Origin of the sequence: Tsukamurella pseudospumae, assembly GCF_001575205.1 — a bacterium.
Lineage (GTDB): Bacteria > Actinomycetota > Actinomycetes > Mycobacteriales > Mycobacteriaceae > Tsukamurella > Tsukamurella pseudospumae.
In genome coordinates this window covers 109,715-222,708 of the sequence record NZ_LSRE01000044.1, presented here as the reverse complement: position 1 = coordinate 222,708, position 112,994 = coordinate 109,715, and the positions used below count along the sequence as shown (strand labels likewise).

Annotated in this window: 109 protein-coding genes and 1 tRNA gene (2 of these 110 running past the window's edge); 60 read left to right on the top strand and 50 right to left on the bottom strand. The window is 70.1% G+C overall.

Going from position 1 to position 112,994, the window contains the following annotated elements; all coding sequences use genetic code 11:
* Window positions 1–869, top strand: the 3' portion of a protein-coding gene (locus AXK61_RS18765) for a hypothetical protein (protein ID WP_068746638.1). Its footprint begins 292 nt before the window's first position; only the last 869 of its 1,161 coding nucleotides appear in the window; its start codon lies off the left edge, out of view; its stop codon occupies window positions 867–869.
* Window positions 870–1,125: 256 nt separating this feature from the next.
* Window positions 1,126–1,533: a hypothetical protein gene (locus AXK61_RS18760; protein WP_068746637.1), complete on the top strand. Its 408-nt coding sequence runs from the start codon at window positions 1,126–1,128 to the stop codon at window positions 1,531–1,533.
* A 407-nt stretch (window positions 1,534–1,940) separates the two neighbouring features.
* On the opposite strand, the gene AXK61_RS18755 is transcribed toward AXK61_RS18760, so the two are convergent.
* Window positions 1,941–2,309: a hypothetical protein gene (locus AXK61_RS18755; RefSeq protein WP_068746636.1), complete on the bottom strand. Its 369-nt coding sequence runs from the start codon at window positions 2,307–2,309 to the stop codon at window positions 1,941–1,943.
* A gap of 517 nt (window positions 2,310–2,826) precedes the next feature.
* On the opposite strand from AXK61_RS18755, the gene AXK61_RS18750 reads away from it, so the two are divergent.
* From AXK61_RS18750 to AXK61_RS18720, 7 genes are all read left to right on the top strand, one after another.
* The gene (locus AXK61_RS18750; RefSeq protein ID WP_068746635.1) at window positions 2,827–3,129 is read left to right on the top strand and encodes a hypothetical protein; all 303 of its coding nucleotides are present in this window, start codon (window positions 2,827–2,829) and stop codon (window positions 3,127–3,129) included.
* Window positions 3,126–4,103, top strand: a complete 978-nt coding sequence (locus tag AXK61_RS18745) for a hypothetical protein (protein ID WP_068746634.1) — start codon at window positions 3,126–3,128, stop codon at window positions 4,101–4,103. Before AXK61_RS18750 ends, AXK61_RS18745 begins: the two co-directional genes overlap by 4 nt.
* Window positions 4,104–4,565: 462 nt before the next feature.
* On the top strand, window positions 4,566–6,641 hold the full coding sequence (locus AXK61_RS18740; protein ID WP_068746633.1) for a bifunctional DNA primase/polymerase: 2,076 nt from the start codon (window positions 4,566–4,568) through the stop codon (window positions 6,639–6,641).
* Window positions 6,642–6,942: 301 nt separating this feature from the next.
* Window positions 6,943–7,719: a hypothetical protein gene (locus AXK61_RS18735; protein WP_068746632.1), complete on the top strand. Its 777-nt coding sequence runs from the start codon at window positions 6,943–6,945 to the stop codon at window positions 7,717–7,719.
* A gap of 225 nt (window positions 7,720–7,944) precedes the next feature.
* Window positions 7,945–8,574: a recombinase family protein gene (locus AXK61_RS18730; protein ID WP_068746631.1), complete on the top strand. Its 630-nt coding sequence runs from the start codon at window positions 7,945–7,947 to the stop codon at window positions 8,572–8,574.
* Window position 8,575: 1 nt separating this feature from the next.
* The gene (locus tag AXK61_RS18725) at window positions 8,576–10,039 is read left to right on the top strand and encodes a tyrosine-type recombinase/integrase (RefSeq protein ID WP_068746630.1); all 1,464 of its coding nucleotides are present in this window, start codon (window positions 8,576–8,578) and stop codon (window positions 10,037–10,039) included.
* A 28-nt stretch (window positions 10,040–10,067) separates the two neighbouring features.
* Window positions 10,068–10,916 carry a hypothetical protein gene (locus tag AXK61_RS18720; RefSeq protein WP_156485746.1) on the top strand — a complete coding sequence of 283 codons (849 nt, stop codon included), beginning with the start codon at window positions 10,068–10,070 and terminating at the stop codon, window positions 10,914–10,916.
* Between the two features lie 17 nt (window positions 10,917–10,933).
* Here AXK61_RS18720 and AXK61_RS18715 read toward each other — a convergent pair whose 3' ends face one another.
* From AXK61_RS18715 to AXK61_RS18705, 3 genes are all read right to left on the bottom strand, one after another.
* Window positions 10,934–11,266, bottom strand: a complete 333-nt coding sequence (locus tag AXK61_RS18715) for a hypothetical protein (RefSeq protein WP_068746628.1) — start codon at window positions 11,264–11,266, stop codon at window positions 10,934–10,936.
* A gap of 147 nt (window positions 11,267–11,413) precedes the next feature.
* Window positions 11,414–11,490: transfer RNA gene (locus AXK61_RS18710), tRNA-Leu, on the bottom strand.
* A 37-nt stretch (window positions 11,491–11,527) separates the two neighbouring features.
* The gene (locus AXK61_RS18705) at window positions 11,528–12,643 is read right to left on the bottom strand and encodes an alpha/beta hydrolase (protein WP_068746627.1); all 1,116 of its coding nucleotides are present in this window, start codon (window positions 12,641–12,643) and stop codon (window positions 11,528–11,530) included.
* Between the two features lie 59 nt (window positions 12,644–12,702).
* Here AXK61_RS18705 and AXK61_RS18700 point away from each other — a divergent pair, with 59 nt between their 5' ends.
* Window positions 12,703–13,305 (top strand): ANTAR domain-containing response regulator, encoded by a 603-nt coding sequence (locus AXK61_RS18700; RefSeq protein WP_068746626.1) that lies wholly within the window; start codon window positions 12,703–12,705, stop codon window positions 13,303–13,305.
* 5 nt (window positions 13,306–13,310) lie between these two features.
* Here AXK61_RS18700 and AXK61_RS18695 read toward each other — a convergent pair whose 3' ends face one another.
* A complete protein-coding gene (locus tag AXK61_RS18695) occupies window positions 13,311–14,717 on the bottom strand; it encodes an alpha/beta hydrolase (protein ID WP_156485753.1) in 1,407 nt (468 codons plus the stop codon).
* Window positions 14,718–14,843: 126 nt separating this feature from the next.
* A complete protein-coding gene (locus AXK61_RS18690; RefSeq protein ID WP_068746625.1) occupies window positions 14,844–15,152 on the bottom strand; it encodes a helix-turn-helix domain-containing protein in 309 nt (102 codons plus the stop codon).
* A gap of 138 nt (window positions 15,153–15,290) precedes the next feature.
* Here AXK61_RS18690 and AXK61_RS18685 point away from each other — a divergent pair, with 138 nt between their 5' ends.
* Entirely contained in the window at window positions 15,291–16,268 is a 978-nt protein-coding gene (locus AXK61_RS18685; RefSeq protein ID WP_068746624.1) for a cytochrome c oxidase assembly protein, read from the top strand.
* Here the strand turns inward: AXK61_RS18685 and AXK61_RS18680 are convergent, their stop codons facing one another.
* From AXK61_RS18680 to AXK61_RS18650, 7 genes are all read right to left on the bottom strand, one after another.
* Complete coding sequence (locus AXK61_RS18680; RefSeq protein WP_068746623.1) at window positions 16,269–16,997, bottom strand: rhomboid family intramembrane serine protease; 729 nt, start codon at window positions 16,995–16,997, stop codon at window positions 16,269–16,271.
* Window positions 16,998–17,001: 4 nt separating this feature from the next.
* Window positions 17,002–19,740 (bottom strand): ATP-binding cassette domain-containing protein, encoded by a 2,739-nt coding sequence (locus AXK61_RS18675; protein WP_068746622.1) that lies wholly within the window; start codon window positions 19,738–19,740, stop codon window positions 17,002–17,004.
* A gap of 80 nt (window positions 19,741–19,820) precedes the next feature.
* Complete coding sequence (locus AXK61_RS18670; protein ID WP_068569034.1) at window positions 19,821–20,381, bottom strand: hypothetical protein; 561 nt, start codon at window positions 20,379–20,381, stop codon at window positions 19,821–19,823.
* Complete coding sequence (locus tag AXK61_RS18665; protein WP_068746621.1) at window positions 20,378–21,268, bottom strand: acyl-CoA thioesterase; 891 nt, start codon at window positions 21,266–21,268, stop codon at window positions 20,378–20,380. Before AXK61_RS18665 ends, AXK61_RS18670 begins: the two co-directional genes overlap by 4 nt.
* Window positions 21,269–21,293: 25 nt before the next feature.
* Window positions 21,294–22,715, bottom strand: a complete 1,422-nt coding sequence (gene pyk / locus AXK61_RS18660; protein WP_068746692.1) for a pyruvate kinase — start codon at window positions 22,713–22,715, stop codon at window positions 21,294–21,296.
* Between the two features lie 10 nt (window positions 22,716–22,725).
* On the bottom strand, window positions 22,726–23,739 hold the full coding sequence (lgt, locus tag AXK61_RS18655; RefSeq protein WP_082777793.1) for a prolipoprotein diacylglyceryl transferase: 1,014 nt from the start codon (window positions 23,737–23,739) through the stop codon (window positions 22,726–22,728).
* 33 nt (window positions 23,740–23,772) lie between these two features.
* A complete protein-coding gene (locus AXK61_RS18650; protein ID WP_068746620.1) occupies window positions 23,773–25,296 on the bottom strand; it encodes a glycosyltransferase family 39 protein in 1,524 nt (507 codons plus the stop codon).
* A 108-nt stretch (window positions 25,297–25,404) separates the two neighbouring features.
* Between AXK61_RS18650 and AXK61_RS18645 the strand changes: the two genes are divergently transcribed.
* From AXK61_RS18645 to AXK61_RS18635, 3 genes are read left to right on the top strand one after another with little or no spacing between them, the layout of a single operon-like run.
* On the top strand, window positions 25,405–26,502 hold the full coding sequence (locus AXK61_RS18645) for a sensor histidine kinase (protein ID WP_068746619.1): 1,098 nt from the start codon (window positions 25,405–25,407) through the stop codon (window positions 26,500–26,502).
* Window positions 26,499–27,125 (top strand): response regulator transcription factor, encoded by a 627-nt coding sequence (locus AXK61_RS18640; RefSeq protein WP_068569038.1) that lies wholly within the window; start codon window positions 26,499–26,501, stop codon window positions 27,123–27,125. Before AXK61_RS18645 ends, AXK61_RS18640 begins: the two co-directional genes overlap by 4 nt.
* The gene (locus tag AXK61_RS18635; RefSeq protein WP_068746618.1) at window positions 27,122–28,201 is read left to right on the top strand and encodes a lycopene cyclase family protein; all 1,080 of its coding nucleotides are present in this window, start codon (window positions 27,122–27,124) and stop codon (window positions 28,199–28,201) included. The genes AXK61_RS18640 and AXK61_RS18635 overlap by 4 nt, the downstream gene beginning before the upstream one ends.
* Here AXK61_RS18635 and trxA read toward each other — a convergent pair.
* Window positions 28,161–28,538 carry a thioredoxin gene (gene trxA / locus AXK61_RS18630; protein WP_068746617.1) on the bottom strand — a complete coding sequence of 126 codons (378 nt, stop codon included), beginning with the start codon at window positions 28,536–28,538 and terminating at the stop codon, window positions 28,161–28,163. The genes AXK61_RS18635 and trxA overlap by 41 nt on opposite strands.
* Before the next feature lie 128 nt (window positions 28,539–28,666).
* On the opposite strand from trxA, the gene AXK61_RS18625 reads away from it, so the two are divergent.
* Complete coding sequence (locus AXK61_RS18625) at window positions 28,667–29,230, top strand: LysM peptidoglycan-binding domain-containing protein (protein ID WP_068569041.1); 564 nt, start codon at window positions 28,667–28,669, stop codon at window positions 29,228–29,230.
* Between the two features lie 73 nt (window positions 29,231–29,303).
* On the opposite strand, the gene AXK61_RS18620 is transcribed toward AXK61_RS18625, so the two are convergent.
* Window positions 29,304–30,536, bottom strand: a complete 1,233-nt coding sequence (locus AXK61_RS18620; RefSeq protein WP_068746691.1) for an acyl-CoA dehydrogenase family protein — start codon at window positions 30,534–30,536, stop codon at window positions 29,304–29,306.
* A gap of 127 nt (window positions 30,537–30,663) precedes the next feature.
* On the opposite strand from AXK61_RS18620, the gene AXK61_RS18615 reads away from it, so the two are divergent.
* Window positions 30,664–31,113, top strand: a complete 450-nt coding sequence (locus AXK61_RS18615) for a hypothetical protein (protein ID WP_068746616.1) — start codon at window positions 30,664–30,666, stop codon at window positions 31,111–31,113.
* A 6-nt stretch (window positions 31,114–31,119) separates the two neighbouring features.
* On the opposite strand, the gene AXK61_RS18610 is transcribed toward AXK61_RS18615, so the two are convergent.
* Entirely contained in the window at window positions 31,120–32,649 is a 1,530-nt protein-coding gene (locus AXK61_RS18610) for an AMP-binding protein (RefSeq protein WP_068746615.1), read from the bottom strand.
* A gap of 35 nt (window positions 32,650–32,684) precedes the next feature.
* Window positions 32,685–33,650: an aldo/keto reductase gene (locus AXK61_RS18605; protein WP_068746690.1), complete on the bottom strand. Its 966-nt coding sequence runs from the start codon at window positions 33,648–33,650 to the stop codon at window positions 32,685–32,687.
* A 67-nt stretch (window positions 33,651–33,717) separates the two neighbouring features.
* On the opposite strand from AXK61_RS18605, the gene AXK61_RS18600 reads away from it, so the two are divergent.
* Window positions 33,718–34,602 carry a bifunctional helix-turn-helix transcriptional regulator/GNAT family N-acetyltransferase gene (locus AXK61_RS18600; protein ID WP_068746614.1) on the top strand — a complete coding sequence of 295 codons (885 nt, stop codon included), beginning with the start codon at window positions 33,718–33,720 and terminating at the stop codon, window positions 34,600–34,602.
* 19 nt (window positions 34,603–34,621) lie between these two features.
* Here the strand turns inward: AXK61_RS18600 and AXK61_RS18595 are convergent, their stop codons facing one another.
* Entirely contained in the window at window positions 34,622–34,909 is a 288-nt protein-coding gene (locus tag AXK61_RS18595; protein WP_068746613.1) for a type II toxin-antitoxin system Phd/YefM family antitoxin, read from the bottom strand.
* A gap of 77 nt (window positions 34,910–34,986) precedes the next feature.
* Between AXK61_RS18595 and AXK61_RS18590 the strand changes: the two genes are divergently transcribed.
* From AXK61_RS18590 to AXK61_RS18560, 8 genes are all read left to right on the top strand, one after another.
* On the top strand, window positions 34,987–35,250 hold the full coding sequence (locus tag AXK61_RS18590) for a type II toxin-antitoxin system RelE family toxin (RefSeq protein ID WP_068746612.1): 264 nt from the start codon (window positions 34,987–34,989) through the stop codon (window positions 35,248–35,250).
* Complete coding sequence (locus AXK61_RS25140; RefSeq protein ID WP_156485745.1) at window positions 35,250–35,396, top strand: hypothetical protein; 147 nt, start codon at window positions 35,250–35,252, stop codon at window positions 35,394–35,396. Before AXK61_RS18590 ends, AXK61_RS25140 begins: the two co-directional genes overlap by 1 nt.
* A gap of 90 nt (window positions 35,397–35,486) precedes the next feature.
* Window positions 35,487–36,212 carry a GntR family transcriptional regulator gene (locus AXK61_RS18585; RefSeq protein ID WP_068746611.1) on the top strand — a complete coding sequence of 242 codons (726 nt, stop codon included), beginning with the start codon at window positions 35,487–35,489 and terminating at the stop codon, window positions 36,210–36,212.
* Between the two features lie 24 nt (window positions 36,213–36,236).
* Window positions 36,237–36,464 carry a 4Fe-4S dicluster domain-containing protein gene (locus AXK61_RS18580; protein ID WP_068520690.1) on the top strand — a complete coding sequence of 76 codons (228 nt, stop codon included), beginning with the start codon at window positions 36,237–36,239 and terminating at the stop codon, window positions 36,462–36,464.
* A 17-nt stretch (window positions 36,465–36,481) separates the two neighbouring features.
* Window positions 36,482–37,822: an ABC transporter substrate-binding protein gene (locus tag AXK61_RS18575; RefSeq protein WP_068746610.1), complete on the top strand. Its 1,341-nt coding sequence runs from the start codon at window positions 36,482–36,484 to the stop codon at window positions 37,820–37,822.
* Complete coding sequence (locus tag AXK61_RS18570) at window positions 37,819–38,661, top strand: ABC transporter permease (RefSeq protein ID WP_068746609.1); 843 nt, start codon at window positions 37,819–37,821, stop codon at window positions 38,659–38,661. The genes AXK61_RS18575 and AXK61_RS18570 overlap by 4 nt, the downstream gene beginning before the upstream one ends.
* Window positions 38,658–39,404, top strand: coding sequence for an ABC transporter ATP-binding protein (locus AXK61_RS18565; RefSeq protein WP_068746608.1), 747 nt, complete (start codon window positions 38,658–38,660; stop codon window positions 39,402–39,404). Before AXK61_RS18570 ends, AXK61_RS18565 begins: the two co-directional genes overlap by 4 nt.
* A gap of 19 nt (window positions 39,405–39,423) precedes the next feature.
* Entirely contained in the window at window positions 39,424–42,105 is a 2,682-nt protein-coding gene (locus AXK61_RS18560) for a fumarate reductase/succinate dehydrogenase flavoprotein subunit (protein ID WP_068746607.1), read from the top strand.
* A gap of 28 nt (window positions 42,106–42,133) precedes the next feature.
* On the opposite strand, the gene AXK61_RS18555 is transcribed toward AXK61_RS18560, so the two are convergent.
* From AXK61_RS18555 to AXK61_RS18500, 12 genes are all read right to left on the bottom strand, one after another.
* Window positions 42,134–42,874 carry an SDR family oxidoreductase gene (locus AXK61_RS18555; RefSeq protein ID WP_068746606.1) on the bottom strand — a complete coding sequence of 247 codons (741 nt, stop codon included), beginning with the start codon at window positions 42,872–42,874 and terminating at the stop codon, window positions 42,134–42,136.
* Between the two features lie 25 nt (window positions 42,875–42,899).
* Window positions 42,900–43,742, bottom strand: coding sequence for an aldo/keto reductase (locus AXK61_RS18550; protein WP_068746689.1), 843 nt, complete (start codon window positions 43,740–43,742; stop codon window positions 42,900–42,902).
* Window positions 43,743–43,857: 115 nt separating this feature from the next.
* A complete protein-coding gene (locus AXK61_RS18545) occupies window positions 43,858–44,724 on the bottom strand; it encodes a helix-turn-helix transcriptional regulator (RefSeq protein WP_068746605.1) in 867 nt (288 codons plus the stop codon).
* Window positions 44,725–45,206: 482 nt separating this feature from the next.
* Window positions 45,207–45,797 (bottom strand): hypothetical protein, encoded by a 591-nt coding sequence (locus tag AXK61_RS18540; protein ID WP_068746604.1) that lies wholly within the window; start codon window positions 45,795–45,797, stop codon window positions 45,207–45,209.
* 13 nt (window positions 45,798–45,810) lie between these two features.
* Window positions 45,811–46,206, bottom strand: a complete 396-nt coding sequence (locus AXK61_RS18535) for a metal-sulfur cluster assembly factor (protein WP_068746603.1) — start codon at window positions 46,204–46,206, stop codon at window positions 45,811–45,813.
* The gene (gene sufU / locus AXK61_RS18530; RefSeq protein ID WP_068746602.1) at window positions 46,203–46,661 is read right to left on the bottom strand and encodes a Fe-S cluster assembly sulfur transfer protein SufU; all 459 of its coding nucleotides are present in this window, start codon (window positions 46,659–46,661) and stop codon (window positions 46,203–46,205) included. The genes AXK61_RS18535 and sufU overlap by 4 nt, the downstream gene beginning before the upstream one ends.
* Window positions 46,661–47,932, bottom strand: coding sequence for a cysteine desulfurase (locus tag AXK61_RS18525; RefSeq protein ID WP_068746601.1), 1,272 nt, complete (start codon window positions 47,930–47,932; stop codon window positions 46,661–46,663). The genes sufU and AXK61_RS18525 overlap by 1 nt, the downstream gene beginning before the upstream one ends.
* Window positions 47,929–48,699, bottom strand: coding sequence for a Fe-S cluster assembly ATPase SufC (sufC, locus tag AXK61_RS18520; protein WP_068746600.1), 771 nt, complete (start codon window positions 48,697–48,699; stop codon window positions 47,929–47,931). The genes AXK61_RS18525 and sufC overlap by 4 nt, the downstream gene beginning before the upstream one ends.
* Before the next feature lie 20 nt (window positions 48,700–48,719).
* Window positions 48,720–49,895 carry a Fe-S cluster assembly protein SufD gene (gene sufD / locus AXK61_RS18515; RefSeq protein ID WP_068746599.1) on the bottom strand — a complete coding sequence of 392 codons (1,176 nt, stop codon included), beginning with the start codon at window positions 49,893–49,895 and terminating at the stop codon, window positions 48,720–48,722.
* Complete coding sequence (gene sufB / locus AXK61_RS18510) at window positions 49,896–51,326, bottom strand: Fe-S cluster assembly protein SufB (protein ID WP_068746598.1); 1,431 nt, start codon at window positions 51,324–51,326, stop codon at window positions 49,896–49,898. It lies immediately after the preceding gene.
* Window positions 51,323–52,024 carry a helix-turn-helix transcriptional regulator gene (locus AXK61_RS18505; RefSeq protein WP_068746597.1) on the bottom strand — a complete coding sequence of 234 codons (702 nt, stop codon included), beginning with the start codon at window positions 52,022–52,024 and terminating at the stop codon, window positions 51,323–51,325. The genes sufB and AXK61_RS18505 overlap by 4 nt, the downstream gene beginning before the upstream one ends.
* Before the next feature lie 46 nt (window positions 52,025–52,070).
* A complete protein-coding gene (locus tag AXK61_RS18500; protein ID WP_197466865.1) occupies window positions 52,071–53,123 on the bottom strand; it encodes an Lrp/AsnC family transcriptional regulator in 1,053 nt (350 codons plus the stop codon).
* Window positions 53,124–53,221: 98 nt separating this feature from the next.
* On the opposite strand from AXK61_RS18500, the gene AXK61_RS18495 reads away from it, so the two are divergent.
* The 7 genes from AXK61_RS18495 (at window position 53,222) to AXK61_RS18465 (ending at window position 60,718) form a co-directional block, all read left to right on the top strand.
* The gene (locus tag AXK61_RS18495; protein WP_068746596.1) at window positions 53,222–54,562 is read left to right on the top strand and encodes a DUF3100 domain-containing protein; all 1,341 of its coding nucleotides are present in this window, start codon (window positions 53,222–53,224) and stop codon (window positions 54,560–54,562) included.
* 46 nt (window positions 54,563–54,608) lie between these two features.
* Window positions 54,609–55,835: an amidohydrolase gene (locus AXK61_RS18490; RefSeq protein ID WP_068746595.1), complete on the top strand. Its 1,227-nt coding sequence runs from the start codon at window positions 54,609–54,611 to the stop codon at window positions 55,833–55,835.
* Between the two features lie 106 nt (window positions 55,836–55,941).
* A complete protein-coding gene (gene mptB, locus AXK61_RS18485; RefSeq protein ID WP_414930010.1) occupies window positions 55,942–57,681 on the top strand; it encodes a polyprenol phosphomannose-dependent alpha 1,6 mannosyltransferase MptB in 1,740 nt (579 codons plus the stop codon).
* Window positions 57,682–57,687: 6 nt separating this feature from the next.
* Entirely contained in the window at window positions 57,688–58,620 is a 933-nt protein-coding gene (locus AXK61_RS18480) for an ABC transporter ATP-binding protein (protein WP_068746593.1), read from the top strand.
* A gap of 1 nt (window position 58,621) precedes the next feature.
* Window positions 58,622–59,407 (top strand): ABC transporter permease, encoded by a 786-nt coding sequence (locus AXK61_RS18475; protein WP_068569054.1) that lies wholly within the window; start codon window positions 58,622–58,624, stop codon window positions 59,405–59,407.
* A 40-nt stretch (window positions 59,408–59,447) separates the two neighbouring features.
* On the top strand, window positions 59,448–60,428 hold the full coding sequence (locus AXK61_RS18470) for a COX15/CtaA family protein (protein ID WP_068569055.1): 981 nt from the start codon (window positions 59,448–59,450) through the stop codon (window positions 60,426–60,428).
* On the top strand, window positions 60,425–60,718 hold the full coding sequence (locus AXK61_RS18465) for a hypothetical protein (protein WP_068569056.1): 294 nt from the start codon (window positions 60,425–60,427) through the stop codon (window positions 60,716–60,718). Before AXK61_RS18470 ends, AXK61_RS18465 begins: the two co-directional genes overlap by 4 nt.
* A gap of 25 nt (window positions 60,719–60,743) precedes the next feature.
* On the opposite strand, the gene AXK61_RS18460 is transcribed toward AXK61_RS18465, so the two are convergent.
* Window positions 60,744–61,313: a dihydrofolate reductase family protein gene (locus AXK61_RS18460; RefSeq protein WP_068746592.1), complete on the bottom strand. Its 570-nt coding sequence runs from the start codon at window positions 61,311–61,313 to the stop codon at window positions 60,744–60,746.
* An 89-nt stretch (window positions 61,314–61,402) separates the two neighbouring features.
* On the opposite strand from AXK61_RS18460, the gene AXK61_RS18455 reads away from it, so the two are divergent.
* Window positions 61,403–62,368: a quinone oxidoreductase family protein gene (locus tag AXK61_RS18455; protein WP_068746591.1), complete on the top strand. Its 966-nt coding sequence runs from the start codon at window positions 61,403–61,405 to the stop codon at window positions 62,366–62,368.
* Here AXK61_RS18455 and AXK61_RS18450 read toward each other — a convergent pair.
* Entirely contained in the window at window positions 62,357–63,688 is a 1,332-nt protein-coding gene (locus AXK61_RS18450) for an NADH:flavin oxidoreductase/NADH oxidase family protein (RefSeq protein WP_068746590.1), read from the bottom strand. The two genes, AXK61_RS18455 and AXK61_RS18450, sit on opposite strands and share 12 nt — an antisense overlap.
* A gap of 106 nt (window positions 63,689–63,794) precedes the next feature.
* Between AXK61_RS18450 and AXK61_RS18445 the strand changes: the two genes are divergently transcribed.
* Complete coding sequence (locus AXK61_RS18445; protein WP_068569060.1) at window positions 63,795–64,361, top strand: TetR/AcrR family transcriptional regulator; 567 nt, start codon at window positions 63,795–63,797, stop codon at window positions 64,359–64,361.
* A gap of 6 nt (window positions 64,362–64,367) precedes the next feature.
* On the opposite strand, the gene AXK61_RS18440 is transcribed toward AXK61_RS18445, so the two are convergent.
* Together AXK61_RS18440 and AXK61_RS18435 are read right to left on the bottom strand one after the other, a co-directional pair.
* Window positions 64,368–65,000, bottom strand: coding sequence for a maleylpyruvate isomerase family mycothiol-dependent enzyme (locus tag AXK61_RS18440; protein WP_068746589.1), 633 nt, complete (start codon window positions 64,998–65,000; stop codon window positions 64,368–64,370).
* A 3-nt stretch (window positions 65,001–65,003) separates the two neighbouring features.
* Window positions 65,004–65,984, bottom strand: coding sequence for a heme o synthase (locus tag AXK61_RS18435; protein ID WP_068746687.1), 981 nt, complete (start codon window positions 65,982–65,984; stop codon window positions 65,004–65,006).
* Between the two features lie 294 nt (window positions 65,985–66,278).
* Here AXK61_RS18435 and tkt point away from each other — a divergent pair, with 294 nt between their 5' ends.
* The 5 genes from tkt (at window position 66,279) to pgl (ending at window position 72,763) form a co-directional block, all read left to right on the top strand.
* Window positions 66,279–68,378 (top strand): transketolase, encoded by a 2,100-nt coding sequence (tkt, locus tag AXK61_RS18430; protein ID WP_068746588.1) that lies wholly within the window; start codon window positions 66,279–66,281, stop codon window positions 68,376–68,378.
* Window positions 68,379–68,385: 7 nt separating this feature from the next.
* Window positions 68,386–69,495, top strand: a complete 1,110-nt coding sequence (tal, locus tag AXK61_RS18425) for a transaldolase (RefSeq protein WP_068746587.1) — start codon at window positions 68,386–68,388, stop codon at window positions 69,493–69,495.
* 69 nt (window positions 69,496–69,564) lie between these two features.
* Window positions 69,565–71,085 carry a glucose-6-phosphate dehydrogenase gene (zwf, locus tag AXK61_RS18420; RefSeq protein WP_068746586.1) on the top strand — a complete coding sequence of 507 codons (1,521 nt, stop codon included), beginning with the start codon at window positions 69,565–69,567 and terminating at the stop codon, window positions 71,083–71,085.
* The gene (locus tag AXK61_RS18415; protein WP_068746686.1) at window positions 71,082–71,996 is read left to right on the top strand and encodes a glucose-6-phosphate dehydrogenase assembly protein OpcA; all 915 of its coding nucleotides are present in this window, start codon (window positions 71,082–71,084) and stop codon (window positions 71,994–71,996) included. The genes zwf and AXK61_RS18415 overlap by 4 nt, the downstream gene beginning before the upstream one ends.
* Window positions 71,996–72,763: a 6-phosphogluconolactonase gene (pgl, locus tag AXK61_RS18410; protein WP_156485743.1), complete on the top strand. Its 768-nt coding sequence runs from the start codon at window positions 71,996–71,998 to the stop codon at window positions 72,761–72,763. The genes AXK61_RS18415 and pgl overlap by 1 nt, the downstream gene beginning before the upstream one ends.
* A 12-nt stretch (window positions 72,764–72,775) precedes the next feature.
* Here pgl and AXK61_RS18405 read toward each other — a convergent pair whose 3' ends face one another.
* The 5 genes from AXK61_RS18405 to AXK61_RS18385 form a co-directional block, all read right to left on the bottom strand.
* Entirely contained in the window at window positions 72,776–73,468 is a 693-nt protein-coding gene (locus AXK61_RS18405; RefSeq protein ID WP_068746585.1) for a VOC family protein, read from the bottom strand.
* A gap of 22 nt (window positions 73,469–73,490) precedes the next feature.
* Window positions 73,491–74,426 (bottom strand): WXG100-like domain-containing protein, encoded by a 936-nt coding sequence (locus AXK61_RS18400; protein ID WP_068746584.1) that lies wholly within the window; start codon window positions 74,424–74,426, stop codon window positions 73,491–73,493.
* Window positions 74,423–74,716 (bottom strand): hypothetical protein, encoded by a 294-nt coding sequence (locus AXK61_RS18395; RefSeq protein WP_068746583.1) that lies wholly within the window; start codon window positions 74,714–74,716, stop codon window positions 74,423–74,425. Before AXK61_RS18395 ends, AXK61_RS18400 begins: the two co-directional genes overlap by 4 nt.
* The gene (locus AXK61_RS18390) at window positions 74,698–75,042 is read right to left on the bottom strand and encodes a YbaB/EbfC family nucleoid-associated protein (protein ID WP_068746582.1); all 345 of its coding nucleotides are present in this window, start codon (window positions 75,040–75,042) and stop codon (window positions 74,698–74,700) included. Before AXK61_RS18390 ends, AXK61_RS18395 begins: the two co-directional genes overlap by 19 nt.
* A gap of 95 nt (window positions 75,043–75,137) precedes the next feature.
* Complete coding sequence (locus tag AXK61_RS18385; protein ID WP_068746581.1) at window positions 75,138–75,728, bottom strand: hypothetical protein; 591 nt, start codon at window positions 75,726–75,728, stop codon at window positions 75,138–75,140.
* A 238-nt stretch (window positions 75,729–75,966) separates the two neighbouring features.
* Here AXK61_RS18385 and AXK61_RS18380 point away from each other — a divergent pair, with 238 nt between their 5' ends.
* From AXK61_RS18380 to AXK61_RS18365, 4 genes are all read left to right on the top strand, one after another.
* Complete coding sequence (locus AXK61_RS18380; protein ID WP_068569072.1) at window positions 75,967–77,115, top strand: acyl-CoA dehydrogenase family protein; 1,149 nt, start codon at window positions 75,967–75,969, stop codon at window positions 77,113–77,115.
* A gap of 87 nt (window positions 77,116–77,202) precedes the next feature.
* Window positions 77,203–79,530: an outer membrane protein assembly factor BamB family protein gene (locus AXK61_RS18375; protein WP_082789429.1), complete on the top strand. Its 2,328-nt coding sequence runs from the start codon at window positions 77,203–77,205 to the stop codon at window positions 79,528–79,530.
* Between the two features lie 61 nt (window positions 79,531–79,591).
* Entirely contained in the window at window positions 79,592–81,277 is a 1,686-nt protein-coding gene (locus tag AXK61_RS18370; protein ID WP_068746580.1) for a serine/threonine-protein kinase, read from the top strand.
* A 210-nt stretch (window positions 81,278–81,487) separates the two neighbouring features.
* Entirely contained in the window at window positions 81,488–83,581 is a 2,094-nt protein-coding gene (locus AXK61_RS18365) for an HNH endonuclease signature motif containing protein (RefSeq protein WP_197466864.1), read from the top strand.
* Between the two features lie 20 nt (window positions 83,582–83,601).
* Here AXK61_RS18365 and AXK61_RS18360 read toward each other — a convergent pair whose 3' ends face one another.
* From AXK61_RS18360 to AXK61_RS18350, 3 genes are all read right to left on the bottom strand, one after another.
* Entirely contained in the window at window positions 83,602–83,868 is a 267-nt protein-coding gene (locus AXK61_RS18360; RefSeq protein ID WP_068746578.1) for a F0F1 ATP synthase subunit C, read from the bottom strand.
* Window positions 83,869–84,007: 139 nt separating this feature from the next.
* On the bottom strand, window positions 84,008–87,058 hold the full coding sequence (locus AXK61_RS18355; RefSeq protein ID WP_068746577.1) for an alpha-mannosidase: 3,051 nt from the start codon (window positions 87,056–87,058) through the stop codon (window positions 84,008–84,010).
* Between the two features lie 27 nt (window positions 87,059–87,085).
* Window positions 87,086–89,098, bottom strand: a complete 2,013-nt coding sequence (locus tag AXK61_RS18350) for a glycoside hydrolase family 15 protein (RefSeq protein ID WP_068746576.1) — start codon at window positions 89,096–89,098, stop codon at window positions 87,086–87,088.
* Between the two features lie 58 nt (window positions 89,099–89,156).
* Here AXK61_RS18350 and AXK61_RS18345 point away from each other — a divergent pair, with 58 nt between their 5' ends.
* From AXK61_RS18345 to AXK61_RS18310, 8 genes are all read left to right on the top strand, one after another.
* Window positions 89,157–89,393 carry a hypothetical protein gene (locus tag AXK61_RS18345; protein WP_139057995.1) on the top strand — a complete coding sequence of 79 codons (237 nt, stop codon included), beginning with the start codon at window positions 89,157–89,159 and terminating at the stop codon, window positions 89,391–89,393.
* 155 nt (window positions 89,394–89,548) lie between these two features.
* On the top strand, window positions 89,549–90,643 hold the full coding sequence (locus tag AXK61_RS18340) for a sulfate ABC transporter substrate-binding protein (protein ID WP_068746575.1): 1,095 nt from the start codon (window positions 89,549–89,551) through the stop codon (window positions 90,641–90,643).
* Window positions 90,643–91,434: a sulfate ABC transporter permease subunit CysT gene (cysT, locus tag AXK61_RS18335; protein WP_068572474.1), complete on the top strand. Its 792-nt coding sequence runs from the start codon at window positions 90,643–90,645 to the stop codon at window positions 91,432–91,434. Before AXK61_RS18340 ends, cysT begins: the two co-directional genes overlap by 1 nt.
* Window positions 91,435–91,492: 58 nt before the next feature.
* Complete coding sequence (gene cysW, locus AXK61_RS18330; protein WP_068572476.1) at window positions 91,493–92,311, top strand: sulfate ABC transporter permease subunit CysW; 819 nt, start codon at window positions 91,493–91,495, stop codon at window positions 92,309–92,311.
* Window positions 92,301–93,302 carry a sulfate/molybdate ABC transporter ATP-binding protein gene (locus AXK61_RS18325; RefSeq protein ID WP_068572478.1) on the top strand — a complete coding sequence of 334 codons (1,002 nt, stop codon included), beginning with the start codon at window positions 92,301–92,303 and terminating at the stop codon, window positions 93,300–93,302. The genes cysW and AXK61_RS18325 overlap by 11 nt, the downstream gene beginning before the upstream one ends.
* A 51-nt stretch (window positions 93,303–93,353) precedes the next feature.
* Window positions 93,354–94,238 carry a DUF1707 SHOCT-like domain-containing protein gene (locus AXK61_RS18320; protein WP_175400042.1) on the top strand — a complete coding sequence of 295 codons (885 nt, stop codon included), beginning with the start codon at window positions 93,354–93,356 and terminating at the stop codon, window positions 94,236–94,238.
* Between the two features lie 33 nt (window positions 94,239–94,271).
* A complete protein-coding gene (locus AXK61_RS18315; RefSeq protein ID WP_068572484.1) occupies window positions 94,272–95,519 on the top strand; it encodes a GNAT family N-acetyltransferase in 1,248 nt (415 codons plus the stop codon).
* Window positions 95,519–95,926: a hypothetical protein gene (locus tag AXK61_RS18310; protein WP_068572486.1), complete on the top strand. Its 408-nt coding sequence runs from the start codon at window positions 95,519–95,521 to the stop codon at window positions 95,924–95,926. Before AXK61_RS18315 ends, AXK61_RS18310 begins: the two co-directional genes overlap by 1 nt.
* A gap of 147 nt (window positions 95,927–96,073) precedes the next feature.
* Here AXK61_RS18310 and AXK61_RS18305 read toward each other — a convergent pair whose 3' ends face one another.
* Genes AXK61_RS18305 through AXK61_RS18290 form a run of 4 tightly spaced genes read right to left on the bottom strand, consistent with a single transcriptional unit; the run spans window position 96,074 to window position 100,714 of the window.
* Window positions 96,074–97,351: a sulfate adenylyltransferase subunit 1 gene (locus tag AXK61_RS18305; RefSeq protein ID WP_068572488.1), complete on the bottom strand. Its 1,278-nt coding sequence runs from the start codon at window positions 97,349–97,351 to the stop codon at window positions 96,074–96,076.
* Window positions 97,351–98,277 carry a sulfate adenylyltransferase subunit CysD gene (gene cysD, locus AXK61_RS18300; protein ID WP_068572490.1) on the bottom strand — a complete coding sequence of 309 codons (927 nt, stop codon included), beginning with the start codon at window positions 98,275–98,277 and terminating at the stop codon, window positions 97,351–97,353. The genes AXK61_RS18305 and cysD overlap by 1 nt, the downstream gene beginning before the upstream one ends.
* Window positions 98,274–98,996, bottom strand: a complete 723-nt coding sequence (locus AXK61_RS18295; protein WP_068572492.1) for a phosphoadenylyl-sulfate reductase — start codon at window positions 98,994–98,996, stop codon at window positions 98,274–98,276. The genes cysD and AXK61_RS18295 overlap by 4 nt, the downstream gene beginning before the upstream one ends.
* The gene (locus tag AXK61_RS18290) at window positions 98,993–100,714 is read right to left on the bottom strand and encodes a nitrite/sulfite reductase (protein ID WP_068572494.1); all 1,722 of its coding nucleotides are present in this window, start codon (window positions 100,712–100,714) and stop codon (window positions 98,993–98,995) included. Before AXK61_RS18290 ends, AXK61_RS18295 begins: the two co-directional genes overlap by 4 nt.
* 259 nt (window positions 100,715–100,973) lie before the next feature.
* On the opposite strand from AXK61_RS18290, the gene hemW reads away from it, so the two are divergent.
* A complete protein-coding gene (hemW, locus tag AXK61_RS18285; RefSeq protein WP_068746574.1) occupies window positions 100,974–102,146 on the top strand; it encodes a radical SAM family heme chaperone HemW in 1,173 nt (390 codons plus the stop codon).
* Between the two features lie 27 nt (window positions 102,147–102,173).
* Here the strand turns inward: hemW and AXK61_RS18280 are convergent, their stop codons facing one another.
* From AXK61_RS18280 to AXK61_RS18270, 3 genes are all read right to left on the bottom strand, one after another.
* Entirely contained in the window at window positions 102,174–102,914 is a 741-nt protein-coding gene (locus AXK61_RS18280) for an SIMPL domain-containing protein (RefSeq protein ID WP_068572497.1), read from the bottom strand.
* 67 nt (window positions 102,915–102,981) lie between these two features.
* Window positions 102,982–103,611, bottom strand: coding sequence for an SIMPL domain-containing protein (locus tag AXK61_RS18275; protein ID WP_068746573.1), 630 nt, complete (start codon window positions 103,609–103,611; stop codon window positions 102,982–102,984).
* 11 nt (window positions 103,612–103,622) lie between these two features.
* Window positions 103,623–103,976, bottom strand: coding sequence for a type II toxin-antitoxin system VapB family antitoxin (locus AXK61_RS18270; RefSeq protein ID WP_068572501.1), 354 nt, complete (start codon window positions 103,974–103,976; stop codon window positions 103,623–103,625).
* 60 nt (window positions 103,977–104,036) lie between these two features.
* Here AXK61_RS18270 and hrcA point away from each other — a divergent pair, with 60 nt between their 5' ends.
* From hrcA to AXK61_RS18245, 5 genes are all read left to right on the top strand, one after another.
* Window positions 104,037–105,071: a heat-inducible transcriptional repressor HrcA gene (hrcA, locus tag AXK61_RS18265; protein WP_068746572.1), complete on the top strand. Its 1,035-nt coding sequence runs from the start codon at window positions 104,037–104,039 to the stop codon at window positions 105,069–105,071.
* A 125-nt stretch (window positions 105,072–105,196) separates the two neighbouring features.
* Window positions 105,197–106,363, top strand: coding sequence for a molecular chaperone DnaJ (dnaJ, locus tag AXK61_RS18260; protein WP_068572506.1), 1,167 nt, complete (start codon window positions 105,197–105,199; stop codon window positions 106,361–106,363).
* Between the two features lie 6 nt (window positions 106,364–106,369).
* Window positions 106,370–107,158, top strand: a complete 789-nt coding sequence (locus tag AXK61_RS18255; protein WP_068572508.1) for a 16S rRNA (uracil(1498)-N(3))-methyltransferase — start codon at window positions 106,370–106,372, stop codon at window positions 107,156–107,158.
* Window positions 107,159–107,214: 56 nt separating this feature from the next.
* Window positions 107,215–107,940 carry an alpha/beta hydrolase family protein gene (locus AXK61_RS18250; protein ID WP_175400043.1) on the top strand — a complete coding sequence of 242 codons (726 nt, stop codon included), beginning with the start codon at window positions 107,215–107,217 and terminating at the stop codon, window positions 107,938–107,940.
* Between the two features lie 108 nt (window positions 107,941–108,048).
* The gene (locus tag AXK61_RS18245; RefSeq protein WP_068572878.1) at window positions 108,049–109,098 is read left to right on the top strand and encodes a PhoH family protein; all 1,050 of its coding nucleotides are present in this window, start codon (window positions 108,049–108,051) and stop codon (window positions 109,096–109,098) included.
* Window positions 109,099–109,102: 4 nt separating this feature from the next.
* Here the strand turns inward: AXK61_RS18245 and AXK61_RS24525 are convergent, their stop codons facing one another.
* Window positions 109,103–110,878: a serine/threonine-protein kinase gene (locus AXK61_RS24525; RefSeq protein ID WP_068572513.1), complete on the bottom strand. Its 1,776-nt coding sequence runs from the start codon at window positions 110,876–110,878 to the stop codon at window positions 109,103–109,105.
* 186 nt (window positions 110,879–111,064) lie between these two features.
* On the opposite strand from AXK61_RS24525, the gene ybeY reads away from it, so the two are divergent.
* The 3 genes in view from ybeY to AXK61_RS18220 are tightly spaced (at most 3 nt apart) and all read left to right on the top strand, a layout consistent with a single transcriptional unit that may run on beyond the window.
* Complete coding sequence (ybeY, locus tag AXK61_RS18230; protein ID WP_068572515.1) at window positions 111,065–111,604, top strand: rRNA maturation RNase YbeY; 540 nt, start codon at window positions 111,065–111,067, stop codon at window positions 111,602–111,604.
* 3 nt (window positions 111,605–111,607) lie between these two features.
* A complete protein-coding gene (locus tag AXK61_RS18225; protein ID WP_068572517.1) occupies window positions 111,608–112,924 on the top strand; it encodes a hemolysin family protein in 1,317 nt (438 codons plus the stop codon).
* A protein-coding gene (locus AXK61_RS18220) for a cytidine deaminase (protein WP_068572519.1) crosses the window boundary here: on the top strand, window positions 112,921–112,994 show its 5' portion. It continues 250 nt past the right edge of the window; only the first 74 of its 324 coding nucleotides appear in the window; the start codon lies at window positions 112,921–112,923; its stop codon lies beyond the right edge, outside the window. The genes AXK61_RS18225 and AXK61_RS18220 overlap by 4 nt, the downstream gene beginning before the upstream one ends.

Sequence of the window (112,994 nt, the reverse complement as noted above, 5' to 3'; positions counted from 1 at the left end):
GCGCGGAGCCGAACGCCCTGATTCTCGGTTACACCTACACGGATTACGACATCGCATCGCGTTTCACATGGCGATTCCTGCGCGATGCCAGCGCTGAGCAGGTCCGCAGCGTGATCGACCGCGCGTTCGAGGCTGATAACCGTCTGACCACGGGGAACATCCTTCGTCGGCTGTTCGACCCGACGCAGGGATCGAACGAGTTTTCGACTCCCGTGTATGGCCTCTACAACGGCACTGACGGGATGATCCCGCCCCCGTACGCGGGTCAGACCTTCCCGCCCGAGAACAGCCACTACCTCGTTTCGGGGAACGCAGCGCTCGACCCGGGCGACCTCCTGGACGCGCTGAATCAGGTCCGCTCGAAGGGCTTCGGCGTCGACGGCAATTCGCAGCTGGTGATCCTCTGCCACCCCAACGAGGGCGAGCTGATCAGCACCTTCCGCGCGGGCGTGGAGACCAACGGCATCGTGTCGAAGTTCGACTTCATCCCGTCGGCGAGCGCCCCGGCGTACCTCACGCCGGAGAACATCGTCGGCAAGGTCGCGCCCGCCGAGTTCGGCGGCCTGCCGGTCGCGGGTAGCTACGGGCCTAGTTGGGTGATCGAGTCGCACTACTTGCCCGTCGGCTACGTCACCGTCGTGGCGACCGGTGGGCCGAACAGCAGCCGGAACCCGGTCGCCTTCCGCCAGCACGCGAACCCGAGCTACCAGGGCTTGCGAATGATTCCGGGTCGCGATCAGCGGTACCCGCTCCAGGACAGCTTTTACGCAAGGGGTTTTGGTACGGGCGTCCGATACCGGGGCGCGGCCTGCGTGGTCCAGGTGAAGGCGTCCGGCGCGTACGACGTGCCCGACTGGACGTGGCGCTGATGAGCCGCTCTGCCGGACGCCGCGATAGGCGTCTGTCGCCGGTGGACCGGACCGAGCTGGAACCCAGCGAGTTCAGCTGGGGACCGGGTCTCACGCCTCCCGACCTCGCGGAAGCCCTTCCGCGCGAAGGGGGAATGTACTGCGGGATGGCTCCGCGCGCCGAGGAGCCCGCTGGTCTGCGCGCCCTGGCCGCTGAGCTGGCCGACCGCAACGCGCGCGGATCGAGCGCGAGCGGTCCCGGCGATGGAGGGTCGTCGTGAGCCGCCGCAGCTTCAAGCGGGACCGTCAGGGGCGGTTCGCGGGGGCCGGATCGAAGATCGGGTCCACCGCCAAGGGAGCGAAGTCGGCCGCGAACACCGCAGCCAAGACCTACTCGAAGAAGGTCGGGAAGTCAGTCGGCAACGCCTACGTGAACGGCAGCTTCGAGAAGCACCTCGTCGTAGGCCAGGGCGGAGATTACAAAGGCGTGAAGGTCGGGGCCGAGTTCCGATCACCCGCAGGCCGAGGCGTGGTCGTCAAGGGGATCGCGGGCTATCACGGCAAGCCCAATCGCCGCCTCGACGTGACGCCCTCGCTCGACAAGGCCCAGAAGCAGCTCACCGTGACCGCGAAACCGAACCCCGCGCGTCGTAGCGCAGCAGCAGGCCGAAAGGTCCGGCAATGATCGCCGGCCGATTCCGGACGACGCCACGCCACGCAGATCGGAGCAGGGCGGTTGACGCGGCACCGGGTAGCCCGTGGGGGCCACCCACGCACCGCAGGCAGCCACCGCGAACGGCAGCGGCCCGCGATAGGCGGCTGAGCAACCGCAGCACGCAGCCCACGGGCCGCACCAAACTGAACAGGAGACGCCGGGCAGAGCCCGGCCACAATCTCGGGGAGCGGTACCTGTTCCGCAACCCGACGACAGGTTGACTTGTCCCTGTCGCGCGTCGTCGACTTGTCCGACGCGGCGCGGAGGAGAGAGCCACGGTCCGGCTCTCTCCCCGCAACCGACCCCCGCCGAGGCGAAGCGACCGCTTTCAATTCTCCTAGGCGGGGGTTTCGGCTGTTCGGAGCGGCCCGACGAGCCTACTTCTCCTCTAGGAGGATGCGCGTGCCCTTGCCGCTACCTCCGTAGTTCCAATTCATCTCCCAGCCGTCCCACGACACGCTCTGCGTCCCGTCAATCGGCCGTGTCTCCTTCACCTTGTAGTCGACGCTCGACGGTGCGCCCGACTCCTTCAGGAGGCAGTTGTACACATCCTCCGCGGCCTGGGTGCCAGCGAAGAAGTTGTACTCGATCGACTTCTTGTCCGACCCCAGCGTCAAATAGCTGGAGTCCTTGTTGCACTTTTCAGCGACCTGTTCGGCCGTGACGCGATCGTCTCCGCCCCCGCATCCCGTCAGGACCAGCGTCCCCACCGCTAGGCCGACCCCGGCCAGCTTCCATCCGCGCATCAGCGCCTCCTTCTAGACGTTCCATAGCATCGCTCAAGAGAAAGTCAAGAGCGCGGGATGATCGTACGGTGGTCCACCGGCAACGGAGTCAGAACCTTAAGACTGCCTGAGTGTGAGCAGTATCCCCGTACCCGCGCGAGGCGCGGGCGCGTCAGCGCGCCAATCAGGCGGTCGGAAACGGCGCTCTACGGACTACCGGAATTAGTTAGGGACTGTTCTCGCGCTCGTTTCTCCTCGGGATCACGGACGGAGTCGCGGAAGTGACTGCAGTCCAGCGAGTTAGGGGCGGTGGCTGGCGCGCTACCCGCGCCTAGTGGGTGGTACAGTTGGCGGCAGTAGCCAACCGGCCACGGCATTGCGCCAGGCGGTATAGCTACAGCTGACGACGATTCAGGGCAGGCCGTGACTCTGCCGTTCACTTCCGAATTTGGGAGTGTGCACGGTGGTGCGGCCTGACTTCTTCGTTTAGCTCAAGGCTCCTTTCGTGGACACTTCCTCGTCCCAAGGAGCATCGGCCATGAGCCAACTCACCCAGACCGCGCAGCGGGTCGCTACGCCCGCGCCCAATCGCCAGCAGCAGCGGAGCATCGTCAATCGCGACGAACTGTCCAACCTCCCGACCCGGAAGGGAAGGGAGGGCGCGCTCGAATTCTTCCGGGAAATGGGTATCACCGGCATCACCCCGACCCGGCTTCGCTACGCGCAGGAACGCGGTGAGCTGCGCCGTTTCACTCTCGCGGGTCACTCCTGGTACGCCGACGTGGACCTCTGGGATTGGCTCCAGACGCTCGCGTCGGGTGGTCAGGAGGCGCAGCAGTGAGCGCGGAGGACCAGCAGAACATCCCGCCCGAGCTGATCGAGGTCGCCCCGGCGCTCGGGATGTCCGGCGCAGAGCTGTCGGCAGCTCATAGTCCGTCCATCGATCACCTACTCGCGATGAATGAGCCGAAGGTCACGATCATGGGGCCGGACGGCCACCGCGTTCTCGTACGAGAGCGCAGGCTCTCGCGCAACGTGAACAAGCACCCCTTGGGCGTGGCGGGACTGGACCGAGCCCGCAACGAGGATCGCGGCCCGGCGACCTACGCCGAGACCGTCGAGATGCTCGGCGAAGACCGGGTCCGCGAATTGGAGGCGTCGAGCGACCCGCGCGACCGAGCCAGGGCGGGGTGCGCCAGGCTGGAAGTGGACCCGAGCGATAACGTGATCGACTACGCGGGGCACTATCCGGATCGGTTGCTGCTGAACACGAGCCGTCCTCCGCAGCCGTTGCTGCCGGGTGGCCGCGAGTACACCCTTGAAGATCTGCGGGCACACGATTCCAAACGCTGCTACTACGAGGGGCCGCACGTCCAGGAGCGGATCGCCGCTGAGGAACGCGTGTGTCAGCTGGACTACGAGCGCGTCCGCGCGGCTGGTGCTCCTGATCGCGTCGTCGTGATCCACAATCAACCGGAAGACGTGTGCACGGAAGCGCATCCCGTTCCCGTGATGAGCACGCCGCTACGGATCGTCCGGTTGCTCTGGCGCGAGACGGCCGAGAGCGGTTTCGCGCAGTGTTGGTGGTGCGAGGAATGGCAAGACACGGAGATCGACGCGATGATGGTGGTCACCTGCGGGCCGACCACGCGGGTCTTTCCGACGTGCCCGACCTGCGAGGAAGTCTTCAAGGCTGACCTCGGCGACGGTGTGGACTTCGTATACGTGAGCGACCGGCGCTTCTTCCAGATCGGCTTGCCGAGCGACGAGTACTTGCCCGACGTGACGGTCCGGCTCGACGGGACCGCGCAGTGAGTGCGGAAGCGGCGGTGTCCGCGCTCGTCGTCCTGTGCGCAGCCGCGTGGCTGGTGTATTGCGCCGTCCAGGCTGACCGTTCGCTGAGGCCTGACGTCGTCACGGTCGGCTGCAACGGGCCGGATGGCGGTAACGGGCGCACGCGGTGCATCTCAACGCTGTGTCCGAGTCTGGAGCCGTTGTGCGCCTGCTCGAAACGAGCGAGCGACCTCGGGAACTCAGCTCCCGAGGCCGCTCCGACCGGGTGTAACAGTGCCGCATCTATTTCGTTCGGGAGAGCGAAACTCCTCCATTAGTCAGCAGGGCTGACCTTCCAATCGCGGTGTGGGGCACCGCGATTAAGCAACCTCAGAAAGGCGCTCAATGAGCCAGCCTACACCTGGCGAAGTATCGCCGCCACCACGTAAACCGCAGCAACGCAGACGAATCCGTGTCACACAATCGACGACACGTGACGGATGCGTGCTGTTTCGGTTCACGCCTCCGAGTGTTCCCGACGTCGCCGGTTTGAGCCTTCGAGACGCCGCCTTGGCCTACGCGCGGGCCGGATGGTTCGTCTTGCCGGTCGCATCGGGGAGCAAGAACCCCGGCACCGTGGTGGGCGGTCGCTGGCAGGACCAGTCCACCCGCGACCCCGAGCAGATCGAGGAGTGGTGGAGCGAGAATCCCGACTACGGGATCGCGCTGCACATCGGTCGCAGCGGCGCGATCGCCTTCGACCTCGACGGAGCCGCGCTCAGCGAACTACCCGTAGACCTGGCCGATGGTCTCCGCCAGGGCGTGTGTCAGCTGTCCCGCGTGGGGAATCCTGATCGCGGGCACTACCTGTTCGTCAACGACGGCGGGTATGGCAACGGCGCGGGGGCGTTCCGGTCGTTCGGGGACGTGCGCGGCAAGAACGGCGTGATCATCGTCGCGCCGACACCGCACGTTCGCGACGATGGCGAATACCGATGGGCGAACACCGGAGGGCTGCCAGGCCTCCCGGAAGAGTTGCGTGCATGTCTTTCTGCCGCCACAACGGACGAAGCCGACCCGCTCACCGAAGATCAGATGGCGCAGTTTCTCACCGCAGAGGAACACACCCGAGCGGATCGCCCCCAAGCCTTGGACGGGGTGCTGGCCGCTTTCGAGAAGGAAGTCCGTAACGGCGGCAGCAGCCACGAAGCGGTCGTCAGGGCGTTGCCGTGGGCCTTCCGTGAGGTGATCGCAGGGTGCTACCCGGTGGCTACGGCTCTACCCCGGCTGGATCAGGCGTTCAACGAGTCGTTCAGTTGGGAGGGGCGTGGCCTGGACGGGCGCAGTTCGCCGGCTCGGAACGAATTCCTGCGAACAGCGCAGTGGGCGGCGGCGCAGGCCAAGCTCGCGGACCCGGCGGAGACGCTGGCCCGTTTGCACCGCGGGGTGAACACCACGGCGATCACGGGCGACCTCGACGCCGACATCCAAAACGAACTGACGAAACTGCGCGTGCGGGACCGCGCCAGGGCGGCCTATGCGGAAGAGAAGGCTCTCGACCGCCTGAATGTCAACGCCGACCGGGCGATGGACGGCCTGGCGTTCCTCACCGAGGCTGTGAACGAATCCCCCTTGTGGGGGTCAGGGGATCAAGTCCTGTGGGCTCCCGGCGAGGGCCTGATGATCTGCGGTCCGCAGGGCGTGGGCAAGTCGACCATCGTCCAGCAGCTGATGCTCGCCAGGTTGGGCCTCAATCCGCCGGAGATGTGCGGGCTGCCGGTCGCTGTGGATGAGCGCCCGATCCTGTACCTGGCGATGGACCGCCCACCGCAGATTCGCCGGTCGATCAACCGGATGGTCGACACTTCCGACGAGTCTGTGGCTGCGACGCTCAAACGACAACTGGTCGTGTGGAAGGGACCGCCGCCGGTCAACGCAGCCGAAGCGCCTGACGTCTTCGCGCAGTGGGTAGCGATGCACGGCCGCGATCCAGGGCTGGTCATTGTGGACTCGTTGAAGGACCTGGCGTCGGGGCTGGGCGAGGACGCGACCGGCTCGGGGATCAACACCGCCATGCAGTCGATCCTCGCCAACGGCACCGAGTTCATCGACCTGCACCACCAACGAAAAGCGACGTCGGACAACCGCAAGCCGGACAAGCTGGCCGACGTGTTCGGCAGCACCTGGCTCACGTCCGGCATGGGGTCGGTACTGCTCGTATGGGGCGAAGCCGGAGCGCAGCGGGTGGAGCTAACGCACCTGAAGCAGCCCGCGTCGCCTGTCGGGCCGCTGATGCTCGACCACGCCCACGGACAGGGGGTGTCCAGCGCGATCGATCCTGAGGCGATGGTCCTGCAACTCGCGACCGAGGCCGGGGCGGTTGGGATCACGGAGACCATCGCCGTGGAGGCCGTCTACGGCGACATCGAGGACGAGACCGAGCGCAGCGCAGCCAAGAAGCGCATTCGGCGGCGACTGGACAAGCTCACCCGCGAGGGCCTTCTCCGCTACGTGGCGGGCGGTAAGGGCGGGTCCGGTGGCGGAGGAAGGGCCGCAACGTGGTTTGTCGTACGGGCGTAGCGGGCCGAGCGGGTATCGGAGGCGGTTGCAAAACCGCAGGTAGGGGGCGATGCCCCACGCGGGTATCGGAGCGGGTCCGATACCCGGCACGATGCCCGCCGATACCCGCTCCGTGCGCGGGCAACGCAAAACCGCAGGTAGAGGGCGATACCCGCACCTACCCGCAGGCCGGGTATCGGAGCACCGGCCAAGGGCGATGCCCGCCCGCCTATGCATATAGGCGGGCATCGTCCGACCCGGTTGGCGGCTAGGGCAACGGTCAATCGGATTCGAACAGAACAAAATTGGAAGGAAGCAGCACATGAAGGAATCGTCTGAGCACATCGAGAATCAGCAACCACCCGCCCTGGCATCAGAGACGGCGGGCCGGTGGGTCGTCGACGAAAGCGATCCAGAGTACGAAGTGTGGGAGGCCTTCGACGGCATGGCTGTCGAGGACGCGACGACGCCGAAGGACACACCTATGAAGGAGACTCGCTGGAACCCCGAGGGGTTGGCAAACCGCTGCACGGCGCACCGCAAAAACGGCGACCGCTGTAAGCGCGCCGCGATAGCCGGTGGGAACGTGTGCCGTGTGCACGGCGGAGCCGCCCCGGCGGTCCAGGCTGCCGCTCGTGTCCGGCTGGCGATGGCTGCCGATCGGATGGCCGCGAACCTACTCAAGATCGCCGTGGACGACGACGCCCCGGACAGCGTCAAGCTCGCGGCCACGAACTCCGCCCTCGACCGCGCGGGCCTCAGCGCCAAGACCGCCGTGGAAGTCTCAGTTGATCCAAAGCCGTTCGAGCAGTTGCTCGCTGGGATGGCGACGATGACGGGCGGTAGCCGGGCTGCCAGCCGCGCCGAGCGCGGAGTGGCCGACACCGAGGACGCCGACTGGATCGAGGCCGAGATCGTCGGGATGCACGCCGCCGAAGAGCGGGCCGAGCGCCCTCCTATGCCCCGGCCCGTCGAGGAGCCGGCGATCACGGACGGGGCGGGCTCGGGATTGATGAGCATGGAGGAGGCTCTGGCCGCTCTCCGCGCCACCACCCCGCCACCCGCAGCGCCCGCACCCCGCCGCAGGGGCACCCGGTAGCTATCGCGGGGGCCTGGTTGCCCCGCCACGCTGGCAGCGGGGCGGCTTGGCCCACGGGCTAGGGCAGTGGCACGTCAGCGCTTAGGGCGACGCACGCGGTAAGCGAAAGACTCGACAGGACAGGGCTATTCGCTACAACATCGAACAGGCGTACGAGGTAAGGTGGGGTGCAAGGGGTGCACTCGGGGCCGCGCCCCCTGGACCACACAGCAAGGGAGACAACGGATGAGAGTCATCGGATACGTGAGAGTGAGCACGGACAGGCAGGGCGAGAGCGGCCTCGGCCTGGAAGCGCAACGCGACGCCCTGGCGCAGTGGTGTGCGGCTCGCGGGCATGAACTGCTCACGGTCACCACGGACGTGGTCAGCGGGGCCAAGAACGACGCGATGTTCGGGCGTGAGGTCGCCGTGGCCGCAGTGGAATCGGGAGTGGCGCAGGGACTTCTCGTCCGCGCGCTGGATCGCGTCACCCGTGACCAGTTGGACGCCGCGCAGATCATGAAGCGCGCGAACGATTATGGATGGCGGCTCTTGGACTGCGAGGGCGCAGACAGCGGCGACCCGAGCCAGCGTCTCGTCGCGGACGTACGGCTCGCGGTGGCCGCAGAGGAACGCCGCAAGATCGGCACCCGCACCCGCGAAGCCCTGGACCAGAAGCGCAGCAAGGGCGACCCGGGCCTGATCAGTGTCTCGGCGCAGCGCCGTATCCAAGTGCTCGCCGCGCAGGGGCTCGGCGCTAAGGCCATCGCCAGCACGCTCACCACCGAGGGCATCCCCACCGCTAAGGGCGGCACCGAATGGAGCTACAGCAGCGTCAGGCGCGCCCTGGCCCGCATCGAACGAAAGGCAGCCTGACATGGCCTGGATCACGAAGTACGAGACCACCGAGCGCCGCCGGGGGAAGCCCGTCGCTACCTACCGCGTCACGTTCAAGGACGTAGTACGGGACGAACACGGACTGCCGATCCCGGTGGACCCGGCGAAGCCGAACGGTCGCAAGAAGACGACGAACCGGCAGGAGACCTTCCCCACGCGGGAGCTGGCCGAGGCCCGCCGCGACGAACTGAACGCGGCCCGCCACACGAACGGCACGTCCGCCCTGGCTGATCAGCGAATCGCCGGCGATCTACCGTTCGGGCACTACGCGCAGGCGTGGATCGAGAGCCAAGCGCTGAAGGTGGCGCAGGGCCGACTGAAGCAGCGGACCCTGGACGACTACGAGCGCGTCGTCAAGCGGTACGCCCTGGACCGGTTCGCGGCCAAAGCGGTCGCGAGCATCACCCCGCGAGACTGCGAGCTGTTCCTCGCGGACCTGGCGGCGCGGAGACTCGCACCGAAGACGGTCAATCACGCCTGGCTCGGCTTGAAGAACGTCCTCACGTACGCCACCCGCCACGGCGCGATTCCCGCGAACCCGTGCGATCAGGTGGACTTCAACACTGGCCGCGCCGTGGGAGACCGAGAGAAGTTCCAGCATCACCCGCTCACCGCCGAGCAAGTCGCCGCCACCGCGCAGATCGTCGGCAAGCTCTACCCCGTCTACGAGTTGCTGGCGTACTTCCTCCCCTACTCCGGACTGCGGAAGGCCGAGTGCGCCGGACTGGAGATCCAGGACCTAGATTTCACGACCCGGCCAGCGAGCGCGGCCAACGACGGCACCGACTCCTCTGTCCAGTGCGTCGTGCATGTCCGCCGAACTAAGGACCGCAAGGGCGGCGAGTGGGTCACCAGCACACCCAAGAGCCGGAAGTCCCGCCGGTCGGTACCGCTACCGCCCTGGCTCGCAGAGCGGATGCACGCGTATCTCCGCGACGTGCATCCCCGCGCAGACGAGCCCACCGCTCCTCTGTGGCCGAGCCGCAAGAACGGTGGCTACCGCGTGAAGGGCGAGCGCACCGTGATGCCCCTGGATTGGTCCCAGCCACCCGAGCTGGGAACCTGGTTCGAGACGATCCTTGCCCCGGCGCTAGTGGAGGCCGGGCTACCCGTGAGCCGACCCGCCCGCGCCGCGAAGTCCGCCACCGAGACCGCCCCGGCAGTCCCCGCGCAGCCAGCCGTCCGGGGCGTCCGGCTCCACGACTACGGGCGGCATAGTTTCGCGACGATGCAGCTCTCGGCGGGCGTCCACTTCATGCTCGTCAGTCAGTGGATGGGCCACGCGCAATACACCCTGACGTTGGACACTTACGGCGACTGGATTCCCAGCCAGGACGGCGGCGCGCTCAACAACCTCCCGGCCCCGGCTCGCATCGCGGACACCGCGGAGCAGAGCGAGCCAGAACGCGAGATCGCCCCGGTCATCCAGCTATTCGGTCGATAGGCGAGACGTCGTCGGTAGGCTCTGTGACATGGCCGAACTTCCATCGCTTACTGAAGCTAGCAGTCTGTGCAATGCGACAGCCTTGGTGATGAGCGCGGTGGCTCAGTTGCCATACCGTGAACCAACGGTCTCGAATATTGACGAGTACGACGCAGAGCACGGTGGTGGCGCCATTCCCGATCCCCTTCTGACAGCTCAGCGGTACACCCGCTTCTACCTACTTGGGGCGGGGGACTTCGTCTTCAGCCTCGGCAAGTTGCTCAGCCTCGAACAACCGATGGTCATGTCCCCTGCCGTTCTGGCTCGCTCCGCGGCAGAATATTCGAGCCGGTGCGTTTACGTGAGCGACCCGACCGACTCGCCTGAGATGCGGATCTCGAAGGCAATGAATCTGTGCAGGGATGGCTTCAATGACCACGGAGTAGGTAAGCCTGACGCTGACCCAGAGCTTATTGAGCTGGCGAAGGGATTCAACGACTGGTCCAGTCAGCGCTCGCTACCGAAAGCGCCGCTGCCAAACTACACGAACCTGATCCATCAGCTTTCGCCCGAGATGGGGCGTCGAGAGTATCAGCGACTGTCCGGTGTCGCCCACGCCAACGCAATCACTCTGTCGGGTGCAGTCATCTCGGCGCAGTTGGAGAGCGACCATAACGTCGATCAGTCCTGGCGAAACGCGCTGTTCGCGTCTCATTGTGGCGTGCTCGCAGCGATGAGCGTCTGCCTGCTGAGAGACGGAGATCTGACGCAGGTAAGCAGTTGTTTCTCTGCGTTCAAACACTACGAGCTGAAGTACAACCAGTTCGTATGGGATAGGGATGTTGAGCGAGGAATCACGCCTGACTGGCCGCGACCGACCGTTCCAGCTGACGACTAATCTTCGGGAAATCGGCGCTACTCAATCACTTCCACGATCTCAATATTCTGCGAGAACGGCACGTGCATCTTTTCGACGCGGCCGTCCATGCCCGGCAACCCTGGCACCGTCGGGAACTTGACCCAGATGGTCATGCCCGGTGCGCGCCCGTCATTGACACGGCGGAACTTCACGAATTTTGCCTGAAAGTTGAAGTCATCTCCGTGGCATCCCATGAACTTGCCGAGGTAGCTATCGTCCAGCTGTCCGGCAGTGACGCTAGTGTTGGCAGCGACCCCGCGGCCGTTGCTCAGGCTATTGAGGACCTCAACGCCGTCGATAGAGGTCTCATTCTCTGGAATCTCGCTCACGTGCTCATCATCCCACGCTGCTCCGACAGGTTTCGGACGTTCCGGACGTACTACCCCGTGTCGCGCCGGTTGGGTAGCACGGGGGTAGCACGGGCGAGGCCAACGGGCCTTTGAAGTTGCTCGGCAAGCCGCTTACCTGCGGCGATGTGGTGCCCCCGGTGAGACTCGAACTCACACTGGACGGGTTTTGAATCCGTTGCCTCTGCCAATTGGGCTACGGGGGCGTCCGGCGGACCGTCGGAAACGGCCAGCCGCGCTAGCTTACCGGGCGGGGTCGGGCGCCCCGGACTCAGCATCCACGGACGCGAGGAAGGCGTCGATCACGGGCCAGGTCTCGCGGACGGCGTCGGGGCCGGCGACGAGGCCGAGGTGGCTCGACTCGACGGTCGCGAACTCCACCCGCGGCGAGCCGGTGAACAGGTCCACGCCGTGGCGGGCGGTGTCCCACGCGCACAGCGCATCCCGGTGCGAGCCGAACAGCTGCACGGGCACGTCGATGGTGTGCAGATCGATCGTCCGCTCCCCCAGCGTCACCTCACCGGCGGCGAGCTCGCCGCGGAAGATCAGGCGCTCCCACAGCTGCGTCGCCAGCTTGCCGGGATACCCCGGGAAGGTGCGCTGGAAACGGTCGATGACCTCCATGCGGGCCAGCTTCTCGGGCTCGCCGAGGTTCTCGAGCACGAACTTGGGCTTCTTGAGCTCCCGGTCCCACGAGGTGGCGCGGTAGGCCACCTGGACGATCGGCGCCGGGATGCCGCCGAGCAGCGCGATCAGCGCGCCGGGGCCGAAGCCGTCGACCGGCTTCATCACCGAGGTCACCAGCGGATAGGGCTGCTGCACGGCGTAGTTCAGCGGCGTCGCGATCGACACGATCGACCGGATCGAGGCCGTCGACGCGCCGGCGGCGAGGAAGGACAGCGTGCCGCCCAGGCTCCAGCCGTACAGGTCGACGCCGGCACCGGCGGGCACCTCCCCGCCCCAGAAGTCCTCCAGGGCCCGCGTGATGGCCTGCGGGATGATGTCGAGGGCGAAGTCCTCGAAGCCGAGCTTCCGATCGGCGTAGTTCATCTCGCCGAAGTCCACGACATAGGGCACGCGCCCCGTCGAGGCGAGGTGCGCGACGACGGAGGTCTCGGGCGAGAGGTCGTAGCAGGTGGCGGGCGCGGCGATCGGCGGCACCAGCAGCACCGGCGCGGCACCGGCGACAGCGGCCGAAACACGCTCGGAATCCGAGGCGAACCGCCGGAGGGTGCGGTGGGCACCGTCGGCCACGACGACGTGCGGGGTGCGCGCGACGGGACGGATCCCGTCGCCCAGCGTGAGGGCCCAGAGGTTGCCGGCGCGCTCGCGCAATTGAGTCAGGCTCAATACGTTCATGGACCTACGGTACCGCGCACGTCGCGGCCGATTTCCGTCGACCGGTAACGTACCCCCCGATGAAGGACACCGCGCCCACCCCGCACCGCGTGCTCGTCGCCGAGGACGAGGCGATCATCCGCATGGACCTCACCGAGATGCTCCGCGAGGAGGGCTACGACGTGGTCGGCGAGGCCGAGAACGGCCAGGTCGCCCTCGACAAGGCCCGCGAACTCCAGCCCGACCTGGTGATCATGGACGTGAAGATGCCCGTGCTCAACGGCCTCGAGGCCGCGCAGGACATCGCCCGGGAGCGGATCGCCCCCGTCGTCATGCTCACCGCCTTCGGTCAGCGCGAGTTCGTCGAGAAGGCCCGCGAGGCGGGCGCGATGGCGTACCTCGTCAAGCCCTTCACCAAGGCCGACCTCGTTCCCGCGATCGAGATCGCCATCAGCCGCTTCGCCGAGCTCGCCGCCCTGGAGAAGGAGGTCACGACCCTCTCCGGGCAGCTCGAGACCCGCAAGCTGGTCGATCGGGCCAAGAGCGTCCTCATGCAGGCGCACGGCGTCTCCGAGCCGGAGGCCTTCCGCTGGATCCAGCGCACCGCGATGGACCGGCGCACCGACATGAAGACGGTCGCGCACCTGGTGATCGACACACTCGGCGGCAAGACCGAGTCCTGAGCCCGTCAGTGCGCCGCCGGTGCCGGCGTACCGGTCAGGTGTGCCGCCACCGTCGCCAACACCGGGGTCAGCGCCTGGGTCGCGGAATCCCACGTGTGACCGTGGCTCGACGCCTGCACGGTGCAGGCGATGTCGACCTTCTTCATGGCGGCGCACAAGGTCTGCGATGCGCCGGCGGAGTACGGGTCCGGCTCGTAGCCGCGGCCACCGGCTCCTCCGCCGCCGCCCTGCCCGCCCCACTGGCCGGCCGGGTGCTGCCCGCCCGCCTGACGGGGCTTCCCTCCCGGTCCGCCTGATCCGCCCGGCCGGCCCGGATGCCCGGCCGCGTCGACGAAGATCCCGGCCACGCCCTGGTAGGCGCCGTGCTGCGCCATGACCTTCTGCGGGTCGTAGGCGTCCCACTTCGAGGCGTCGCCGCCGAACAGGCGGGAGATGGTCTGCGCCTGGTTCCCGGCGTTGGGCCGGAGGTCACCGCCGATGTCGCCGAAGGCGCTGAAGAGCTCCGGGTGCATCACCGTCAGGTCGACGGCGCAGGTCCCGCCCATCGACCAGCCGATGACGCCCCAGTGGGCCGCGTCGGACGCCGCGCCGAAGGTCGAGATCACGTACGGCCGCACGTCCTTCGTCAGGTGCGAGGCCGAGTTACCGCGCGGACCGTCGACGCACTCGGTGTCGTTGTTGAAGCTGCCGCCGGAATCGACGAACACCAGGATCGGCGCCCGGCCGCCGTGCTGGGCCGCGTACTGGTCGGCGGTCTGCGTGGCCGAGCCGAGCCGGATCCAATCGGCGGGGGTGTTGAACTCGCCGCCGATCATCTCCACCGCGGGCAGCGCGGGCGGGGTCTTCCCCGTGAACCACGCCGGCGGGAGGTAGACGTACTCGGTGCGGTGCGCGAAGCCGCTCGCGTCGTCCGGGATGTCGACGGGGACCACGCGCCCCTGCTTCTGGACGGTGTCCCGCAACCCGGGCAGGTCGCCCTGAGCGGTCTGGTTCGGCAACGGGCCGGCGGTCAGGGCCGACCACGCGACCTGCACCGTGCGGTAGTAGCCCACCCACTGGTTCACGACCAGCAGCGCCGCGACCAGGAGCAGCGGCACCGCGACCACCGAGACGATCCGGCCCCTCCACCGTCCCGACCGGAAGCGGACGATCGCCGCGATCAACGTCGCGACCGTCAGGCCCAGCCACACCCAGAGCATGACCGGCGCGGGCTCCCCCGCGACGCCCTGCGCACCCATCTCCGCGTCGGCACCCCACGCGGCCAGCGCGCCCAGCGCGAGGCAGACGGGCAGCCCGATTCGCAGCCACCGCCCACGGCCCAGCAACACGACCGCTGCGGCCACCGCCGCGAGCACGAACACGGACAGGGGCAACCAGCCGGTGAGCAGCGATACCCCGCCGCGATGGTCCATCACTCGACCGAGGATCCCCGGCGTTCCCGGGAGAACGCTGGGAGCCGCCCGGCAGGCGGCTGTCAGGCGAGCCCTGTCCGACGGTGCACCACCCTCCCGCGGGAGGGCACGGTCACCGTCGGGCCGTCAGACCGCGCGGACGGGACGCGACGGGGGCAGCTGCTGACCCCGGTAGTAGCCGGTGCGCGGCATGTTCGGGAACGCGGGAGCGTCGCCGGCGGCCTTGTCGTTCTGCCGATCGATGACCTTCTTGACGGCCTGCGGCGAGGTGCCGGTGTACCGCGCGATGTGAACGATCGGAATGCGGGCGGCGTACGCGGCGAGGATGGTCTTGCGGTACTGCTCCTCAGCGTTCGCCTTCAGGTGCGACCAATGCGAGATCGGGCTGAGGAAGTCGCGGACCTCTTGAGGCGTGGGCTCGGGGACCTTCGGCATCTCTACTCCGTGAGTTCTAGCCCGGGGCGGGTGCCCAGGCAGGCTGTTTAAGGGCGTTCGTGGCGTACATCGACCGTCCGCCGTGCTTTGTTACACGCCGGTTGGATTAGTTTGCCAGGGGTGGTACAACGGGCATCGATGCATCCCTCATCTGTACTGACTCAGCAGCCCGACGCGCTCCACACCTGGGTCTTCACGCCGGTCGTGACCACCCTGATGGTCGTCGCGACCGTTCTCTACGTCTACGGCGTCGTCCGAGCCCGACGCGCCGGTACGGCGTGGCCGCTCACGCGGGTCGTGGCGTGGTTCGTCGCCATGGCGCTGCTCGTGTTCGCGGTCAACAGCGTCATGGCCGAGCTGGCCAAGCACCTGTTCTGGGCGCACATGCTCGTGCACCTGGTCCTGATCACGGTGATCCCGATGTTCCTCGTGCTCGCCGAGCCGATCCGGCTGCTCGCCACGGCCACCGGGGAGACCGGGAACCGACGCGTGCGCGCCTTCCTCGGCAACCGGGTGGTCCGCCTCGTCACCAGCCCCGTCGTCGGTCTCCCGCTGTACGCGTTCGCACTGATCAGCACGCACCTCACCGGGTTCCAGGACCTCGCTCTGGAGAACCCGTGGCTCAAGCAGCTCGAGTACGCGGGCTACTTCGTCATCGGCTGGATCTTCATGCTGCCGCTGATCGGCAACGAGCTGTGCGGCCCCACCAAGCTCTCGCATCCGCTGCGGTTCGCGTCGTTCCTGCTGGCCATGGGCCCGGACACGCTCGTCGGCGTGACGCTGATGATGACCACCAGCGAGCTGGCCCCGGGCTACTCCGCGTCGCGCGCGGGCTGGGGCCCCACGGGGCTCGAGGACCAGGCGGCCGCCGGCGCCATCATGTGGTTCGGCGGCGACGGGCTGATGATGATCCTGCTCCTCGTCGTCGCCTTCCAGTGGATCACCGCGGAGGCCACCGGCAAGCGCGGCGGCGGCATGGGCACCTGGCTCGACTCCGCGCGTCGCGGCACTCTCATGGGTGACGGCGATTCGGATGTCGATGTCGACGACGACGACGACGAGGCCGCGCTGGCCGCCTACAACGCGCGCCTGCGGGAGATGAACCGCGGGCGCTGATCAGCCCAGCGTGTAGACCTGCGCCCCCGGGTACGTACCGAACCGGATCGCGATGGCCGCGACCAGAACGGCGGCGATCACGCCGGCGCACGACCAGCCGACGACCTCCACCTGCTTGCGGGTGCGCTTGTCCCGCGGCAGCAGCTCCGGGGCGTAGACGATGCCGGCCGTGACCGCCGCGCCGGCCACGAAGCCGCCGGCGTGGCCCAGCCAGGAGATGCCGGAGAGGGTGAAGGACGCGACCACGTTCACGCCGATCAGCACGAGCAGCGAGGTCGGGTCCATCTTCATCCGCAGGAACAGGACCAGCTCGGCGCCGATCAGCCCGAAGATCGCGCCCGAGGCGCCGACGGTGACCGTGTTCTCCAGCCCGAACCACAACACCGCCGCGCTGCCGCCGAGCAACGACAGGGCGTAGATCGCGCCGAACCGCGCCCGGCCCAGGGCCTGCTCGATGTTCCGGCCGAAGACGTACAGCGTGAACATGTTCACCAGCAGGTGAATGGGCCCGAAGTGCAGGAACCCCGAGGTCACCGCCGTCCACCACCAGCCGTTAGCGGTCGCCGGCTCCGACAGCGCCAGCTTCGCCACCTCGGTGGAGTACATGTTGTGCTCGATGCTGCCCGAGGCCTTCGCGCTGAACGCGAAGGCGATCACGTTCACCGCGATCAGCGAGTAGGTCAGGACGGGCTGCCAGTCACGACGGGTCGTCGATCCGAGTGCGGTCATGCCGCTAGTCCACCATGCCGGGGAACACGCCCCCGAGCACGACCCCGGCGACGAGGACCGCGACCGTACCGAGCACGACGGCACCGTCGAGCCGTGTGGGACCGCGGTCGGGCTGCGCGACCGCCCCGAGTCCGCCGCGGGAGCTGATCGCGTCGGCGAGCTCCCCCGCCCGGCGGCACGACTGGACCGTCGCCAACAGAAGCAGCTCCAGCATCGTCTCGATGGTCACGCCGCGCGGCCGACCGCTGGGCCGGAGCGGGCGCCGCTGTCGCGCGAGCCCCCACATCGTCCGGACCTCCGCCAGCGCCAGCGGCCCGAGCCGGATCGCCAGCGCGAGCGCCGACGCCGCGGCCACGCCGCGACGGCCCAGTCCGCCGAGCCGGTCGAGGCAGGTCTGCAGGAAGCCCGGGACATCCCCGAGCGGGGTGGTCCAGCAGAACACCAGCGCCGCGAACAGCGAGACGAGCAGCGCCGCGAGTGCGCGGAAGAAGACGTCGACGCCCGACAGGCTGATCTCGACCCCGAAGAGGTGCCCCGTGGTCGCGCCGGAGCCCATCGCGGTGAGGAACAGGCTCACGAACCCGAACGCGAAGAACAGCCGGGGCAGACGCGGCCAGGCCCGCCACGGCGCGCCGGCGAGGAGGAACCACCCGAGCAGCACGAGGGCCGAGGCGCCGATGTTCCACCAGTCGGTGCGCACGCCCATCACGACGCCCATCGCCGCGAGCACGGCCAGCTTGGTACCCACCCACACCCGGTGGGCGGGCGTCTCGCCGGGCAGGGGCCGGCCCACCACGTCGCCGAACTGCGGTCGCCCGGGGCGCTTGCGGTGCGGCTGCGGCGCCTCACCGGACGCCGCGACGTCGTGGACGCGATCGGTGACGCCGCGCAGGGGCGCCAGGTCGTGCGTGACGATCACCAGCGTGGTGCCGGCCGCCTTCGCCGCGCTCAGCGCCTCGGTCATGTGCGCCGTCGCCTCGTCGTCGAGGCCGGCCAGCGGCTCGTCCAGGACCAGGACCTGTGGATTCGACGCGAGGAGGCCCGCGAGGACGACGCGCCGCTGCTCGCCGCCGGAGAGTTCGTCCGCGCGGCGGTCGGCGAAGTCCGCCGGGTCCAGCCCGACCAATCGCAGGGCTGCCCGTACGCCGGCCCCGTCGGCGCCCGACGCGTCGGCCACGTCCTCGCCGACGGTGTCGCGCAGCACCTGGAGGCGTGCGTGCTGCACCCCGATGACGACGCGTCCGCGTCCGTTGACCACGGGCGCACCGTCAACGGTGACCGATCCCGCGGTGGGCTTCAGCAGGCCCGCGATGATCCACGCGAGGGTCGACTTGCCCGCCCCGTTGTCGCCGGTGATCGTGAGCGCGGTGCCGCCGGGAACGACGAGGTCCAGGTCGCTGATCACGGGGCGGTCCCAGGGCGTCCCGGCGTCGCGGATCAGCGTCACGCCCTGCAGCTCGACGGTGCCGCGGGCGCGAGTCCGCGCGGGCACCGTCGGGCCCGCGGGCCCCGGTTCTCCGCCCGACGGTGCCCGGGGCGGCCCGAGCCGGACCTCGCGGTCCGCGCCGGCCGCCTCGGCCTCGTGGTGCGTGACGTGCACGACCGCGGTCCCCGCATCGGCGATGTCCCGCATCACCCCGACCACTGACGCGCGCCCCTCGGCGTCGAGCATCGCGGTCGACTCGTCGCTGATGAGCAGCGCGGGCTCACGGGCCAGCGCGGCCGCGACGGCGAGCCGCTGCAGCTGCCCGCCCGAGAGGGTCGCGGTCTCGCGGTCGGCCATCCCCGACAGCCCGACGCGGCGCAGCACCCCGTCGACATCGGCATCGGGCGCCAGCGCGCGGCCGAACCGCACGTCGTCGCCGACGCGCACGCCGAGGACCTGCGACTCGGGCCGTTGGAAGACCACCGCGGTACCGCCCGGCTCACCCAGGCCGGGCCCGCCGGGCCGCTCCACGACGCCCGTCGTCGGGGGCGCGCCCGCGAGCACGCGGGTCAGCGTGGACTTGCCGGTGCCGTTGCGCCCCGTCACGGCCAGGTACTCCCCCGGCTCGACGGTGAGCTCGGGCACGTCGAGCGCGAGCCGATCGCGGTACCGGACCGTCACGCCCTCCAGCCGGACGGGCACGGGGCCGATCGGACCGTCCGCCACCGGGACGCCGGACAGGTGCCCGGTGGCGCGCGGAAGCACCCGGTCGGCGCGGGAGAGCAGCGCCCCGAACGCGGCCCGCGCGAGAGCGACCGTCGCGAGCACCGCGACGATGAGCAGCAGCGGCACCGTCAGTGGCCACCACCGCAGCGCCCAGTCCCAGATCGCGACCAGCGCCCGGCCGAGGAGCCCGAGGTGGATGTTGCCGAGGATCCGGGCGAGGCCGGTCACCGTCGAACCCGTGATGCGGAAGAGGAGCTCCCGGACGCCGGGGAAGATCACCAACAGCACGACGGCGAGCGCGGACGACGGGATCGCCAGCAGCGGCAGCGCGTAGAGCACGAGGCGGCCCGTCGACCAGCCCCGGCGGATGGACGCGCCGAGCAGCATGCCCACCAGTCCCGTCTCGATCGTCAGCACCACCGGGGCGGTGCCGCCGAGCAGGAAGCCCATCGTGACGCCGACGAGGAGGGCCAGCGCGCACGTGCGGAAGGTGTGCCGCAGGCCGATCACGCCGAAGGGCAGGCAGGCGGCGAAGGACACGCCGATCGCCAACGGGAAGACCTGCGAGATGAGGACCAGCGCGGCGGCCACGTCGGCCAGCGCCGCGGCCTCGGTGATCTGGCGGGCGCCCAGATGCCGCGAGGGCGCCCGCTCCGTCGTCTCGGTCAGAACTAGCTCACGTAGACGACGACGGGGTCGGACGAGTTCGCCAGCTCCGCGCCGCTCACGGGCGTGCCCTCGACGCCGCCGACGGTGACCCGGTAGTTCAGGTCGGTGTCGACGTCGAGCGCGGACAGTTCGAAGCGGAAGACGCAGCGGCCGCCGCGCAGCTCGCCGCCGCCGAGGGTGGACTCGAAGCTGGTCTTGCTGTTCCGGAAGACGACCTTGGCGCCCTTCTTGACCTCCGCGGCGTCACCGGCCCCCGAGCACGCCTTCTCGGTGGGGCGGTACTCGGTGGGGAAGAGCACTACGGCGCCGGTCCGGTCGAAGGCGTTGTTGGCGAAGCCGAAACCCACGGCGAAGACACCGACCACGGCCATGACGACGCCCGCCAGCGCGGTGATCACCACGACCCAGGTGCGGTTGCCCGGGCCGTGCCGGCGCCACGGCTGCTGCGCGCCCGGGGGCAGCGGGGTCGGGAGCTCCGCGCGCGGGTCACGGCCCGGCGTGCCCTCCGGCACGGACGGTATCGCCGAGGTGTTGTCCCGCTCCTGCGTGTCCTGGCTGGTCACTTCGCCCCCTTCGACGGGAAGTACTTGAGCACACCCTCCTGGGTGGTGCTTGCTACCAGAATGCCTTCTGCATCGAAGAATTGCCCGTTCGACATCCCGCGCCCGCCGTCGGCCACCGTCGAATGCGAGGAGTACAGGTTGTACTCGTCGAACCGGACGCGGCGGTGGTACCACAGCGACTGGTTGAGCGTGACCGCCATGATCCGGTCGTATCCCCAGGACAGGCCGTGTCGCGTGATGATCGAGTCGAGGATCGTCGTGTCCGAGGCGTAGGCCAGGGCGGCGTCGTGGATCACCTGGTCGTCGGGCAGCGGACCCGCGGTGCGGATCCAGACGTTGTTGTCCTCCTGGATCAGGCCCTTGCCCTTGGCGATCCACGCGGTGTCGTTGGTGAAGCGCATGTCCATCGGCTGCGGCGCCTCGACGAACATGGTGACGACGTCCTCGTAACCCTCGAGGGTGTCCTGGATGTTCGGCAGCCCCTCGGGTCCCGGCACCTGCGGTGCCGGATCGCCGTGGACGAGCGGATTGCGCCCGTCCGTCTGGTAGGCCAACTGCATCAGCGCGAGGACGGTGCCGCCCTGCTCGACCGAGACGAGCCGGTTCGCCACGTTCCGCGTGTCGCGCAGCCGCCGGACCACGAACTCCAGGTCCGCGGTGACCTCGCCGCCGTTGATGAAGTGCGTGTGCGCGGCGTGCAGGAACAGCGAATCCCGGGACCCGGGAACGGTGTTGCCCGACGCGACGATCGCCTGCGAGAGGATCTGACCGCCGAAGGTACGGGACGCGACCTTGGCGGGGTGAGAGCCGAGGAACCGGTCCTCCCCCGCCTCCGCGAGGTCGAGCGTGCCGAGGAACTCGTCGAAATCGGTGAGTGTCTCCGTCATGACGAGAAGCCTACTGGGGCGGGTCCTAGTGGTCGTCCTCGCCGATCCGGTGCACCTGGATCAGGTTGGTCGAGCCGATGGTCCCGGGGGGCGCACCGGCGACGATGACGACCTGATCGCCCTTCGAGTACCGGCCGATGCCCTCGAGCGACTGGTCGACCTGCCGGATCATCGCGTCGGTGCTGTCCGCACCGTCGACGAGGAAGGTCTCCGTGCCCCACGACAGCGCGAGCTGGCTGCGGACCTCGGGCAGCGGCGTGAATGCCAACAGCGGCAGCCGGGTGTGCAGGCGGGCCAGGCGGCGCACGGTGTCGCCGGACTGGGTGAAGGCCACGAGGGCCTTCGCGTTGAGCCGCTCGCCGATGTCGCGGGCGGCGTAGGAGATGATGCCGCGCTTGGTGCGGGGCACGTGGTTGAGCGGCGGGACCGACGGTCCGCCGTCCTCGACGGCCTGCACGATCTTGGCCATGGTCCGGACGGTCTCGATCGGGTACTTGCCCACCGACACCTCACCCGAGAGCATCACCGCGTCCGCACCGTCGAGCACCGCGTTCGCGACATCCGAAGCCTCCGCCCGCGTCGGACGGCTGTTCTCGATCATCGACTCGAGCATCTGCGTCGCCACGATCACCGGCTTGGCGTTCTCCCGGGCGATCTGAATCGCGCGCTTCTGCACGAGCGGCACCTCCTCGAGCGGCAACTCCACACCCAGGTCACCGCGGGCGACCATCACGGCGTCGAACGCCAGGATCACCGCCTCGAGGTTCTCGATGGCCTCCGGCTTCTCCAACTTCGCGATCACCGGGATCCGACGGCCCACGCGGTCCATCACCGCATGCACCCGCTCGATGTCCGCCGGCGAGCGGACGAAGGAGAGGGCGATGAAATCCACACCCAACTGCAGCGCGAACTCGAGATCCTCGATGTCCTTCTCACTGAGCGCCGGCACCGACACGTTCATCTCCGGCAACGACACACCCTTGTTGTTCGACACCGGGCCACCCTCGGTGACCTCACAGACCACGTCGTTGCCGTCCACCGAGGTCACCGTCAGGCCGACCTTGCCGTCATCAACAAGGAGGCGGTCGCCCGGGCGGGCGTCCTGCGCCAACTCCTTGTACGTCGTCGACACCCGATCATGCGTGCCGACCACATCGTCGACGGTGATCCGGACCGTCTCACCCGTCTCCCAGACGGTGCGGCCATCGCCTGCGAACCGCCCCAGACGGATCTTCGGGCCCTGCAGATCCGCCAGGATCCCCACCGCACGCCCGGTCGAGTTCGACGCCGCACGGACGCGGTCGTAGTTCACCGCATGATCGGCGTGCTCACCATGACTGAAATTGAGGCGGGCGACATCCATGCCCTCCTCGACGAGAGCGAGCACCTTCTCCTCGGTTCCGACAGCAGGGCCCAGAGTGCAGACGATCTTGGTTCGACGAGTCACGGCGACCACGTTAGTCCTCCTTATTCCGCAATGTGGAGTCTCCCGGCAACCCGCCGGTATCCATCTGACGAACATTGTCCTCCGCGACGGCGTCGCCGTCCTTGTCCAGCGACAGCGTCTCCGACGGTTCTTCCTGGTCGGGGGCACTTTCCGCCGGATCCGGCTCCGGTCCGGCCACGAGCACCGCCGCCTCCCGCCCCTTCGGGGCGAGGAAGAAGTAGGCGAGCGCGCCGGCGAACACGAGCGCGGCGGTGAACACGTTGATCCGGACGCCGAGGATGTGGGTGGCGTGATCGTCGCGCATGAGCTCGATGAAGAAACGGCCCAGGCAGTACCCGGCGACGTACAGCGCGAACAGGCGTCCGTGCCCGATGCGGAAGCGGCGGTCGGCGATCACGAGCAGGCCCGCGACCAGCAGGTTCCACACCAGTTCGTAGAGGAACGTGGGCTGCACCGTGGCGAGGACGACACCGGTGCTGTGCCCGTCGAGCACGTCGGGGCCGCGCTGGCCCACGTCGTTGGCCCGTTCGAAGATCTTCAGTCCCCACGGGAGCGTGGTCGGTGCGCCGTAGAGCTCCTGGTTGAACCAGTTACCGAGACGGCCGATGGCCTGCGCCACGATGATCGCGGGCGCGATCGCATCGGCGAAGGGCCCGAGCTTGATGCCCATCTGCCGGCATCCGATCCACGCGCCGACGCCGCCGAGCGCGACGGCGCCCCAGATCCCGAGGCCGCCGTCCCAGATCCGGAACACCGCGCCGAAGCCGCGCCCGTTGGCACCGAAGTACGTCGTGAAGTCGGTCATCACGTGGTAGAGCCGGCCGCCGATGAGGCCGAAGGGCACGGCCCACACGGCCACGTCGATCACCTGGCCGGGCTTGCCCCCGCGGGCGACCCACCGGCGATCACCCCACCAGCAGGCGACGATGATGCCGACGATGATGCACAGGGCGTAGGCGCGGATCGGGATGGGCCCGAGGTGCCACACGCCCTGGGCGGGGCTCGGAATGCTCGCGAGGATCACGCCCGTCACCCTACTGACCCGCCGCGGAGGCCGTCACTGCGAGCGCAGTCGCTCCCACAACGCGGGCCACGCCACCGTTCGGTCGGTGTACAGCCGGACCACCGGGTCGCCGTCCTCGCCCGATACGGGAACGGCCCGACGGTGCCGGAACGCCCCGTCGAGCACGGGCGACGGGTCGCCGACCCAGAGGACGGCCCGGGCGTCGTCCGGCGGGCGGCCGAAGTAGTAGTACGCGCGGTGGCCGCTGTAGGCGCGCGGCAGCCCCTGGTCGCGGCCGTAGAAGTCGACCGCAGCGGCGAAGGGGTAGCTCTCGGCGACGATGACCAGCCCGTCGCGGTCGGCGGGCGGCAGGCTCCGATAGGCCGCGACGACGGTGTCCGACAGTCCCTCGAGCATGGTGTCGCCGTCGATGAGCATCGTCGCGGGAGCGCGGAAGGGCGGCGTGCCGATGCGTTCGGCGATCGCCGGCGACCACACCGGCGCGGCCGCGATCCAGCTCGCGGTCGAGCCGAGGAGCGCCAGGACCGCGACGATCCGCAATGCCGTACGCACGACGCGACGGCGACGGCCGGCCCACGACTCCACTGCGACTGCGCCCGCCGCCATCGGCAGCGCGTAGACGGAGGCCAGGTAGTACGCGCGGCCGTGGGTGATCACGATCGCGGCGACGACGAGCACGAGTGCGACGCCGAGGAACCGGTACGGGCGCAGCGCCGGGGACCGCAGCAGCGCGACGACGCCGACCAGCAGGAGGGGCAGCCCGATGAGCAGGCCCGCCCCGAACAGCCCGACCAGCGCGAAGCCGGCGCCGCCCGGCCATTCGGCCCGGACGACGGCGCCCATCCGGGTGTACGCCCAGTCGTGGCCGGCCTGCCACCACAGGGTCGGCACGATCGCGGCGACGGCCAGTGCCGCGCCGCCCCGGAGCGCGGGTCGGGTGAGCATCCGCCGGGGCCCGCAGGCGAGCGCGCCGACCGCGACCGCGATCCACAGCGCGGGGACCAGGAACTTGGTGAGCAGCGACAGCGCGGTGACGGCGCCGGCCGCGAGCAACAGCCGGTCGTCGCGGGTGCGCACCCAGCGGACCAGCAGGTAGACGATGACCGTCCACCACAGCGGGTCGAGCGAGTAGGTCGCGAGCCAGTGCCCGACGGAGCTGACCAGCGACATCGCGGCCGCCGCCGCGGCGAGGACCTGCGCCCATCGACGGCCGCCCAGCTCGCGGGCGATCAGGCCCGTGAGCAGCGTGATCCCGACGACCGCGAGGGTCGCCGGGAGACGCAGCACGACGAGGTTCCCGTGCGCGAGGCGGTCGAGTCCGGCGGCCAGGAGCGGCACCAGCGGCGGTTGGTCGAAGTAGCCGGCGGCCGGGTGGTCGCGCCCGGCGACCACGAAGTAGGCCTCGTCGAAGAAGTACCCGTAGTTGCGGCTGCCGAGCAGCATGACCGCCAGCACGACGGTGCCGACGGCGGCGAGCGGAAGCCGCGCGAGCGGTGGAAGTACGCGGCCCGCCGCAGCGCGCGGCCCGGTGGCGAGTGCGGTGACCTGGGATGTCATGCCCTCGACGGTGCCGGGCGCGCGGCGTCGCCGGTAGCGCCGTTCGGCGGCGCGTCGACCGACGAAAGGAGGTGTCGGCACCGTCGGGCCGCTCCCTACGATGGCTGCATGACCTTCGAACCCGCCCGCCGCGTGCGCGCCGTCCAGGCAGCGTTGCTCGCGCTGTCCGCGGCCGGCACGGTCGCGTTCGTGGCGGTCCTGTTCCCCGGGATGCGGGGCGCGGACCTGGCGTCGGGCGCCGCAGCGATGCTCGCGGCCACCGTCGCGGTGGCACTGCTGCGTCCCGTCCTCGCGGCGCCGGTCGTCGCGGCGGCCGGGTGCTTCCTGGTGCTGGGCCCGTGGGCCGAGGCGGCGGAGTCGGGCGCGGCGGTGTGGATCGCGGTGGCCGCCTCGCTCGTCTCCTCCGCGGCCGCGCAGACCGCCCGGGACCGGCGCGACGCGGTGCTCGCGTTCGCCCCGTTCGTCGTGTTCGCGGTGGCCGTCGCCGCGTCCTCGCAATCGGTGTGGGGCGCGTTGGGCTCGCTCGCGCCGGTGCTCGGCGGCTCGACGGTCGGCCTCGGGATCCGGCTGCGGACCGCGGCGCAGGAGCGCCGGGCGCTCGCGGATCGGCAGGCCCGCGCCGACGAACGCCTCGCGCTCGCCGCGCAGCTGCACGACCTCGCCACCGCGCGCCTGACCCGGATCGTGCTCGCCGCCCGGTCCGCGGGGCAACCCGGGATCGAGGCCGATGCGCAGGCCGCACTCGCCGACCTGCGGCGCGTCGTGATCGGGTTGCAGAGCGACGACGCGCCCTCGGCGCCGCTCGCCGCGGGCGGGCTCGTCGCGGCCGCCGACGTCGACGGCGCGGTCGCCGACGCCGTGCACCGGGCCCGGGACGCGGGCCAGCACGTCGACCTGACCGGCTCGCTCGGGGCGCCACTCCCCCGCGCCGCCGCCGACTGCCTGGCCCGAGTGCTCGAGGAGGGCCTCGCGAACGCCCGCAAGCACGCCGCCGGAGCGCCGGTCGACGTCGAGGTCACCCCGCACGGCCTCCGGGTGCACAACCCCCTGTCGGAAGCCGATCCGGCGCTCGCCGCGACCGGCAGCGGCACGGGCCTGCCCGGACTCGACGCCCGCACCGCGCTGGTCGGCGGCACGCTCCGGCACGGCCGCTCGCCCGACGGCGGCTGGACCCTGCAGGCCGAGTTCCCGGCGGCCGCCCGATGACGGTGCGCGTGCTGGTGGCCGACGACGACCCGATCGTCCGGGAGTATCTGCGGTCGGTGCTGTCCACGGAGCCGGACCTCGACGTGGTGGCGACGGCGGCCGACGGCGCCGCGGCCGTCGAGGCGGGGATCGCGTACGCGCCGCAGGTCGCGCTCCTCGACGTCAGGATGCCCGGCGTCGACGGCATCGTCGCGACCCGTGCGCTCCGCGACCTCGATCCCCCGGTCGCCGTCGTACTCATCACCACGCTCGACACCGATGCCGTGCTGGTCGACGGGCTCGCCGCGGGCGCAGCGGGATTCGTCGTCAAGACCGCCGAGCCGGCGCTGCTCGCCTCCGCGGTGCGGACCGCCGCGAGCGGCGGGTCGCTGCTCTCCCCCGACGCGCTCGCCCGGCTGGTGCGCCTCGCCGGCGATCGGCCACGCCGCGATCCTCGGGTCGACGCACTCGGCCCGCGCGACCGGGACGTGCTGCGCGAACTCGCGACCGGCGCGTCCAACGCGGAGATCGCGGCACGCCTGTTCCTGGCGGAATCGACGGTGAAGGGCTACGTCTCCGCCCTGATGACGCGCCTGGATTGCGCCAACCGGACCCAGCTCGCCCTCATCGGGGCGGGCCTGTGAGAGCGACCCCGGACCTCGTGGTGCTGGGCCTCGGCCCGGCCGGGCGGGCCGTCGCGCACCGGGCCGCGGCGGCGGGCCTGACGGTGCGCGCCTTCGACCCCGCGCCGGACGCGCGGTGGCGGCGCACCTTCGGCCTGTGGGCGGACGAGCTCCCGCCGTGGCTCCCCGCCGGGGTCGTCGCCGCGGTCTCGTCGCCGCAGGTGATCGCGCGGACCCGGTTCGACCTGCGCCGCGAGTACGCCGTCCTCGACGTCGACCGCCTGCAGGACGCGCTGTCGCTCGACGGCGTCGACGTGCGCGCGGACCGCGCCGGCCGGGACGGGCACGGCGGCGCCTTCGTCGTCGACGCGCGGGGGCCGGCACCGTCGGGAACCCCGGACGTACCCCGGCAGACGGCCGCCGGGGTCCTGGTCCCCGTCGGGGCGCACGACGAGCTCTGGATGGACTGGCGGGTCGCGCCCGGCGTGCCCGACGGTGCGCCGGCCTCGTTCCTGTACGCGGTCCGGGTGTCCGAGGACGCCCTCCTGCTGGAGGAGACGTGCCTCGCGGGGGCACCGGCGCTGACCGTCGCCGCGCTGGAGGCGCGGCTGCGAGCCCGGCTGGCGGCGCGCGGTGTCGCGGCCGGTGAGCTGCATGAGCGCGTGGACTTCCCGCTCCTCTCGCCCGGTCCGCGACGCGGAGACGGGTGGTGCGGGGTCGGCGTGCGGGGGACGACGCTGCACCCGGCGACGGGCTACTCGGTGGCGGCGGCGCTTGCCTTCGCCGACGATGCGGTCGCCGCGCTGCGGGCCGGTCGCAACCCGGTGAGCCGGGGCGATGTGGCGGCCCACCGGCTGCGGGAGGCCGGATTGCGGGCGTTGTTGAGCATGTCGCCGGACGAGCAGCGCGACTTCTTCGATGTGTTCTTCGGCCTCCCGGACCGGCGCGTGCGTGCGTTCCTGTCAGCCCGGACCCCGACGACGACGAACGCCGCAGCGATGGCTGCGGCGTTCGTGGCGGCACCGTGGGGGCTGCGCCGGCGCCTGGCGCGGGCGGTTACTCCGCCGGCTTCTCCGCGGCCTGCTCGCCGCCGTTGAAGTCGGCCTGCTCGATGTCGAGGGCGCGGGCCTGCGAGATCAGGTCCTCGAGCGCCGCGGGCGGGAGTGCGCCGGCCTCGTTGTAGACCAGGTTCCCCTTCTTGAACACCATGAGGGTGGGGATGGAGCGGATGTTCGCGGCGGCTGCGAGGCTCTGCTCGGCCTCGGTGTCGACCTTCGCGAAAACCACATCGGCATGGGCCTCCGATGCCTTCTCAAAGGTGGGTGCGAAGGTGCGGCAGGGGCCGCACCAGGAGGCCCAGAAGTCGACCAGCACGATATCGTTGCCGGTCACGGTCTGATCGAACTTGTCAGAGGTCAATTCAATGGTCGCCATACCCCCACCAACGAATTTTCCGACTCCATGATTCCCATTCGCCGAAATGTCGGATGGGCTCGCTATCCTCTACTCGGGCGCGCACCCGCGCGCCGCATGTACACCGGTACATCTTTAAGGGGATACACATGACCGACGTGCTTCGCGCAGGTAACCAGCTCGGCCTCGGGGAGACTCTCGACTCCCTCAACGGCGGCTACACGCTGACCCTGCAGGGCGATGGCAACCTCGTGCTCACCGAGGGCGCCGGCACCGTGGTGTGGGCCAGCGGCACCGAGGGCAAGGGTGTCGAGCGGGCCAACTTCCAGACCGACGGCAACTTCGTGCTCTACAACGGCGCCGGCGAGGGCGTCTGGTCGACCAACACCGAGGGCTCGGGCGCTGACCGCCTCGTCCTGCAGGACGACCGCAACCTCGTCGTCTACGCCGGCGATGCCGACAAGTGGGCCTCGAACACGGCCACCGATCAGCCCGCCCCGGCCCGTCAGGCCGCTCCGGAGCCCGAGCCCGTCGCCGCCGAGGCGCCGGCCGCTCCCGCGCCGCGCACCCACACCGTCGCCTCGGGCGACACCCTGTGGGCCATCGCCGAGCAGTACCTGGGCGACGGCAACCGCTACACCGAGATCGCGCAGCTCAACGGCATCGCGAACCCGGACCTGATCAACGTCGGCCAGGTCATCACCATCCCCTGATCTGCCTCCGACGGGCATCACAGCACCGGCCGGCCCTCATCGCGAGGGCCGGCCGGCGGCGTTGTAGGGCGGCCTACTCCCCGCGCAGCAGCCCCTTCGCCACGTGCGTCACCTGGATCTCGTTGCTGCCCGCGTAGATCATCAGCGACTTCGCGTCGCGGGCGAGCTGCTCGACCCGGTACTCGGCCATGTAGCCGTTGCCGCCGAAGAGCTGCACGGCCTCCATCGCCACCTCGGTCGCGGCCCGCGAGCTGTAGAGCTTCATCGCGGACGCCTGCGCCAGCGTCGGCGGCTTCCCGGCCCGCGAGGCCTCGATGGCGGTGAACAGCATGTTCTGGACATTGATCCGGGCCACCTCCATCTCGGCGAGCTTGAGTTGGATGAGCTGGAACTTCCCGATCTCCTGGCCCCACAGCGTGCGGGAGCGGGCGTAGTCGATGGACAGTCGCTGCGCCTCGTTGATGATGCCCAGGCTCAGCGCCGCGATGCCGATGCGCTCGGCGGTGAAGCCCGCCTTCGCCGACGCGCCGCCGCCACCCGGGGTCTCCTCGGTCTCGCCCAGCAACCGGTCCGCGGTCAGGTGGACGTCGTCGAAGAACAGCTCGCCGGTCGGCGAGCTCATCATGCCCATCTTCTTGAAGGCCTTGCCCTGCGTGAGCCCCTCCATGCCCGTGTCCAGCACGAACGTGAGCACCTTGCGGTCGCGGATCGGCGTACCGTCGCCCTCGTCGAGCTTGGCGAAGACGACGATCGTGTCGGCGTGCGGGCCGTTGGTGATGAAGGTCTTCTGCCCCTTGAGGATGTAGCCGCCGGAGCCGTCACGGCGCACCGTCGTCTTCATGCCCCCGAGCGCGTCGGAGCCGCTGTCGGGCTCGGTGATCGCCCACGCGCCCACCTTCTCCATGGTGACCAGCTCGGGCAGCCAGCGCTTCTTCTGCGCGAGGGTGCCGCGGGACTTGATGGTGGACACCGTCAGGCCCATCGAGACGCCCATCGAGCCGATGAGGCCGAGACTGACGCCCGCCATCTCGACGTTGAGGATGAGGAACATCGAGGAGCTGAGCGTGCTGGATCCGCCTGCCGGCGATTTCTCAGCCTTCTCCCCGTTTTCTTCTGCGGCGAGCTCCGCCTCGAGATTCTCCCGGTTCACCTGGTCGATACCGAAGCTCTGCAGCATCTTCCGGGTGATGTCGTAGGGCGGCAGGGCGCCCGTCTCCAGCTCGTCGACGTGCGGGCGGACCTCCTTGTCGATGAACGCGCGCAGCGCGTCGCGCACCATCAGGTCTTCCTCGGACCACTCGAACACGGGCATCCTCCTATGTAGAACGTGTTCTATCTTTGGTCCATCATCCCACTCCGCCGGCCCGACGGTGCGCCGAACCTCCGAAAGCGCCCTTGACCTGAAGCATCGTTGAGGAAATAACGTCGTCGGCATGGAGACCTACACGGACGACCGCATCCTGCAGCAACCCATCGGCTACTGGTCGAGCATGGCCGGGCGCGCGGTGGTGACCTTCATCCGCGCGACCCTCGAGCGGCACGGCCTCACCCAACCGCAGTGGTGGACGCTCAACTACGTCGCCGACCGGCCGGCGGCGGTCACGATCGACGAGGTGGTCGACTTCCACCGCGGCTTCGTCGACACCGACGACGCCCTCCGTCCGGACGCGCTCGCCCTGATCGCGACCGGCCTCCTCCTCGAGGTCGACGGTGCCCTCACCGTCAGCCCGGCGGGGCAGCAGCGCCGGGAGGAGACCTGGTCCGACGTGCACGCCGCCCTCGCGACCATCCGCGAGGGCGTCACGGACGACGAGTACATCACGACGGTCCGCTCGCTGCAGCGGATGATCGACAACGTCGGCGCGACGGCCTGGCACGCCTGAGAGGCGTCAGTTGACCTTGCGCTCCAAGGAGTCCCAGAAGGGCGCGCGCAGCACGAACTTCTGGATCTTGCCGGTCGCGGTGCGCGGCAGCGCGTCGACGAAGTCGATCCGTTTGGGGCACTTGTAGCCGGCGAGGTGCTCGCGGGTGTGGGCGATGAGCTCCTCCGCGGTGACGCCGTCCGCCACGACGATCGCGGTCACCAGCTCGCCCCACTTCTCGTCGGGGATGCCGATCACGGCGACCTCGCGGACCGCGGGGTGCAGGGCCAGCGCATCCTCGACCTCGATCGAGGTGACGTTCTCGCCGCCGGAGATGATCACGTCCTTCTTGCGGTCGGCGATGGTGAGGTACCCGCCCTCGAAGGTCCCCCGGTCGCCGGTGTGGAACCAGTCGTCCTCGAGCGCCGCGGCGGTCTCGACCGGCTTGTTCCAGTACGCGGTGAGCGCGTGGTTGGTGCGGGTGAGGATCTCGCCGTCCTCGTCGATCTTCAGCTGCACGCCGAGCGCCGGGGTGCCGGCGCGGCCCAGCCGGCGGGCCACCTCCATCGGATCGTCGGCGGCCCACTCCGCGCGCTCGCGGTTCACCGTGAGCAGCGGCGAGGTCTCGGTGAGGCCGTAGATCTGGATGAACTCCCAGCCCAGCTCGAACCGCACGCGATGGATGACGCGCGTGGGCGGCGGGGCGCCCGCGCAGATGACGCGGACGGTGCCGCTGCCCGGGATCGGGCCGTCCCACTCGGCGGCGGCGTCCAGCGCCGCGGTGACCACTGCGGGCGCGGCGCACATCACCGTCACCCCGTGGTCGCGGACGCGGCGGAGGATCTCGGCACCGTCGACCTTGCGGAGGACCACGTGCTTGATCCCGATCCCCGTGGCGGCGAAGGGCATTCCCCAGCCGTTGGCGTGGAACATGGGCAGGGTGTGCAACAGGACGTCGTTGTCCGTGAGCGCGACGTGCAGGCCGAAGGTGGTGGCGTTGAGCCACAGGTTCCGGTGGGTGAGCTGCACGCCCTTCGGGCGAGCCGTGGTCCCGGAGGTGTAGTTGATGGTGGCGGTGGCGGTCTCGTCGCCGTCCCACGGCCGCGGGTCCGACGGCGCGCCCGCCGCCCCGAAGATCTTCTCGTCGTCGCGGCCGAGCACGAAGACGTGCTTCGCGGTGACGGTCTCGGCGAGGTGCTCGACCTCGGGGTCGAGGATCAGCACCTCGGCGCCCGAATCCTCGACGATGTACTCCACCTCCGCGGGCGCGAGCCGGAAGTTCACCGGGACCAGGATCCGGCCCCAGCCGGAGACGCCGAAGAACGAGGTCAGCAGGCGTGCGGCGTTCTGCGAGACGATCGCGACCCGCCCGCCGACGGGCACGCCGAGCTCGTCGAGCCGCGCGGCCTGCCCGCGGGCGAGCGCCGCCATCTCGGCGTAGGTCTTCTCCCCCCACGACAGTGCCGGCTGGTCCGGCTCGTCGACCATGCCGATGCGGTCGGGATAGACGATCTCGGCGCGGTCCAGAAAGTCACGGACACCCAGGTTCACGAACATGCGGACAGGCTACGTGCGGGCCGAACCGTCCGGGGTCAGAACGCGAAGGTGGTGTACCCCGTGGGGCGGGCCGCGACGATTCCATCGATCGCGGCGAGATCCTCGATCGTGGGTTGCCACGCGGCGGCCGCGACATTGGCGGCGATCTGCTCGGCACGGCTGACGCCGGAGATCACCGATCCGACGGCGGGCTGCGCCGCGAGGCCGCCGATCGCGACGTCCAGCAGCGACACGCCGCGGTCGTCGGCGAATCCCTGCAGACCCTCGATGACGTCGAAGTCGGCGCCCTCGAGGCGGTGCGTCTCCTGGGCGAGGCGCGTCCCCTCAGGGGCCGCCTGGTCGCGCTTGTACTTGCCCGTGAGCAGACCGTAGGCCAGGGGGAAATAGGGCAGCAGGCTCATGCCCACGCTGTCGAGCGCGGGCACGAGCTCCGTCTCGGCGCTGCGGTTGTACAGCGAGTACTCGTTCTGCGCGGTGATGAAGTGCGGCGTGCCCAGCGTCTCGGCCAGCCAGTCGGCGCCCACCACCTCCCACGCCGTGAAGTTCGAGCAGCCGATGTAACGGACCTTGCCGGTGGCCACGAGGCCGGAGAGGGTCTCGAGGGTCTCCTCCAGCGGCGTCACCCGATCCGGCGTGTGCAGCTGGTAGAGGTCGATGTAGTCGGTGCCGAGGCGCCGCAGGCTGCCCTCGACCGCCTTGTGGATGTAGTTGCGGCTCGCCCGGACGCCGTGATCCTCGCCGTAGAGGCCCTGTGTGTCCATGCCGAACTTCGTCGCGACGACCACCTGGTCGCGGCGCGAGCCCAGGGCCCGCCCGAGCAGTTCCTCGCTCGCGCCCGAGCCGTAGCTGTCGGCGGTGTCGAACAGGGTGATCCCCGCATCGATGGCTGCGCTCACCACCTCGTCGGTGGCGCGCTGGTCGATCCGGCGGCCGAAGGCGTTGCAACCCACGCCGAGTGTCGAGACGATGAGCCCGCTGGTTCCGAGTGGTTGGTAGCGCACGCCGACCACGGTACGCAGTTCCCGCGGCCGTTGCCCCGCGACGATATATCTGACTAAAGTCAGAGACATGAGCGAGCAGGTGGACGGGGTCCGGCGGTTCAACCGCGCGGTCACGCAGCGACTCGGGGTCCTCCAGGACCGGTACCTCGCGCGGGACCGGCCCCTCGGGCAAGCCCGGCTGCTCTGGGAGATCGGGCGCTCCCCCGGCGGCGTCGACGTCCGGGACCTGCGCGCGCGCATGGATCTCGACTCGGGCTACCTCAGCCGCCTCCTGCGCGCCCTGGAGTCGGACGGCCTGGTCGCCGTCGGGACCGCCGACGGTGACGGCCGCCTCCGGACCGCGCGGGTCACCCCCGCGGGCGCGGCCGAGTACGACGAGCTGGAGGCGCGTTCCGAGGACGCGGCGCGGGCGCTGCTGGACCCGCTCTCCGACGGGCAACGCGAGCGGCTCGTCGCGGCGATGGCACAGGTGGAGCGGCTGCTGCTCGCCTCGCTCGTGCGGGTCGACGAGTCCCGACCCGATACGCCCGCAGCGATTTTCGCGGCACGGGAGTACTACGCGGAACTCGCCGAGCGCTTCCCCGACGGGTTCGACCCGGGCATCGGCGGCGCCGTCGCCGATCCGTCGATCACCCCACCGGCGGGTCTGCTGCTGGTCGCGCGCCTGCGCGAGGAGACGGTGGGCTGCGGCGCGCTCACCTTCCAAGACGGCGGGTTCGCCGAGGTCAAGCGAGTGTGGGTGGCCCCGACGGCTCGCGGACTCGGACTGGGCCGGCGGATCATGGCCGAGCTGGAGGGCCGCGCGACGGCCGCCGGCGTGCGGACCCTGCGGCTGGACACGAACAGTGAACTCACCGAGGCGATCGCCCTGTACCGGGCACTGGGCTACCGGGAAGTGGAGCGGTACAACGAGAATCCGTACGCGCAGCACTGGTTCGCGAAGGATCTCTGAACGAACCCAGCAGTGCCGCTCACTCCGATTCCGCGTCCTCGGCATCGAGGTCTGCCAGGAGCGCGTCGCCGCTGATGCGATAGCCGTCGTCGTCCCGAATCGCCTCGCGAAGCAGCGCCGCGTCCGCCGCATCTTCCAGGCGCTCGAAGTATGCGAGATCGTCCGCACTGATCAGCGCTGCAGCCGGCTTACCGTGCCGCGTGATGATCACCCGCTCGTTCGTATATGCCGTTCGCGCCACGGTGTCGCCGAGCGAGGAACGCAACTCGGCGATGGGAACCTCCGGATGGTCGGCAGTCGTGGTCATGAACCCATTCTAGGTTCAATTGGTGCGCTTTGGCCATACCTACCGGTCTGTACCAAAGGCTCGGTAGTGTCGTGGCCATGGGGTACGAGGTCTCCTTCACGCGCAGTGCCGAAAAGGACCTGCGCCGAATCGGGCGCGGAGACCCCGGGCTGCGCAGGCGGCTCGTCGCCGCCGCGCAGGCTCTCGCAACGAATCCCCGGCCGGACGGCTGCAAGAAGCTCAGCGGCATCGCCGGATATCGGATTCGAGTACGGGAGTATCGGATCCTGTACACGATCGACGACGGTGTCGTCACCGTACGAGTCTTCCGGTTCGCGAGCAGGGCTGAAGCCTACGAGTAGTGGCGGGCGACGCGATGGACCGTGAACTGACCGCCGAGAACGAGTCGATCAGCGAGATTCAAATCCGCGGCCCGGGGCCACGGGTCGCGCAATACCGCACCGTGGCGGCGAAATCCCAGGTCGGAGGCCCCACACCCGCGCGCTGACCGGCGCAATCGACGCGGCTCAGGCGACGGTCCCGGGCACCCCGTCCGCGACGCACCGGACACGGCCCCGGCGGTTCCTATCGTTGCCGCATGCCAGCCACCGACCGCCCGATCCGCGCCGACTCCGCGCGCATCGTCGCCGACGTCCTGCGCCAGGCGATCCACGACGGCACCTACCGCGGGACGCTGCCCGGCGAGGACGACCTCGGCGACCAGTTCTCCGTCTCCCGCGGAACCGTCCGCGAGGCCCTGGCGATCCTGCGTTCGGAGGGCTGGATCCGGCGCGGTCCGCGCGTCGGCACCGAGGTGATCGCCCGCACCGTCGACCACGGGCTCGACAGCCTGCGCGGGCTCCGCGAGACGCTGTCCCTCCACGGCGAGGTCCGGAACCGGGTCCGCACCGCCACCCGGTTGGTGCCGCCGCCGATCGTCGCCGAGAAGCTGAGCATTCCGGCCGGCGAGGAGGCCGTCTACCTCGAGCGGCTGCGCTACCTCGACGACGAGCCGGTCAGCCTGGACCTGACCTACCTGGTCGCGGACATCGGCGACCTGCTGCTCGAGCAGGACCTGGAGAACGAGGACGTGTTCCCGCTCATCGAGGCCGTGTCCGGGCATCGGCTGGGCAGCAGCGACTTCAGTCTCAGCGCGGCGGCGGCCGACCCGCACACCGCGGCGAACCTGGAGATCGCCACCGGCTCCCCGCTGCTGCTCTACGAGCGCCTCACCGGCCTCGACACCGGACGCCCGGTGGATCTCGAGTACATCCGGATGCGATCCGACCGGATCACCCTGCGCGGCACCCTCCGCCGCGACTGACCCCGACACGGAAGAAGGCACCCCATGGCCCAGGTCGAACAGCGCGTCGACGTCCCCGTCACCATCGACGCCTCCCTCTGCATCGAGGGCTGCAACATCTGCATCGAGGCCTGCCCCCTCGACTCGCTCGCCCTCGACCCGAGCACCAACCGCGCCCATATGTACGTCGACGAGTGCTGGTACTGCGGCCCCTGCGCCGCCCGCTGCCCCACCGGCGCCGTCACCGTCAACATGCCCTACCTGCTGCGTTAGTCCTTCGGAGAACCACCATGCCCCCTCGCTCAGCCATCCCCGTGCTCGCGCTCGCCATCCTCGCCGTGAGCGCCTGCTCCCTGCAGCCCTCCTCCGACGGTGCCGCCCGGACCCTCGTGGTCGGTTACCAATCCAAGACGATCAATACCGTGACCGCCGGAACGCTCCTGCGCGCCAAGGGCTTCCTCGAGAAGCGGCTCGCGCCGCTGGGGAAGTTCCACATCGACTGGCAGGACTTCGACACCGGCGCCCCGATCACGAGCGGGATGCTCGCGGGCAAGATCCAGATCGGCTCGATGGGCGACTACCCACTGCTGATCAACGGCTCCCGCGCGCAAGCGAACCCCGATACCGAGACATCGGTGCTGTCCGTCACCGGGTCGAGCGCCCGCGGCTCGCTCAACTCGGTGGTCGTTGCGCCGGGTTCGCCGCTGCACCGCCTGACCGACCTGCGCGGGAAGCGGATCTCGGCCTCGGTCGGGTCCGCCGGGCACGGCACGGTCGTGACCGCGCTCAGCCGCGCGGGCGTCGCGACGCACGACTACACCGTGATCAACCAGCAACCCCAAGTGGGCGCCAGCGCCCTCGAGTCCGGGCAGATCGACGCGCTGGCGCAGTTCGTGGCCTGGCCCGGCCTGCTCGTCCAGCAGGGCAAGGCTCGGTTGCTCTACGACGGCGGCGAACTCGGGACGCCGACCCTGCACGGTGTCGTCGCGAACACGAAGTACGCGGCCTCGAACCCCGCAGTGGTCCGCGCATTCCTCGAGGCGCAGTTGGACGCGACGGACTTCCAGCGCGAGCACCCGCTCGACGCGGCACAGGAGGTCGCGAAGGCCAGCGGGCTGCCCGCCGAAGTGGTCTACCAGTACAACGGACCGGGCGGCACCGACCCGAACCCCTCGCTCACCGCCCCGCTGATCGGCGCACTCAAGGGCGATGTCCCCTACCTGCAGTCGATCGGGCAGTTCGGCGCGCCGCTGGACGTGGACCGCTTCGTCGACCCGAAGCCGCTGGCCGACGCCCAGTCCGCGCACGGCGGGTTCCACTACGACGCGGACACCCCGCCACCGTCGCCGACCTCGGAGATCTGGTTCGACGGTGCCACCACCACCGAGACCTTCCCCGACGCCACGGCGCTGATCCGAGCGCTCGCAGGCACCGGCCGGAAGGTCAAGGCCGCGTACGTCTCCGACGCACTCACCGGCACCCGGTGGTACGCGGACCGCGCACTCTGGCTGCGCGACGGCGACGCGTACGTCCCCTTCGCCGGGCCCGACGCCCGCGATCGGTACCTCGCCGCGCACCCGTCCGCGGTGCCGGTCGAGTACCGAGCCCTCCTCGAGGAGGCCCGACGATGACCGCGCTCGACGCGCTGCCCGTCGCGGCGTCCCGGACGTCCCCCGCGAACCCGATCGCCCGGCGGATCACATGGCCGTCCTGGCCGGTCCGCGTCGCCGTGGTCGCCGCCGCGGTCGCCGTGTGGCAGCTGTTGACCACGAACCACGTCGCGCTGAGCTGGATCCGGTTCGACACACTGCCGTCGGCGAGCGCCGTCGCCGAGCGGTTCGCGCAGTCGGTGCGAACCGGCGACTACTGGCTCGATCTCGCCCAGTCGCTGGTCCGGATCGGGACCGGCTTCGCCGTCGCGTCCGTGCTCGGCATCGCCGCGGGCGTGGCGCTGGGTCGCTCGCGCACCGCGGAGCTGACCTTCGGCACGGTGATCGAGCTCGTCCGGCCGATCCCCGCGATCGCGCTGGTCCCGGTGATGATCCTGCTGCTCCCCTCGTCCGAGGCGGGCATGGTGGCGATCACCGCGACCGCGGCCTTCTTCCCGATCGTGGTCAGCGTGCGGCACGCGGTCCGCGCGCTGCCCACCGTCTGGGAGGAGTCCGTGCGTACCCAGGGCGGCGGCGATATCGCGGTGCTGCGACGGGTCGTGTTCCCCGGGTCGCTACCGGGAGTGTTCTCGGGCCTGTCGGTGGGGGTCGGGGTGTCGTGGATCTGCCTCGTCTCGGCCGAGATGATCTCGGGTCGCCTGGGCGTGGGCTACCGCACCTGGCAGTCGTACACCCTGGTCGACTACCCGGCGGTGTTCGTCGGGATGCTCACCATCGGGGTGTTGGGCTTCCTCACCTCCGCGTTCATCGAGCTCGCCGGGCGACGCGTCACCCGCTGGCTCCCCCGGGGCGAGCGATGAGCGCCGTCGTCGCGTCCGCGACGCGCACGGGCCTGCGACTGCGCCTCGACGGCGTCGACATCGGCTATCGCGGGACGCCCGCGGTCAGCGGGCTGGATCTGACCATCGAATCCGGGGAGCGCCTCGTCCTGACGGGGCCGTCCGGGTGCGGCAAGTCGACGGTGCTGCGTACCCTCGCGGGGCTCCTCCGCACCGACGCGGGCACCGTCCACGCCGACGGTGCGCCCGTGACCGGCCCGGATCGCGACCGCGCCATGGTCTTCCAGGAGGACGCCCTCCTGCCCTGGCGCACCGTCGAGAAGAACGTCCGCCTGGCGCTCCAGTTGCGGGGCGTGGCCCGGCACCGTCGGACGGAGGACGCGCAACGGTGGCTCGCCGAGGTGGGCCTGAGCGACTACGCCCGGCACCTGCCGCGGGAGCTGTCCGGAGGCATGCGGCAGCGGGTCCAACTGGCTCGCGGCCTGGCCGGGGCTCCCCGCGCCGTGCTCATGGACGAGCCCTTCGGCGCGCTGGACGCACAGACGCGCAGCGAGATGCAGGCACTGCTGCTGCGCACCCTCGACGCTCATCCGGCGACCGTCGTCTTCGTCACGCACGACGTGGACGAGGCGATCCTGCTCGGCGATCGGATCGTGGTCATGGGCCGGCGCGGTGAGCCCGTCCGTGCCTCCTTCGACGTGCGCCGCGCACCGTCGGCCTCCGCGCTGCGCGCGGGGCTCGTCGACGCACTGACCGAACGCTGAACAGCCTCTAGGAGTAGTCATGTTCATCCCCGAGATCGACGACCGCACCCGCCTCACCTGCGACGTGCTGGTGATCGGCGGCGGCACCGCCGGAACCATGGCCGCGCTCACGGCCGCCGAGGCCGGCGCCGACGTGCTGCTGCTCGACAAGTCCCACGTGCGCCACTCCGGCGCTCTCGCGATGGGCATGGACGGCGTCAACAACGCCGTCATCCCCGGTAAGGCCGAGCCCGAGGACTACGTCGCCGAGATCACCCGCGCCAACGACGGCATCGTCGACCAGCGGACCGTCTACCAGACGGCCACTCGCGGCTTCGCGATGATCCAGCGGCTCGAGCGCTACGGCGTGAAGTTCGAGAAGGACGAGTACGGCGAATACGCCGTCCGTCGCGTGCACCGTTCCGGCTCGTACGTGCTGCCGATGCCCGAGGGCAAGGACGTGAAGAAGGCCCTGTACCGGGTGCTGCGGCAGAAGAAGATGCGTGAGCGGATCCGGATCGAGAACCGGGTGATGCCCGTGCGCGTACTCACCACCGGATCCGGTGTCGACCGCCGCGCCGTGGGCGCCGTCGCGTTCAACACGCGGACGGGCGAGTTCGTCGAGATCTCCGCCGGTGCGGTCGTTCTGGCGACCGGCCCGTGTGGTCGACTCGGGCTCCCCGCGTCCGGCTACCTCTACGGGACGTACGAGAACCCGGCGAACGCCGGCGACGGCTACGCGATGGCTTACCACGCGGGCGCCGAGCTCAGCGGCATCGAATGCTTCCAGATCAACCCGCTGATCAAGGACTACAACGGCCCGGCGTGCGCCTACGTGGCGAACCCGTTCGGCGGCTACCAGGTGAACGCACTCGGCGAGCGGTTCGTCGACTCGGACTACTGGTCCGGCCAGATGATCGCCGAGGTGCGTTCCGAGATCGACTCCGCCCGCGGGCCGATCTACCTGAAGGTCTCGCACCTGCCGGAGGAGACGCTCGGCGAACTGGAGTCGATCCTGCACACCACCGAGCGGCCCACGCGCGGCACCTTCCACGCGAACCGCGGGCACGACTACCGCACGCACGACATCGAGATGCACGTCTCCGAGATCGGTTTGTGCGGTGGGCATTCCGCTTCCGGCGTGTGGGTCGACGAGAACGCCCGGACGTCCGTGGCCGGGCTGTACGCCGCGGGCGATCTGGCCTGCGTGCCGCACAACTACATGATCGGCGCGTTCGTGTTCGGCGAGCTGGCCGGAGCGGACGCGGTGCGGCACGCGCGCACGGCGGCTCCGGCCACGGACGGGCTGGACGAGCAGATCACGGCGGCGCACGAACTGATCTACGGCCCGGCCCGCAGGCCCGACGGTCCGCCGCAGCCCCAGGTCGAGTACAAGCTGCGGCGCTTCGTCAACGACTACATCGCGCCACCGAAGACGGCGCCGAAACTGACCATCGCGATCGAGACCTTCGAGCGGATGCGCAGCGAGGTGGACGGCCTCGGCGCGCGGACTCCCCACGAGCTGATGCGTTGCGTGGAGGTCTCGTTCATCCGCGACTGCGCCGAGATGGCGGCCAAGGCATCGCTGGCACGGACCGAATCCCGCTGGGGCCTCTACCACGACCGTCCGGACCTGCCGGAACGCGACGACGAGCGGTGGGGCCGGCACCTGAACCTGCGCCTGGGCGTGGACGGCGAGATGGAGTTCCTCACCCGGCCGGTGGCGCCCTACCTGGTGGCGGTCGACGAGTTCGACCACATCCCCGGCTCGTCGGATTCCGTCGAGGTGCTGGGGCCGCTGGCGGTGGCGCCGATCGGAGCGATCCCGGCAGCGGCCGAGCGGGCCGCCGCGGTGCCCGCGGTGTCGCCGCGGCTGCGGGAGCTGCTGGCGCTGGACGGCCCCTCTGCGGAGGAGCTCTCTCCGTTCCTGTCCGATCCGGACACGACGGTCCGGCGGAACGCAGTCACCTTCCTCGTGGAGGGCGCGCCCGACGGCTTCCTCGCACCGCTGGTCGCCGCACTGGGCGACACGGACGCCCCGGTGCGGCGCGCCGCCGCCGCGGGGCTGATCGAGTTGGTCGAAGTACTGCCGTCCGCGGACGGATTGGCGCGGTTCCTCGGGTCCGACGATGCCGTGGTCCGCGCCGCCGTCGGCAACCTGCTGCGGTCCCTCAAGGCCGGCTCACCGGAGCAGTACACGGCCCTGGTGCGCGACGCCGATCACCGGGTGCGGGTCGTGGGCGTGAGTGGACTGGTCTCGCACGACGATTGGGCGGCACTGGTTCCCGCAACGGGTGACGCCAATCGGGAGGTACGGATCGCGGCGGCGGCCGGGCTGGCGACCGTGGGCCTGGGCGGCGTGGACTCGGTGCGCACGCTGACCGTCGATCACGACCCGCTCGTGCGCGCCGCGGCCTTCGAGGCACTGGGCGTCCTCGGCGACGCGACCGACCTCGAACTGCTCGGCACCGGCCTCGTGGACCGGGCGTGGCAGGTGCGTCAGGGTGCGGCGCGCGGCGCTCGCGCCCTGGGGCCCGACGGTGCCGTCCCCGCCCTGGAGGTGACGCTCGCGGATCCGCACCTGGACGTCCGCAAGGCCGCCGTCGTGACGCTCCGGACCTGGCCGACGGTGCCGTCGGTCGCGGAGGCGCTCACGGCTGCACTTGAGGACTCCGACGCGGACGTCCGCGCCCACGCGCGATTGGCTCTCGCAGCGGGGTGATCTCAGAACCCGGCAGATCCGGGTCCGGTCACGCGGTCTGGGTAGTGGGGCGCAGGAGGATTTCGTTGATGGACAGGTGCCGCGGCCGCGCGAGGGCGAAGGCGATGATCTCGGCGACCTCGTCGGGTTTGACCGATGCGGCGTCGTAGCCCTTCTGGACGTTCGCTCGGGTCGCGTCGTGGGTGATGTGCGTGGGGAGCTCCGTGTCGACCACGCCGGGTTCGATGAGCGTGACGCGGACGGTCGGAAGGAGTTCCTGGCGGAGCGATTCGGACCAGCCGTTCATTCCCCACTTGGTCGCGGCGTACACACCGTTGGTGGCACGTGCGGTACGGCCGGCGACGGAGGAGATGTTGATCAGATCACCCTCGCCGTCGGTGAGCTGGTCGAGGAAGACCTCAGTGGCGGTGATCGCCCCAAGGAGGTTGACGCCGATCATCCTGCGGTAGTCGTCGCGTCGCTCGGAGGAGAACGGGCCGAGCAGCATCGTTCCGGCGTTGTTGACGAGAACGTCTGCTGGTCCGAACATCTCGCGGACGCGAGCAGCGGCGTGGACGAGCGATGGGCGGTCGGTGACGTCTGCCGCGATGGGGAGGGCACCGGCGCCGAGCTCCGCGGCGATGGCGTTGATGCGATCAGTACGGCGAGCGAGTAGCGCGACGCGGTAGCCGCCGGCGTGCAGGGCTCGGGCGGTCGCGGCGCCGATACCCGACGACGCTCCGGTGATGACGGCGACGCGGTGGTGATGTCCAGGTACCGGGGTGGTCATGCTCTGAGTTCCTTGTCTGCCGTGATCAGGCTTCGGGGATGTCGCGGTGGAACGCCTCGAGGGTGACGGCGTCGGGTTCGGGGCCACCACGGACGCCGGTATCGAGGGCGTCGATCGCGGCGAGCTCACCGCTGGAGAGTACGAAGTCGAAGACGTTGAAGTTCGACGTGATCAGTTCGGGATCGACCGATTTCGGGATCGCGGAGCGCCCCTGCTGCAGGTGCCACCGCAGCATCACCTGGGCAGGGGTCTTGTCGTGCGCTCGGGCGATCGAATCGATGGTCGGGTCGTCGAAAGTGCTGGTGCCGGTTCCGCGGTACGCGGTGATCCCGCCCATCGGGGACCAGGCCTGCGTCGCAGTGCCCTGCTCGATATCCACCCGTTGCACCGCGCGTTGGGTGAAGTACGGGTGCACCTCGATCTGGTCCACGGCCGGAACGAGGCTGGTCCGCTGTCGCAGCGCGTCGAGGTGGTCGGCCATGAAGTTGGAGACGCCGATGGCGCGGACACGACCGTCCGTGATCAGCGTCTCGAGCGCCTGGTACGCGCCGACGGTGCGGTCGAAGTCGGCGGGCAGCGCTTGGTGGAGCAGGAGCAGGTCGATCGTCTCGACGCCCAGCTTCCCGGCGGACTTGTCGAAGGCGTGGAGGGTCTCGTCGTATCCGTAGTCGCTGATCCAGATCTTGGTCTCGATGAACACGTCTGCGCGCTCGAGCCCGGACCGTCGGATCCCCTCGCCGACCTCGCGCTCGTTGAAGTACGACGCAGCGGTGTCGATGAGGCGGTAGCCGGTAGTGAGGGCGTTGGTGACCGCCGCGATGGTCTGGTCGGGCGGGGTCTGGAAGACGCCGAATCCGAGGGCGGGCATCACGACGCCGTTGTTCAAGGTGATGTTCACAATGATCCTTCTTCACGGAAGATACTGGTGGACAGAAGTTTCGGGCGCACGAATCCCGTCGAGCGGTCTACCCGGAATGTGAGGCTCAGTGCTCGATGGTGGCGCGGTACGGGGCTGCGCCAAGGCTGCCGAGGATCTTCAGCCGCTCCTCGCTCGGGCTGCCGGGTTCGGCGGTGTACCCGAACATGAACCAGTCCGGGTTCGCCGGCAAGCCCATCGCCTCGTAGGACAGTTCCAGGTCCCCGACGTCGGGGTGGCAGATCCGTTTCGTGCCGGCGCGGTGGTGGCGAACGTTGTGTGCGGCCCAGCGCTGCCGGAACGCGTCGCTGCGGGTGACGAGTTCACCGATGAGGTCGGTCAGGGGTTTGTCCCGGGGATTCTGCCCGGCGTACGTGCGCAGCGTGGCGACGATGTCATCCGCTCCCCGCTCCCAGTCGGGGAAGAAGTTGCGCGCCGCGGGGCTGAGGAAGACGAATCTCGCCGTGTTCCCCCGACCATCCACGTCCTCGAGGATCGGTCGGTAGAGCGCGTACCCGAGCGGGTTGGCCGCGACGACGTCCATGCGTCGATCCCGGACCCACACCGGCGCTCCAGTGATCGCGTCGATGAATCGCTGGAAGCTCGGTCGGACCGCCTGCTCGGCCTTGCCGCTGCGGCGGCGCGCCGGATGCGGGTCGGCCGCACGGGCGAGATCATGCAGATGGTCGGTTTCGGCGTCGTCGAGGTGCAGCGCACGTGCGAGGGCATCGAGGATCTCCGGGGCTACGCCGCGCAGATCGCCGCGTTCCATCTTCGCGTAGTAGTCGACGCTGATGTCGGCCAGCGTGGCGACTTCCTCGCGGCGCAGCCCGGGAACCCGGCGGCGTCCGCCGGCGATGATGCCGGCCTGTTCCGGGGTGACCTTGTCGCGGCGGCTGCGGAGGAACTCGCCGACGTGATTGCGCTGATCCATCCTTCAACGCTAAGCCCGCGATCACGGGTTTGGGGTGTACGGGCAGTACACGGATCGGCGGTCACTCCTACGCCGGCGCCACCGAGAGGAAGGTCGGAGCACATCTTCGGCACGCCCACGCACCGCACCGGAGACCACGAACGGGCACCACATGACCGACCTCACCCGCAGAGCACTGATCGCCGGCGCCGCACTTCTGGCCACGGCGTGTGCGGGCCCGAACCGTCCCACCAACGCCGGTTCGTCGACCGCGCCGTCGGCGATCCGAGCACCTCACCGCAGCGACGGACACAGGGTGGACACGTCCTGCTCGTCTACTTCTCCCGCGCGGGCGAGAACTAGCGGAGAGGACGCGCGTACCTCGCGCTCCACAGTCGAGGAGTGGTTGCGAACGCACCACCTGATACCCACGTGACCATGGTCGTGAGTCTCACCTCGCTCCGAACCGGCGACGCTCGCCACGTAGTGACCGGACCGCGCGATCAGCCCGCCGATGCGTGCGCCGTCCACGGCAGGCCGCGTACGAGCATGCGGACGATCGACGGCGGGGTGAGCAACCGCAGCTCCCCCGCCGGCTCGGCGGGCGAATAGCCCTGGAAGCTCCACCGCAGCCAGGTGCCGTTGCTGCGGAGGTAGGCGTTCGTGCCGTCGGTGACCACGGCACCGTCGGGCGGCGGAACGGTCACGACGGCGTTGCCGGCCCGGCGCTCCGCGCGCAGGGCGCGGTCCATGGCCTTCGGCGTGTTCTCGACGTCGGGGTTCGCGACGGCCCACAGCCGCTTGAACTCGCGGTAGTCGGCCCGGCGGCACTCGCCGCACGGGCGGTGCCCGGCGGCGTAGGCGGTGGCCTCGTCGAAGAGGAAGAGCTGGGTGTACTTGCGGGGCTCGGGGTTCCGCGGAGAGCGGTAGCGACCGTTGAAGTCGAGGCGGCACGCGATCCACATGGCGTTCGCGTGCTCGCGGACGACGATGCCGCTCTCGTCGTGCAGGATCCCCCGGTTGCCCAGGAACGCGCCGCGGGCCGGATCGGCGACGATCCGGCCCCACGGGTCCACTCGGTTGCGCAGCGGCACGGCCGGCGCTGTCCTAGACGGTGAAGCCCAGGGCGCGCAGCTGCTCGCGGCCGTCGTCGGTGATCTTGTCCGGGCCCCACGGCGGCAGCCAGACCCAGTTGATCTTCGCGTCGGTGGCCAGCCCGGAGGTGACGAGTGCGGCGCGGGTCTGGTCCTCGATGACGTCCTGCAGCGGGCACGCCGCCGAGGTGAGGGTCATGTCGATGAGGACGGCGGCATCGTCGTCGACCTTGAGGCCGTAGACGAGGCCCAGGTCGACCACGTTGATCCCCAGCTCGGGGTCGACCACGTCGCGCATGGCCTCCTCGACGTCGAACAGGGTGGGCAGGTTCAGCGGATTGTCGCCGGCCTGCGCCGGGTCGGCCGCAGTGGCCTCAGCCGCAGTGGCCTCGGCAGCATTTTCGGTCATGCCGTCTTCTCCTCCGAGTCGATGATCTGGGACAGGGCGTCCTTGAACGCCATCCAGCCGAGCAGCGCGCACTTCACGCGCGCCGGGTACTTCGAGACACCGACGAAGGCGATGCCGTCGCCGATGAGGTCCTCGTCGCCCTCGATCTGACCGCGGGACTGCAGCATCTCGGTGTACGACTGCAGCATCTTCAGCGCCTCGCCGACGGGGGTGCCGATCACCTGGTCCGTGAGGACCGACGTCGACGCCTGCGAGATGGAACAGCCCTGCCCGTCGTAGGACACGTCGAGCACGGTCTCGTGGTCGTCCGACAGCTGCACGCGGAGGGTCACCTCGTCGCCGCAGGTGGGGTTCACGTGGTGGACCTCGGCCCCGAAGGGCTCACGCAGGCCGCGGTGGTGCGGGTGCTTGTAGTGGTCCAGGATCACGTCCTGATACATCTGCTCCATGCGCATCAGATGACCCCGAAGAACTTCTGGGCCTTGACGATCGCGTCGCCGAGCGCGTCCACCTCGGCGGCGGTGTTGTAGACGCCGAACGACGCACGGGCGGTCGCGGCCACGCCGAACCGGCGATGCAGCGGCCACGCGCAGTGGTGGCCCACGCGGATCGCGACGCCCTCGTCGTCGAGCACCTGGCCGAGGTCGTGGGCGTGGATCCCGTCGACCACGAACGAGACCGCGCTGCCGCGGTCACGGTTCTCGGTGGGCCCGATGATCCGGAGACCCCCGATGGCATCCAGCCGGTCGAGCGCGGCACTCACCAGCGCGTGCTCGTGCGCGGCGACCGCGTCCATGCCCAGCGCGGTCAGGTACTTCACCGCGGCGCCGAGCCCCACGACCTGCGAGGTCATCGGGACGCCCGCCTCGAAACGCTGCGGCGGCGCGGCGTACGTCGAGCCCTCCATGGTGACGGTCTCGATCATCGAGCCGCCCGTGATGAACGGCGGGAGCTGCGCGAGGATCTCGCGCTTGCCGTACAGGACGCCGACACCCGACGGGCCGTACATCTTGTGCCCGGAGAAGGCGGCGAAATCCACGTCGAGGTCGGCGAAGTCGACGGAGCTGTGCGGCACCGACTGGCACGCGTCGAGGACGACGACCGCACCGACCGCGCGGGCCCGCGCCACCAGCTCCGGGACCGGCGCGATCGCGCCGGTCACGTTGGAGGCGTGCGTGAACGCGACGATCTTCACCGAGTCGTCGAGCTCCAGCGAGTCGAGGTCGATGCGGCCGGAGTCGGTGACGCCGTACCACTTGAGGGTGGCGCCGGTGCGGCGGCAGAGCTCCTGCCAGGGCACCAGGTTCGCGTGATGCTCGAGCTCGGTGACGACGACGGTGTCGCCCTCGCGCAGACGGTGCCCGCCCAGCACGGCGGCCGAGCGGTCGTCGCCGAGCGTGTACGCCACCAGGTTCAGCGACTCGGTCGCATTCTTGGTGAACACCAGCTCGTCCGGCGAGACCCGCACGAACTCCGCGATCGCGGCGCGCGCGTCCTCGTACGCGTCCGTCGCCTCCTCGGCCAGTTGGTGCGCGCCGCGGTGCACGGCTGCGTTGTGCGTGGTGAGGAACTCCCACTCGGCGTCGAGCACCGGGCGCGGCCGCTGCGAGGTGGCGCCGGAGTCGAGGTAGACCAGCGGCTTCTCGTCACGGACCGTGCGGGACAGGATCGGGAAGTCGGCGCGGATCGCGTCGATGTCCAGGGCGGACTTCACCGAGGCGGTCATGCTCCGACGGCCTCGGTGAACTTCACGTAGCCGTTCTCCTCCAGCTCGTCGGCCAGCTCGGAGCCGCCCGACTCCACGATCCGGCCGTTCACGAAGACGTGCACGAACTCGGGGTGGATGTACCGCAGGATGCGGGTGTAGTGCGTGATGAGCAGAATGCCGCCGTGCTCGCGCTCGGCGTAGCGATTCACGCCCTCGGAGACGACGCGCAGGGCGTCGACGTCGAGGCCGGAGTCGGTCTCGTCGAGGATGGCGAACTTCGGCTTGAGCAGGCCCAGCTGCAGGATCTCGTGGCGCTTCTTCTCGCCGCCCGAGAAGCCCTCGTTCACCGAACGCTCACCGAACTGCGGGTCGATGGCCAGCTCGCCCATCGCCTCCTTGACCTCCTTGACCCAGTGCCGCAGCTTCGGGGCCTCGCCACGGACCGCGGTGGCGGCTGAGCGCAGGAAGTTGGACATGGAGACGCCGGGGACCTCGACGGGGTACTGCATGGCCAGGAACAGGCCGGCGCGGGCGCGCTCGTCGACGGTCATGGACAGCACGTCCTCACCGTCGAGCGTGATCGTGCCCTTCGTGACCTCGTACTTGGGGTGGCCCGCGATGGCGTAGCTCAGCGTGGACTTGCCGGAGCCGTTGGGGCCCATGATCGCGTGGGTCTCGCCGGACTTGATGGTCAGGTCGACGCCCTTGAGGATCTCGATCGGCTCGGCGTTCTCGTCCGCCTGCACGACGTTGACGTGCAAATCACGGATTTCCAGAGTAGACAACGTAATTCCTTCTTCGAGTATCAGACGCCGGCGGTGGCGAGTTCGTGTTCGATGGCGGCGGCGAGTCGCTCGCGCAGCTCGGGGACGGAGATCCGGTCGATCAGCTCCTGGAAGAAGCCGCGGACCACCAGGCGGCGTGCCTCGTCCTCCGGGATGCCGCGCGAACGCAGGTAGAAGAGCTGCTCGTCGTCGAACCGGCCGGTGGCGCTGGCGTGGCCGGCGCCCTCGATCTCGCCGGTCTCGATCTCCAGGTTCGGCACCGAATCGGCGCGCGCACCGTCGGTGAGCACCAGGTTGCGGTTGAGCTCGAAGGTGTCGGTGCCCTCGGCCTCGGCGCGGATCAGCACGTCACCCACCCAGACGGTGTGCGCGTCGGGCAGCTTGGACGACGGATCGCCCTGCAGCGCGCCCTTGTAGATCACGTTCGACTTGCAGTGCGGCACCGCGTGATCGACCAGCAGGCGCTGCTCGAGGTGCTGGCCGTCGTCGGCGAAGTACAGGCCGAACAGCTCGGCGTTGCCGCCGGGTGCGTCGAACTGCACGCGCGGGGTCATGCGGACCAGCTCGCCGCCCAGCTGCACGGCGAAGTGCCGGACGTGGGCGTCGCGGCCCACGCGGACGTGGTGCTGCGTGACCCACACCGCGTCGTCGGCGAAGTCCTGCGCGTCGATGATCTGGAGCGAGGCACCGTCGCCCAGGATGACCTCGACGTTCTCGGCGACCGTGCCCGATCCGGTGTGGTCGAGGACGACCACGGCGCGGGCGTGCCGCTCGAGCCGCACCTGGATGTGCGTGAAGGACGTCTTGCCCTCGCCGGGGCCGGCGATGCGGACGAAGACCGGCTCCGCGACCTCCGCCTCCTTGGCGACGGTGAGCACGAAAGCCTCCGTCATGGACGTGAAGGCCTGCGCCGCAACGCGATCGAAGGGCGTACCGCCCTGGCCGAGCCGCTCGTCGCCCTTGGCGACGGTCTCGAAGGACACGCCCTCGGGCGTCGCGTCGACGGTGGCGGTCACGGCACCGTCGGCCTGGGCGGAACCGTCGTGCAGGCCCCGCAGGCGGCGCAGCGGGGTGAACCGCCACGCCTCGTCGCGGTGGCTGGGGATCTCGAAGGCCGCCGCGTCGAAGGACGCGAACAGCTCGCCCTTGTTGGCGACGGGATGTGCCTCGACAGCCTCGTTGAGAGTGTTGCTCACTTAGCCCACGGACCCTTCCATCTGAAGCTCGATCAGGCGGTTCAGCTCGAGCGCGTACTCCATAGGCAGCTCCTTGGCGATCGGCTCGACGAAGCCGCGCACCACCATCGCCATGGCCTCGTCCTCGGTGAGGCCGCGGCTCATCAGGTAGAACAGCTGATCGTCGGAGACCTTCGAGACGGTGGCCTCGTGGCCCATCGTCACGTCGTCCTCGCGGATGTCCACGTACGGGTACGTGTCGGACCGGGAGATCGTGTCGACCAGCAGCGCATCGCACTTGACGGTGGACTTGCTGCCGTGCGCGCCCTTGTTGATCTGGATCAGGCCGCGGTAGCTGGCCCGGCCGCCGCCGCGGGCGACCGACTTGCTGACGATGTTGCTCGAGGTGTTCGGCGCGAAGTGCACCATCTTCGAGCCGGTGTCCTGGTGCTGGCCCTCGCCGGCGAACGCCACGGAGAGCACCTCGCCCTTGGCGTGCTCGCCCATCATCCACACGGCCGGGTACTTCATGGTGACCTTGGAGCCGATATTGCCGTCGATCCACTCCATGGTGGCGCCGGCCTCCGCCTTGGCGCGCTTGGTGACCAGGTTGTAGACGTTGTTCGACCAGTTCTGGATCGTCGTGTAGCGGCAGCGGCCGCCCTTCTTGACGACGATCTCGACCACCGCGGAGTGCAGCGAGTCCGACTTGTAGATCGGCGCAGTGCAGCCCTCGACGTAGTGCACGTAGGCGTCCTCGTCGACGATGATCAGCGTGCGCTCGAACTGGCCCATGTTCTCGGTGTTGATCCGGAAGTAGGCCTGCAGCGGGATGTCCACGTGGACGCCCTTGGGCACGTAGATGAACGAGCCGCCCGACCACACGGCCGTGTTCAGCGCGGAGAACTTGTTGTCACCGGCGGGGATGACCGAGCCGAAGTACTCCTCGAAGAGCTCCGGGTGCTCCTTGAGACCGGTGTCGGTGTCGAGGAAGATGACACCCTTCTCCTCCAGGTCCTCGCGGATCGAGTGGTAGACCACCTCGGACTCGTACTGGGCCGCGACGCCGGCCACGAGGCGCTGCTTCTCCGCCTCGGGGATGCCGAGCTTGTCGTACGTGTTCTTGATGTCCTCGGGCAGGTCCTCCCAGGACTCGGCCTGCTTCTCGGAGGAGCGCACGAAGTACTTGATGTTGTCGAAGTCGATGCCGTCGAGGTCGCTGCCCCAGGTGGGCATCGGCTTCTTCTCGAAGATGCTCAGGGCCTTGAGGCGCTGGTTCAGCATCCACTCGGACTCGTTCTTCTTGCCCGAGATGTCGGCGACGACGGCCTCGGACAGGCCGCGCTGCGCCGAGGCGCCGGCGGCGTCGGAATCGTGCCACCCGTAGCCGTAGGTGCCCAGGGACGCGATCGTCTCCTCCTGGGACAGCGGGCCGTTCTCGACCGTTGTCATCGAAGCTCCTTAGCGGTTGCTCGCGGTACCACGCGCTCGAGGGGCACGTGGGTGGTGCATGCGCGGTCACCATTGGCGATGGTGGCCAAACGCTGTACATGTGTTCCCAACGCCTGCTCGAACGCCGAAATTTCGGCCTCGCACAATTCGGGGAACTCGGCTGCGACCTCCGACACCGGGCAGTGGTGCTGGCAGATCTGGACGCCGTTGCCCACTTCCCGGGCATCGGCGCTGAATCCGGCGACCGACAGGGCCGCCGCGATCCTACGGGCACCGTCCACCGGGTCCATGGACTCGGTGGGGCTGACGGTACCGATGGCCTGCTCGGCCCGGCGCCGCGCGAAGGCGCGCACGGCCTCCTCGCCGCCCACCTCGCGCAGGGCGCGCAACGCGTCGACGGCCAGCGCGTCGTACCCCTCCCCGAGCTGCCGGCGCCCTGCGGGCGTCAGCAGGAACTCCTTGGCGGGGCGGCCCCGGCCGCGGTTGGCCAGGCCCGACGGTGCCGCCACCGTCACGTCGCCCGCCTCGAGCAGATTGTCGAGATGGCGGCGCACGGCGGTGGTCGTGATCCCCAGAGCCTCGCCGATATCGGCCGCGGTGGCCTGGCCCCGGTTCATGAGCAGCGCGACCACTGCGTCGCGGGTGTCCCCGTCACGCTGTGCCGTCGAGGCGTGAACCTCGTGCTGCTCGCTTTTCACAACACGATTGTTTCCTAATTCGCCCGACACTTCCAGCAAGGTCAGGCTAAGCTTCGCCGCTGCTCACCGAGCGACCATCGGTGCGCAGCCGCCGGCCGAGGTGCTTCGTGGTGCGCAGGACCAGCGATCTGTCGACGATCATCACCTCGGCGTCCGACCGCTCGATGACCGCCTCGACGCGCTGCACGTCGTCCAGCCCCGCGAGCCACATCGCCAGCACGATGTTGCACGTGCCGATCGAGGTCGCGAGCAGCCGCACGTCGCGCAGCGTCGACAGTCTGCGCAGCACCCGGTCGGTCGACCGCGCCGGTACGCGCAGGAAGAACCAGGCGTAGACCGGCCGTTCCGAGAACCTCCGGGCCACCTCGGTGCGCACGACGACGCCGTCCGTCGCGAGCACCGTGTTCAGCGCCGCCCGCGCCCGGTCGACGCCGATGGCGCGGCGTGCCGCCAGGTCCGCGGCGCGGATCCGGCCGTCGGTCGCCAGCTCGGCGAGCACCCCGTCGAACTCCGGCACCGAGAGCGAGGTGCGCTGCCGCCCGACCGACCGCGGGATCGCCTCGAGCGCGGCGAGCTCGTGCTCGCCGAGGATGCGCAGGCGCCAGGCGCGAGCGTCCGACGCGATGGTCGTGAACACGTGCGTGCGCGAGCTGACCACGCCCGCGACGCGCCCCACTCGATCCAGGAGGTACTCGCCGAGCCGGTCGTCCCCCTCGACGGCGACGGTGATCACCAGGTCCCGGCCGCCCGCCGTCACGTCGATCGTGATGGCCTCGACATCCTGCGCGAGGTCGGCGGCCACCTCGAGCGTGCGCCCGGGCGCGCAGGACAGCTCGACCAGGGCGACGACGGTCCGCCGTGCGAACCTGTAGGCCGTGACCCACGCGTAGCCGCCGTCCCGCAGCCGGGCCCAGCGCCGGGCGGCGGTCACCGGGTCGCACCCCAGCGCCGCCCCGATCCGCGACCACGGCGCCCGCGGCACCACCTGCAACGCGTGAACCAGGCGCAGGTCGTCCGCGCTCAGCGCCGCACCGTCGGGTGTGTCCCCCGTCACTTCGTCGGCGGAAATCGGGCCCGCAGCGCCGGATCCTGCATTCATCAACCAATCATCGCCGCTTTCCTGCGATGGAGGCCGTGTATCGGCCGGAACCCGGAACATCGTCTGGCATCCAGCCCGCCCGACGAAAAGACCGACGCATGGCACCCAGCACCACCGCGACCGACACCGTCGCCTCCCGATTCACCCCGCGCGACCTCTGGCTCCCGGCGCTGACCGCGCTCCTCGTCACCGCGGTGTTCCAGTTCCTCGGCCCGTGGACCGTCAGCCTGGGCTTCGCGAAGCTGACGGTGTACCCGATGGTCTGGGGCCTGCTCGCCGGCGCCGTCATCTCGGCCCAGCGCTTCGTCCCGTTCACCCCGCGCATGTGGAAGGTGGCGGACCGGCTCATGGCCACCGCCGTCGCCATGCTGGTCACGCTGCTCGGCTTCACCATCGGCCCCAACCTTCCGACCCTCGCCAAGGCCGGTCCGGCGCTACTGCTGCAGGAGGTCGGCCACCTCTTCGGCACGATCGCGCTGGCCCTCCCCATCGCCGTGCTCCTGCGCATGGGGCGCGCCACCGTCGGCGCCACCTTCGCGATCGACCGGGAGGCCAGCTTCGCGATCGTCGGCGGCAAGTACGGCACCGATTCCGAGGAGTACCGCGGCGTGATGTCGATGTACGTCTTCGGCACGATGTTCGGCGCGATCGTGATCGCACTCGCCGCGTCGACGGTCACCTCGCTCAACCTGTTCGACCCGCAGGCCCTCGCGATGGGCGTCGGCGTGGGTTCGACCTCGATGATGGCCGCCGGCCTCGCCGCGATCACCTCGGCCCATCCGGAGATGGCCGACCAGGTCAAGGCACTCGCCACCACCTCGAACATGATCACGATGATCCTGGGGACCTATGTCGGCGTGTGGATCGCGCTGCCGCTGGCCGACAAGGTCTACAAGCTGCTCACCCGTAAGCACCCGGTGCACGCGGCGAAGGTGGCCTCCGAGGTGACCGCAGCGGCGACCGCGTCCGCCCGCATCCAGGCCGAGAGCGAGGACGTCCCCGTCACCGTGTCGCTGCCCGTCGGAATGGGGATCGTCGCCGGCCTGGGTGTGGTGACCGCGACGATCGCGGCGGGCCGCTTCGACCCGCAGATCATCGTCGGCTACGTCCTCGTCGTCGTGGTCGCCCTGCTCGCGATCGGGCTCGGCCGCGTCTGCCGCGACCGCATCCCCATGATCATCTGGGCGAGCCTCATCGGCACCGCGCTCTCCAGCCCGTGGTCGCCCGTGCAGCACGCGGTGCTCAAGGCCGGGACCTCGATCAACTTCCTGTCCCTGTGCTGCGTCGTCCTCACGCTGGGCGGCCTGGCGATGGCGCAGAACATCCCCGCGCTGCGCCGCATCGGCTGGCGGATCGTGCCGGTCGGCACCGTCGCCATCATCGCCTCCTTCCTGCTCGCCACCGTGATCGCCGAGTTCGCGCTCGGCCTGTGGCACTGACCAGTACTCCCCCGAACCCAGCCCCCGACATCGAACGGACCCGACCATGACCGTCACCACGGACCTGCCCGCCGCCGCAGCCGCCACCGTCGCCGCCGAGGCGCGGACGCTGCTCGACCTGTCCCACGACCTGCACGATCACCCCGAGCTCTCGTTCGAGGAGGTCCGCTCCGCCGCACTGCTCGCGAACCTGTTCGAGGCGCGCGGCTTCGCGGTCGAGCGCGGTGCCCACGGGGTGGACACCGCGTTCACCGCCACCCTCGGCACCGGTGAGGTACACGCCGTCCTGTGCGCCGAGTACGACGCGCTCCCCGGTCTCGGCCACGCCTGCGGACACAACGTGATCGCCGGCATCACCACCGGCGCCGCACTGGCCCTGGCGCCGCTCGTCGACGAGCTGGGCATCACGCTCACCGTGCTGGGCACACCGGCCGAGGAGCACGGCGGCGGCAAGGTCGAGCTGCTGCGCGCCGGGGCGTTCGAGACCGCGACCCTGGCAGCGATGGTGCACCCGATCAACGGCGACGGGGTCACGGAGGTCGCCGCCGCCGACGCGACGATGCAGTGCGTGGACCGCTTCGACGTCCTCTTCCAGGGCCGGTCCGCACACGCCGCGGCCGCCCCCGACCACGCCATCAACGCCGAGTCGGCCGCCGTCCTCGCGCAGACCGCCATCGGCCTGCTGCGCCAGCACGTGCCCGACGGTGTCCGCCTCGCGGTGGTGTCCAACTCCGCGGGCCGGGTCACCAACATCGTCCCGGCGCAGGCGCGCCTGTCGGCGGAGGTCCGCTCGGCCGACCTCGACCAGATGCTCGACATCAAGCGCCGCCTGCTGGCCTGCTTCGAGGGCGCCGCGATCGCCACCGGCTGCGAGTGGGAGCACCACCGGGCCGAGCCGCGCTACCTGTCGATCACGCCGGAGGTCCGGCTCGCCGAGGCCTGGAACGCCGCCGTGACCGCGAGCGGGCGCACCGTCGTCACCGGTCCCACCGGCGGTGGGGGCGGATCGACAGACATGGGCAACGTGAGCCGCGTGGTTCCCAGCATCCACCCGATGCTGAGCATCGCCGACGCCGCCGGCCCGCCGCACACCATCGAGTTCGCGGCCGCCGCACGGACGGCCCAGGCCGACGCCACGGTGCTCGACGGTGCCACCATCCTGGCCCGGACGATCATCGACGTCGCCTCCGATCCCGAGGCCCGCACCGTCCTGCTGCGCCGGCAGGCGGAGCGTCCCGAGGGCGCCACCATGATCGACCAGAACGCCGACTGAGCGGGCGGACGGCACCGGGACGCGGGACCCACCGTCTACTGTTGCGGACGTGCGCGCTACCCGGTCCCTCCCCGCCCCCGTGCGCACGTTCGCCGATTTCCTCGGGCTGACCAAGCCCGACGGGGCACCGTCGGACCGAGGACCGCAGGGTGCGGGCGGCGCGGTGAACCGTTTGCACACCGACGAGCACCAGTACCCCGACCTCAACACCGAGGAGAAGCGGACGGTCCGCAAGATCGCCACGTTCGGCGGCGTCGGGGCGGTGCTCATCGCGTTCGGTGCGCTGGGCGTGGGCTCGTTCCCCGTGGTGCAGAACCCGATCGCGGGGCGCCGCCTCATCGGGCTGATGTTCCGCATGCAGTCCACGGCGCTGACGGTGACCATGGTCGGCACGGCGATGCTGATGATCGCGTGGGTCCTGCTGCGCCGGTACACGATCGGCTATCTCAATCCGAACGCGCACACCGTGCCCGCGCAGCCGCGCCGGCTCACCCGCCGCGGCTTCGACCGGATCCTCGCGCTGTGGGTGCTGCCCTTCCTGTTCGCGCCGCCGATGTTCAGCAAGGACGTCTACTCCTATCTCGCGCAATCGGAGATCACGGCGCGCGGCCTCGACCCGTACGCCATCGGCCCCGCCAAGGCACTCGGGATCGACCACGTCTTCACGCGCTCGGTGCCCAACATCTGGCGGGACACCCCTGCCCCGTACGGTCCCCTGTTCCTCTACCTGGGGCGCGGCATCACGTGGCTGACCGGGGAGAACGTGGTCGCCGGCGTGATCGCGCACCGGCTCCTGGCGCTCGCCGGCGTCGCGATGATCGTGTGGGCGCTCCCCCGGCTCGCCCGACGCTGCGGCGTGAGCGAGGTGGCCGCCCTGTGGCTCGGTGCCGCGAATCCGCTGGTCATCTTCCATCTCATCGCGGGCATCCACAACGAGGGCCTCATGCTCGGGATGATGCTCGTGGGCATGGAGTGGTCGTTGCGGGCGATCTCCTCGGGTCGGCGGTTCCTGGACGGGTGGGCGCCCACGCGGACCGCGTGGCTGCTCACCGCCGGCGCCGCGATGATCGCCGCGTCGAGTCTGATCAAGATCACCTCGGTGCTCGCGCTCGGGTTCATCGGCATGGCCCTCGCCCGGCGCCTGGGCGGCTCGTTCCCGGACATCGGCGGGCGGCTGCGCGACTGGCGCACGGCGATCCGCGCGTTCCGGCCGGACCTGGGCCGCACGCTGATCGCCATCGCGCTGGCCGCGGGCTTCCTCGCGATCGTGCTGGTGATCGTGGTCGTGGTCGTCTGCCAGGTCACCGGACTGGGGTACGGCTGGTTGGACGCGGGGATCCTGGGCGGGGCCAGTCGCGTCCGCTCGTGGATGTCGATCCCCACGGTCCTCGGCATGGCGACCGGGCTGATCGGCGTACTGCTCGGCCTCGGCGACCACACCACTGCGATCCTCGCCATCACGCGTCCGATCGCCGCCGCGCTGGCCGCGGTGATCGTGCTCCGCATGCTCCTCGCGACCCTGTCCGGCCGGATCCACGCGGTCGGCGCCCTCGGCATCTCGATGGCCGCGCTGGTGCTGCTGTTCCCCGTGGTCCAGCCCTGGTACCTGCTGTGGGCCATCGTCCCGCTGGCCGCGTGGGCCACGGCCCCCGGCTTCCGCCTGGCCGCGGTCATCGTCTCGAGCGTGGTGTCGGTGATGCTCATGCCCAACGGCGGCGAGATCGAGCCCTATGTCATCGCGAAGGCGGGGATGAGCACCGTCGTCATCGTGGCGCTGGCCGTGTACCTGACCTTCGAGCTGCCCCGCAGGCGCGAGCGGCGCCTCGCGCTCGGCCGAGTACGCTGATCTCCCGTGCCCGCACTGTCCGCGACCTCCGTCACCAAACGATTCGGCGACGTCGTCGCCGTCGACGGACTCGACCTCACCGTCGAGCACGGCAGCGTCCTGGCCCTGCTCGGCCCCAACGGCGCCGGTAAGACCACCACCGTCGAACTGTGCGAGGGCTTCGACTCCCCGGACTCCGGCACCGTCGAGGTCCTCGGGCTCGACCCCGTCGCCGACGCGGCCCGCCTCAAGCCCCGGATCGGCGTCATGCTGCAGGGCGGCGGCGCCTACCCGGGCGCGAAGACCGGCGAGATGCTCCGTCTCGTGGCCGCGTACGCCGCGAACCCCCACGATCCCGACTGGCTGCTCTCGACGCTGGGACTGCAGGACGTGGTGAACGTCAGCTACCGAAGGCTCTCCGGCGGACAACAGCAGCGCCTCGCCCTCGCGTGCGCCCTGGTCGGGCGCCCCGAACTGGTCTTCCTCGACGAGCCGACCGCCGGGCTCGACGCGCAGGCCCGCCTCCTCGTCTGGGACCTCATCGCCGCGCTGCGCCGCGACGGGGTCACCGTCCTGCTCACCACCCACCTCCTGGACGAGGCCGAGACCCTCGCGGACCGGGTCGTCATCATCGACCGGGGCCGCGCGGTGGCCGACGGTACGCCGGAGGAACTCACGCGGGCCGGTGCGGAGCACGAACTGCGCGTGAGCGCACCGTCGGGCCTGGACACCGCGGCCCTCGCGGCCCGGCTGGGCACCGACTTCACGGCGGCGGTGGACTCGACCGACGCGCACGGCTCGACCTACGTGGTACGCGGCGCCGAGGTGACGCCGACCGTCGTCGCGGACACCGCCGTGTACCTCGCCGCGCAGGGCGCGCTGATCACCGACCTGCGGGTGGGGACCCGGACCCTGCAGGACGTGTTCCTGGACCTGACCGGCCGCGATCTGAGGGGATGACGTGACCCGAACCGAGCCCCGCTTCGCCCGCGGCACCTTCCTGCCCAACCCCGAGGCCGCCCGCCCCGCGGCGATGCTCGCGGCGCAGACCCGGATGGAGCTCACGCTCCTGCTCCGCAACGGCGAGCAGCTGCTGCTGACCATGTTCATCCCGATCGCGCTGCTCATCGGATTCACGGTGCTGCCGATCGGCGACGAGGCGACCCGGATCGGCTCCCTGGTCCCGGCGATCATGGCCGTCGCGGTGATGTCGACCGCGTTCACCGGGCAGGCGATCGCCGTCGGCTTCGACCGGCGGTACGGCGCGCTCAAGCGGCTCGGCGCGACGCCGCTGCCCCGCTGGGGCGTCATCGCGGGCAAGACCCTGGCGGTGGTCCTCGTGGTGATCCTGCAGGCGGTGATCATCGGCGGGATCGGCCTCGCGCTCGACTGGCGCCCGGACCCCCTCGGCCTGCTGCTGTGGGCACCGATCCTCGCACTGGGCGTGTTCGCGTTCGCCTCGCTCGGGCTGCTGCTCGGTGGCACGCTCAAGGCGGAGATCGTGCTCGCGCTGGCGAACCTGCTGTGGTTCGTGCTGGGCGCGATCGGCTCGCTCGTCGTGATGCACGCGCACGTCCCCGACGCTGTCGTGCTGATCGCGAGGCTGGCACCGTCGGGCGCGCTGACCGAGGCCCTGACCCGCGCCGCGGACGCCGGCACCGTCGACTGGTTCGGGATGGCGGTGCTCCTGGCGTGGGGCGCGGTGGGCTCCGCGGCGGCCGTGCGCCTGTTCCGCTTCACCGGCTAACCCACTACAGGATGTAGTAGCTCGTGACGGCCCACGTACGATGATCGGCGTGTACCAGCTCTTCCTGCGCCTCGTCGATCGCCTGCCGCTCCCCAGCACGAAGGCGCAGCAGCGGTTCGCGCTCGCCGCGCTGCTCTCCCAGGCGCTCATCGCCGTCACCGGCTCGGTGGTGCGGGTGACCGGTTCGGGCCTGGGGTGCCCCACCTGGCCCAAGTGCTTCGACGACTCGCTCGTGCCGATCCCGCAGGACGAGGTCCCGTGGTGGCATCAGGCGATCGAGTTCGGGAACCGGCAGATCGCGGTGTGGATCGTGGTGACCACGTCGATCGCGATCGTGCTCGCCGTCACCCGCGCCCGGCGGCGCCGGGAGATCCTGATCTACGCGTGGATCATGCCCCTGTCCACGTTCGCGCAGGGCATCCTCGGCGGCATCACCGTGCTCACCGGCCTGCGCTGGTGGGTCGTCGGCGCCCACATGCTCGTCTCCTGCGCGATGGTCTGGCTCGCCGCCACGCTGTACGCCAAGGTCGCCGAACCCGATGACGGCGCCGAGATCGAGACCGCGCCCGCCGGGGCCCGGCGCCTCGTCGCCGGTTCCGCCGTCGTGATGGCGCTCGTGCTCACCGCCGGCATGATCGTCACCGCCGCGGGCCCGCACGCCGGCGACCGCACCAACCCGAAGGCCATCGACCGCCTCGACGTCTCGATCCCGCTGCTCTCGCTCACGCACGGCCTGCTGGTGGCGCTCTACGTCGGCCTGCTGATCTGGGCGGCGGTGCTCATCGCCCGCGGCCCCTCGAGTGAGGCCGTGCGGCGCCGGGTGAAAATCGTGTTCGTCGTGGTCGCCGCGCAGTCGCTGATCGGCGTGGTCCAGTACTTCACGGGCGTTCCCGCACTGCTGGTCGTGCTGCATGTCGCGGGCGCGATGTCGGTGATCGCCGAAGCAGCGATCCTGTACCGGCTGATGTCGGCGCGGGTGGTGCGCGGATCGGACCGCACGACCGATAAGCTGGCCGCATGAGTGATCAGGCACCCGGCAACGTCGTCTCCCGCCTGAAGGGCTTCGCCGCCAAGCACTGCGGTGCCACCGCCGTGCTGCAGAACATGGGCGAGGAGGGCGTGCGCATCACCCTCGTCGGCGGCGACGGGGTCATGGGCGACCAGATCGTCGCGAACCCGGCGCAGGCGAAGGACGCGGCCGAGAAGGCCGGCCTCGACACCTCCGAGTGGGACCGCGAGCTGGTCAGCAAGGCCACCACGGAGCCCGGCCACCACGAGCGGATGGCCGGCTACCGGGCGCACAGCCGCTAGGCCCGGCGGCCACCCGGCCCGCCGATCAGGCGCGCTCGTACTGCGCCAGGATCACGCCGATGTCGAAGGCGCGGTGCGAGACCAGCTTCCACTGCTGCGGCGCGAAGCCGCCCGCGAACAGCGGCACCCCGTCCCCTGCGGTCACCGGGTAGATCTTCAGCGCCAGCCTGTCGACCTCCGGCGCGAGTGCCGCCGCGAGCGTTCCCCCGCCGCACAGCCAGATGTCGCCGCCCTCCTCCTGCTTGAGCGCGCGCATGTGCTCGACCGGGTCCTCCGCCACCACCTCGACGGCCGGGAAGTCCGCGGGGTCCAGCGACCGCGAGTAGACGATCGTGCGCAGGTGCGCGTACGGGTCCGTCACGCCCACATCGGACCCGATCCGGTACGTGGTCGTGCCCATGACGACGGTGTCCCACTTCGTGAGCGGCGGGGTGATACCCAGGGCCTCGTGCAGGCCGGTGGGCAGCCCGTCGCCCCATTCCTCGTTCATCTGCCGCGAGTAGTCCTCGTCGACGGGGTAGAAGTCGTACTGGCCCTCCGGGCCGGCGATCCGGCCGTCCAGGGAGACGGCGACGTAGTACACGAGTGAACGCAAGCGAGGTACTCCTCGGTCGGCGGGATGTGCGTGGCCGGATTCTGCAGCCGACGTCGACCCTGCCACACCGCGTGCGGTAGAGATGAGTCATGCGCGCGATCACTGTGACCGAACACGGCGGCCCGGATGTCCTGACCTACGGCGATGCCCCCGATCCGGCGCCCGGGCCCGGTCAGGTCCTGGTGCGGACCTCCGCGATCGGGGTGAACTTCATCGACACCTACTTCCGCGAGGGCATGTATCCCACTGCCCTGCCGTACATCCCGGGCAGCGAGGGGTCGGGCACCGTCGTCGCGCTGGGCGAGGGCGTCACGGGGCGCGCCGTCGGCGACGTGGTCGCCTGGTGCGACGGCCCGGGCTCGTACGCGGAGCTCGTGAACGTCCCGGCCGACCGCACCGTCCCGGTGCCCGACGGTGTCCCGCCCGCCGTCGCGGCGTCCGTCCTGCTGCAGGGCATGACCGCGCACTACCTCACCCACGACTCGCACCCCGTGCAGGCGGGCGACACCGTGCTCGTGCACGCCGGCGCGGGCGGCACGGGCCTGCTGGTCACCCAGATGGCGACGGCGCTCGACGCCCGCGTCATCACGACGGTCTCGACGGACGCCAAGGAGGCCCTCTCCCGCGAGGCCGGCGCGTGGCAGGTGCTGCGCTACGACGAGGACGTCCCGGCCCGCGTCCGGGAGCTCACCGACGGCGCGGGCGTCGCCGCGGTCTACGACGGGGTCGGCAAGGACACCTTCGAGGCCTCGCTGCTGTCCACGCGACACAAGGGCATCGTCGTGCTTTTCGGCGCGGCGTCCGGCCCGGTCCCCCCGTTCGACCTGCAGCGGCTCAACCCGCTCGGCTCGCTATTCGTGCAGCGGCCCACGCTGGCCCACCACGTCGCCACGCCGGAGGACTTCGCCCGGCGCAGCGGCGCGGTGCTCGACGGCCTGCGCGACGGGTCGCTGCGGTTCACCGTCGGCGCGACCTATCCGCTGGCCGACGCCGCGCAGGCCCACATCGACCTGCAGGAGCGCCGCACGACGGGCTCGGTGGCGCTACTTCCCTGAGGCCTGCGCGCGTCCCTCGGCGGGCGCGAGCGCGGCACCGTCGGACGGGCGGTCCGCGAGCCACCGGCGGTACCGGCGCAGGGCACCGCGCACGACGATCAGGTCGCGCACGAGCGCCGCGGCGGGCCGGATGCCGGGCCGCGGGTCCTTCCCGGCGGCCGTACGACGCAGTTGGTAGCGGACCTGCGCCATCGACGCCATGGACGCGAGGGGCTTGTTCTTCCAGGTCACGGGCCGCAGGGCCGCGACGGCGCCCTGGTCCACCCGCCAGCGGGCGGGCAGGTCCGGCGTGACGGACAGCGCGGTGCCGATCCCGACGACGGCGACGTGCTCGGCCAGCGCGGCCTCGGCCGTCTCCCGGCGGGTGATCCCGCCGGTGACCATGAGCGGGATCGCACTGGTCGCCGCCAGGTCCGCGGCGAGCTCCAGGAAGTAGGCCTCGCGCGCGGCGGTGCGGGCGTCGCCGGGGCGGCCGTCCGCGGCCGGGATGCCCGACGGTGCGCCGGCCGCCCGGCCCGTCATCGCGGGACTCTCGTAGCTGCCGCCCGATACCTCCACCAGGTCGACGCCGAGCGGCGCGAGCATCGCGATGACGGCGCGGGCGTCGTCGGGATCGAAGCCGCCGCGCTGGAAGTCCGCGGAGTTGAGCTTGACCGCGACGGCGAAGACCGGGGACACCTCGGCGCGGATCGCCCGCACCGTCTCGACCAGCATCCGGGCGCGGTTCTCGAGCGATCCGCCCCACTCGTCGGTGCGGGTGTTGACCAGCGGCGAGAGGAACTGCGAGAGCAGGTAGCCGTGCGCGGCGTGCACCTCGACACCGTCGAATCCGGCCTCCTCCGCGCGGCGCGCCGTGGTGGCGAAGCGCGTGATCGTCGCGCGGATCTGCGCGTCGTCCATGGCGATCGGCGTGCCGAACCGCTTCGAGAGCGCGCTGCCGAGGTCGACCGCCTTCTCCGACGGGCCCCAGGTCACGCCGGGCATGTCGACCTGGATCTGGCGGCCCGGATGGCTGATCTGCATCCAGATGCTCGCGCCGTTCTCCTTGGCCGCGGACGCCCACTCGCGGAAGGGGCGCAGCGGCGAGCGGGCGTCGAGGACGATCGCGCCGGGTCCGGTGAGTGCCTCGGCGTGAACCATCACATTGCCCGTCAGCAGCAGGCCGGTACCGCCCGCACCCCACCGCCGGTACAGCTCGACGGTGCGCCCGTCGGGCGCCTGCTCGACGCCCGCGATGCCCTCCTCCATCGCCGCCTTGGCGATGCGGTTGGGCAGGACGGCGCCGGAGCGGAGGGTGAGCGGGGCGAACAGGTCGGTCATGACGGGCCTTCCGGAGTGTATGTGAACGGCGCTCACATGAAGCGGGCGGAGCCGACGCTAGACGGATATGTAAGCGGTGTCAACACAGTGTTGTAGAGTGGAACCCATGACCACGACCTATCACCACGGCGACCTGCCCGGCACCCTGGTCAACGCCGCCGTCGAGATCCTCGACGAGGAGGGCGGCGCCAACGACCTGTCGCTGCGCGCCGTCGCCCGCCGCGCCGGTGTGTCCACCGCCGCGCCCTACCGCCACTTCCCCGATCGCGGCGCGCTGATCTCGGCCGTCGCCGCGGTCGGTTACCGGGAGCTCGCGGTCGCGCTCAACGCCGCGTGCCCGGATCCGTCCGGCCCCGAGGACCTGGCGGCGATCGCGATCGCCTACGTCGACTTCGCGCTCGGCCGGACCGGCCTGTTCCGCGCGATGTTCGCCGAGCCCTGCGGCACGGATCCGGACCGGGTCGAGGCCGTCGACATGATCAAGGCCTACCTGACCGGCCTGATCCGGAAGACCCTGCCGGACGCCGACGGCGAGGACACTGCGACCGCCGTGTGGGCCCTGGTCCACGGCCTGGCGTTCCTGCACCTGGACGGCAAGTTCGACGCGACATCGCCGGACGAGGTGCACCGTCGTGTCCGCGCGACGGTCGACGCCGCGCTGCACATCAACTGACGAGGCTCAACCCCGGCGCGCGGCGAACTCCGCCAGCCCCGGACCGTCGAGCTCGGGCAGGTAGTCGTCCCGCCCGGTCAGGGCCATGACGAGCGCGAGCGTCGTTCCCGCGACCTCGGGCCCGGAACCGACCGTGAAGTCACCGTCGGTCGCGCGTAACCGCAGGCCGCGCGCCCGGGTCGCGGAGGGCAGCATCAGGTCCGACCCGGCGTAGAAGTGCGCGAGCCGGTGCAGCACCTCGATCGGGTACTCCCGGCGCAACCCCAGCGGCCGACGGATGTCCTCGGCGTGGACCACGGCCTCCCCCAGCATCGCGACCACGGGAATCGGGGCCTTGGTCCGGCTGGTGCGCACGCCCCGGAACCGTCGCAGCGTGTCCGCCGGATCGGTCCCCAGTCGCTTCGCGAGCCGCTGCGCGACGTTGGCGTCGAAATCGAAGCGGTTCCGCAGCACCCCCGCGAACCAGACGACCGGGTTGTCGGACGCGCCGGCGGTCATGTGGGCCAGGACCTCGCGCACCGTCAGGCCCGAGCACAGCGACGGGGTCGCCCACTGCTCGTCGGTGAGGTCCGCGACATCGTCAGCCAGCGCGGCGCGCTCGGCGAAGATCAGCGTCCAGAGATCACGATCGGCGGCCACGGGTCAGAGTCCGAGCAGCTGCCAGACGGTGCTGTAGTTGAGGATCGAGTCGACCGACAGGGCGCAGAACAACACGGCCAGGTAGTTGTTCGACTGCAGGAACACCTTGAGCGGCTTGATCTCCTGGCCGGCCTTGGTCTGCGAGTACAGCTTGTGCACCGCGTAGAGGAACCAGCCGCCGCACAGGACGGCCGCGATCGCGTAGACGAGGCCCGCCGCGGGGATCAGCACGAGCGTGGTGATCACGGTGGCCCACGTGTACCAGACCATCTGGCGCGCGACGACGGTCTCCGGCGCCACGACGGGCAGCATGGGCACGCCCGCGGCCTTGTAGTCCTCGCGGTAGCGCATGGCCAGTGCCCAGGTGTGCGGCGGCGTCCAGAAGAAGATCACGAGGAACAGCACGACGGCGGGCCACGCGATGGTGCCGGTGGCCGCGGACCAGCCCACGAGCGTGGGCATGCAGCCGGCGGCGCCGCCCCACACCACGTTCTGCGAGGTACGGCGCTTGAGCAGCATCGTGTACACGAACAGGTAGAACGCGATCGTGACCAGCACCAGCACGGCGGAGAGCACGTTGGCCATCACCGACAGCCAGGCGAACGACGCCGCGGCCAGCACCAGGCCGAAGATCAGCGCGTGGCGGACGGGCACCGCGTGGCGCGCGAGCGGACGGCGCTCGGTGCGCTTCATCTTCTGGTCGATGTCGGCGTCCGCGACCATGTTCAGCGTGTTCGCCGAGGCCGCGCCCAGCCATCCGCCGAACAGGGTCGACAGGATGAGCGGCAGGTTCACGTGACCGCGGTCCGCCAGCAGCATGACGGGGATCGTCGCGACCAGCAGCAGCTCGATGACCTTGGGCTTCGTCAGCGCGATGTAGGCCAGCACGGTCTGGCCCGCACGGCCGGCGAAGGACGACGGTGCCGGCGCGGCCGCCGAGCGAGCGCTGGGGGTGTTCGTCCCGTGCCCGCCCTTGAAAACCATCTTCTGCCGCACTCTCTTCCGACGGGTCCGGGCCGAGCCGGACTCTGACGATTCCGCATTCGGGGCTGACCGACTGCGCGTGGGAGGACACGAGTGTCCCCGAGGGCCCGCGACCGGCGCAGACCCCATCTACTACGAGCCATGGTAGTCCTCCGCCCCCGCAGGTCCGAATCGGGTTCGCCGCCTCCGATTCCGCGGCCCGCTACCCGGCAGTTTCCGCAGACCGTGCACGGGCGCCGAGTAGGGTTCACACTTGAGCCCGCATCCCCGTACGACCAGGAGAGTCCTTCCGCCGTGACCAGCACCGCCGAGATCCAAGCACTCACCACGCCGCATCACCCCGCCGACTGGACCGAACTGGACACGCGCGCGGTGGACACCGCCCGGGTGCTCGCGGCCGACGCGGTGCAGAAGGTCGGCAACGGCCACCCCGGCACCGCGATGAGCCTCGCTCCCCTGGCCTACACGCTGTTCCAGAAGGTCATGGTCCACGACCCGTCGGACACGCACTGGATCGGCCGGGACCGGTTCGTGCTGTCGTGCGGCCACTCGAGCCTGACCCTCTACCTGCAGCTGTACCTGGGCGGTTTCGGGCTCGAGCTCGGCGACCTCGAGGCGCTGCGCACCGAGGGCTCGCTGACCCCGGGTCACCCCGAGTACCGGCACACCAAGGGCGTCGAGATCACCACCGGGCCCCTGGGCCAGGGACTGGCCTCCGCCGTGGGCATGTCGATGGCCTCGCGTTACGAGCGCGGCCTGTTCGACCCCGAGGCCGCACAGGGCGAGAGCCCGTTCGACCACTACATCTACGTGATCGCCTCCGACGGCGACATCGAGGAGGGCGTCACCTCCGAGGCCTCGTCGCTGGCCGGGACGCAGCAGCTCGGCAACCTGATCCTGTTCTACGACGACAACAAGATCTCCATCGAGCACAACACCGACATCGCGCTGTCCGAGGACGTCGCGAAGCGCTACGAGGCGTACGGCTGGCACGTGCAGTACGTCGAGGGCGGCGAGAACGTCACCGCGATCGAGGAGGCCGTCGCGGCCGCCAAGGCGGTCACCGACAAGCCGTCGATCATCATCCTGCGCACGATCATCGGCTTCCCCGCCCCGAACAAGATGAACACGGGCGGCGTGCACGGATCGGCGCTCGGCGCCGACGAGGTGGCCGCGGTCAAGGAGATCCTGGGCTTCGACCCGGCGAAGAGCTTCGACGTGGCCCCCGAGGTCATCGCGCACTCGCGGGAGCTGGTCAAGCGGGGCCGGGCCGAGCATGAGGCGTGGCGCGCGCGGTTCGACGCGTGGGCCGCCGCGAACCCCGAGCGCAAGGCGCTGCTCGACCGGCTCGAGGCCGGCGCCCTGCCCGAGGGCTGGGACGCCGAGCTGCCGACCTGGTCGGTCGAGGACAAGGGCATCGCGACGCGCGCCGCGTCCGGCGCCTTCCTCGCCGCGGCCGGGCAGACCCTGCCGGAGCTGTGGGGCGGCTCGGCCGACCTCGCCGGCTCCAACAACACCACCATCAAGGGCGCCGACTCCTTCGGCCCGCGCTCGATCTCCACGGAGGACTGGAACGCACAGCCCTACGGCCGCACGCTGCACTTCGGCATCCGTGAGCACGCGATGGGCTCGATCCTCAACGGCATCGTGCTGCACGGCAAGACCCGCCCCTACGGCGGCACCTTCCTGCAGTTCGCGGACTACATGCGCCCGGCGGTCCGGCTCGCGGCCCTCATGGACATCGATCCGATCTACGTGTGGACGCACGACTCGATCGGCCTCGGCGAGGACGGCCCCACGCACCAGCCGGTCGAGCACCTCGCCGCGCTGCGCGCCATCCCGGGCGTCAACGTCGTCCGCCCCGCGGACGCCAACGAGACCGTCGCCGCATGGAAGGCCACGCTGGAGCGGCGCAACGGGGAGGGCCCCACGGGCCTGATCCTCACCCGGCAGGGCGTGCCGATCCTGGCGGGCACCTCCGCGGAGGGCGTCGCGCGCGGCGGGTACGTCCTGCAGGAGGCCGACGGCGCCTCCCCCGACGTCATCCTGATCGGCACGGGCTCCGAGGTGCAGCTGGCGGTGGAGGCCGCCGCACTGCTGGCGGCCAAGGGGATCGACGCCCGCGTGGTGTCGATGCCGTCGATCGAGTGGTTCCACGCCCAGGACCGCGAATACCAGGACAGCGTGCTGCCGCCCGCGGTCAAGGCGCGCGTCTCGGTGGAGGCCGGCATCGCGATGCCGTGGTGGCCCATCGTCGGCGGCTTCGGCGAGATCGTCTCGCTCGAGCACTTCGGCGAGTCCGCCTCCGACAAGGTCCTGTTCGCGAAGTACGGATTCACCGGCGAGACCGTGGCCCAGAAGGCCGAGCAGTCCATCGCCAACACGAAGGGATAACCACACCATGGCTCAGAACCCGAACCTGGCCGCGCTGTACGAGGCGGGCGTCTCCGTCTGGCTCGACGACCTCTCGCGCAGCCTCATCCAGTCCGGCGACCTCAAGGCGCTCACCGAGACCGACTCGGTCACCGGTGTCACCACGAACCCGGCGATCTTCCAGGCCGCACTGTCGAAGGGCAGCGCCGAGTACGCGGCCCAGGTCGCCGAGCTCGCGGCCCGCAAGGCCGATGTCGACGAGACCATCCGCACCGTCACCACCGACGACGTGCGCGCGGCGTGCGACGTGCTCGCCCCCGTCTTCGAGACGACGGGCGGGGTCGACGGCCGCGTCTCGATCGAGGTCGACCCGCGCCTGGCGCACGACACCGAAGGCACCGTCGCCCAGGCGATCGAGCTGCACCGCATCGTCGACCGTCCGAACGTGCTGATCAAGATCCCCGCCACCCTGGCCGGGCTCCCCGCGATCGCCCGGGTGATCGCCGAGGGGATCTCGGTGAACGTGACGCTGATCTTCTCGGTGGAGCGGCACCGCCAGGTCATGGACGCGTACCTCGACGGCCTCGAGGCCGCCGCGAAGGCCGGCAAGGACGTGGGGTCGATCTACTCCGTGGCGTCCTTCTTCGTCTCCCGGGTCGACACCGAGATCGACAAGCGGCTGGACGCCATCGGCACCGATGCGGCGCTCGCGCTGCGCGGCAAGGCCGGCCTGGCGAACGCGCGCCTCGCGTACGCCGCGTACGAGGAGGTCTTCGGCGGCGCTCGCTTCGCCGCGATCGACGGCGCGAACGTGCAGCGACCGCTGTGGGCGTCCACGGGCGTCAAGAACCCGGCCTACCCGGACACGCTGTACGTGGCGGGGCTGATCGCCCCGAACACCGTCAACACGATGCCCGGCGCCACGATGAAGGCGTTCGCCGATCACGGCGAGGTCGTCGACGGCACCATCCTGGGGCGCGCGGAGGACTCCGCGCAGGTGTTCGCCGACCTGCAGGGTGCAGGCCTGGACCTGGCCGACGTGTTCGACCTCCTCGAGCGCGAGGGCGTCGAGAAGTTCGAGCAGGCCTGGCAGCAGCTGTTGGACGCGACGGCGGAGTCCCTCCGAGCGAACGCCTAGGAGGCGCCGCGTGAGCTGGACGAACCGTCGTCACGCGGCGACGCCGCCCGTCACTTCCGGAGGAGCCGCGTGACCCGGACGAACCCCCTCCGCGATCCTAAGGACCGCCGGCTCCCGCGGATCGCGGGGCCTTCGGCACTGGTGATCTTCGGCGTCACCGGCGACCTGTCGCGGCGCAAGCTCATGCCCGCGGTGTACGACCTGGCCAACCGCGGTCTGCTGCCGCCCGGCTTCTCGCTCGTGGGCTTCGGGCGGCGCCCGTGGTCCGACGAGGACTTCGCGGCCACCTTCCGGAAGGCCGCTAAGAAGCACTCGCGCACGGAGTTCCGCGACGAGGTGTGGGACCGGCTGGCCGAGGGCATCCGTTTCGTCCAGGGCGAGTTCGACGACGACGACGCCTTCGACCGGCTGTCGCAGACGCTGGTCTCGCTCGACGAGACCCGCGGCACGGGCGGCAACACGGCGTTCTACCTGTCGGTGCCCCCGGACGCCTTCCCCACGGTGTGCGAGCAGCTCAAGCGGTCGGGCCTCGCGGACCAGCGGGACGGCTGGCGCCGCGTGGTGATCGAGAAGCCCTTCGGGCACGACCTCGAGTCGGCGAAGAAGCTCAACGCCGTGGTCAACGACGTGTTCCCGGAGCAGTCGGTGTTCCGCATCGACCACTACCTGGGCAAGGAGACGGTCCAGAACATCCTGGCGCTGCGCTTCGCCAACCAGTTGTTCGAGCCGACGTGGAACAGCCACTACGTGGACAGCGTGCAGATCACGATGGCCGAGGACATCGGGCTGGGTGGGCGCGCCGGCTACTACGACGGCATCGGCGCCGCCCGCGACGTGATCCAGAACCACCTGCTGCAGCTCATGGCCCTCATCGCCATGGAGGAGCCCACCAGCTTCCACCCGGCGGAGCTGCAGGCGGAGAAGATCAAGGTGCTCTCGGCGGCCTCGCCCGTCGAGCCGCTCGACGAGACCTCCGCGCGCGGCCAGTACGGGCCCGGTTGGCAGGGCAGCGAGAAGGTCGTCGGTCTGCTCCAGGAGGAGGGCTTCAGCCACACCTCCACCACGGAGACCTACGCCGCGATCACCGTCGAGATCGCGTCCCGACGGTGGGCCGGGGTCCCCTTCTACCTGCGCACCGGCAAGCGATTGGGGCGCCGCGTCACGGAGATCGCGCTGATGTTCAAGCGCGCGCCGCACCTGCCCTTCGACGACACGATGACCGAGGAGCTGGGCCAGAACGCGCTCGTCATCCGGGTGCAGCCCGACGAGGGAGTCACGCTCCGGTTCGGGTCGAAGGTCCCGGGCAGCTCCATGGAGGTCCGCGACGTCAACATGGACTTCAGCTACGGCGAGGCCTTCACGGTCAGCTCGCCCGAAGCGTACGAGCGCCTGATCCTGGACGTCCTGCTCGGCGAGCCCTCGCTGTTCCCGGTGAACGCCGAGGTCGAGCTGTCCTGGAAGATCCTCGACCCGGTTCTCGAGATGTGGGCGGCCGGCGGGAAGCCCGAGGAGTACGAGTCCGGCACCTGGGGCCCGGACTCGGCCGACGCCGTGCTCGCTCGCACCGGAAGGACGTGGCGCCGCCCATGATTCTCGATCTCCCGGACACCTCCACGCAGGAGGTCTCGAAGCAGCTGGTCCGCCTCCGCGAGACCGGCGGCGCGGTCACCCTGGGCCGCGTCCTCACGCTCATCATCTCCGCCGACGAGGGCGAGCCCACCGAGAGCTCGATCGAGGCGACGAACGCCGCGTCGCGCGAGCACCCGTGCCGCGTCATCGTGCTGGCCCGAGGTGCCCGCTCGGAGCCGACGCGGCTCGACGCCCAGATCCGCGTGGGCGGCGACGCCGGCGCGTCGGAGGTCGTGGTACTGCGGCTCTACGGCGAACTGGCCGATCACGGTGCGTCCGTGGTGGTTCCGTTCCTGCTCCCCGACACCCCTGTGGTGGCCTGGTGGCCCGGTATCGCTCCCCCGGTGCCGTCCGCCGACAAGGTGGGGAGCCTCGCCACGCGGCGGATCACCGATTCCATCGCCGCGCACGATCCGGTCGCGGCGCTCGGGCTGCGGCGGGCGGGGTTCACCCCGGGTGACTCGGACCTGGCGTGGTCGCGCATCACCCCGTGGCGGGCGCTGCTGGCGTCGGCGCTGGACCAGCCGCCGTTCGAGGCGATCACCTCCGCGGTGGTCACCGGCCCCGAGGACAGTGCGGGCGTCGACCTCCTCGCGGGGTGGCTGCGCGCCGAGCTCGACGTACCGGTCGTGCGCCGGGCAGGGAGCTTCGAGGTCCAGTTGGACCGCGCGAGCGGTGCGTTGAAGCTGGAGTTCGACCAGAACTCGACCGCGGTGCTGGTGCGCCCGGGACAGCCGGACGGCCGCGTCGCGATCCGTCGACGGGGCGTCGCGGACTGCCTGGCGGAGGAACTGCGTCGCCTCGACGACGACGAGGTCTACTACTCAGCGTTGGGCGGCGTGTCCGACGTCGATCGATCGGAGATGCCCTGATGACCGAGACCACCGTCCGGGAGTTCGACGATGCCGCCGCTCTCGTCGCGGCCGCCGCGGACGACCTCGTCGCAGTGATCGAGCAGGCGCAGGCCGAGCGTGGCTTCGCGTCGATCGTGCTGACCGGCGGCACCAACGGCAACGCCCTCTCGGCGGCGCTGCGCGAGAAGGTCATCGACTGGTCCCGGGTGGACGTCTTCTTCGGCGACGAGCGCTTCGTGCCCGGCGACGACCCCGACCGCAACGCGCTGCAGGCCCAGGACGCGCTGCTCGACCACGTCCCCGTGCCGAGCGAGCGCGTCTACACCTTCCCCGCGGCCGACGAGTTCAGCGGCGACGGCGAGCTGGCGGCGCGCGTGTACGCGAAGCGGTTGGCGGACAACGCCGGCGAGCGCGGCAACGGCGTCGCAGTGGGTTCAGCCGGCGGCGCGCTCGTTCCCCGGTTCGATGTGCACCTGCTGGGCATGGGCGGCGAGGGGCACATCAACTCGCTGTTCCCGCACACGGACGCGATCCGCGAGCAGGACGCGACCGTGGTGTCCGTGCGCGACTCCCCCAAGCCGCCGCCGCGGCGCCTGACCCTGACGCTGCCCGCGGTGGGCGCTGCCCGGCGCGTGTGGTTCCTCGTGTCCGGTGCGGACAAGTCGGAGGCCGTCGCCGCGGGCGTCGGCGGTGCCTCGCCCGAGGACTGGCCCTGCGCGGGCGCGCACGGCTCGGAGCAGACGGTCTGGTATCTCGACGGTGCCGCCGCCTCCCGGCTCGGCTGATCGGCCCGAGGGCTAGGACTGCTCGAGGACGATCGTCGGGATCCCCAGCTCGGGGTCCTTCACGGTCGCGACGCGGGTGCCGGGCTTGGCACCGCGACGCACATCGCTCACGGTGATGCCCAGGTCGGTCAGGCGGGTGCGCGTCGCCTCGGCGTCGACGGTGCGCCACGCGACGCCCCAGAGCCCGTCCGGCGCTGCGGGATCCACGTCGTCCCCCTCCTGCAGGAGCACCTCGACGAGGAGGTCCCCGCGGCGCAGGAACAGCTGGTGCACGCCCCAGGACTGCACCCGGTCCAGGCGCAGGTCGAAGTCGAGCCGTCCGCACAGCGTCGCGATGATCCGGTCGCGGTTCGGCGAGGTCACGACGACGTGATCGACGCCCGTGATCTCTGCGCCGGGCAGTGGGGACGGCACCGTCGGGCCCGCGATGCCGAGGACGAGTCCGTCGGCCGCACCGGCGAATCCGTCGGCGACCTCGGGGACGGCGAGGCCGCGCCGGTCGACGAGCCGAGCCAGGTCGGCCGGATCGTCCGCGGCGACCAGGAGTCCGGTGCCGCCCGCCCAGGCGGGTGTCCCCACGGCGATGTCGATGTCGCCCGCGGTGTACCGCTCCCCCGTATCCGCGGCGAGGAGGCGGGCGTGGGCGGCCCGCGACTCCTCCGGCACGTCGAGGATCAGCAGGTCCCGCGCTTGTGCTGTGCTCACGCCGCCATCCTGCCCTATCGACTCACGCGGGCGCGGTGCCGGACCACGTCTTCCAGGCATCGCCCACCGCCTTCGCAACGACGGTGCCGCCGTCCTTCGCGACGTCGCCTGCAGTGGGCAGGGACGGCGCCGCGTTCGACCAGCGCGAGACGAGTTCGCCGGAGATCCGCCCGCTGACGACCTCGGGGCTGGTCCGGCCGATGACGCGCGCCGCCGAATCATCGACCTTCACCGCCGCCCTGCGCAGTGCGTCCGCGGCTTTGCCCAGGGCGCCGAGCCGGTCGGTGAAACGCTCCAGCTTGTCGGCGAGCCTGCGCAACACGCCCGCGAACTTCTGGCCGAGTGCGGCACCGCGGAGGATCGCGGTGTTGATGAACGTCGCCACCGAACCGCCCCCGGTGGGCGTGGCCGATGCCGCGGCGATCGCGTAACCCGCGGTCAGCCAGCCGAGGAAGGTCGAGAGCTCGTCGCGGATGTAGGTGCGGACCTCGACCACGAGCGTGCCCGCGGCCGACAATCCCGTCGCCGCCGCGCGGGCCGCAGTGCCCAAAGCCTCACTGTGCCCGGCGAGCTCGGTGGTTGCGGCGCGATAGGCGTCGCCGGCCTCGCCCGCCCAGCCATTCGACGTGGATTCCCCTGCGTTCACGACAGATTGGGCGACCTTCGCGAGCGGTGTCGCGACCTCGTCCTTCCACGCGTCGGTGACGGACTCGATCGCGTCCGGGTCGCCCGAGACCGCATCGAGAGCAGTGCGGAGGATCGGATTGTGCTCGATCGCCCAACCGAAGCCGGCGGCGAAGATCGACCCGAGCGGATCTTCCACGACGTCCTTCGCCGCGGACACCACGCCGTAGGCGGCGAGTCCGGCGCCTACGCTGAGGTATCCGTCCTCTTCCACCGCTTCCGCCGCGTCCCGCACCGCCTCAGCGAGCGGCACGCCGTCCACCAGGCCCGTCATTGCGGAATCCCCTGTGCGCCGGAGTCATCGGCGTCGACCAGCGCTGTGGCCGTGCGCTGGAAGTCGGCGCGGTGCGTGCTCAGCTCACCGCCGTGCCGCGTGACCGCCTGCCCGACCTTCTCGAGCGCGACGTTCATCAGCCCGACGAGCGGGTAGAACATCGCGCCGTAATCCATCGTGCCCACCCGTCGCGCGCCTGCGATGCCGGCCTTGTCGACCGTGGCACCGATCTCGCCGAGCGCCCGAACATGGGCGTCGACGGTCTCCGCCGTCAGCTCGAAGTCGGCCATGATGCCCCCGTGTACTCGCTCCAGAGCTCGTGATCCGGGTAGTAGTGCGTCGTGATCGAGTGGACCTCCCTGGCCGCGGCCTGCTCGGCCAGGGAGGCCGCCGTCATGATCTCCGCGCTGAGAGCCTCCCCCGAGAACTCCATCGCGCGTCCTGCGATCACCACCCCCGTGAGTCGTCCCCCCATTCCGACGGTGACCCGCACATCCCCCCGTGCGGCCGTCCCGCTGCCCGATACTCGGGCCAATCGCTCACGGACCTCGTGTGCCTGCTCGTACGCCTCGTCCGCCCGTGCGGCGTCCGACCAGACCTGCGGTGTCGTGTCCAACTCGTTCCCCCGATCTCGTTGGTTTTTCCTCCGCATCAATTAGACGCACCGGCTCGTAGATCGGTTCCGACTTTCCGTTTCCGCAGGTAGACGACTCAGGCCCGCGGTCGCCAGTTCCGAATCCGCACGACCACCGCTCCGACCCCGATGCACACACCCCACAGCAGAAGCCCCGCGAGGACCGCGGTGACGGCCTGATGCACGTGATCCAGCGGCTGTGCGCCGGTCGTCCTGCGATGCACCGCGCCCATGCCGGGGAGCCGCCGCCGGCGCCCCTCCGCCGGCACGAGCACCCAGAGCAGTGCGTAGGGCACGAGCGCGGCGAAGACGCGCCACGCCGTCACCCGCAGGTCCCGGCGGTCACGCCACCACACGAGCGGGCTCGCCGGACTCACGGGGAACAGCGCGGCCAGGATCGAGCAGATCCCTAGCCACACGAAGACCTGCATCAGCACGGACGAGACCGCGACGGGCATCGCGGCGCCGTGCCCCGTCAGCGCGACCAGGGTCACCGTCGCCGCGACGAGCGGCACGCCGAGTGCCAGAAGGAGGGACACGTTCCGCGCCAGGACGATCCCGAGGCTCGCAGCGATCCCCGTCGACCTGCCGGACCGTACGGCGGCCTGATCACCGAGCATCTTGGTGGTCACCGAATCGGCGAGCACGAGGTTGATCAACAGTCCCACGCCGATGCGCCGCAGCGCCCTCAGCTCCCTCGGGACACCCGGCGCAGGGTGCCACCGGCCCGCGCGACCGTCTTCACGTGTCGATCTTAGGAGCGCAGCACCGCACCACGCCGGGTATCCGCCGCTGACCAGCACATGAGCGGCTAATCATTCAGGCGTGCTTGTTTTCGTCGGCACGGTTCTGATTAAGTGGTGCTCAACAAGCCCGCAGACTCCCCTGCAGAAAGGTGGTCATCCCATGGCCGCACGCCGTCGCCCGAGCTGGATGAACGACGAGCTCGACGCCCTCCGCGACCTCGCGGACAAGTTCCTCGCCAAGGAGCTCACGCCCAACATCGAGCGCTTCGCCGAGCAGCATCACGTCGACCGCGACCTGTGGAACAAGGCCGGCGAGCTCGGCCTGCTCTGCCTCTCGATCCCGGAGGAGTACGGCGGCGGTGGCGGCGACTTCCGCCACGAGTCGGTGCTGATCGCCGCCCAGGCGCAGGCCTTCGACACCAGCTGGGGCGTCTCGCTGCACAACGGCATCGTCGCGCACTACATCCTCGCGTACGGCACCGAGGAGCAGAAGCAGCACTGGCTGCCGAAGATGGCCTCCGGTGAGGCCGTCGGCGCCATCGCGATGACGGAGCCCGGTACCGGCTCGGACCTGCAGAACGTCAAGACCCGCGCCATCAAGACCGGCGACGAGTACGTGATCAACGGCTCCAAGACCTTCATCACCAACGGCCAGCAGGCCGATGTCATCGTCCTCGTCTGCAAGACCGATCCCGACCAGGGCGCGTCCGGCATCTCGCTGGTGCTCGTCGAGGCGGACCGCGAGGGCTTCCGCCGCGGCAAGATCCTCAACAAGATCGGCCAGAAGGGCCAGGACACCTCGGAGCTGTTCTTCGACGACGTCCACGTGCCCGCCGCCAACCTCCTGGGCACCCAGGAGGGCCAGGGCTTCTACCAGCTCATGCAGCAGCTGCCGCAGGAGCGCCTCATCATCGGCCAGGCCTGCGTGGCCGGCATGGAGGTCATCTTCGAGGAGACCCTGCGCTACACCAAGGAGCGAGAGGCCTTCGGCCGCCCCATCTTCGGCTTCCAGAACACCAAGTTCAAGCTCGCCGAGGCGATCACCGAGACCACGATCGCGCGCGTCTTCGTCGACGACTGCATCGAGAAGCACGTCAAGGGCGAGCTCGACATCCCCACCGTCGCCATGGCGAAGTGGTGGACCTCGGACCGTGCGCAGAACGTCGCCTCCGAGTGCCTGCAGCTCTTCGGCGGCTACGGCTACATGGCCGAGTACCCGGTCGCGCGATTCTGGGCCGACAACCGCGTGCAGATGATCTACGCCGGCACCAACGAGATCATGAAGGAGATCATCGCCCGCACGCTCTGACCCGCGGCGCGAACCCTCCGGGCGGCGCCCGGGCTGTCATCCGATCGGATGATTGCCCGGGCGCCGTTTTCTTGATCGGGTGGACACATGACTTCGCCCGGAGGACAACCGTTCCCGTACGGCCCGCAGCAGACACCGCAGTACGGGTACGGCCAGGTGCCGCCCCCTCCCGCCCCTGCCCGACGGTCCGCCCTCACCTGGATCCTCGCCGGGGTGTCGGTCCTGTGCGTGCTGGTCCTCGTGGCCGGCGGGATCTGGTGGTTCACCTCCCGCAAGGCCGACGATGCCTCCGGCCCGGTCCCGGGGCAGCTCACGTCGGAGTTCCCGACGGCCCCGTCCGTCTCGTGGAAGCTGACTGCGGCGGCGACCGGAGCGACAGGGCTCAACGCGCATCGGATCTTCGGTGTCGCGGGGCAGGACAAGACCTATCTGGTCGCGAATCGTGCCCTGAACGAGGACGGTTCGATCATGGCGGTGTTCGCCGGCAGTGGCAGCAACTCGGACACGCCGCAACTGGTCCTGATCGATACGGCGACGGGGCACAAGCGCACCGCGCCGGGGACCTTCGGTACATGTTCGGAGCGCATCGTCGGAGGCGTGATCGCCTGCACCTCGGCTTCCCAGACGAGCCCGGAACTGGTCATCGTCGACGCGCGCTCCGGAGAACGCCGCACGATCGCGTCGTTGGACTCCACCAGCAGCATGATCGGCATCAGTCGACTCGGCGTCTTCGTCGGATCACGCGACGGGTCGGGGCATGATCGCGCTCTCGTCCGCTACGACCTGTCCGGAAAGATCCTCTTCCGGAAGACTTTCGAGCCCGCGGAGGGATTCGGCAGCGGCGACGCGTGGGGGCTCACGGCGACCGATTCACTCGTCGCCCTGCAGAGCGGCGGCGCGATCACCCACTTTCGTGGTGACACCGGCGAGATGCTCCTCACCAAGGCCGGTTACGGGCGCGAACCGCTCCCCGACGGAGGGCTGGTCACCTCGACGTCGACCGGCAAGGACCTGACCTCGATCACGTCGCGTGACGTCGTCCACACGGCGCCGTCCGGCACGCAACGCACGTTCACCGCGAACACCGTCGCAGTCCCCGACGTGGTAGGTCGCGACATCGCCGCGCCGTTCCTGGTCGACGGCAAGCTGTACGTCGGCGATCAGGCGCGCTGGAGCTCTGCACTCGACAACTATCCCCAGGTCCATATCGTCGCCGACGACGTCACCGTCGTGAGCCACGACGGCCGACTGCGCGGGATGGACACCGACTCGGGGCGGGAACTGTGGTCCGCCGATTCAGGCGGTTTCCGCAGCCCCGTGACCGACGGACGTCACGTCATGTACGTCGCCAACGGTTCGATCGTCGCCGTCGACCTGCACACCGGCCGTGAGCAATGGCGGGCCCCGGTACCGATGGATACGACGAGCGGCACGCTGGCAGCGGCGGGTGGCACCCTCGTGTTCCAATCGAACGACGGGATCGTCGGGTTCGGTGCCACCGGCGGCACGGCGAGCGCACCGGGCAGCGCGAACACCGGCACCGCGGGCAAGGGCTCCACCGACGACTCGTACTACACCCGCTGCGGCAGCAAGCCGGTGTTCACGCCGCAGAAGTTCCGCACCGAGTCCGGCGGCCTGGTGGTCACCATGAAGATCACCGCCACGTGCCCGGGCGGCGACGCGCTGACCTCGTCGGGCACGTCCGTGACGATCTCGGACTCCACCGGCCTCATCGCGACCGGCACATTCGACTTCGCCGCGAACCCCGTCGGCGTCCCCAAGCCCGGCAACGGTTCCGAGGAGAAGAAGTCCGGCACCACCGTCGACCTGCTGTTCAAGCAGGGCCAGTTCTTCCGCACCCCGGACACGCTCCCCGCACCGTCGAGCGGTGGATCGGGTGCGAGCGGCAGCGGCGGCCACAGCTACCTCGTCGACTGCGTGCAGCCCGACGGGTCGGGCAAGGCGAAGGTCCCGGCACCGTCGGACGGCCCGATCGCGGCGTCGGGTCCCGGGCCGCAGACGGGCCTGAACCCGATGTCGGGGCTGAGCGCGCTGCGCATCCAGGCCGACAGCGACAAGGCGTTCATCCTGGGGAGCCTCAACAACCGCTGGGTCGCGCAGCTCTCGAGCAAGCGGGTCGGGTTGGTGGCCGACGGCCGCACGTGGGACGAGAAGGCCATCCTCGACGAGTTCCTGGCCCTGCGCCTGCGGTTCGCGGACGTGCGCCTGCTCTACTCCGACGAGTGGCCGGTCTTCAGCTACAAGGGCTGGTGGGTGAGCGTCGCGGCCGCGACCTTCCCCGGGCCCGACGAGGCGAACCAGTGGTGCCGCAGCAACGGATTCGACCGCGATCATTGCTTCGCGAAACTGGTCTCGAGCACCGCGAGCCCGGAGGGATCGACGCGGTACTGGTGACGGCTCACCCATGTCAGTGCCTGCCGCTACGATCAGCGAATCGGCCGACCGGAGGGGCATCATGAGCGGCGAGGGAACACGCACCGGCACCACGCTGGGCCCGTATGCGATCGGCAGGCTGCTGGGCCGCGGAGGCATGGGTGAGGTCTACCTCGCGCATGACGAGCGGCGCGATCGCGAGGTGGCACTCAAGCTCCTGCACACGTCCGCGGCGGAGGATCCGCAGTTCCGGGAGCGGTTCACCCGCGAATCGCAGACGGTGGCGCGCCTCGCGGACCCGCACGTCATCCCCATCCACGACTTCGGCGAGATCGACGGGGTGCTGTTCATCGACATGCGCCTAGTCGAGGGCCGCAATCTCGCGGAGGTCCTGCGCGACGGTCCGCTGCCGGCCGAGCGCGCGGTCACCGTCGTCGACCAGGTGGCGGGCGCGCTGGACGCCGCGCACGCCAAGGGGCTCGTGCACCGGGATGTGAAGCCCGCCAACATCGAGCTCACCGAAGCCGGGTTTCCGTACCTCCTCGACTTCGGCCTCGCGGTGACGGATACGCAGTCCCGGATGACCTCGGCGGGGCTGCTCGTCGGATCGCAGGCCTACGCGGCGCCGGAGCGGTTCGACGGTGACTCCGCCACCGTCGCGAGCGACGTGTACTCACTGGCGTGTGTGCTGTTCGAGGCCCTCACGGGCCATGCGCCGTACCGTGGCGAGTCGCTGGGCGCGATGCTCAAGCAGCACCTCACCTCACCGATCCCCCGCCCCAGCGCCGAGGTGCCGGTGCCCGCCGCGATGGACACCGTCATCGCGCGGGGCATGGCGAAGGAGCCGGTCGAGCGCTTCGCAACGTGCGGAGAGCTCGCCGCCGCCGCACGGCAGGCGCTCGCCGGCCGCAGCGTCGATGTACCGCTGCCCGGCCAGGACGACGACAGGACACTGATCCGCCCCGTCCCGGCGACGTCGGATCCCACGGTGATCTCGCAGCCGGTGCCGCCGCCGTCGTATCCGGTCGCGCCCTCATATCCTGCAGCACCCTCGTATCCCTCGGCGCAGCCACAGATCTCGTACCCGCAGGCACAGTCCTATCCGCAGGCGTCGTACCCCCAGGCTTCGTACCCGCAGGCGCCGTCGTACCCGGCCGCTCCCGCGTACCAGCAGCAGCCGCCCGCGCGGAATCGCATGGTGCCGATCCTCGCGGTGGTCGCGGCGATCCTCGTGGGCGCCACCGCGGTGCTGGGCTATGTCGCCCTGACCGACCGCAAGACCACACCCGCCGCCTCCACTGTTCGGGTCACTGCTACCGCCACGGTCCCGTCGGACATTCCGACCGGCGGGCAGACGACCCCGCCCACGACGACCCCTGCGGACCCGCTGGTCGCACTGCAGACCCGCGCCGCGACCGACAAGCCCCTCGTGCTCGCATCGGAGAACAACCAGTGGGTCGCGCAGCTGTCCACGAAGTGGGTCGGCCTGTACGCGGAGGGTGTCACCTGGACCGCGGCGTCCATCCTCACGCACGTCACCGATCTCGAGCGCCAGCACGGTGCCGTCCGGCTCCTGTTCGCTCCGGACTGGCCCGTCTTCGACCGCCCCGAAGGCCGGCCGGACATGTGGGTCGTCACGAAGGCGGGGCCCTTCTCCGGACCGGACGCGGCGCTCGCCTGGTGCCGTTCCCAGAATCTCGACAACGATCACTGCTTCGCGAAGCTGATCTCCGACACACTGTCTCCGACCGGAACCACCCGGCGTTGATCGGCTGACCGTCCGCAGATGACGTTCGAATTAGTAGCACTATCGAACACGTAGGCGTATCATGGACTCATGGCCCTACCGGACGCATTGCGTGAACTCCCTGAGGATTTGATTCCTCGTGGGCTCGCTGATGCGCGAGGCGAGGATCGTGCGGTAGCGGAGGTGTTGTTCGAACAGCGGCGGGTCGAGGGTGTTGCGTACTGCCGCACGATGACCGCGGTCTACGCGCTGCACCGCGCCCTGTACGCCGATGATGAGGCGCAGTACCTCGCCCGGCCGGCGAACTACCGGGAGGCGGTCGAGGCGCGGCAGCGGTTGGCCGCCGCGGAGGTCGCACTCAGTGCGCAGATCTCCACCCTGCTCCGCCTGGGTTCGACTGCGGCGGTGCACGTGGTGGAGGTCGCGGTCGGGTTGATCGAGCGGTTGCCGAAGGTGTTCGGGTTGATCGGGGAGAATGTGATCACGCCGAAGGCTGCGGAGATCGCGTTGGGGCGGTCGCGGGTACTCAGCGCCTCGCAGGTCCGTGATCTCGATGCGGCGCTGCATGATCGGCTCACCGTCGACTACGAGGTGCTTGCGATCCCGGCGTTGCGTGAGCAGGTCGATCTCCTGGTCGGTGAGATCGACCCGGAGGCGGCGGAGCGGCGTCGCAAGCTCGCCGAACAGGACCGCAAGGTCACCTTCCGCCCGGCGGACGACGGGATGGCGATGGCCTTCGCGCTCCTACCCTCGCCGGACATGCAGGACATCGCCGCCCGAGTGGAGTACATCGCGACGACGGTCTGCGACGATGACCCGCGGACCGTGGCGCAGCGTCAGGGCGACGGGTTGGCGCAGTTGATCCGCGGGTACAGCACTCTCGGGTGCGCCTGCACGAACCCGGACTGCAAGTACCGTACGGCGCGGTTCCACGGCGAGCCCGACGCGGACGGCGTGATCACCCGGTTCGTCACCCTCATCAACGTGGTCATCAACGAGACCGACCTCGCCGATCCGGACACGCCCGACCAGGGTGCGCCCGAGCAGAGCGTGCCGGAGGATAGCTCCGCCGCGGACTCACACGCGGATAAGGGCGCCGCGGGTGCCAGTGCCGCCGATGACGAAGGCGCGCAGGCAGATGCCGTTGCCCGCGCAGACGCTGACGCAGGAGTCGATGCAGATGCTGCCGCTGACTCTGCATCGAACCCGGCACCCGGCCGTCGTGGCGGGCTCGCGTACCTCGAGGGGCACGGCCCGATCAGTCTGGCGCTCGCGCGGGCACTGGCTGCACGCGAGGACGCGGTCATCCGGCCGTTCGGCCGCCGGATCACCGACCACGACGATGCTGCGGGACTATCGAGCCGGGCGGCGTGCGACGCCTCCAGCGAGACCGAGCCGCGTGGCGCGATCGACTTCCAGTGGGCCTGGCGCGATATCGTCGCGCGACTCGAAGGACACGACGACCCCGGTGGCACCGGCTTCGACTTCGGACCCGACGACCACGGGCCGGACGACGGCGCACCGGACGGCAACACCAGCCCAGACGACGAAAGCCCGGATGACGGAGATCCGGACGATGGAGGTCTGGACGACGGACATGCAGGGGACACCTACGCCGACGACGACGAATCGGACGACAGTGGCATGAACGACAGCGATCAGCTGCCCGTCGAAGCGGACCCAGTCGGAGCCCCGCCTGCACTCGTCCGGGCACGCGGAAGCTCCGGATACCGGCCATCGGCGGACCTACGCCGCTACCTGCGACTGATCCACCCCCGGTGCGTGTTCCCGCACTGCAACCGACCCGCGGCGAGGGCCCAGATCGACCACCGCCGCGAATACGACCACACCTCACCCGAACTCGGCGGGCAGACCACCGCCGAGCAGATCCAACCGCTCTGCATCAGCCACCACCAGCTCAAGACCGCAGGAGAGTGGATCGACGCACGCCTGCCCGACGGCCGGATCCTCTGGACCTCACCCCACGGACGGCACTACATCGTCGACCCCACCGGCATCATCCTCACCCTCTTCCCCGACCTCGCCCGCGTCGAATGGGTCATCCCCGCGGCGTCGGGGTCGGGATCGGAGGATCACGTCAGCGCCGCCGAGGCGGAAAGCCCGGCGCGGCCGGGAGGCCGCACCCGCCTGCAACGCGAACACGCCCGCCGGGAGCGGCGTCGCCGCGACAACATCACCGCGTACGAAGCGGAACAGAATCGGAAATCCCTGCCTGTCAGCGAGATCGAGGCCGGCATGATGCGCGTCATCGGTGCTCCGACTCCGCGCTCGGCCCCGTCGTTCGACGGTCCGCTGCCCTTCTGATCCGCCCTCGCCCCACTCCGTCAGCGTCCCGGCGTCGCGAAGACGAAGAGCGCCATGAACGCCACGTTGATGAAGAACGCCGCCTCGACGAGCCCCACGGTGATGAGGAACGGCGCCATCATGCGCTGCTGCGCTTCGGGTTGTCGCGCGACGCCCGCGATCATCTGTGCACCCGCGTTGCCGTTGCCGATGCCGGCACCGATCGCGCCTCCCGCCAGGGCCACGCCTCCACCGCAGATCGCGCCTGCGGTGATGATCGCGTTGACCAGTTCCGGGTCCGCTGCCATGGGTTCCACCTTTCGTAGATCGATTGATCTAAGTATAGATCAATCGATCTAATTTCGGGAAGGCTCACCGACAGCCGGACGATTCCGGGGAGCTCGGGCGGGAGCTCGACAGTGCCCGTGGGCGACGGGACTCGGCGCTTCAGCGGCGGTAGCGGAGAGTGACGATCTTGAAGGGGCGCAAAGACAGGTGCACGTCACCGGCGGACTCGGGATCGGCGACGGGGCGCTCCAGGAGGTCTGTGCGGACCACGGACTGGTACGGGAAGTCCGCGTGGATCGTCGCGTCCGCGCGGGTTCCGCGCGACTCGTAGAGGCGCACGACGACATCTCCGCTGCCGTCCTCGGCGAGCTTGACGGCCTCGACGATCACGGCGGGGTGATCGACGGTGACGAGCGGAGCCACCGAAGTGACCGACCCGGCGACGGTGCGGGGAGCGAGGTTGCGGCGGTATCCCTCCTCGACGGCGTCGCCGATCGTCGCACCGGGGCGCACGGAGATGGCGAGCCGGTGGAAGCCCTGGTCGGTCTCCGGGTCGGGGTAGCGGGGAGCGCGCAGTAGCGACAGGCGCACGACGGTGCCGGTTGCGGGCGTTCCAGGATCGACTGTCCGGCGGGTGATGTCGTGGCCGTAGGTGGAATCGTTCGCCACGGCGACGCCGTAGTCGGGCTCGCCGACGTGCACCCAGCGATGCGCGCAGATCTCGAACTTCGCAGCGTCCCAGGAAGTATTGGCGTGGGTGGGGCGGAAGACGTGGCCGAACTGGATCTCCGAGGCGCTGCGATCGGCCTGCACGTCGAACGGGAACGCCAGCTTGAGCAGCTTCTGCCGCTCGTGCCAATCGATCTCGCACACGATGTCCAGGGCCGGCGAGCCGGCGCGCAGGCTGATCCGCTGGGTGATCGACGAGTCCCCGAACGTTCGGCGCACCACGACGGCGTCACCGTCGATCGTCACGGACTCGACCGCGTCGAGATCGGTGACATCGCGCCGGTAGAAGGAGTCGATGTCCCACGCCTCCCAGTGGTTCGGGATGTCGCGGTGCAGTTGGAGCAGGTTGCCGGGGCCGGCCATCGCCTCGCGGCCGGAGGCGGCGTCGACGAGCGAGACGAGGAGCCCGCGCGCGTCGATCAGCGCGGAGACGACGCCGTTGTCCAGCTGGAACGCCGTGCCCTCGGCGGTCGGGCAGATCGCTGGGGCGGTCTGGATGACGGTGGCACCCAGCGCCGGCACCCCGTCGCGGGCGTGCGGAGCGGCGTTGAACACCAGGCTGTGTGCCTCGGCGGCGGGGGAGTCGTCGACCGGGGTCGTGAGCCGATTCCGAGCCACGCCCCCACCGGCGGACGTCGACCCGTTCGCGAGAGCCGCGAGGGCACCGTCGATGATCCGCTCGAGGCGCTTCGCGACGGCGGCGTAGTTGCGCTCGGCGTCCTTGTGCACCCAGGCGATCGAGCTACCCGGCAGGATGTCGTGGAACTGCTGCAGCAGGACCAGGTGCCAGATCTCCTCGAGCTCCTCCAGGGGATAGGCGAATCCGGTCCGGACCGCGGCGGTCGCGGCCCAGAGTTCCGCCTCGCGCAGCAGGTGCTCGCTGCGCCGATTGCCCTGCTTGGTGTTCGCCTGCGAGGTGTACGTGCCGCGGTGGAACTCGAGGTACAGCTCGCCGGACCACCGGGCGGGGTGCTCCAGTTCCGCTGCGGCGGCGTCGAAGAACTCCACCGGCGTGCCGATCGATACCGTCGGCGAACCATCGAGCGATGCGGTCCGCGCGGCGGCGGCGAGCATCTCCCGGGTCGGGCCACCGCCACCGTCGCCCCATCCGAACGGGACGAGGGAGCGCGTGCCCACGCCCTGCTCCTTGTAATTCTTCTGCGCCCGAGCGAGATCCGCGCCGGAGAGGTCCGAGTTGTACTTGTCGACGGGCGGGAAGTGCGTGAACAGCGCGGTGCCGTCGATGCCCTCCCAGAGGAACGACGAGTGCGGCATCCGGTTGGTCTGGTTCCACGACAGCTTCTGGGTGAGGAAGTACCGCGAGCCCGCCTCGGCCACGATCTGCGGCATCGCCGCCGAGTAGCCGAACGAATCGGGGAGCCACGCCTCCGGGGTGTCGATCCCGAACTCGTGCAGGAAGAACCGCTTTCCGGCCACGAACTGGCGGGCCATCGCCTCGCCGCCCGGCATGTTCGTGTCGGCCTCCACCCACATGCCGCCGACCGGGACGAACCGTCCCGCCGCCACGTGATCCTTGATGCGCGCGAACAGCTCCGGGTGCCGGTCCCGCACCCACGCGAACTGCTGCGCCGAGGAGCATGCGAAGCGGAACGACGGGTCGCGGTCCATGAGGTCCACGACATTGGCGAAGGTCCGTGCGCACTTGCGCGCCGTCTCGCGGACGGGCCACAGCCACGCCGAGTCGATGTGCGCGTGGCCGACCGCCGTGATCCGGTGCGCGGACGCGGCGGCCGGCGAGGCCAGCGCGGGGGCCAGGGCCGCCCGCCCCGCGGACGCGGTGGCGGCGATGTCGTGCGGGTCCACCACGTCGAGCATCCGCTCGAGGGCGCGAAGTACCTCGTGCCGGCGCGGTAGGTCGAAGGGCAGCTCGTGCATCAGCCCGTGCAGCGTCCACACGTCCTGCTGCAGCTCCCACACCGTCCGATCGCGCAGCGTGAGGTCGATCGTCCCGAGCCGGTACAGCGGACCGTCGCCCGCGGTGTCCCGGTCACCGAGGTGGGTGGGGGAGACGAAGTCACCGCCCAGGTCCGGGTTCGCGGCGCACTCGATGTACAGGTCCACCGGCTCGCCCGGGGACAGGGGAACGTAGGCGTTGAACGGCGAGATCCCCTTGACGACGGTGCCGTCCGCCCGGTAAACGAGCCCCTCGGCGTTGAACCCCGGGCCGCCGGTGAAGCCGAGCTCCACGCGGAGCTCCAGCGTACCGTCGGCGTCCGTCCAGTCCGACGGCGGCGCCCCGGTCACGTGCAACCACAGCGTGGACCAGGGCGCTCCCCACGGCGTGCCGGCGGAGACCGGCGTGAACGCCTGGGCCGCCGCCTCCGCGAAGGGCACGGGCTCGCCCGGGGCGGCCCACCCCGTCACCGTCACGGGTGCGGAGTGCGAGTACACCGCCCCGTTCAGGAACTCCCGGGTGAATCTGTCGAGACGCTCTTCGGTCAACCGCCGGTCGTCGTGCATGACAGTGAACCTACGGCCTCACGCTCGTCAGGGGGTCGGATGCGCCGGGAGGAAGGCCGACGCGTCGTGCCCGGAGGAGTCCTCCGCCCGGATCACGTGCACCACCGCGTTGATCAGCGCCAGGTGGGTGAACGCCTGCGGGAAGTTGCCGAGGTGCTTGCCCGACTTCGGGTCGAGCTCCTCCGCGTACAGCTTCAGCGGCGACGAGTACGCCAGCAGTCGCTCGCACAGCGCCCGAGCGCGGGCGACCTCGCCGATCTCGACCAGCGCGGAGACCAGCCAGAACGAACAGATCGTGAACGTTCCCTCCTCGCCCGCGAGCCCGTCGTCGGTCTCCTCGACGCGGTAGCGCAGGACCAGGCCGTCCTCGGTGAGCTCGTCCGCGATCGCGAGCACGGTGGCGCGCACCCGCGGGTCGTCTGAGGGGAGGAATCGCAGCAGCGGCACCAGGAGCAGCGACGCGTCCAGCGCGGGGGCGCCGTAGCGCTGCGTGAACACGCCGCGCTCGTCCACGCCGTGCTCGAGGATGTCGGCCTTGATCACCTCGGCCTGCTCCGACCACTCGCGGGCGTAGTCGTTCTCGCCGTGCATGACCGCGAGCTTGGCGCCGCGGTCCAGAGCGACCCAGCACATCACCTTCGAGCTCGTGAAGTGCTGCGGCTCCCCGCGCACCTCCCAGATTCCGCGGTCCGGCTCGCGCCAGTGCTTGAGCGCCTCCTCGACCTGCTCCTTGAGCACCGGCCACAGCGTCTCCGGGATCCGCTCGGACGACTTGGTGTTCAGGTACACCGAGTCCAGCATCGTGCCCCAGATGTCGTGCTGGCGCTGGTCGTAGGCTCCGTTCCCGATCCGGACCGGCCGCGCACCGTCGTACCCCGAGAGGTGGGAGAGCTCCTCCTCGTGCAACGTGCGTTCCCCGCCGACGCCGTACATGACCTGCAGCGGATGTCGCTCACCGTTGTTGGCGCCCGAGACATCGGCGATGAAGGAGAAGAAGTCCTCGGCCTCCCGGTCGAGCCCCAGCGTGTACAGGCCCCAGAGGGCGAAGGTGGAGTCGCGGACCCAGGCGTACCGGTAGTCCCAGTTGCGGACGCCGCCCGGGGTCTCGGGCAGCGAGGTCGTGCACGCGGCCAGCAGCGCGCCGGTGGGCGAGTAGGTCAGGCCCTTGAGCGTGAGCGCCGAACGCTGCAGGTACGTGCGCCACGGGTGGTCGGGGAACTGGCCCACGTTGATCCACTGCCGCCACGACTCCGCCGTCGACCACATCTTCTGCGCCGCCTCGGCGAAGGTCTGCGGCACGGGGTGCTTGCTCCAGGACAGGGCGACGAAGACCTCGTCACCCTCCTTGAGCCGAGTGTGCGCGCGGGCCTCCCGGCCCTCCAGGCCGAGCCGCATGTTGGTGGTGAGCTTGAGCTCGGGGTGCGCCCCGAAATCGGTGCGGGCCCGCGCCACGGCCTCGCCGTAGCCGTCGCCGGAATAGGCCCACTCCGCGCCGGCGCGGTTGTAGTCGAAGGCGGGCTCGCAGTTGAGCTGCAGCTCGACGGTGCCGGACACGCACCGGGCCGTGCGGAGCAGGATGTGCTCGGCGTCCCAGTCCGTCGGTGTCCGACGGTGCGTGCGGGACCGGGTCTGCGTGTCGTGCCACGGGCCCATCACGAGGGCGTCACGGACGATGAGCCAGCCCGTGGAGGTCTGCCAGGTGGTTTCGAGCATGAGGCTGCCCGGCAGGTAGCGCCGGTCGACGGGGACCCGCACGCCGTACGGCGCGAGCCGGAAGGAGCCGGCGCCGCGGTCGAGAATGGCGCCGAAGACGCTGGGGGAGTCGGGGCGGGGGATGCACATCCATTCGACGCTGCCGTCGCGGGCGATCAGGCAGGTGTTCTCGCAGTCCGAGAGGAAGGCGTAGTCGTGGATCGGCGGGAAGACCGCGTCACCGAGGGGCGGGGTGTCGGTGATGAGCGCCTCGGGGCCGGAGACCTCGTCGAGGGCGGTGTCGGGGCCGGGGGCATCGGAGGTCGGGGCGTCGTTCTTCGATGACATGCAGTCCATGATGAGGCACGGCGACCGGTTCGCGCAGCGCGGTCGCTACGCTGGGCGTGTGCATGCGATCGCGCAGTGGTGGGACTCGGTGGAGCTGTGGCTCACGGGTCTGCCCTTCGCGCTGCAGGTCAGCCTGGTGATGGTTGTACTCGCGGTGATCGCAATGCTGGTGGTGCGCGTGCTGAGCGCCCTCATCGACCTCGTCGCCGACACGCTGGACGCCCGCCTCGCGCGGGCCTCCCGCGCCGACGCCGCAGGTCATGAGGCCGGAGAAGGGGATGACGAGAGTGTCTGAGACAGGCGGCGGATGGCGGGCACTGGTGCCCAAGTCGAAGGTGACGCTCGCGCTGATCGCGCTGCTGGTGCTCCTCGTGGTCGCGTGGGCGCTGCTGCGCTGACCGCGCTTCGTAGGATTCTCGCCTGACCTGTCCACAAGCAGAACGGCGAGACGTGACCAGACCCACTCGCCGCGGCCGTGCCCTGAGCATCGTCGCGGTCGCCCTGACCGTGCTGCTCACGGCCTGCGGGGGCGGCTCGACCGACGACCCGCACGGCGTGGACATCTCCAGCGGCACTCAGCGGGTGAACCTCGTCGCGTTCGCGGCGCCCAAGCCCGCCTTCGACGTGGCCATCCCGCTGTTCCGTACGACCGACCCCGACGTCGGCTTCTCGCAGTCCTACGGCGCGTCGGGCGATCAGTCCCGCAAGGTCGCGCGGCACGTGCCCGCCGATGTCGTGAACCTCTCGGTCGCGCCGGACGTCACACGCATCGTCAAAGCCGGCCTGATCGACAAGGACTGGGAGAAGGTCTACCCGCGGCGCTCCGTGCCGTTCACGTCGCTGGTCGCCGTCGTCGTGCGCCCCGGTAACCCGAAGGGCATCCACGACTGGGCGGACCTGCTCAAGCCCGGCGTCGAGGTGGTGACCCCGAACCCGGCGAGCTCGGGCTCGGCGAAGTGGAACCTGCTGGCCCCGTACGCCGCGCTGTCGAACGGCGGCCAGGACCCGTCGAAGGGCCTGGCCTTCGTGAAGGAACTCATCCGGGACCATACGACGGTGAGCCCGGGCTCGGGCCGCGACGCCACCTCGGCCTTCGAGTCCGGCCAGGGCGATGTGCTGCTCAGCTACGAGAGCGAGGCGGTCCTGCTGCAGCGGCAGAGCGTCAAGGACGGCAAGCCGAAGCCCGAGTACTTCATCCCGCCGCAGTCCTTCCGGATCGACCTGCCGGTCGCCGTGGTGAACACCGCGCAGTCGCCCGAGGCGGCCAAGCGGTTCGTGGCCTTCCTGTTCTCGCCCGAGGCGCAGCGCGCGATCCCGGCGTCCGGGTTCCGCGCCGGCGACCCCACGATCGCCGCCGAGACGGCGCACCTGTTCTCCGCCCAGCCGCAGCGCCTGTGGACCATCGACGAGCTGGGCGCCGTGCTCGGCAGGGGGACCGCCGCGAAGAACGGCGGCAAGGACCTCGTCGGGTGGCCCGCGGTGGACGCGGCATTGTTCGGCGACAAGGGCACCATCGCCACCGCCTACAAGACCGGGGGCAAGTGATGCGACGCTTGATCAACCCGCTGCGCATCGGCGTCGCGTGGATCTGGATCTCGGTCATCGTGTTGCTGCCCATCGCGGCCATCACGACGCGGGCCTTCGACAACGGCTGGTCCGGATTCTGGGACGCGCTGACGGCGAAGAACGCCGTGTCGACCCTGCTCATCACCGTGTGGGTCGCGCTGCTCGTCACGGTGATCAACGTGGTGATGGGCACCGTCATCGCGTGGGTGCTGGTGCGGGACGACTTCCCGGGCAAGGGCGTCGTCAACGCGCTCATCGACCTGCCCTTCGCGCTGCCGACCATCGTCGCGTCGATCGTGCTGCTCTCGCTGTACGGGCCGGACAGCCCGATCGGGTTGACGCTCAACGCGACCCAGCCGGCGATCGTCATCGCTCTGGCCTTCGTGACGCTGCCCTTCGTCGTGCGGCAGGTGCAGCCGGTGTTGATCGAGCTCGACCGCGAGGTCGAGGAGGCCGCCGCCTCGCTCGGGGCGCCGAACCGGGTGATCGTGGCGAAGATCGTGATCCCGACCCTGCTCCCCGCCATCCTCTCCGGCGCCGGTCTGGCGTTCACCCGGGCGATCGGCGAGTTCGGCTCGGTGGTGCTCGTGGGCGGCAACATCCCGGGCGAGACACAGGTCGCCTCGCAGTACATCCAGCAGCAGCTCGAGGTCGACAACCAGGTGGCCGCGTCCGCCGTGTCCGTCGCACTGCTCGCCATCGCCTTCGTGCTGCTGGCGGTGATGCGGTTCGTCGGGGGTAGGACCGCCAAGCGGGAGGAGAACGAGTGATGACCGGATGCCAGACGGTCCCGTGCGGTGGTCCCGAGGGACGCAGGGAGGAGCAGGAGTGAATCTCTCCAGGAAGACGGTGCTGAGCCTGCGGTCCGTCGCGCTGCTGTACCTGCTGGTGCTGCTCGTCCTGCCGATCGGCGTGATCCTGTACCGCTCGTTCGAGCGCGGTCTCGGCGAATTCTGGGCCTGGATCACCACCCCGGCCGCGATCTCGGCGCTGCAGCTGTCGCTGCTCATCGTCGCGATCGTGGTGCCGCTCAACGTGATCTTCGGCGTCCTCGTGGCGCTGGCCCTCGCGCGCGGGAGGTTCCGCGGCAAAGCGGCGCTGCAGGCCGCCGTCGATCTGCCCTTCGCCGTCTCGCCCGTGGTCGTGGGCGTCGCGCTGATCATGCTGTGGGGCGTGGGCGGCTGGTTCGGCGGCATCGAATCGCTGGGCTTCCGCGTCATCTTCGGCCTACCCGGCATGGTGCTGGCCACCACCTTCGTGACACTGCCCTTCGTGGTGCGTGAGGTGGAACCGGTGCTGCACGAGATCGGGCAGGACCAGGAGCAGGCGGCGGCGACGCTCGGCGCGAACGCCTGGCAGACTTTCTGGCGGATCACGCTGCCCGCGATCCGGTGGGGCCTGACCTACGGCGTGGTGCTCACGATCGCCCGCGCCCTCGGCGAGTACGGCGCGGTGCTCATGGTCTCGTCGAACTTCCCCGGCATCTCGCAGACGCTCACCCTGCTCGTGAGCTCGCGCAACCACGACGACTACAACACCTTCGGGGCGTACGCCGCCGCGACACTGCTCATGCTGCTGGCGCTCATCGCGCTGGTGGTGATGTCCCTGCTCGAAGCGACCCGCAGGAGGAACCGCGATGACGATTAACGTGGTGGGGGCCAACAAGCGCTACGGCGACTTCGCGGCCCTCGACGATGTGTCCCTGGAGATCCCCGACGGCTCGCTCACCGCGCTGCTCGGCCCCTCGGGCTCCGGCAAGTCGACGCTGCTGCGCTCGATCGCCGGCCTCGACCGGCTGGACTCCGGCCTCGTCGAGATCAACGGGATCGACGTCACGCACGCCTCGCCGCAGCAGCGGGACATCGGCTTCGTGTTCCAGCACTACGCGGCGTTCAAGCACATGACGGTGCGGGAGAACGTCGCCTTCGGGCTGAAGATCCGCAAACGCCCTGCGGCCGAGGTCAAGGCGAAGGTCGACGACCTCCTCGAGGTGGTGGGGCTCACCGGCTTCCAGACCCGCTACCCGGCGCAGCTGTCGGGCGGCCAGCGCCAGCGCATGGCGCTCGCCCGCGCCCTGGCGGTGGATCCGCAGGTGCTGCTGCTCGACGAGCCCTTCGGCGCGCTCGACGCGAAGGTCCGCGACGAGCTGCGGTCCTGGCTCCGTCGCCTGCACGACGAGGTGCACGTGACCACCGTGATCGTGACCCACGACCAGCAGGAGGCGCTCGACATCGCCGACCGCATCGCGGTGCTCAACAAGGGGCGGATCGAGCAGGTGGGCACTCCGGCGGACGTCTACGACCGTCCCGAGACCGAGTTCGTCATGTCCTTCCTCGGCTCGGTGGCCAAGCTCAACGGGGTGCTGGTGCGGCCGCACGACATCCGGGTCGGCCGTACGCCGGAGCTGGCCCGGGCGGGCGGACAGACCTCCGAGGAAGCGGGCGTCCTGCGGGCCGAGGTCGAGCGCGTGGTGTACCTGGGCTTCGAGGTGCGCGTCGAGTTGAAGAACGCCGCCACCGGCGAGCGCTTCCACGCCCAGATCACCCGCGGCGATGCGTCGGCGCTGGAGCTCTCGGAAGGCGACGCGGTGTACGTACGCGCCACCCACGTCCCCGAGATCGCGGTGCAGAAGGCGTAGCCGCGCAGATGTAATGCCGGCGCGGCGCCCGTGCGATGTACGGTCATGAAGATGACGCCACGGAATGGGGAACTCCGGGCGCGCGACATCGACCGAGTGTGGGTGATGGCGCGGCTCGATGAGGCGTTCACCGACGGTCAGTTGTCGCCGGACGAGCACGAGGCGCGGGTCGGCAGCGCCCGCACCGCGCTCACCGTGCCCGACTTGGACGCGCTGTTGCGCGATCTCCAACTGCCGGCGACGGTGCCGACCGCGCGCTACCGGGCGCCGTGGTACGCCCGGCTCACCCGACGTGGACGAGTGGGCATCGCACTGACGGCGCTCGCCGTGATCGTTGCGATCGGGGCGGGGATCATCGTGTGGTTCGTACCGCCCTCCGGCGATCGCTCCGCAGCTGCCGCGCCACCCGGGGCCGCCGCACCGCCGGCCGCAGCCGCGGACAACGGCGTGACGGAGCGACTCGTGGGCGGGGAGATGTTCACCGAGGCGGGGATGAACGAGGTGGTGAGCGCGCTGCGCAAGCGGTTCGGCACCACCGTGATCGAGGGCGTGCACTTCTACCGGGACAGCGCGGTGGTCCGGGTTCCCGAGGCGGAGTCGCCGGTCGGAGCGGCGTGGTACACCTACTCGCTGGGCGGCGATTTCCACAGCCGTGAGGTGTACGGCGGGCTGTCGGTGTCGTCGGGCGCGGGACTGCGCGTGGACCTCGCGCACCTCGACACCGCTGAGATCGCGGCGGTCATCCGGACGGCCCCGGAGAAGCTGGGACTGACGACCGCCACGATGTCGCCGAACGAGCGCTTCCGTGTCACCGTCGGCGGTGACGGTGGCGGCGAGGTGTGGATGGGGATCAACGACATCGGCATCGATTCGCACCTCGTCACCGGTCTGGACGGCGCGATCAAGGGTGTGCACCGGTGCGGCTGGGGCTGCTGAAATCCGGTTGTGCGCATCGGTAATGTTGCCGCTATGACCGATTCGAGCGGTATCGAGTTCCAGCGTGTGCGTACCCCGGAGCAGTACGCCGGATTCCAGGAGTGCGCCTCCATCGGCTTCCAACAGCGGATGGAGAACGCCGAGGCCTGGACCGAGGCGATCCTCGCCGACCTCGACGCGCTCGATCACCGCGTCGCCGTCGCGGACGGGCGGACCGTCGGGACCTTCCTGTCCTTCGACCAGCGGCTCACCGCGGTCGGCGGGGCGACGGTGCCCGCTCGGGCCGTCTCCGCCGTCACGGTGCTGCCCACGCATCGGCGCCGCGGGATCCTCGGCAGGCACATGCGCGAGTCTCTTACCGCCGCTCGCGTGGACGGTGCGGCCGCGGCAACCCTCATCGCCGCGGAGTACGCGATCTACGCCAGGTACGGGTTCGGGCAGAGCACCGAGGTCGTCGACTACCGCATCGCGGTCGACCGCGCCCAGCTCCCCGAGCGGAGCTCGGACCAGCTCCGCTACGTCGGCGGTGACGAGTACCTGGCGGCCGCGGACGGCATCCGTGAGCGGGTGAGCGTCCCGGGCCGCGTGTCCCGGCTCGGCATCAACGGCCGGCAGTCCGCGGGCCTGCTCGGCAAGGACGACGACAAGCAGCGCCTGGTGCTGCGTCGCGACGGCGACGTGGCGGGCGTGCTCATCTACACCGTCGAGAACAAGTGGACCGACTCCCGTCCCGACTCGACGGTCACCGTCTCCGAGCTGCTGGGCATCGATGTGGCCGCCGAGCGGGAGCTGTGGGCGTTCGTGATGAGCATCGATTGGGTGAGCACGGTCCTTGCGCCGCAGCGGGCTCCCGACGACATCGTGAGCACTGTCCCCGTCGACCCGCGGACGGTCCAGGTGTCCAATCGCTGCGACATGCTGTGGATCCGGCCCCTCGATGTGCCCGCGCTGTTCGCGGCGCGCACCTACGCCGCCCCGGGCCGCATCGTGCTCGACGTGACCGATCCCGGGTACGACGGTGCGGGGCCCGGCCCGGCGCACGGACGGTTCCTGATCGAGAGTGCCGGCGCCGCAGGGGGAGCCGGCACCTGTGCGCCCACCGACGAGCCCGCGGACCTCGCCCTCGATGTGACGGACCTCGGGCGGCTCTGGCTCTCCGACGAGCCGGTGGCCCGTCGCGTCGCCGTCGGGTCCGTGCGGGAGCTCACCGACGGTGCCGCCGCCCGCGCCGACCTGATGCTGTTCAGTCCGCGTCGACCCTGGTCGGTCGAGCACTTCTGATGCGCGATCCGAGCACCTCGCTCGCGTTCCTCCGGGTGGAGCGGGACATGAATGTCAGCGGGATCCGATACGAGTTCCTGCCCGCGTCAACGGATCCGCTGCCGCAGTGGGCTCGCCTCGACCGGTCGTCGTGGGACGGGCTGTGGTTGCGGCTCGCCGACGCACACGTGGTCGGAATCGCGTTCGACCATGTGGGCGATGAGGAGGAGCGGACGCATCGGGTCGCAGATCAGGTCCAGGTGGCCGTGCTCGATTCCGCGCAGGTGATTCGGCCGGCTCGGACCTGGCCTCGCGCGACGCGCGGTGGCAGTCCGTTGTGGGCACTGATGCGCGACGGAATCGCGGTGTGGGAGAGCGTGGACGGGACGGAGCGGTACCGAATCGGTGAGTTGCCCGAGGGACGGTGACGAGTGTCACTCGTGCGCAGCCGTGACGTCTCGGGACTGTCACCGATGCCCTGTGACGTAACAGCCGCTCGTGCGCAAGCCATCGCCCCGGAACGGCGCCGGCCGCACCCCGACGAACGGAGTGCGGCCGGCGGACCGTCGAACTGCTTAGACCAGGTGGGCGAGGGCGTCCCCGACCAGGCCCGCGGCGAGGGTGTTGCCGCCGGCGGGGTCGATGAGCAGGAAGCTGCCCATCTCCCGGTTCTTGTCGTAGTCGTCGGCGACGATCGGCTCGGCCGTCTGCACCGTGATCCGGCCGATCTGGTTGAGCTCCAACGTGTCTCCGGAGACGATCTGCAGTTTCTGCTCGTCGAACACCGCGTCCAGCGCGCCCACGATGGCCTGCGTGGTCTTCGTGCCGTGCTTGAGCAGCAGACGCGCGCCGATGCGCAGCGGCTTCTCGGCCAGCCAGCACACGGTGGCCTCGAACTGCTGGCGCGGCTCGGGGGCGTCGGCGGCGGAGACGATCACGTCGCCGCGGCTCACGTCCACGTCGTCGGCGAGGATCACCGTCACGGAGCGGCCCGTGTGCGCGGACGCGAGCTCGCCGTCCGCGGTGTCGATCCGCTCGACCCGGCTGCGCGTGCCCGCGGGGAGCACGAGGACCTCGTCACCCACGTCGACGGTGCCCGCGGCCACCTGACCGGCGTAGCCGCGGTAATCGGGGTACTCGGGGGTGCGCGGCCGGATCACGTACTGCACGGGGAAGCGGAAGCCGATCGGCTTCGTGTCCGGGTCCGTCGGGACGGCCTCGAGGTGCTCGATCAGCGACGGGCCGTCGTAGTACGGCGTCGTCTCCGAGCGCGAGGCCACGTTGTCGCCGTGCAGAGCCGAGACGGGGATGGCGTGGACGGCATCGTCGGACCACCCCAGCGAGGAGGTGAGCTCCCGGAACTCCGCCGAGATCTCCTGGAACACCGACGCGGGGTCCTCGACGAGGTCGATCTTGTTCACCGCGAGCACCAGGCGCGGAACGCCGAGCAGCGACAGCACGGCCGCGTGCCGGCGGGTCTGCTCGATGACGCCCTTGCGGGCGTCGGTCAGCAGGATCACGACCTGCGCCGTGGACGCGCCGGACACCGTGTTGCGGGTGTACTGGACGTGGCCCGGGGTGTCGGCGAGGATGAACGACCGGTCGGGCGTCGCGAAGTAGCGGTAGGCCACGTCGATCGTGATGCCCTGTTCGCGCTCGGCGCGCAGGCCGTCCACGAGGAGCGACAGGTCCGGGGTGTCGAGGCCCTTGTCGACCGATGCGCGCGTGACGGCGTCGATCTGGTCGGCGAGCACCGACTTCGTGTCGTAGAGCAGGCGCCCGACGAGGGTCGACTTGCCGTCGTCGACGGAGCCGGCGGTGGCCAGGCGGAGGAGTGCAGGAGCCTGCGACATCAGAAGTAGCCCTCTTTCTTACGGTCCTCCATGGCGGCCTCGGAGACGCGGTCGTCGCCGCGGGTGGCGCCGCGCTCGGTGAGCCGCGACGCGGCGACCTCGGCCATGATCTGCTCGTTGGTCGACGCGGTCGACTCGATGGCGCCGGTGGTGGAGCCGTCGCCCACGGTGCGGTAGCGCACCGAGAGGGTCCGGACCTGCTCGCCCTCGCGGGCGCCGCCCCACACGCCGGAGGTCATGAGCATGCCGTCGCGATCGAACACCTCACGCTCGTGCGCGTAGTAGATCGAGGCCAGCTCGATGTCCTCGCGGGCGATGTAGCGCCAGATGTCGAGCTCGGTGAAGTTGCTGATGGGGAACACGCGCACGTGCTCGCCCGGCGCGTGCCGGCCGTTGTAGAGGTTCCACAGCTCGGGGCGCTGGCGCTTCGGGTCCCACTGGCCGAAGGCGTTGCGCAGCGAGAAGATCCGCTCCTTGGCGCGGGCACGCTCCTCGTCGCGACGGCCGCCGCCGAAGACGGCGTCGAACCGGTTCCCCGAGATGGCGTCCAGGAGCGGCACCGTCTGCAGCGGGTTGCGGATACCGTCGGCACGCTCTTCGAGCCGGCCGTCGGCGAGGTAGTCCTCGACCTTGGCCACGTGCAGGCGCAGGTTGTACTTCTCGACCATCCGGTCGCGGAAGTCCAACACCTCGGGCAGGTTGTGGCCCGTGTCGACGTGCAGCAGCGCGAAGGGGAGCGGGGCCGGCCAGAAGGCCTTCACCGCGAGGTGCAGCAGCACCGTCGAATCCTTGCCGCCCGAGAAGAGGATCACGGGGCGCTCGAACTCGCCCGCGACCTCGCGGAAGATGTGGATGGCCTCGGACTCGAGGGCGTCGAGCGTGCTGAAATCGCTCGTTGCGGGGGCTGTGGGCTCTGTGATTGTCATGAGGCGTGCAATCCGCATTCTGTCTTGGTCGAACCGGCCCAGCGGCCGCTGCGAGGATCGGTACCGGGGGCGGGCTTGTTGGTGCAGGGCTGGCAGCCGATCGACGGGTAGCCCTCGTCCACCAGCGGGTTGACCAGGATGCCGTTCTCCTCGATGAACTGCTGCATCCGCTCGTCGGACCAGTCGACGATCGGGTTCACCTTGAGCAGCCCGAAGCCCTCGTCGAAGGAGATGAACGGCGCGTTCGCGCGGGTGGGCGATTCGACGCGGCGGATGCCGGTGACCCAGGCGCGGTAGCCCTTGAGCGACTCCCGCAGAGGCACCACCTTGCGCAGGTTGCAGCACTGCGCGGGATCGCTCGCGAACAGGTCCTTGCCGATGGTGGCGTCCTGCTCGCCGACGCTCTGCTCGGGCGTGACGTTGAGCAGCTCCACCTCGTAGATCGCCTCGACCGCGTCGCGCATGCCGATCGTCTCGGGGAAGTGGTAGCCGGTGTCGAGGAAGAGCACCTTGGGGCGGTCCTGCACCTGCTTCGCGAGGTGCACCAGCACCCCGTCCTGCATGTTGGACGCGACGATGAAGTCCTCGCCGAAGGTGTCCAGGGTCCACTGCAGGAGCGTGAGCGCATCGGCGCCCTCCAGCTCCTTCGACGCGCGCTCCGCGAGCGCGCGCAGCTCGTCCGCGTCGCGTCCGGTCAGGGGGTTCGACGGTGCCGTCATCGCAGGTCCTCCTCCGCGGCGCGGGCCACCCACTGCGCGAACCGCTCCTCGCCCTCGCGCTGCTCGGCGAACTTCCGCACCACTCGTTCCACGTAGTCCACGACCTCGGTCGCGAGCACCTTGTGAGCCCGGAGCTTGCGCCCGAACCCGGTGTCCTCGCCGAGGCTGCCACCAAGATGAACCTGGAATCCCTCGACGTGATTCCCGTTGTGGTCGTCCACCAGCTGCCCCTTGAAGCCGATGTCGGCGATCTGGACGCGCGCGCAGCTGTTGGGGCAGCCGTTGACGTTGATGCTGATGTTCGTCTCGTGCAGCTGGTTCAGATCGGCGAGCCGCTTCTCCAGCTCGGGTACCAGCGACTGGCTGCGGCTGCGGGTCTCCGTGAAGGAGAGCTTGCAGTACTCGAGGCCGGTGCAGGCGATGAGGTTGCGGCGCCACCGCGAGGGCCGGGCCGTGAGGCCGACCTTCTCCAGTGCCGCCTCGAGCCCGGCGACCTTGTCGTCGGGGACGTCGACGACCACGATCTTCTGGTACGGGGTGGCGCGGACCCGATCGGTGCCGGCCTCCTCCATCGCATCGGCGATCGCGTCGAGGGCGTCGGCGGAGAGCCGGCCCGAGACGGCCGAGAAGCCGACGGCGTTGAGGCCGTTGCTCTGCTTGGTGACGCCGACGTGGTCGATGGTGGTCTTCGGCGCGATCGGGGCCGGACCGTCGATCAGCTTGCGGCCGAGGTACTCGTCCTCGAGCACCTGGCGGAACTTCTCCGGGCCCCAGTCCTTCACCAGGAACTTCAGCCGCGCCTTGCTCCGCAGGCGGCGGTAGCCGTAGTCGCGGAAGATCGCGACCACGCCCTCCCAGACGTCCGCGACCTCGTCGAGCGGCACCCAGACGCCGAGCCGCTGCGCGAACATCGGGTTGGTCGACAGGCCGCCGCCGACCCAGAGGTCCAGGCCGGGGCCGTGCTCGGGGTGGTGCACGCCGACGAAGCTCACGTCGTTGATCTCGTGCGCCACGTCCTGCAGGCCGGAGACCGCGGTCTTGAACTTGCGGGGCAGATTCGAGTACTCGGGGTTGCCGATGTAGCGGCGCTTGATCTCCGCGAGCGCAGGGGAGGCGTCGAGCACCTCGTCGGGTGAGAGACCGGCCAGCGGCGAGCCGAGCATGCCGCGGGGGCAGTCGCCGCAGGCCTCGGTGGTCTCCAGACCGGCCTCCTCGAGGCGGCGCCAGATCTCCGGGATCGACTCGATCTCCACCCAGTGGTACTGGATGTTCTGCCGGTCGGTGATGTCGGCGGTGCCGCGTGCGAAGTCGCGCGAGATCGACGCGAGGGTGCGCACGCCCTTGGTGGTGAGGTTCCCTCCGTCGGTGCGGACCCGCATCATGAAGTACGGCGCCTCGATGAGGTCGACGTGGTTGTCACCGCTGTAGCTGCCGTCGAATCCCTCGGCTCGCTGCGTGTACAGCCCCATCCACCGGAATCGCCCGCGCAGGTCGGCCTTGTCGATCGAATCGAACCCCGACTTGGAGTAGATGTCCAGGATGCGGCGCCGCACGTTGAGCGGGTTGTCGTCGCGCTTGGACTGCTCGTTCGCGTTCAGCGGGGTGCGGTAGCCCAGCTTCCACTGGCCCTCCGATTTGCGCTGTGCGGGGCGCTTGCGAGCCGGTCGCGTGGGCGCGGCGTCGGCGGAGGGGGCAGGGGCGTCGGTGATCGACGTCATGAAGGCTCCTGGGATTCATGGGATGGCGCGCCAGGGCTGGTGGCGCTCAGGGGACTCGACGCGGAAGAGGGCGCCGGGAATCAGGCCCGACAGCCGCTGCTGCAGACCCGCAGGTAATCGATGTGCCGGCGCGACGCCAGCAGCTCACCCTGTCCATCCATCGAGATCATTGTGCCACCGGATGGGCGCAGAAGTGGAATCGGGTTTCGCTCAGCGATGCGTGAAATCATGCGAGCCGCGCACCTGCAAGACTGGGCGGATGTCCGCGCCCTCGATCCCCGAGCTCAGCAGGCTCGACGGTGCCGCGACGCCGTTCGGGCTGTATCTACACGTCCCGTTCTGTGCGACGCGCTGCGGCTACTGCGACTTCAACACCTACACCGCCGGCGAGTTGGGCGCGTCCACGTCACCGCAGGCCTGGGCCGAGGCCGTCGACGGGGAGCTCGCGATGGCGCGGCGCACCGTCGGCGACGTACCGGTGTCGACGGTGTTCGTCGGGGGCGGGACACCGTCGCTCCTGGGCGGCGACGGGCTCGCCGCCCTGCTGGACACGGCAAGGCGACACTTCACCTTCGCCGACGACGCGGAGGTGACCACCGAGTCCAACCCCGAGTCGACCTCGCCGGAGTTCTTCACTCGGCTGCGTGAGGCGGGCTTCACCCGGGTCTCGCTGGGCATGCAGTCGGCGGCGCCGCACGTGCTGCGCGTGCTGGACCGCACGCACACCCCGGGCCGCGCCGTGGCCGCCGCGAAGGAGGCCCGCGCGGCGGGCTTCGACCACGTCAACCTGGACCTCATCTACGGCACACCGGGGGAGTCCGACGACGATCTGCGGGCGTCCCTGGACGCGGTGCTCGACGCGGGCGTCGACCACGTCTCCGCGTACGCGCTCATCGTCGAGGACGGGACGGCACTGGCCCGCCGGATCCGTCGCGGCGAGCTCCCCGACACCGACGACGACGTGCTCGCCCACCGCTACGAGATGCTCGACGGTGCGCTCCGAGCTGCCGGGTTCGACTGGTACGAGGTCTCCAACTGGGCCCGGTCGGACGCCGGTCGGTGCCGGCACAACGAGCTGTACTGGGAGGGCGCGGACTGGTGGGGCGCCGGCCCCGGCGCGCACGGCCACGTCGGCGGCACCCGCGTCTGGAACGTCAAGCACCCCGCCCGGTACGCCGACGCCGTCGGCCGCGGCGAGCTGCCGATCGCGGGGCACGAGGTGCTCACCGACGAGGACCGGCACGTCGAGGAGGTCATGCTCCGGGTCCGCATGCGGTCCGGGATCCCCGTCGAGGTACTGAGGTCGGAGGAGGTCGGCCGCGCCGATGTCGAGGTCGCGACGGGCGCGCTGCGTCGTGAGGGCGACGCGTACGTGCTCACCGACGCCGGGCGGCTGCTGGCCGACGGAGTCGTGCGGCGCATCCTCGACTGAGCGTCGCGCCCGGCCGGATCACACGGCTCAGGACAGTTTCCACACCACCGTGACGGTCACCGTCAGTGACTGCTCGCCGCTCTCGATCGGGACCGGGGAGGCCGCGACGCCGGCGGTGTCGGGCGTGTACTGCCGGGTCGTGGTCGGGCGGGCGGATGCGCCCTCCGACACCGTGCGGACCTCGCCGAGCTCGCCCCCGGAGAGCTTGGCGTACTGCTCGGCGCGGCTCTTGGCCTCCGCGAAGGCCTTGTCGCGGGCGGTCGCCTTGAGCGCCGAGTCGTTCTCGATGTCGAAGCCGACGGAGCTGATCCGCGTGGCGTCGCCGCCGGCGGTCGCGAGATCGCCGAGGAGCTTCGAGGCGGTGTCCAGCTTGCGGACCTTGACGGTGAGTGACTGCGTGGCCTCGTAGGACGTGATCTGCCGGTCGGTGCCGTAGCGCGGATTCACCCGCACGTTCGCGGTCTGGACGTCCTTCTTGTCCACGCCGTTCGCGGCGGCCGCGTCGATCACCTTCTGCGCGCTCGCGGAGGCGTCGTTGAGCGCGGTCGTCACGTCCCCGGCCTGGTGCTGCACCGCCAATTGCACGGTGAGGACGTCGGGCTTCCCCGAGGCCTCGCCGGTGCCGACCGCGGTGATCTCCCGCGGGGAGTCGTTGGAGGTGCTGGACGAGCCGCAGGCGGACACCGAGCCCGCCGTCGCGACCGCCACCAGGAGCGCGATGCCGGTGACGCGCCAGTTCCGTGCCGTGCTGAATGTCCGATTCGTCATGGTGTCAGCGTGGCAGGGGCGGAGCGTCGCCGCAGCGGATCGGTCGTTACGGCAACGTTCCTGCCGGTTAGACCAACTCCCATTCGACGACGACCTGTGCGGTCACGACGCGCTCGCCGGCCTCCATCGCGGGACCCGACCCGGGCGCCGCGGCGGCCCTGGCCGCGAACATCACCTGCGGCCGCGGAGCGGACGCCGGGTCGTCGGCGATGCTGAGCACGGCTCCCAGCGCGTCGCCGGACAGGCGGGCGTACTGCTCGGCCTTGGCCCGCGCGTCGGCGAACGCGGCGTCGCGGGCCGCGGCCGCCGGGGCGGCACCGTCGGACAGCGCGAAGGTGACGGAGTCGATCCGGGTGGCGTCGCGCGCCGCGGCTGCGGCCGCCTGCAGCACCCACGCGGCGTTGGCCACGTCCCGGACGGTCACCACGAGCGACTCGGACGCCGAGTAGCCCTCGAGCCTGCGGTCCTCCCAGGGCCCCGTCTCCACGGTCTGCAGGCCGACGTCGGAGGTGGCGACGTCACCGTCGGCGACCCCGGCGGCGCGGACGGCCGCGACGACGGCCCGTGCCGCATCGCCGGCGCCGGAGAACGCGGCGACGACGTCCTTCGCGCGGTGCTCGACCCCGATCCGGGCGATCACGACGTCGGGGATCGCGGCGGCGGATCCGGTGCCGGTCTGGCGGATGGTGCGGGTCATGGGCTTACCTCTCAGTCCTGGCGCGCGTGCTTGCCGTGCCTCCCCGAGGATGCCGGACGCGCGGGGGTGCCGGGCGGCAGCGAGTACACGCGGCAGTGCAGCACCTCGCGCCCGCGCAGCGCGGACCGTACGGCTCGGTGCAGGCCGTCCTCGAGATACAGGTCGCCGTTCCACGCCACCGCGTGCGGGAACAGGTCGCCGTAGAAGGTCGAGTCCTCGGAGAGCAGCCGATCGAGTGCGAGCACGGTGGTCGTGGTCACCAGGGCGCTCAGGCGGACCTGCTGCGGCGGGATCTGCGACCACTCGCGCGCGCTGAGGCCGTGCTCCGGGTACGGCTTCCCGTCGAGTACGCCCTTGAAGATCACGGGTCGACTCTAGCCCGCGTAAGCTGGACGTTCGAAGTTCACAGGCGAAAGGGCCACACGATGTCGAGCACGGAGGACCGGCGGTTCGAGGTGCTCCGGGCGATCGTGGCGGACTACGTCGAGACGCACGAGCCCGTCGGATCGAAGGCGCTCGTCGACCGACACCAGCTCGGCGTGTCCAGCGCGACGGTCCGCAACGACATGGCGGTCCTCGAGGCCGAGGGCTACATCACGCAGCAGCACACCAGCTCCGGGCGCATCCCGACGGAGAAGGGCTACCGGCAGTTCGTCGACCGGATCGCGCAGATCAAGCCGCTGTCGGCGGCGGAGCGCCGGGCGATCGTGCAGTTCCTCGAGACGGGGGTGGACCTCGACGACGTGCTGCAGCGCTCGGTCCGGTTGCTGGCGCAGCTCACCCGGCAGGTCGCGGTGATCCAGTACCCGGTGATCAGCTCGGCGCGGGTGCGGCACCTCGAGGTCGTGGCCCTGGCGCCCACGCGGCTGCTGCTCGTGGTGATCCTGGACTCGGGCCGCGTCGAGCAGCGGCTCGTGGAGCTGGGCGGCCCGGCGTCCGACGACGACCTCTCCCGCCTGCGGGAGCTGTTCGGTGCGGCGGTGCACGGCAAGCTCATCCCGGACGCGTCGATGGGCGTGGCAGACCTCGCGCCGCTCGCGCCCCGGGACCTGCGCGACGCGGTGATCCGGGTGTCGACGGTGCTCGTCGAGACCCTGGTCGAGCGCGCCGACGACCGGCTGGTGCTCGGCGGCACCGCCAACCTGACCCGCAACGCCGCCGATTTCGACGCGGTGTCCGGCTCGCTGCGCAGCGTGCTCGAGACGCTGGAGGAGCAGGTCGTGGTGCTCAAGCTGCTCACCGCGCGGCAGCAGCCCGGCACGGTGTCGGTCGCGATCGGGTCGGAGACGCAGGACGAGAACCTGCGCGGCGCGTCGGTGATCTCCACCGGCTACGGGGCGCCCGGCGCGGTGTTCGGGGGTGTCGGGGTGCTCGGTCCCACCCGGATGGACTATCCGGGCACGATCGCGTCCGTGGCAGCGGTCGCGCGCTACGTCGGTGAGGTGCTCGGTGGGCGCTGACGGCGCTCGGCCGCCGGGCTGACCTGTGCGAATGGTCCGAATCGGCCCCGTGGTGGAATCATGGGTTGAGCGCGGTCCGAGCAGGTCCGCTGATTGTCGTCCACGAGTTAGAGGGATTCGCCGCTGTGGCACGTGATTACTACCGCATCCTCGGAGTCGATTCGAAGGCTTCCGACCAGGAGATCAAGCGCGCGTACCGCAAGCTGGCCCGCGAGCTGCACCCGGACGTGAACCCGGACGACGCCGCGCAGGAGAAGTTCCGCGACGTCTCCGACGCCTACGAGGTGCTCAGCGACCCGGAGAAGCGCCGCGTCGTCGACATGGGCGGCGATCCGCTCGACAGCTCGCCGGGTGCCGGCGGTTTCGGCGGCGGCGGATTCAGCGGTTTCGGCGGTGGTGGTCTGGGCGATGTCTTCGAGGCCTTCTTCGGCGGCGGCATGGGCGGCGGCGGTCGCGGCCCCCGGGGCCGCGTGCGCGAGGGCAACGACGCGCTGATCCGCATGGAGCTGGACCTCGACGAGTGCGCGAACGGCGTGAGCCGGGAGCTCACCGTCGACACCGCTATCCTGTGCGACAAGTGCCAGGGCTCGGGCACCGAGGGCGACAGTAAGCCCTCGACCTGCCCCACCTGCCGTGGCGCGGGCGAGGTGCAGTCGGTGCAGCGCTCCTTCCTCGGCCAGGTCATGACCTCGCGGCCGTGCCCCACCTGCGCGGGCGTCGGCGAGATCATCGAGAACCCCTGCAGCAAGTGCAGCGGCGACGGCCGGGTCCGCACCCGCCGCAACCTCACCGTGAAGATCCCCGCCGGCGTCGGCGACGGCATGCGCGTGCGCCTGGCCGGCCAGGGCGAGGTCGGCCCCGGCGGCGGCCCCGCGGGCGACCTGTACGTCGAGGTCACCGAACGCGAGCACGAGTTCCTCACCCGCGACGGCAGCACGCTGCACGTCACCGCGCGGGTCCCGATGTTCGACGCGGCGCTGGGCGCCGAGGTGACGGTGCCCACCGTGATCGACGGCGAGCTCACCGTCGAGGTGCCGCCGGGCACCCAGACCGGCGACAGCAAGGTCCTGCGCGGCCACGGCATGCCGCAGGTCAACTCGCAGGTCCGCGGGAACCTCGTCGTCCACTTCGACGTGGCGGTCCCGTCGCGACTGGACAAGAAGCAGACCGACAAGCTGCGCGAGCTCAAGGCGCTGTTCCCGGGCGAGGGCCCGCACGCGGCGCGCCGCGGTGGCCAGGACCAGGGCGGCGGCATCTTCTCCCGCCTGCGCGACACCTTCGCCGGACGGTAGCCGCAGGTGGCGGCCACCGTCTTCCTCGCGGACCGGCTCCCGGCCGAGGGGCAGGAGCACCTGCTCGACGGTGAGGAGGGCCGGCACGCCGCGGCGGTGCGGCGCGTCCGGGTGGGCGAGGAACTCGTCCTGTCCGACGGTGCCGGGGGGTTCGCCCGGTGCACCACGACCGCTGTCGGCAAGGCCGACGTGACGGTGCGCTGCTCGCAGTCGTGGACGGTGCCTCCCGCGTCCCCGCGGGTCGTGCTGGTGCAGGCGCTGCCCAAGTCCGAGCGCTCCGAGCTCGCGGTGGAGTTGGCGACCGAGGCCGGCATCGACGCGATCATCCCGTGGCAGGCCGCGCGTTGCGTCTCCCGCTGGGACGGCGGAGGGGCCGGTGGGAAGGGCTCCGGCAAGGGCTCGGCGAAGGCCGAGAAGGGGATCGCCCGGTGGCGCGCGGTGGCCCGGTCGGCCGCGAAACAGGCTCGGCGAGCGTACGTTCCGGAGATCCACGACCTCGTGACCACACGAGAACTCGTTCCACTACTCACCAGTATGGATGCGAATGTAGTTGTCCTACATGAGGGTTCGGCGGTCCCACTGGGCGAGGTTGACTTCTCAGTAACCGGAACCATCGTTATCGTGGTGGGGCCGGAGGGCGGAATCAGCCCCGAGGAACTGGATGCCCTGGTCGGGATGGGCGCGCAGCCCGCGCTCCTCGGCCCGACGGTGCTGCGGACTTCCACCGCGGCCGCCGTCGCCCTGGGTGCTCTGGGAGTAATGACCGACAGATGGTCCGGCACGCCGCCGGACTGACGGCCGGACCGGCGGGATGCCGGTGCGGCGGGGTGGCTCAGGAGGGCTCGGACACGATGGCGCGTCGCATCTTCTACGGCAGCGAGGACTCGCAGCACGGCCACTTCTACCCGGGCGATGCGGACAAGCCGCTGATCACCCTGGTGCACGGTGGATTCTGGCGCAGCCTCTACACCATGAAGATGGAGGCGAAGGTCGCCAAGGACCTCAACGACCGCGGCTACCCCGTGTGGAACGTCGAGTACCGGCGTGTCGGTGAGCCCGGCGTGACCTGGCCGATCCTCAGCCAGGACGTGCTCGCCGCCATCGACTACGGCACCGCGAAGCTCGCGAAGGGCGCCGGGCACATCGTCGCCGCGCACAGCGCCGGCGCCACGCTCGCGGTGTGGGCCGCCGCGCAGCGCCCCGACGACCTGCTCGGCGTCATCTCCCGCGGCGGGGTCCTCGACCTGATCGAGCGCGGCGACGGCGACCAGTCCATGCGGCTGCTCTTCGACCTCGGTCCGAACGCGAACCCGCGGCTGCTCAAGCGCACCTTCGCGGAGGCCAGCCCCGTCGGGCAGATGCCCTTCGCGACCCCCGTGCGCGTACTGCACGGGCGCCTCGACGAGCAGGTGCCCTACCAGCTCTCCGAGTGGTTCCTGCAGCGCGCGCAGGAGAACGGCATGGGCGATGTGACCCTGACCATGATCGAGCGCGAGGGGCACGACGACTTCCTCGAGCCGGGCTCGAAGGGGCACGCCGCCACTGTCGCCGCGATCGAGGAACTCTCCGCGAAGTAGCGGCTGTCCGAATCTCGGAGGCGGCGGCACCCGGTGGGGGACTAAACTGGAGGCATCCGCCCCGACGGGGTGGTGCCCCGCCTCACCGACGAAGGATCGACGCACCGCGTGCCAGAGAGCAACAGTTCCGATATCCGCGCCCGGGCAGTGACCCCGGCGCGGTCCACCATCGAGATCCCCATCGAGCTGACCTTCGGACTCCTCGGCCCCGCGGACGCGAATCTCCGCGCCCTGGAAGGTGTGCTCGCCGCTGACGTCCACGCCCGCGGCAATGTCATCACCCTGGCGGGCACCCCGGCCGATGTGGCGCTCGCCGAGCGCGTCGTCGCCGAGCTGCTCGCCGCCGTCCGCAGCGGCGTCGCGGTGAGCCCGGAGGAGGTGCGCCGCTCCGTCGCGATGATGACCGACGGTTCCGGTGAGTCGCCCGCCGAGGTGCTCACGCTCGACATCATCTCGCGCCGCGGCAAGACGGTGCGCCCGAAGACGGTCAACCAGAAGAACTACGTCGACGCGATCGACGAGCACACCATCGTCTTCGGCGTCGGCCCCGCCGGCACCGGCAAGACCTACCTCGCGATGGCGAAGGCGGTGCAGGCGCTGCAGACCAAGCAGGTCAGCCGCATCATCCTGACCCGTCCGGCCGTGGAGGCGGGGGAGCGGCTGGGCTTCCTGCCGGGGACCCTCAACGACAAGATCGATCCCTACCTGCGGCCGCTGTACGACGCGCTGCACGACATGATGGATCCCGAGGCGATCCCGAAGCTGATGGAGGCCGGGGTCATCGAGGTGGCGCCACTGGCCTTCATGCGCGGCCGGTCGCTCAACGACGCCTTCATCATCCTCGACGAGGCGCAGAACACCACCGCCGAGCAGATGAAGATGTTCCTCACCCGCCTCGGCTTCGGCTCCAAGATCGTGGTCACCGGCGACGCCTCCCAGGTGGACCTGCCGGGTGGCGCCACCAGCGGCATGCGGGCCGCCGTCGACATCCTGCGCGGTATCGACGACATCCACATCGCCGAGCTCACCAGCGCCGACGTGGTGCGACACCGCCTCGTCGCCGAGATCGTGGACGCCTACGCGCAGTTCGAGGCGCAGCTGGCGGAGACCAAGCGGCCGCAGATCGGCGGCGCACGACGGATCCCGGGGCGGCGCTAGATTCTCAGCACCGCGCCGGGTAGCTCGGCTCGACACCGTCGACCGACGTCGGGTATGCGACTGTCTTCTCGACGGTGAACGGTCCGGCGGTCTTGGCGAACGACATTGCCTCGAACGATCGAGGCTCGCCGTTTCGCACGCAGTCGACCACCACCGAGGAGACGACCGATCCCGCAGGCGTCGAGACGAACGACTGCACCATCACATTGGCCGGGCTCCCGCCTTGCAATGAGAGTCGTCCGACGACCGTCGGGCCGTAGGTCGACGTCGGGTCCTTGATCGAGGGGGATGTGACGGATACGCCCGGTGCGTTGATCGATCCCCAGTCGTGCCATTTGCCGAGGATCGTCAGCTCCACCGAGTCGACCTTCTTTCCGGCAGGGGCATCGGCGGTGATCCCGTAGTCGGCATTCGGTGGAAGCTGATAGACGGTGTTGAGAACGGTGCCGGCTACGCCTCCCTGCCCCTGTGTCGCGATGACGGATCCGGAGCTGTCGAGGAGAGTCAGCTCGTACCCACTGCGCACCAGGCCGACCGACGGATTCGGATTGTGGATCCGGACGCTTACGTCGGTTCCGACCTGCGTGAAACCGATCACCTCGACCTGCTTGACCCCTGCTGTTCCCGCGCTGCGTGAAGCTGTTGTCTTGGTCGGCGGCCTTGAGCCGGGTGACGCGACAGACTCCTGAGTCGTCGACGTCGGGGCCGCCACGGTTGTGCTGGTGCGATCCGATGCGGCGAATGAATAGACGCCGCCTGCGGTGATCACTGCGCCGGCAACACCGATCGCAACGGCCATGTTGCGCTTGGATGCCTTTTTCGGCTCGGGCCTTCGAGGATCTGAAGGTCGAGGGACTGATGTCGTGGTGACCGCGTAGTCGGACCTGAGCACGGTGGGTGCATCGCTCGCCGAAGACACATCGGTGGGATCGGCATCGATCGATGAGGAATTCGGCTCGCCGATGAGCGCAGCGCTTGCGGCGGCCGCCAATTCTCCGGCTGTCTCGAATCGATCCTCCGGTATCTTGGCCATGCCGCGCACAACGACTGCGTCGAACGGAGCAGGAAGACCTGGGACGAGTGCGGTCGGTTGCGGAGGCGGAAAGTGCAAGTGCCCGGCTATTTGCTGCTCGACGTTCTTTCCCGGGAACGGGGTAGTACCGGTCAGCAGCTCGTACAGAACGCATGCGAGTGAGTACACGTCAGCCCGATGGTCCGACTCGCCGCCACCGAATCGTTCAGGTGCCATGTACGCGAATGTGCCGATGGTCAAGCCGGTGCTCGTCAGACCGGTTTCGCCTGCAGCTCGCGCGATGCCGAAATCGATGAGGTAGACGAAGTCGCGATCGGCGACGAGGATGTTCGCCGGCTTGACGTCGCGGTGCTCGAGACCGACCGCATGCGCGGCGTCCAAAGCCGCCGCGACCTGGTCGATGATCGCGATGGCTCGGTGCGGTGACAGTGGACCCTCGGACAAGAGAATCGTACGTGCGTCGACGCCGTCGATGAGCCTCATGTCGAGGAAGAGCTGCCCGTTGATATCGCCGAAATCGTGAATCGGGATGATGTGAGGTTCGCGAAGTCCTGCAACCAGATTAGATTCGCGTTGAAACCGCTCGCGAAACTCCGGGCTGGTGGCGAAATCCGCGGGGAGGACCTTCAGGGCGACTTCCCGGTTCGTTTGCGTATCGAACGCCCGGAAGACCTGGCCCATTCCGCCTGCCCCGATCTTCGAGATGATCCGGTAGCGGCCGAAGTCGGAACCGTCAGTGATCGTCATGACGTGTGGCACCCGCGGCGAATGAGCATGGCGGAATCATAGTGAGTCATGGGTCCGAGGAATCTTCGGGCCGTGTCGCGAACGTGCGATCGATCCGAGGCGATCCGTCGGCGAACCGCGCGGTACACTGGGATAGCAACTGACCAGCAATTTCGTCCGCGCCTCGCTGGTGCGAAGGGATCAGGATTGAGCATCGAATTCGCCAACGAGTCCGGTTTCGACGTCGACGAGGCGGAGGTCGTGGCGGTGGCCGCGTTCGCCATCGCCGCGATGGACGTGCACCCGGGCGCCGAGCTGAACATGCTCGCCGTCGACCTGGACACCATGGCCGACCTGCACGTGAAGTGGATGGACCTGCCCGGCCCCACCGACGTGATGAGCTTCCCGATGGACGAGCTCACGCCGGGCGGCCGGCCGGACATGGTGGACGCGGGCCCCGCGACCCTCGGCGACATCGTGCTGTGCCCGCAGTTCGCGGCGGAGCAGGCCGAGGCCGCCGGACATTCGACGGGCCATGAGCTCAATGTGCTCACCGTGCACGGCGTGCTGCACCTGCTCGGCTTCGATCACGCCGAGCCGGAGGAGGAGCGGGAGATGTTCGCGCTCCAGGACGGCATCCTCGCCGACTACTACGCGCAGCAGCGCGAGCGCGACCGCCTGGCCCGGCAGTCGGCGCGCGACGACAAGCTGCTGGGCCGCACGGGCTTCCTGGGGCGGCGGGACTGACGCGTGTTCTCGTCGATCCTGCTGATCGTCGGCGTCGTCGGGCTCGTCCTCCTGGGCGGACTGTTCGCGGCGCTCGACTCGGCGCTGCTGACGGTGTCCCCGGCTCGGGTGGAGGACCTCGTCGAGGACGGCCGTCCGGGCGCGCGGCGCCTGCAGCGCGTGCTGATCAACCGCCCGATGTACGTCAACCTGGTGGTGCTGCTGCGCACGGCGTGCGAGGTGCTCGCCACCGTGCTGGTCTTCCTCGTCCTCGATCGCTACCTGACGGTGGTGTGGACCGCGGTGCTCACCGCAACGCTGATGACGGTGATCAGCTACGTCCTGATCGGCGTCGGGCCCCGCACCCTCGGCCGGCAACACGCGTACACGCTGGGCTGCACCGCGGCCGTGGTGCTGCAGGCGATCGCGATCCTCATGGGGCCGATCACCCGGCTGCTCATCCTCCTCGGTAACGCCATCACGCCGGGTCGCGGCTACCGCAACGGCCCGTTCGCGACGGAGGTCGAGCTGCGTGAGCTCGTGGACCTCGCGCAGCAGCGCGGCGTGGTCGCCGAGGACGAGGGCAAGATGATCCAGTCCGTCTTCGAGCTCGGGGACACCGCTGCCCGCGAGGTCATGGTCCCGCGCCCCGAGATCGTGTGGATCGAGGCGGACAAGTCCGTCTCGCAGGCCACGCGCCTCGCGGTGCGCTCGGGTCACTCGCGCATCCCCGTCATCGGGGAGAACGTCGACGACGTGCGGGGCGTGGTCTACCTCAAGGACCTCGTCGCCCTGCCCGACGGTGCCGACCGGCACGCGATCGAGGTGGGCCGGATGGCCCGGCCGGCGGTCTTCGTGCCCGACTCGAAGCCGGTCGACGCCCTGCTCCGCGAGATGCAGCACACGAACAATCACATGGCCGTGCTGGTCAACGAGTACGGCTCGATCGCCGGCCTCGTCACGATCGAGGACGTCCTCGAGGAGATCGTCGGCGAGATCACCGACGAGTACGACGCCGGCGAGATCGCGCCCGTCGAAGAGCTCGGCGACGGGCTCTTCCGGGTGTCCGCGCGCCTCGATCTCGAGACCCTCGGGGAGCTGTTCGGCGAGGACATCGAGGAGGACGAGGTCGACACCGTCGGCGGACTACTCGGCCTCGCTCTCGGTCGCGTGCCCCTGCCGGGTTCCGAGGCCCGCGCGCACGGGCTGATGCTCGAGGCGGAGGGCACCACGAACCGGCGTGGGAGGATGCGGATCACCACGGTGCTCGTGCACCGAGCAGTGACCGAGCCGGAGTCGTCCGACGACGGCTCCACCACCGACGAGAAGGAATCCGCGTGATCGACGTCTCCGACGAGGACCGCAAGCTGGTGACTCTGGCGCGCGGCGCGATGGGCCGGGCCGGGGCCGC

Bases quoted from the DNA above. Each gene is read 5' to 3' on its own strand.
- AXK61_RS18755 (WP_068746636.1), bottom strand. From the start codon at position 2,309: ATGCGCGGATGGAAGCTGGCCGGGGTCGGCCTAGCGGTGGGGACGCTG.
- AXK61_RS18750 (WP_068746635.1), top strand. From the start codon at position 2,827: ATGAGCCAACTCACCCAGACCGCGCAGCGGGTCGCTACGCCCGCGCCC.
- AXK61_RS18735 (WP_068746632.1), top strand. From the start codon at position 6,943: ATGAAGGAATCGTCTGAGCACATCGAGAATCAGCAACCACCCGCCCTG.
- AXK61_RS18730 (WP_068746631.1), top strand. From the start codon at position 7,945: ATGAGAGTCATCGGATACGTGAGAGTGAGCACGGACAGGCAGGGCGAG.
- AXK61_RS18725 (WP_068746630.1), top strand. From the start codon at position 8,576: ATGGCCTGGATCACGAAGTACGAGACCACCGAGCGCCGCCGGGGGAAG.
- AXK61_RS18720 (WP_156485746.1), top strand. From the start codon at position 10,068: ATGGCCGAACTTCCATCGCTTACTGAAGCTAGCAGTCTGTGCAATGCG.
- AXK61_RS18705 (WP_068746627.1), bottom strand. From the start codon at position 12,643: ATGAACGTATTGAGCCTGACTCAATTGCGCGAGCGCGCCGGCAACCTC.
- AXK61_RS18700 (WP_068746626.1), top strand. From the start codon at position 12,703: ATGAAGGACACCGCGCCCACCCCGCACCGCGTGCTCGTCGCCGAGGAC.
- AXK61_RS18695 (WP_156485753.1), bottom strand. From the start codon at position 14,717: ATGGACCATCGCGGCGGGGTATCGCTGCTCACCGGCTGGTTGCCCCTG.
- AXK61_RS18690 (WP_068746625.1), bottom strand. From the start codon at position 15,152: ATGCCGAAGGTCCCCGAGCCCACGCCTCAAGAGGTCCGCGACTTCCTC.
- AXK61_RS18685 (WP_068746624.1), top strand. From the start codon at position 15,291: ATGCATCCCTCATCTGTACTGACTCAGCAGCCCGACGCGCTCCACACC.
- AXK61_RS18680 (WP_068746623.1), bottom strand. From the start codon at position 16,997: ATGACCGCACTCGGATCGACGACCCGTCGTGACTGGCAGCCCGTCCTG.
- AXK61_RS18665 (WP_068746621.1), bottom strand. From the start codon at position 21,268: ATGACGGAGACACTCACCGATTTCGACGAGTTCCTCGGCACGCTCGAC.
- AXK61_RS18650 (WP_068746620.1), bottom strand. From the start codon at position 25,296: ATGACATCCCAGGTCACCGCACTCGCCACCGGGCCGCGCGCTGCGGCG.
- AXK61_RS18645 (WP_068746619.1), top strand. From the start codon at position 25,405: ATGACCTTCGAACCCGCCCGCCGCGTGCGCGCCGTCCAGGCAGCGTTG.
- AXK61_RS18640 (WP_068569038.1), top strand. From the start codon at position 26,499: ATGACGGTGCGCGTGCTGGTGGCCGACGACGACCCGATCGTCCGGGAG.
- trxA (WP_068746617.1), bottom strand. From the start codon at position 28,538: ATGGCGACCATTGAATTGACCTCTGACAAGTTCGATCAGACCGTGACC.
- AXK61_RS18625 (WP_068569041.1), top strand. From the start codon at position 28,667: ATGACCGACGTGCTTCGCGCAGGTAACCAGCTCGGCCTCGGGGAGACT.
- AXK61_RS18615 (WP_068746616.1), top strand. From the start codon at position 30,664: ATGGAGACCTACACGGACGACCGCATCCTGCAGCAACCCATCGGCTAC.
- AXK61_RS18610 (WP_068746615.1), bottom strand. From the start codon at position 32,649: ATGTTCGTGAACCTGGGTGTCCGTGACTTTCTGGACCGCGCCGAGATC.
- AXK61_RS18600 (WP_068746614.1), top strand. From the start codon at position 33,718: ATGAGCGAGCAGGTGGACGGGGTCCGGCGGTTCAACCGCGCGGTCACG.
- AXK61_RS18595 (WP_068746613.1), bottom strand. From the start codon at position 34,909: ATGACCACGACTGCCGACCATCCGGAGGTTCCCATCGCCGAGTTGCGT.
- AXK61_RS18590 (WP_068746612.1), top strand. From the start codon at position 34,987: ATGGGGTACGAGGTCTCCTTCACGCGCAGTGCCGAAAAGGACCTGCGC.
- AXK61_RS18585 (WP_068746611.1), top strand. From the start codon at position 35,487: ATGCCAGCCACCGACCGCCCGATCCGCGCCGACTCCGCGCGCATCGTC.
- AXK61_RS18580 (WP_068520690.1), top strand. From the start codon at position 36,237: ATGGCCCAGGTCGAACAGCGCGTCGACGTCCCCGTCACCATCGACGCC.
- AXK61_RS18575 (WP_068746610.1), top strand. From the start codon at position 36,482: ATGCCCCCTCGCTCAGCCATCCCCGTGCTCGCGCTCGCCATCCTCGCC.
- AXK61_RS18570 (WP_068746609.1), top strand. From the start codon at position 37,819: ATGACCGCGCTCGACGCGCTGCCCGTCGCGGCGTCCCGGACGTCCCCC.
- AXK61_RS18565 (WP_068746608.1), top strand. From the start codon at position 38,658: ATGAGCGCCGTCGTCGCGTCCGCGACGCGCACGGGCCTGCGACTGCGC.
- AXK61_RS18560 (WP_068746607.1), top strand. From the start codon at position 39,424: ATGTTCATCCCCGAGATCGACGACCGCACCCGCCTCACCTGCGACGTG.
- AXK61_RS18555 (WP_068746606.1), bottom strand. From the start codon at position 42,874: ATGACCACCCCGGTACCTGGACATCACCACCGCGTCGCCGTCATCACC.
- AXK61_RS18550 (WP_068746689.1), bottom strand. From the start codon at position 43,742: ATGCCCGCCCTCGGATTCGGCGTCTTCCAGACCCCGCCCGACCAGACC.
- AXK61_RS18545 (WP_068746605.1), bottom strand. From the start codon at position 44,724: ATGGATCAGCGCAATCACGTCGGCGAGTTCCTCCGCAGCCGCCGCGAC.
- AXK61_RS18535 (WP_068746603.1), bottom strand. From the start codon at position 46,206: ATGACCGAAAATGCTGCCGAGGCCACTGCGGCTGAGGCCACTGCGGCC.
- sufU (WP_068746602.1), bottom strand. From the start codon at position 46,661: ATGCGCATGGAGCAGATGTATCAGGACGTGATCCTGGACCACTACAAG.
- AXK61_RS18525 (WP_068746601.1), bottom strand. From the start codon at position 47,932: ATGACCGCCTCGGTGAAGTCCGCCCTGGACATCGACGCGATCCGCGCC.
- sufB (WP_068746598.1), bottom strand. From the start codon at position 51,326: ATGACAACGGTCGAGAACGGCCCGCTGTCCCAGGAGGAGACGATCGCG.
- AXK61_RS18500 (WP_197466865.1), bottom strand. From the start codon at position 53,123: ATGAATGCAGGATCCGGCGCTGCGGGCCCGATTTCCGCCGACGAAGTG.
- AXK61_RS18495 (WP_068746596.1), top strand. From the start codon at position 53,222: ATGGCACCCAGCACCACCGCGACCGACACCGTCGCCTCCCGATTCACC.
- AXK61_RS18490 (WP_068746595.1), top strand. From the start codon at position 54,609: ATGACCGTCACCACGGACCTGCCCGCCGCCGCAGCCGCCACCGTCGCC.
- AXK61_RS18470 (WP_068569055.1), top strand. From the start codon at position 59,448: ATGATCGGCGTGTACCAGCTCTTCCTGCGCCTCGTCGATCGCCTGCCG.
- AXK61_RS18465 (WP_068569056.1), top strand. From the start codon at position 60,425: ATGAGTGATCAGGCACCCGGCAACGTCGTCTCCCGCCTGAAGGGCTTC.
- AXK61_RS18455 (WP_068746591.1), top strand. From the start codon at position 61,403: ATGCGCGCGATCACTGTGACCGAACACGGCGGCCCGGATGTCCTGACC.
- AXK61_RS18450 (WP_068746590.1), bottom strand. From the start codon at position 63,688: ATGACCGACCTGTTCGCCCCGCTCACCCTCCGCTCCGGCGCCGTCCTG.
- AXK61_RS18445 (WP_068569060.1), top strand. From the start codon at position 63,795: ATGACCACGACCTATCACCACGGCGACCTGCCCGGCACCCTGGTCAAC.
- AXK61_RS18435 (WP_068746687.1), bottom strand. From the start codon at position 65,984: ATGGTTTTCAAGGGCGGGCACGGGACGAACACCCCCAGCGCTCGCTCG.
- tal (WP_068746587.1), top strand. From the start codon at position 68,386: ATGGCTCAGAACCCGAACCTGGCCGCGCTGTACGAGGCGGGCGTCTCC.
- AXK61_RS18415 (WP_068746686.1), top strand. From the start codon at position 71,082: ATGATTCTCGATCTCCCGGACACCTCCACGCAGGAGGTCTCGAAGCAG.
- pgl (WP_156485743.1), top strand. From the start codon at position 71,996: ATGACCGAGACCACCGTCCGGGAGTTCGACGATGCCGCCGCTCTCGTC.
- AXK61_RS18400 (WP_068746584.1), bottom strand. From the start codon at position 74,426: ATGACGGGCCTGGTGGACGGCGTGCCGCTCGCTGAGGCGGTGCGGGAC.
- AXK61_RS18395 (WP_068746583.1), bottom strand. From the start codon at position 74,716: ATGGCCGACTTCGAGCTGACGGCGGAGACCGTCGACGCCCATGTTCGG.
- AXK61_RS18380 (WP_068569072.1), top strand. From the start codon at position 75,967: ATGGCCGCACGCCGTCGCCCGAGCTGGATGAACGACGAGCTCGACGCC.
- AXK61_RS18375 (WP_082789429.1), top strand. From the start codon at position 77,203: ATGACTTCGCCCGGAGGACAACCGTTCCCGTACGGCCCGCAGCAGACA.
- AXK61_RS18370 (WP_068746580.1), top strand. From the start codon at position 79,592: ATGAGCGGCGAGGGAACACGCACCGGCACCACGCTGGGCCCGTATGCG.
- AXK61_RS18365 (WP_197466864.1), top strand. From the start codon at position 81,488: ATGACCGCGGTCTACGCGCTGCACCGCGCCCTGTACGCCGATGATGAG.
- AXK61_RS18360 (WP_068746578.1), bottom strand. From the start codon at position 83,868: ATGGCAGCGGACCCGGAACTGGTCAACGCGATCATCACCGCAGGCGCG.
- AXK61_RS18355 (WP_068746577.1), bottom strand. From the start codon at position 87,058: ATGCACGACGACCGGCGGTTGACCGAAGAGCGTCTCGACAGATTCACC.
- AXK61_RS18350 (WP_068746576.1), bottom strand. From the start codon at position 89,098: ATGTCATCGAAGAACGACGCCCCGACCTCCGATGCCCCCGGCCCCGAC.
- cysT (WP_068572474.1), top strand. From the start codon at position 90,643: ATGCGACGCTTGATCAACCCGCTGCGCATCGGCGTCGCGTGGATCTGG.
- AXK61_RS18325 (WP_068572478.1), top strand. From the start codon at position 92,301: ATGACGATTAACGTGGTGGGGGCCAACAAGCGCTACGGCGACTTCGCG.
- AXK61_RS18320 (WP_175400042.1), top strand. From the start codon at position 93,354: ATGACGCCACGGAATGGGGAACTCCGGGCGCGCGACATCGACCGAGTG.
- AXK61_RS18315 (WP_068572484.1), top strand. From the start codon at position 94,272: ATGACCGATTCGAGCGGTATCGAGTTCCAGCGTGTGCGTACCCCGGAG.
- AXK61_RS18310 (WP_068572486.1), top strand. From the start codon at position 95,519: ATGCGCGATCCGAGCACCTCGCTCGCGTTCCTCCGGGTGGAGCGGGAC.
- AXK61_RS18305 (WP_068572488.1), bottom strand. From the start codon at position 97,351: ATGTCGCAGGCTCCTGCACTCCTCCGCCTGGCCACCGCCGGCTCCGTC.
- cysD (WP_068572490.1), bottom strand. From the start codon at position 98,277: ATGACAATCACAGAGCCCACAGCCCCCGCAACGAGCGATTTCAGCACG.
- AXK61_RS18295 (WP_068572492.1), bottom strand. From the start codon at position 98,996: ATGACGGCACCGTCGAACCCCCTGACCGGACGCGACGCGGACGAGCTG.
- AXK61_RS18290 (WP_068572494.1), bottom strand. From the start codon at position 100,714: ATGACGTCGATCACCGACGCCCCTGCCCCCTCCGCCGACGCCGCGCCC.
- hemW (WP_068746574.1), top strand. From the start codon at position 100,974: ATGTCCGCGCCCTCGATCCCCGAGCTCAGCAGGCTCGACGGTGCCGCG.
- AXK61_RS18280 (WP_068572497.1), bottom strand. From the start codon at position 102,914: ATGACGAATCGGACATTCAGCACGGCACGGAACTGGCGCGTCACCGGC.
- AXK61_RS18275 (WP_068746573.1), bottom strand. From the start codon at position 103,611: ATGACCCGCACCATCCGCCAGACCGGCACCGGATCCGCCGCCGCGATC.
- hrcA (WP_068746572.1), top strand. From the start codon at position 104,037: ATGTCGAGCACGGAGGACCGGCGGTTCGAGGTGCTCCGGGCGATCGTG.
- AXK61_RS18250 (WP_175400043.1), top strand. From the start codon at position 107,215: ATGGCGCGTCGCATCTTCTACGGCAGCGAGGACTCGCAGCACGGCCAC.
- AXK61_RS24525 (WP_068572513.1), bottom strand. From the start codon at position 110,878: ATGACGATCACTGACGGTTCCGACTTCGGCCGCTACCGGATCATCTCG.